General features: G+C 47.3%; 110 protein-coding genes (1 of these 110 running past the window's edge). 2 read left to right on the top strand and 108 right to left on the bottom strand.

The genetic code is table 11. From position 1 onward, the window contains the following. The 13 genes from mutL to rny all read right to left on the bottom strand — a co-directional run. A protein-coding gene (gene mutL / locus A4U59_RS09690) for a DNA mismatch repair endonuclease MutL (protein WP_066173213.1) crosses the window boundary here: on the bottom strand, window positions 1-323 show its 5' end (the start). Its footprint begins 1,609 nt before the window's first position; 323 of the gene's 1,932 nt are visible here — the first part of the coding sequence; its start codon is at window positions 321-323; the stop codon falls past the left edge of the window. A 23-nt stretch (window positions 324-346) separates the two neighbouring features. Continuing rightward, entirely contained in the window at window positions 347-2,962 is a 2,616-nt protein-coding gene (gene mutS / locus A4U59_RS09685; RefSeq protein ID WP_066173210.1) for a DNA mismatch repair protein MutS, read from the bottom strand. A 167-nt stretch (window positions 2,963-3,129) separates the two neighbouring features. Continuing rightward, window positions 3,130-3,693, bottom strand: a complete 564-nt coding sequence (locus A4U59_RS09680) for an outer spore coat protein CotE (protein ID WP_066173207.1) — start codon at window positions 3,691-3,693, stop codon at window positions 3,130-3,132. Between the two features lie 538 nt (window positions 3,694-4,231). Then, a complete protein-coding gene (locus tag A4U59_RS09675; protein WP_066173205.1) occupies window positions 4,232-4,663 on the bottom strand; it encodes a YlbF/YmcA family competence regulator in 432 nt (143 codons plus the stop codon). Between the two features lie 10 nt (window positions 4,664-4,673). Next, complete coding sequence (gene miaB, locus A4U59_RS09670) at window positions 4,674-6,227, bottom strand: tRNA (N6-isopentenyl adenosine(37)-C2)-methylthiotransferase MiaB (protein ID WP_066173202.1); 1,554 nt, start codon at window positions 6,225-6,227, stop codon at window positions 4,674-4,676. A gap of 161 nt (window positions 6,228-6,388) precedes the next feature. Beyond that, window positions 6,389-7,564 carry a glycine C-acetyltransferase gene (locus A4U59_RS09665; protein ID WP_066173199.1) on the bottom strand — a complete coding sequence of 392 codons (1,176 nt, stop codon included), beginning with the start codon at window positions 7,562-7,564 and terminating at the stop codon, window positions 6,389-6,391. Between the two features lie 192 nt (window positions 7,565-7,756). After that, entirely contained in the window at window positions 7,757-8,797 is a 1,041-nt protein-coding gene (tdh, locus tag A4U59_RS09660; protein ID WP_211274922.1) for an L-threonine 3-dehydrogenase, read from the bottom strand. 557 nt (window positions 8,798-9,354) lie between these two features. After that, window positions 9,355-10,221: a 2-oxoacid:ferredoxin oxidoreductase subunit beta gene (locus A4U59_RS09655; protein ID WP_066173193.1), complete on the bottom strand. Its 867-nt coding sequence runs from the start codon at window positions 10,219-10,221 to the stop codon at window positions 9,355-9,357. Then, entirely contained in the window at window positions 10,222-11,961 is a 1,740-nt protein-coding gene (locus A4U59_RS09650; RefSeq protein ID WP_066173191.1) for a 2-oxoacid:acceptor oxidoreductase subunit alpha, read from the bottom strand. It abuts the gene before it with no gap. 230 nt (window positions 11,962-12,191) lie between these two features. Continuing rightward, window positions 12,192-13,118 carry a dipeptidase gene (locus A4U59_RS09645; protein ID WP_066173189.1) on the bottom strand — a complete coding sequence of 309 codons (927 nt, stop codon included), beginning with the start codon at window positions 13,116-13,118 and terminating at the stop codon, window positions 12,192-12,194. A 442-nt stretch (window positions 13,119-13,560) separates the two neighbouring features. Continuing rightward, window positions 13,561-13,821 (bottom strand): stage V sporulation protein SpoVS, encoded by a 261-nt coding sequence (gene spoVS, locus A4U59_RS09640; protein WP_010193268.1) that lies wholly within the window; start codon window positions 13,819-13,821, stop codon window positions 13,561-13,563. A 250-nt stretch (window positions 13,822-14,071) separates the two neighbouring features. Then, window positions 14,072-14,863 (bottom strand): TIGR00282 family metallophosphoesterase, encoded by a 792-nt coding sequence (locus A4U59_RS09635; protein ID WP_066173186.1) that lies wholly within the window; start codon window positions 14,861-14,863, stop codon window positions 14,072-14,074. Window positions 14,864-15,013: 150 nt separating this feature from the next. Next, window positions 15,014-16,576, bottom strand: coding sequence for a ribonuclease Y (rny, locus tag A4U59_RS09630; protein WP_066173183.1), 1,563 nt, complete (start codon window positions 16,574-16,576; stop codon window positions 15,014-15,016). 268 nt (window positions 16,577-16,844) lie between these two features. On the opposite strand from rny, the gene A4U59_RS09625 reads away from it, so the two are divergent. After that, entirely contained in the window at window positions 16,845-17,036 is a 192-nt protein-coding gene (locus A4U59_RS09625) for a hypothetical protein (RefSeq protein WP_066173181.1), read from the top strand. A gap of 57 nt (window positions 17,037-17,093) precedes the next feature. Here A4U59_RS09625 and recA read toward each other — a convergent pair whose 3' ends face one another. The 26 genes from recA to A4U59_RS09495 all read right to left on the bottom strand — a co-directional run bounded on the left by recA (window position 17,094) and on the right by A4U59_RS09495 (window position 46,621). Then, window positions 17,094-18,131 (bottom strand): recombinase RecA, encoded by a 1,038-nt coding sequence (gene recA, locus A4U59_RS09620; RefSeq protein ID WP_066173178.1) that lies wholly within the window; start codon window positions 18,129-18,131, stop codon window positions 17,094-17,096. A 256-nt stretch (window positions 18,132-18,387) separates the two neighbouring features. Next, on the bottom strand, window positions 18,388-19,629 hold the full coding sequence (locus A4U59_RS09615; RefSeq protein WP_066173176.1) for a competence/damage-inducible protein A: 1,242 nt from the start codon (window positions 19,627-19,629) through the stop codon (window positions 18,388-18,390). Window positions 19,630-19,714: 85 nt separating this feature from the next. Beyond that, window positions 19,715-20,293, bottom strand: coding sequence for a CDP-diacylglycerol--glycerol-3-phosphate 3-phosphatidyltransferase (gene pgsA / locus A4U59_RS09610; protein ID WP_066173173.1), 579 nt, complete (start codon window positions 20,291-20,293; stop codon window positions 19,715-19,717). An 80-nt stretch (window positions 20,294-20,373) separates the two neighbouring features. After that, on the bottom strand, window positions 20,374-21,279 hold the full coding sequence (locus tag A4U59_RS09605; RefSeq protein ID WP_083270775.1) for a helix-turn-helix domain-containing protein: 906 nt from the start codon (window positions 21,277-21,279) through the stop codon (window positions 20,374-20,376). Between the two features lie 10 nt (window positions 21,280-21,289). After that, window positions 21,290-22,081 carry a DUF3388 domain-containing protein gene (locus A4U59_RS09600; RefSeq protein WP_066173167.1) on the bottom strand — a complete coding sequence of 264 codons (792 nt, stop codon included), beginning with the start codon at window positions 22,079-22,081 and terminating at the stop codon, window positions 21,290-21,292. Between the two features lie 366 nt (window positions 22,082-22,447). Continuing rightward, window positions 22,448-22,699 (bottom strand): DUF3243 domain-containing protein, encoded by a 252-nt coding sequence (locus A4U59_RS09595; protein WP_066173164.1) that lies wholly within the window; start codon window positions 22,697-22,699, stop codon window positions 22,448-22,450. A gap of 67 nt (window positions 22,700-22,766) precedes the next feature. Further along, the gene (gene ymfI, locus A4U59_RS09590) at window positions 22,767-23,489 is read right to left on the bottom strand and encodes an elongation factor P 5-aminopentanone reductase (protein ID WP_066173162.1); all 723 of its coding nucleotides are present in this window, start codon (window positions 23,487-23,489) and stop codon (window positions 22,767-22,769) included. Between the two features lie 60 nt (window positions 23,490-23,549). Further along, on the bottom strand, window positions 23,550-24,836 hold the full coding sequence (yfmH, locus tag A4U59_RS09585; protein ID WP_066173161.1) for an EF-P 5-aminopentanol modification-associated protein YfmH: 1,287 nt from the start codon (window positions 24,834-24,836) through the stop codon (window positions 23,550-23,552). A 2-nt stretch (window positions 24,837-24,838) separates the two neighbouring features. Continuing rightward, complete coding sequence (yfmF, locus tag A4U59_RS09580) at window positions 24,839-26,128, bottom strand: EF-P 5-aminopentanol modification-associated protein YfmF (RefSeq protein WP_066173159.1); 1,290 nt, start codon at window positions 26,126-26,128, stop codon at window positions 24,839-24,841. A 573-nt stretch (window positions 26,129-26,701) separates the two neighbouring features. Continuing rightward, window positions 26,702-27,664, bottom strand: coding sequence for an ABC transporter permease (locus A4U59_RS09575; protein WP_066173156.1), 963 nt, complete (start codon window positions 27,662-27,664; stop codon window positions 26,702-26,704). 1 nt (window position 27,665) lies between these two features. Then, entirely contained in the window at window positions 27,666-28,712 is a 1,047-nt protein-coding gene (locus tag A4U59_RS09570) for an ABC transporter permease (RefSeq protein ID WP_066173155.1), read from the bottom strand. After that, entirely contained in the window at window positions 28,705-30,237 is a 1,533-nt protein-coding gene (locus tag A4U59_RS09565) for an ABC transporter ATP-binding protein (protein ID WP_066173153.1), read from the bottom strand. Before A4U59_RS09565 ends, A4U59_RS09570 begins: the two co-directional genes overlap by 8 nt. A 153-nt stretch (window positions 30,238-30,390) precedes the next feature. After that, window positions 30,391-31,488, bottom strand: a complete 1,098-nt coding sequence (locus tag A4U59_RS09560) for a BMP family lipoprotein (protein WP_066173151.1) — start codon at window positions 31,486-31,488, stop codon at window positions 30,391-30,393. Window positions 31,489-31,620: 132 nt separating this feature from the next. Further along, window positions 31,621-32,346 carry a GntR family transcriptional regulator gene (locus tag A4U59_RS09555; protein ID WP_066173149.1) on the bottom strand — a complete coding sequence of 242 codons (726 nt, stop codon included), beginning with the start codon at window positions 32,344-32,346 and terminating at the stop codon, window positions 31,621-31,623. Window positions 32,347-32,844: 498 nt separating this feature from the next. Next, a complete protein-coding gene (locus A4U59_RS09550) occupies window positions 32,845-35,199 on the bottom strand; it encodes a DNA translocase FtsK (RefSeq protein WP_066173147.1) in 2,355 nt (784 codons plus the stop codon). A 155-nt stretch (window positions 35,200-35,354) separates the two neighbouring features. Next, entirely contained in the window at window positions 35,355-35,579 is a 225-nt protein-coding gene (locus A4U59_RS09545) for a YlzJ-like family protein (RefSeq protein ID WP_066173145.1), read from the bottom strand. Then, on the bottom strand, window positions 35,576-36,328 hold the full coding sequence (locus A4U59_RS09540) for a ClpP family protease (protein WP_066173143.1): 753 nt from the start codon (window positions 36,326-36,328) through the stop codon (window positions 35,576-35,578). The genes A4U59_RS09545 and A4U59_RS09540 overlap by 4 nt, the downstream gene beginning before the upstream one ends. A gap of 98 nt (window positions 36,329-36,426) precedes the next feature. Beyond that, the gene (locus tag A4U59_RS09535; protein WP_066173142.1) at window positions 36,427-38,094 is read right to left on the bottom strand and encodes a ribonuclease J; all 1,668 of its coding nucleotides are present in this window, start codon (window positions 38,092-38,094) and stop codon (window positions 36,427-36,429) included. 295 nt (window positions 38,095-38,389) lie between these two features. Next, window positions 38,390-39,259 (bottom strand): 4-hydroxy-tetrahydrodipicolinate synthase, encoded by an 870-nt coding sequence (gene dapA / locus A4U59_RS09530; protein WP_066173140.1) that lies wholly within the window; start codon window positions 39,257-39,259, stop codon window positions 38,390-38,392. Window positions 39,260-39,285: 26 nt separating this feature from the next. Continuing rightward, window positions 39,286-40,530 (bottom strand): aspartate kinase, encoded by a 1,245-nt coding sequence (dapG, locus tag A4U59_RS09525; RefSeq protein WP_066173139.1) that lies wholly within the window; start codon window positions 40,528-40,530, stop codon window positions 39,286-39,288. Window positions 40,531-40,567: 37 nt separating this feature from the next. Further along, window positions 40,568-41,614, bottom strand: a complete 1,047-nt coding sequence (asd, locus tag A4U59_RS09520; RefSeq protein ID WP_066173137.1) for an aspartate-semialdehyde dehydrogenase — start codon at window positions 41,612-41,614, stop codon at window positions 40,568-40,570. Between the two features lie 107 nt (window positions 41,615-41,721). Further along, window positions 41,722-42,315 carry a dipicolinate synthase subunit B gene (locus A4U59_RS09515; protein ID WP_066173135.1) on the bottom strand — a complete coding sequence of 198 codons (594 nt, stop codon included), beginning with the start codon at window positions 42,313-42,315 and terminating at the stop codon, window positions 41,722-41,724. Continuing rightward, complete coding sequence (gene dpaA, locus A4U59_RS09510; protein ID WP_066173133.1) at window positions 42,315-43,214, bottom strand: dipicolinic acid synthetase subunit A; 900 nt, start codon at window positions 43,212-43,214, stop codon at window positions 42,315-42,317. The genes A4U59_RS09515 and dpaA overlap by 1 nt, the downstream gene beginning before the upstream one ends. Before the next feature lie 320 nt (window positions 43,215-43,534). Continuing rightward, on the bottom strand, window positions 43,535-43,777 hold the full coding sequence (locus tag A4U59_RS09505) for a YlmC/YmxH family sporulation protein (protein WP_066173341.1): 243 nt from the start codon (window positions 43,775-43,777) through the stop codon (window positions 43,535-43,537). 538 nt (window positions 43,778-44,315) lie between these two features. Then, entirely contained in the window at window positions 44,316-45,554 is a 1,239-nt protein-coding gene (locus A4U59_RS09500) for a M16 family metallopeptidase (protein WP_066173131.1), read from the bottom strand. 104 nt (window positions 45,555-45,658) lie between these two features. After that, the gene (locus A4U59_RS09495) at window positions 45,659-46,621 is read right to left on the bottom strand and encodes a polysaccharide deacetylase family protein (RefSeq protein ID WP_066173129.1); all 963 of its coding nucleotides are present in this window, start codon (window positions 46,619-46,621) and stop codon (window positions 45,659-45,661) included. Between the two features lie 53 nt (window positions 46,622-46,674). Here A4U59_RS09495 and A4U59_RS21335 point away from each other — a divergent pair, with 53 nt between their 5' ends. Next, a complete protein-coding gene (locus tag A4U59_RS21335; RefSeq protein ID WP_157888160.1) occupies window positions 46,675-46,860 on the top strand; it encodes a hypothetical protein in 186 nt (61 codons plus the stop codon). Between the two features lie 50 nt (window positions 46,861-46,910). On the opposite strand, the gene pnp is transcribed toward A4U59_RS21335, so the two are convergent. The 69 genes from pnp to A4U59_RS09145 all read right to left on the bottom strand — a co-directional run bounded on the left by pnp (window position 46,911) and on the right by A4U59_RS09145 (window position 115,224). Next, on the bottom strand, window positions 46,911-49,028 hold the full coding sequence (gene pnp, locus A4U59_RS09490; RefSeq protein ID WP_066173128.1) for a polyribonucleotide nucleotidyltransferase: 2,118 nt from the start codon (window positions 49,026-49,028) through the stop codon (window positions 46,911-46,913). A gap of 476 nt (window positions 49,029-49,504) precedes the next feature. Then, window positions 49,505-49,774, bottom strand: coding sequence for a 30S ribosomal protein S15 (gene rpsO / locus A4U59_RS09485; RefSeq protein ID WP_066173126.1), 270 nt, complete (start codon window positions 49,772-49,774; stop codon window positions 49,505-49,507). A 359-nt stretch (window positions 49,775-50,133) separates the two neighbouring features. Beyond that, entirely contained in the window at window positions 50,134-51,093 is a 960-nt protein-coding gene (ribF, locus tag A4U59_RS09480) for a bifunctional riboflavin kinase/FAD synthetase (RefSeq protein WP_066173124.1), read from the bottom strand. Between the two features lie 21 nt (window positions 51,094-51,114). Then, window positions 51,115-52,023, bottom strand: coding sequence for a tRNA pseudouridine(55) synthase TruB (gene truB / locus A4U59_RS09475; protein ID WP_066173121.1), 909 nt, complete (start codon window positions 52,021-52,023; stop codon window positions 51,115-51,117). A 133-nt stretch (window positions 52,024-52,156) separates the two neighbouring features. Beyond that, on the bottom strand, window positions 52,157-52,507 hold the full coding sequence (rbfA, locus tag A4U59_RS09470) for a 30S ribosome-binding factor RbfA (RefSeq protein WP_066173119.1): 351 nt from the start codon (window positions 52,505-52,507) through the stop codon (window positions 52,157-52,159). Between the two features lie 14 nt (window positions 52,508-52,521). Continuing rightward, the gene (locus A4U59_RS09465) at window positions 52,522-52,800 is read right to left on the bottom strand and encodes a DUF503 domain-containing protein (RefSeq protein ID WP_066173114.1); all 279 of its coding nucleotides are present in this window, start codon (window positions 52,798-52,800) and stop codon (window positions 52,522-52,524) included. Next, a complete protein-coding gene (gene infB, locus A4U59_RS09460; protein ID WP_066173111.1) occupies window positions 52,797-55,007 on the bottom strand; it encodes a translation initiation factor IF-2 in 2,211 nt (736 codons plus the stop codon). The genes A4U59_RS09465 and infB overlap by 4 nt, the downstream gene beginning before the upstream one ends. A gap of 19 nt (window positions 55,008-55,026) precedes the next feature. Beyond that, on the bottom strand, window positions 55,027-55,329 hold the full coding sequence (locus A4U59_RS09455) for a YlxQ family RNA-binding protein (RefSeq protein ID WP_066173109.1): 303 nt from the start codon (window positions 55,327-55,329) through the stop codon (window positions 55,027-55,029). After that, window positions 55,326-55,607, bottom strand: coding sequence for an RNase P modulator RnpM (gene rnpM, locus A4U59_RS09450; RefSeq protein WP_083270781.1), 282 nt, complete (start codon window positions 55,605-55,607; stop codon window positions 55,326-55,328). Before rnpM ends, A4U59_RS09455 begins: the two co-directional genes overlap by 4 nt. A 9-nt stretch (window positions 55,608-55,616) precedes the next feature. After that, window positions 55,617-56,723 (bottom strand): transcription termination factor NusA, encoded by a 1,107-nt coding sequence (gene nusA, locus A4U59_RS09445; RefSeq protein ID WP_066173107.1) that lies wholly within the window; start codon window positions 56,721-56,723, stop codon window positions 55,617-55,619. Window positions 56,724-56,742: 19 nt separating this feature from the next. Then, a complete protein-coding gene (gene rimP / locus A4U59_RS09440; RefSeq protein WP_066173105.1) occupies window positions 56,743-57,213 on the bottom strand; it encodes a ribosome maturation factor RimP in 471 nt (156 codons plus the stop codon). Window positions 57,214-57,613: 400 nt separating this feature from the next. Continuing rightward, complete coding sequence (locus A4U59_RS09435; protein ID WP_066173104.1) at window positions 57,614-61,912, bottom strand: PolC-type DNA polymerase III; 4,299 nt, start codon at window positions 61,910-61,912, stop codon at window positions 57,614-57,616. Between the two features lie 164 nt (window positions 61,913-62,076). Then, the gene (locus tag A4U59_RS09430) at window positions 62,077-63,789 is read right to left on the bottom strand and encodes a proline--tRNA ligase (RefSeq protein WP_066173102.1); all 1,713 of its coding nucleotides are present in this window, start codon (window positions 63,787-63,789) and stop codon (window positions 62,077-62,079) included. A 155-nt stretch (window positions 63,790-63,944) separates the two neighbouring features. Beyond that, complete coding sequence (rseP, locus tag A4U59_RS09425; protein ID WP_066173336.1) at window positions 63,945-65,204, bottom strand: RIP metalloprotease RseP; 1,260 nt, start codon at window positions 65,202-65,204, stop codon at window positions 63,945-63,947. A 28-nt stretch (window positions 65,205-65,232) separates the two neighbouring features. Further along, a complete protein-coding gene (gene dxr / locus A4U59_RS09420) occupies window positions 65,233-66,375 on the bottom strand; it encodes a 1-deoxy-D-xylulose-5-phosphate reductoisomerase (RefSeq protein ID WP_066173100.1) in 1,143 nt (380 codons plus the stop codon). A 41-nt stretch (window positions 66,376-66,416) separates the two neighbouring features. Further along, window positions 66,417-67,205 carry a phosphatidate cytidylyltransferase gene (locus A4U59_RS09415; protein WP_066173098.1) on the bottom strand — a complete coding sequence of 263 codons (789 nt, stop codon included), beginning with the start codon at window positions 67,203-67,205 and terminating at the stop codon, window positions 66,417-66,419. 16 nt (window positions 67,206-67,221) lie between these two features. Further along, a complete protein-coding gene (locus A4U59_RS09410; RefSeq protein WP_066173096.1) occupies window positions 67,222-67,983 on the bottom strand; it encodes an undecaprenyl pyrophosphate synthase in 762 nt (253 codons plus the stop codon). Window positions 67,984-68,126: 143 nt separating this feature from the next. After that, entirely contained in the window at window positions 68,127-68,684 is a 558-nt protein-coding gene (gene frr, locus A4U59_RS09405) for a ribosome recycling factor (RefSeq protein ID WP_066173094.1), read from the bottom strand. 2 nt (window positions 68,685-68,686) lie between these two features. Beyond that, complete coding sequence (pyrH, locus tag A4U59_RS09400) at window positions 68,687-69,409, bottom strand: UMP kinase (protein ID WP_066173092.1); 723 nt, start codon at window positions 69,407-69,409, stop codon at window positions 68,687-68,689. Window positions 69,410-69,502: 93 nt separating this feature from the next. Then, a complete protein-coding gene (tsf, locus tag A4U59_RS09395) occupies window positions 69,503-70,390 on the bottom strand; it encodes a translation elongation factor Ts (RefSeq protein WP_066173091.1) in 888 nt (295 codons plus the stop codon). 115 nt (window positions 70,391-70,505) lie between these two features. Further along, window positions 70,506-71,207, bottom strand: a complete 702-nt coding sequence (gene rpsB / locus A4U59_RS09390) for a 30S ribosomal protein S2 (protein ID WP_066173090.1) — start codon at window positions 71,205-71,207, stop codon at window positions 70,506-70,508. Window positions 71,208-71,370: 163 nt separating this feature from the next. After that, entirely contained in the window at window positions 71,371-71,880 is a 510-nt protein-coding gene (locus A4U59_RS09385; protein ID WP_066173088.1) for a DUF6115 domain-containing protein, read from the bottom strand. A gap of 7 nt (window positions 71,881-71,887) precedes the next feature. After that, the gene (locus tag A4U59_RS09380; protein ID WP_066173086.1) at window positions 71,888-72,187 is read right to left on the bottom strand and encodes a hypothetical protein; all 300 of its coding nucleotides are present in this window, start codon (window positions 72,185-72,187) and stop codon (window positions 71,888-71,890) included. 185 nt (window positions 72,188-72,372) lie between these two features. Then, window positions 72,373-73,755: a flagellar assembly protein A gene (locus A4U59_RS09375; RefSeq protein ID WP_083270774.1), complete on the bottom strand. Its 1,383-nt coding sequence runs from the start codon at window positions 73,753-73,755 to the stop codon at window positions 72,373-72,375. 28 nt (window positions 73,756-73,783) lie between these two features. After that, a complete protein-coding gene (locus tag A4U59_RS09370; RefSeq protein ID WP_066173084.1) occupies window positions 73,784-74,551 on the bottom strand; it encodes a FliA/WhiG family RNA polymerase sigma factor in 768 nt (255 codons plus the stop codon). 11 nt (window positions 74,552-74,562) lie between these two features. Continuing rightward, window positions 74,563-74,940, bottom strand: a complete 378-nt coding sequence (locus A4U59_RS09365) for a hypothetical protein (protein WP_066173082.1) — start codon at window positions 74,938-74,940, stop codon at window positions 74,563-74,565. After that, entirely contained in the window at window positions 74,937-75,434 is a 498-nt protein-coding gene (locus A4U59_RS09360; protein ID WP_066173080.1) for a chemotaxis protein CheD, read from the bottom strand. The genes A4U59_RS09365 and A4U59_RS09360 overlap by 4 nt, the downstream gene beginning before the upstream one ends. Beyond that, entirely contained in the window at window positions 75,427-76,068 is a 642-nt protein-coding gene (locus tag A4U59_RS09355; protein WP_066173078.1) for a chemotaxis protein CheC, read from the bottom strand. Before A4U59_RS09355 ends, A4U59_RS09360 begins: the two co-directional genes overlap by 8 nt. Before the next feature lie 3 nt (window positions 76,069-76,071). Beyond that, complete coding sequence (locus A4U59_RS09350; RefSeq protein ID WP_066173077.1) at window positions 76,072-76,545, bottom strand: chemotaxis protein CheW; 474 nt, start codon at window positions 76,543-76,545, stop codon at window positions 76,072-76,074. Window positions 76,546-76,628: 83 nt separating this feature from the next. Further along, a complete protein-coding gene (locus A4U59_RS09345) occupies window positions 76,629-78,662 on the bottom strand; it encodes a chemotaxis protein CheA (RefSeq protein WP_066173075.1) in 2,034 nt (677 codons plus the stop codon). Window positions 78,663-78,666: 4 nt separating this feature from the next. Then, entirely contained in the window at window positions 78,667-79,740 is a 1,074-nt protein-coding gene (locus A4U59_RS09340; RefSeq protein WP_066173073.1) for a protein-glutamate methylesterase/protein-glutamine glutaminase, read from the bottom strand. A 5-nt stretch (window positions 79,741-79,745) separates the two neighbouring features. Next, entirely contained in the window at window positions 79,746-80,618 is an 873-nt protein-coding gene (locus A4U59_RS09335) for a MinD/ParA family protein (RefSeq protein WP_245680532.1), read from the bottom strand. Further along, entirely contained in the window at window positions 80,615-81,757 is a 1,143-nt protein-coding gene (gene flhF, locus A4U59_RS09330; RefSeq protein WP_066173071.1) for a flagellar biosynthesis GTPase FlhF, read from the bottom strand. The genes A4U59_RS09335 and flhF overlap by 4 nt, the downstream gene beginning before the upstream one ends. Continuing rightward, window positions 81,754-83,790: a flagellar biosynthesis protein FlhA gene (flhA, locus tag A4U59_RS09325; RefSeq protein ID WP_066173069.1), complete on the bottom strand. Its 2,037-nt coding sequence runs from the start codon at window positions 83,788-83,790 to the stop codon at window positions 81,754-81,756. The genes flhF and flhA overlap by 4 nt, the downstream gene beginning before the upstream one ends. Before the next feature lie 40 nt (window positions 83,791-83,830). Next, window positions 83,831-84,910 (bottom strand): flagellar biosynthesis protein FlhB, encoded by a 1,080-nt coding sequence (gene flhB, locus A4U59_RS09320; RefSeq protein WP_066173067.1) that lies wholly within the window; start codon window positions 84,908-84,910, stop codon window positions 83,831-83,833. Window positions 84,911-84,914: 4 nt separating this feature from the next. Then, window positions 84,915-85,691, bottom strand: coding sequence for a flagellar biosynthetic protein FliR (gene fliR, locus A4U59_RS09315; RefSeq protein WP_066173065.1), 777 nt, complete (start codon window positions 85,689-85,691; stop codon window positions 84,915-84,917). Window position 85,692: 1 nt separating this feature from the next. Further along, window positions 85,693-85,965: a flagellar biosynthesis protein FliQ gene (gene fliQ / locus A4U59_RS09310; RefSeq protein ID WP_066173063.1), complete on the bottom strand. Its 273-nt coding sequence runs from the start codon at window positions 85,963-85,965 to the stop codon at window positions 85,693-85,695. A gap of 12 nt (window positions 85,966-85,977) precedes the next feature. Then, complete coding sequence (gene fliP, locus A4U59_RS09305) at window positions 85,978-86,655, bottom strand: flagellar type III secretion system pore protein FliP (RefSeq protein WP_066173061.1); 678 nt, start codon at window positions 86,653-86,655, stop codon at window positions 85,978-85,980. Further along, window positions 86,652-87,326, bottom strand: a complete 675-nt coding sequence (locus A4U59_RS09300; RefSeq protein ID WP_066173059.1) for a flagellar biosynthetic protein FliO — start codon at window positions 87,324-87,326, stop codon at window positions 86,652-86,654. Before A4U59_RS09300 ends, fliP begins: the two co-directional genes overlap by 4 nt. An 18-nt stretch (window positions 87,327-87,344) precedes the next feature. Next, window positions 87,345-87,707: a response regulator gene (locus tag A4U59_RS09295; protein WP_066173057.1), complete on the bottom strand. Its 363-nt coding sequence runs from the start codon at window positions 87,705-87,707 to the stop codon at window positions 87,345-87,347. Between the two features lie 20 nt (window positions 87,708-87,727). After that, window positions 87,728-88,942: a flagellar motor switch phosphatase FliY gene (gene fliY / locus A4U59_RS09290; protein WP_066173055.1), complete on the bottom strand. Its 1,215-nt coding sequence runs from the start codon at window positions 88,940-88,942 to the stop codon at window positions 87,728-87,730. Further along, complete coding sequence (gene fliM / locus A4U59_RS09285; RefSeq protein WP_066173053.1) at window positions 88,932-89,930, bottom strand: flagellar motor switch protein FliM; 999 nt, start codon at window positions 89,928-89,930, stop codon at window positions 88,932-88,934. The genes fliY and fliM overlap by 11 nt, the downstream gene beginning before the upstream one ends. A gap of 42 nt (window positions 89,931-89,972) precedes the next feature. Then, window positions 89,973-90,404, bottom strand: coding sequence for a flagellar basal body-associated protein FliL (fliL, locus tag A4U59_RS09280; RefSeq protein ID WP_066173051.1), 432 nt, complete (start codon window positions 90,402-90,404; stop codon window positions 89,973-89,975). Between the two features lie 3 nt (window positions 90,405-90,407). Then, window positions 90,408-90,617, bottom strand: a complete 210-nt coding sequence (locus A4U59_RS09275) for a flagellar FlbD family protein (RefSeq protein ID WP_066173049.1) — start codon at window positions 90,615-90,617, stop codon at window positions 90,408-90,410. Window positions 90,618-90,656: 39 nt separating this feature from the next. Then, a complete protein-coding gene (flgG, locus tag A4U59_RS09270) occupies window positions 90,657-91,451 on the bottom strand; it encodes a flagellar basal body rod protein FlgG (protein WP_066173046.1) in 795 nt (264 codons plus the stop codon). Window positions 91,452-91,525: 74 nt separating this feature from the next. After that, the gene (locus tag A4U59_RS09265; protein WP_066173043.1) at window positions 91,526-91,912 is read right to left on the bottom strand and encodes a TIGR02530 family flagellar biosynthesis protein; all 387 of its coding nucleotides are present in this window, start codon (window positions 91,910-91,912) and stop codon (window positions 91,526-91,528) included. Between the two features lie 13 nt (window positions 91,913-91,925). After that, window positions 91,926-92,378, bottom strand: coding sequence for a flagellar hook assembly protein FlgD (gene flgD, locus A4U59_RS09260; protein ID WP_066173041.1), 453 nt, complete (start codon window positions 92,376-92,378; stop codon window positions 91,926-91,928). A gap of 10 nt (window positions 92,379-92,388) precedes the next feature. After that, on the bottom strand, window positions 92,389-93,606 hold the full coding sequence (locus tag A4U59_RS09255; protein ID WP_066173039.1) for a flagellar hook-length control protein FliK: 1,218 nt from the start codon (window positions 93,604-93,606) through the stop codon (window positions 92,389-92,391). 19 nt (window positions 93,607-93,625) lie between these two features. Further along, on the bottom strand, window positions 93,626-94,183 hold the full coding sequence (locus tag A4U59_RS09250; protein WP_066173037.1) for a MotE family protein: 558 nt from the start codon (window positions 94,181-94,183) through the stop codon (window positions 93,626-93,628). Between the two features lie 7 nt (window positions 94,184-94,190). Beyond that, window positions 94,191-94,634 carry a flagellar export protein FliJ gene (gene fliJ / locus A4U59_RS09245; protein WP_066173035.1) on the bottom strand — a complete coding sequence of 148 codons (444 nt, stop codon included), beginning with the start codon at window positions 94,632-94,634 and terminating at the stop codon, window positions 94,191-94,193. Window positions 94,635-94,647: 13 nt separating this feature from the next. Beyond that, window positions 94,648-95,955, bottom strand: a complete 1,308-nt coding sequence (gene fliI, locus A4U59_RS09240; RefSeq protein WP_066173034.1) for a flagellar protein export ATPase FliI — start codon at window positions 95,953-95,955, stop codon at window positions 94,648-94,650. Continuing rightward, window positions 95,945-96,748, bottom strand: a complete 804-nt coding sequence (gene fliH, locus A4U59_RS09235) for a flagellar assembly protein FliH (RefSeq protein WP_066173033.1) — start codon at window positions 96,746-96,748, stop codon at window positions 95,945-95,947. Before fliH ends, fliI begins: the two co-directional genes overlap by 11 nt. After that, window positions 96,741-97,751, bottom strand: a complete 1,011-nt coding sequence (gene fliG / locus A4U59_RS09230; protein WP_106406315.1) for a flagellar motor switch protein FliG — start codon at window positions 97,749-97,751, stop codon at window positions 96,741-96,743. The genes fliH and fliG overlap by 8 nt, the downstream gene beginning before the upstream one ends. 14 nt (window positions 97,752-97,765) lie before the next feature. Continuing rightward, window positions 97,766-99,370, bottom strand: coding sequence for a flagellar basal-body MS-ring/collar protein FliF (gene fliF / locus A4U59_RS09225; RefSeq protein ID WP_066173029.1), 1,605 nt, complete (start codon window positions 99,368-99,370; stop codon window positions 97,766-97,768). A 42-nt stretch (window positions 99,371-99,412) separates the two neighbouring features. After that, entirely contained in the window at window positions 99,413-99,718 is a 306-nt protein-coding gene (fliE, locus tag A4U59_RS09220) for a flagellar hook-basal body complex protein FliE (protein WP_083270772.1), read from the bottom strand. A 14-nt stretch (window positions 99,719-99,732) separates the two neighbouring features. Beyond that, the gene (flgC, locus tag A4U59_RS09215) at window positions 99,733-100,188 is read right to left on the bottom strand and encodes a flagellar basal body rod protein FlgC (RefSeq protein WP_066173027.1); all 456 of its coding nucleotides are present in this window, start codon (window positions 100,186-100,188) and stop codon (window positions 99,733-99,735) included. A gap of 3 nt (window positions 100,189-100,191) precedes the next feature. Next, window positions 100,192-100,590: a flagellar basal body rod protein FlgB gene (flgB, locus tag A4U59_RS09210; RefSeq protein WP_066173026.1), complete on the bottom strand. Its 399-nt coding sequence runs from the start codon at window positions 100,588-100,590 to the stop codon at window positions 100,192-100,194. A 462-nt stretch (window positions 100,591-101,052) separates the two neighbouring features. After that, window positions 101,053-101,832: a GTP-sensing pleiotropic transcriptional regulator CodY gene (gene codY, locus A4U59_RS09205; protein ID WP_066173024.1), complete on the bottom strand. Its 780-nt coding sequence runs from the start codon at window positions 101,830-101,832 to the stop codon at window positions 101,053-101,055. Window positions 101,833-101,854: 22 nt separating this feature from the next. Beyond that, window positions 101,855-103,255 carry an ATP-dependent protease ATPase subunit HslU gene (gene hslU, locus A4U59_RS09200; RefSeq protein WP_066173021.1) on the bottom strand — a complete coding sequence of 467 codons (1,401 nt, stop codon included), beginning with the start codon at window positions 103,253-103,255 and terminating at the stop codon, window positions 101,855-101,857. 17 nt (window positions 103,256-103,272) lie between these two features. Continuing rightward, window positions 103,273-103,818: an ATP-dependent protease subunit HslV gene (gene hslV / locus A4U59_RS09195; RefSeq protein WP_083270771.1), complete on the bottom strand. Its 546-nt coding sequence runs from the start codon at window positions 103,816-103,818 to the stop codon at window positions 103,273-103,275. A 95-nt stretch (window positions 103,819-103,913) separates the two neighbouring features. Beyond that, entirely contained in the window at window positions 103,914-104,816 is a 903-nt protein-coding gene (gene xerC, locus A4U59_RS09190) for a tyrosine recombinase XerC (RefSeq protein WP_066173019.1), read from the bottom strand. A gap of 64 nt (window positions 104,817-104,880) precedes the next feature. Continuing rightward, window positions 104,881-106,188 (bottom strand): FADH(2)-oxidizing methylenetetrahydrofolate--tRNA-(uracil(54)-C(5))-methyltransferase TrmFO, encoded by a 1,308-nt coding sequence (trmFO, locus tag A4U59_RS09185; RefSeq protein WP_066173017.1) that lies wholly within the window; start codon window positions 106,186-106,188, stop codon window positions 104,881-104,883. A 23-nt stretch (window positions 106,189-106,211) separates the two neighbouring features. Continuing rightward, a complete protein-coding gene (gene topA / locus A4U59_RS09180) occupies window positions 106,212-108,290 on the bottom strand; it encodes a type I DNA topoisomerase (protein ID WP_066173014.1) in 2,079 nt (692 codons plus the stop codon). A 117-nt stretch (window positions 108,291-108,407) separates the two neighbouring features. Then, a complete protein-coding gene (gene dprA / locus A4U59_RS09175) occupies window positions 108,408-109,295 on the bottom strand; it encodes a DNA-processing protein DprA (RefSeq protein WP_066173013.1) in 888 nt (295 codons plus the stop codon). Between the two features lie 334 nt (window positions 109,296-109,629). After that, the gene (sucD, locus tag A4U59_RS09170) at window positions 109,630-110,532 is read right to left on the bottom strand and encodes a succinate--CoA ligase subunit alpha (protein ID WP_066173011.1); all 903 of its coding nucleotides are present in this window, start codon (window positions 110,530-110,532) and stop codon (window positions 109,630-109,632) included. A gap of 19 nt (window positions 110,533-110,551) precedes the next feature. After that, the gene (sucC, locus tag A4U59_RS09165; RefSeq protein WP_066173009.1) at window positions 110,552-111,712 is read right to left on the bottom strand and encodes an ADP-forming succinate--CoA ligase subunit beta; all 1,161 of its coding nucleotides are present in this window, start codon (window positions 111,710-111,712) and stop codon (window positions 110,552-110,554) included. 886 nt (window positions 111,713-112,598) lie between these two features. Next, entirely contained in the window at window positions 112,599-112,880 is a 282-nt protein-coding gene (locus A4U59_RS09155) for an EscU/YscU/HrcU family type III secretion system export apparatus switch protein (RefSeq protein ID WP_066173006.1), read from the bottom strand. Then, entirely contained in the window at window positions 112,877-114,445 is a 1,569-nt protein-coding gene (locus A4U59_RS09150; protein ID WP_066173004.1) for a hypothetical protein, read from the bottom strand. The genes A4U59_RS09155 and A4U59_RS09150 overlap by 4 nt, the downstream gene beginning before the upstream one ends. Window positions 114,446-114,456: 11 nt before the next feature. Then, window positions 114,457-115,224: a ribonuclease HII gene (locus A4U59_RS09145; RefSeq protein WP_169823945.1), complete on the bottom strand. Its 768-nt coding sequence runs from the start codon at window positions 115,222-115,224 to the stop codon at window positions 114,457-114,459. Window positions 115,225-115,343: the final 119 nt, after the last annotated feature.

The raw sequence follows: 115,343 nt of genomic DNA, 5'->3' as shown, positions 1-115,343 counted from the left end.
GAGGACACGGAGGCGATACTCGGAAGTGCCTCTCCGCGGAATCCGAGTGTCCGGATTCTGAACAGATCGTGTTCATCTTTAATTTTACTTGTCGCATGCCGTTCGAACGCGAGAAGAACATCCTCTTTTTCGATGCCCGCCCCGTTATCAACGATGCGGATTTTCGACAGCCCTGCCTCTTCTACTTCAATGTCCACTCGAGTACTTCCGGCATCAATAGCATTTTCAAGCAGCTCTTTCACGACTGAGGCGGGCCGCTCGACCACTTCCCCTGCAGCAATTTTGTTCGAAAGGTTCTCATCCATCAATTGAATTTTTGACAAGGATCCCACCCCTTTCTTATCTGTCATGATTTCGATTTCAATTCTTTTTGAAGCCTGTACAGCTCATTCATTGCATCAAGGGGGGTGAGTTCCAGGATGTTCAATCCCTCCAGAGTTTGCAGGACCTTTTCCTCCCTTTTTGCCGGTTTGTATTTTTTCGCCGATGGCCTGTTGTCATCAGCGAAAAAACTTAATTGCTGTTCTGCTGAAAGTGTATCTGCAACTTCGTCATTATTCCTTGCCGGTGCAGCTTCCTTGCTGGACGGTTGTGTCTGTTCAAAGGCAGACAGGATTTCCTGCGCCCTTGTGATAAGCCTGTCAGGCAAATCAGCCAGCTGTGCGACATGAATGCCGTAGCTCTTGTCGGCATAGCCTTCTTCAACCTTATGGAGGAATACGACGTTTCCTGCCTCTTCAATCGCACTGACATGGACATTTTTCAGATTTGCAAGGGACTGTTCGAGTGCTGTCAACTCATGATAATGTGTCGAAAAAAGTGTCTTCGCTCCAATGTGATCATGAATGTATTCGATAATAGCCTGCGCCAGCGCCATACCGTCATATGTGGAAGTCCCGCGGCCGATTTCATCAAGCAGGATCAAACTTCTGTCAGTCGCATTCGTTAATGCATTTTTCGCTTCAAGCATTTCAACCATGAAAGTGCTCTGTCCGCTGACAAGGTCATCGGCAGCGCCTATCCTGGTGAACACCTGGTCAAAAAGCGGCAGCACCGCTGTTTCTGCTGGAACGAAACAGCCGATTTGAGCCAGGATTGCCGTTAAAGCAAGCTGCCGCATATATGTACTTTTCCCCGACATATTAGGTCCTGTTATGAGCAGCTGCTCCCGTCCCTCTTCCATCAGTAAATCGTTTGCCACATATTCCTGTGTGTCCATCACCTTTTCAACGACGGGATGGCGGCCTTCCGTTATCCGTATCAGCCTTTTTTCGCTGAACTCGGGACGTACGTAATGGTACTCCTCGCTGACAACAGCAAAGGACTGAAGCACATCCAGCTCACTGATGATTCGGGCAAGCTCTTGGAGTTTCGGAATATACGTCTTCACTTCCTGGCGGATCTCCTGAAAAATATCATACTCCAGCGATACGCTTTTTTCTTCAGCTTCCAGTATAAGTGCTTCTTTCTCTTTTAATTCAGGCGTTATGAACCGCTCGGCATTAGTCAGCGTCTGTTTGCGTTCATACATGCCCTCGGGCAAATACTTCAAATTGGCGCGGGTCACTTCGATATAATATCCGAATACGCGGTTGTATCCTATTTTCAAAGATTTTATCCCTGTCTTCTGCCGCTCTTTTTGTTCAAGTTCGGCAATCCAGCGCTTTCCGTTTTTGCTTGCATCCCGGTATTGATCCAATTCCTCATTGAACCCGTCACCGATGATGCCGCCTTCCTTTACGGACAGCGGCGGATCCTCCTTGATGCCCTTCTTTAGGAGTTCCGTAAGCTCACTGCATGGATCCGCACTCGCGGTCAGCGATCTGGCATAATCATTTTCCAGGCTTTCGGCGAGCTTCAAAATGGCGGGAACCTGTTCCAGGGACCGCCGCAGCTGAATCAAGTCGCGTGCATTCACATTGCCGTATGCGACCCGGCCAGCCAGACGTTCAAGATCGTATACCTCCCTCAATTTCTCACGAATCTCTTCCCGTTCAAAGAAATGGCCAAGCAGTGTATCAACCATTTCGTGCCGCATTTCGATTTTCCGCCTGTCCAGCAGCGGCCTCTCAATCCATTGCTTGAGCATTCGGCCGCCCATTGCTGTCACTGTCTTATCAAGAAGCCATAGCAGCGACCCTTTACGGCCTTTCGTCCGGATCGTCTCCACCAATTCGAGGTTGCGCCTGGAGTACATATCAAGTTTCATATGTTGCGAAAGCTCATATGTTTTGACAGGCTGCAAATGATCAAGCGAGCGGCGCTGGGTTTGCACAAGATATGTAAACAGCTTTCCGACCGCTTCATTCTGCAGGGGTTCATTTGAATCCGCGGCCAATCGTGATAACGGGGCCGGCATGGCTGTATCTTCCGTAAACGTTAAGGTGGCGTTCAACCGCTCACGGAAGAGGCTGACAGCATCGGCCGGTGCATTCTCATCCAAAATCACTTCCCGGGCACCGCTTGAATACACTTCCTGAAGGGCTTCTTCCCATCCTGTAGTCGTCGTTGTAAGGGTTTCACCGGTAGTCAGGTCTGACATTGCGACCGCAGCACCTCCGGAGCCCGCTGAGACAGCCGCTATATAGTTATTTTCCTTTTCATCTATCATGTTTTCCTTCATTACTGTTCCAGGCGTAATCAGCTGGACGACTTCCCGTTTTACGACACCTTTGGCCAGTTTCGGGTCTTCCACCTGCTCGCAGATTGCCACTTTGTACCCTTTATTGATCAACTGGGATATGTAGTTGTCAGCTGAGTGATAAGGCACACCGCACATCGGGATGCGGCCCGCATCTCCTCCGTCGCGGCTTGTAAGCGTAATTTCAAGTTCCTGTGAAGCCGCGGTGGCGTCATCGAAGAACATTTCGTAAAAGTCACCCAAACGGAAAAATAAAAAGGCATCTTTATGCTGTGCCTTTATTTTCAAATATTGCTGTAACATTGGCGTATATTGGGCCATATCTAATTAATTCCCCCACTATTGATTCTCAACAAGCTTCATCTATTATAGCATAAACCTGCAATCGTCTCATTCGCCTAAACTATCAAAGTTATGGTGTTGTACCAGAGGGAATTCTGGAAAGCCGGACAAAATAAAAAACCAGGGAAACTGGATTTCCCCGGCTCTTACTCTTCTTCGCCAATTAAGAATTTCGGGTCGAGATCTTCGAATTCCTCTTCAAAACTCTCGTCTTGGATATCGTCGAATTCTTCAGGACATCCATGCGGATCGACTTTTACGCATACTTTTGTCTCACCGATAACTTCTGCGGCAAGTTCCCGTTCCACCTGGACGATCACTTTATTTCCGTTTGGAGAAATGGTGGCTTCCAGGCAGTTGGGCTGCTGCAGCACGCGGACCATGACTTCAAATTCATCGGAAAGGCAGTTTTTATCACGAACGGAAAGCGGAATTTCATCATGATAGGTTACGCGTTCCGTTGCGACTTCTGTTTTCGTATTGTCACTGTAAGAAAACCAGATATTAGCATCATAGGAACCGTTGACGACTACACAATCACCGTCTTTTTTTGCTTTATATTCATGATTGATCAACCAGCATCCCAGAATGCTTGTCGGCCTGTGGGCAGGCGTGATTGCGTGTGTGGCCTGGGTGAATTTCCGGCCTTTTCCGCAAACAGCCTTTGTAATAATCTCTCTATAATGTTTGTGATGCTCTCGTGACGCCATATGAGCAATACCTCCTCTTTGAATCTCATTTCATCCTATGCAGGGCTAATGACCATTGTGCGAAAAAAATAATAAAATTCCACTATCATGCCGCTCTGTAACATTCTATGTACGAACCGCCTGATATGTGCCTATTTTTTTTCATACGGTAAATGAAATTTTAGAAACCTTTGCTGGATGCCGCACAAGATTGCCGGTTTTATTCCTTAAAAAACCCGCAGAATGGCGAGCCTTTAAGTGAAGACAGAGGCGCTGCTGCACCGATCTGTATGTTTAAAATCGTCCATATTCATTTGAAATCCTTTTTTGCTGGCAATTTACTTCCCAGCGTGGAAAAAGCTCCCCCTAAGATAAACAAGTTTTATTTTTTAACCTGTCTACCTTAGGGGGAGCATATCAAAATCCAAGCGTTTTTATCTGCTATTTGAACTGTTATTTATTGCCCTAAACATACTGTTTTTAGTATGTCATATCACCTGTTTTATTCAACATTCTACATCATATCGGAACTACTTAGCAGAAGCAGAAATTTTTTCAATCAATGATCGCAGCTTGAGCCGCTGTTTTTCGCCTTTGAACCGGTTTCCCCGTGGAGGATATTGCCGCCGGTTGATTCAATGACGTAGTCTGTCACCCTGTTGGATATAGTTGTTGCGACAATTTGCAGGAGGTCATTCACATCAGCCTGGGACTGCTGGAATTCTTTAATGATCGGTATTTCATCCAGCTGTGCATACAGGTTATCGATTTCCTCTTCCACCTGTTTTAATGCTTCATGTTTTTGATAATGCTGAAGATTGACTGCCTGTTTTTGCAGGGTTTTGATTTTACTGATCAAGGCGCTTACCTTCTGGTTTTCATTCAGCTGGGCTTCAGCGCGTTTGAAAAAGTCGACTTCTTCCGTGTCCGAAATCATTTTAGCAAGCTCCTGAGCCCTGTCCATAATCTGTGTGCGCGTATACTTTGCCATTCATTTCACCTCAATATTTTTCGATTGTCGTTTCTTCTTCGGTTGCCTCGCCATCAAGAGACCAGGTCTTTGCTGCTGTGATTTTGACATTCACCAGTTTTCCAATCAAATTTTTGGAACCCTTGAAGTTCACAAGCTTGTTTTTGCGGGTGTGCCCTGATAGTGTATCAGGATCTTTTTTACTGACGCCTTCCACAAGCACCTCAACGATTTGATCCTGATAGGATTTGTTTTTCCGTGCCGAAATATCATTCACAACCGCATTAAGGCGCTGAAGCCGTTCCTTCTTGACTTCCATCGGAATATTGTCGGCCATTTTTGCCGCCGGTGTACCTTCGCGCGGTGAGTAAATGAACGTATAAGCGCTGTCGTACTCCACTTCTTTCACAAGTGAGAGAGTATCTTCAAACTGCTCATCTGTTTCATTCGGGAAACCGACGATGATGTCTGTCGTTAGCGATGCATTCGGCATTGCCGTCTTAATTTTTCCGACAAGCTCCATATAGCGCTCCCTGTCATATTTGCGGGCCATCAGCTTCAGCACATCCGAGCTGCCGGACTGTACTGGGAGGTGGATATGGTCAACAAGGTTTCCGCCTTTGGCAAGCACTTCAACAAGCCTGTCATCGAAATCACGAGGGTGGCTCGTTGTGAACCGGATCCGTGGAATATCGATTTTCCGTAATTCATCCATAAGATCGCCAAGGCCGTAGTCGATATCCTCAATGTCTTTGCCGTATGCGTTCACGTTTTGGCCAAGCAGGGTGATTTCCTTATAGCCTTTTGCTGCAAGCGTGCGCACTTCCGCGACGATGTCTTCAGGCCGGCGGCTCCGTTCTTTACCGCGAGTATATGGAACAATACAGTAAGTGCAAAACTTGTCGCAGCCGTACATGATATTGACCCAGCCCTTGATGCTGCCATTTCGGACTTTCGGTAAGTTCTCGATGACGTCGCCTTCTTTGGACCACACTTCAACAACCATTTCCTTTTGGAACATGGCATTTTTCACGATTTGCGGCAGCCGGTGGATATTATGTGTGCCGAAAACCATATCGATATGCTGGTGTTTTTGGAGAATGCGGTTTACGACCGATTCTTCCTGAGACATACACCCGCACACTCCAAGCAGCAGGTCCGGTTTCTCTGTCTTCAATGCCTTCAAATGCCCGATTTCACCGAACACCTTATTTTCGGCATTTTCCCTGATTGCACAGGTGTTCAACAGGATGATATCGGCATCGGCTGTCTCATTTGTTGCTTCAAAACCGAGTTCCGACAAAATGCCCGCCATTACTTCTGTATCATGTTCGTTCATCTGGCAGCCGTAAGTGCGGATCAAAAACTTTTTCCCTGTTCCGATTCCGGCCATATCTTCAGGGATAGTAAAGTCATCATGATATAGGACTTGTTCTTTTCCGCGCCTCTTTGCTTCCTTCAGATTCGGAGGCTGATACGTCTGTTCAAAATACTTGGCAAAATCTGCAGAAGTCTTGGATTTTACGTCCAGCTTCGGTTCCGTTGCCACTGATCCATTGTTTGCTTTTCGCTGCTGTTCGTTCATTTTGATCTCCTTCCTCTTCGCCTCTAAATAAGCGAACATACATTTTACAATTATAACCTCTAATCCGCTGGCGGACAATCCCTAATGCGCACAGAAGACAGCAAGGGCCGGCCTTGCCCGGCCGGCCCTGCATTTATTCGCCTTCATTCGGGCTGCCGGACTTATACAAGCCCGAGTTCTTTGCCCGCTTTTTCAAAAGCATCAAGCGCCTGCTGCAATTCTTCCTTTGAATGTTCTGCAGTTACAATCGTACGCACCCGGGCAGCTCCGTGCGGCACGGTAGGAAAAGCGATCCCCTGGGCGAATACACCGTTTTCAAGCAGCTTGTCGGAAAGCGTATGGGCCTTTGCATCATCACCGACCATTACCGGTGTGATTGGTGTTTTGCTATGGCCGATATCAAAACCGATTTCTTTTAAGCCTTTTTTGAAAAACTCAGTGTTATCCCATAATTTTTCAATAAGCTCGGGTTCATCAAGCAGCACATCAATAGCAGCACTTGCCGCTGCCACAACTGCTGGCGGATGTGACGTTGAGAAAAGGAACGGGCGCCCTTTGTGGATTAAATAATCCCGCAATGTCTGCGTGCTCGCTACATATCCACCCAGTACACCGATCGCTTTACTAAGCGTGCCAACCTGGATATGTACACGTCCATCCAGACCGAAATGGTTGACGGTGCCGCGGCCGTTTTCACCTAGTACCCCGCTCGCATGGGCATCATCGACCATTACAAGGGCATCATACTTCTCAGCAAGTTCCACAATTTCGGGCAGCGGCGCGATATTTCCATCCATGGAAAAAACACCGTCGGTAACGATCAGCCGCTTCCGATACTCTGACGTTTCTTTCAAACACTCTTCAAGATGTTCCATATCAACATGGCGGTATACTTTCCGTGCGGCCTTTGTGAGCCTGATCCCGTCAATGATGGAGGCATGATTCAAAGCATCAGATATGACAACATCTTCCTCGGTAAGGATGGCAGACAGTACACCCTGATTTGTTGTAAAACCGGATTGGAAAACAAGGGCAGCTTCTGTATGCTTGAATTTAGCAAGCTTCTCTTCAAACTCTTCATGCATTTTGAAAGTACCGGCAATTGTACGGACGGAACCAGTTCCGGCACCGTATTTGTCTACTGCCTCAAGTGCAGCTTCTTTCATTTTCGGGTGTGTCGTAAGGCCAAGATAGTTATTAGAAGAAAGCTGGATCACTTCTTTGCCCCCGACGGTTACTTTCGATCCCTGGTCAGACTCAAGCGGGACCAGCTTTCGGAATGTCCCGCTCTTTTTCATTTCATCCAGTTCAGCCTGCAAGTATTCAAAACCTTTCATTTTCCCACTCCTTTTCGATTTGCTTTATTATGCTCTATCATCATTTCCAAAAGGCACACTGAGGCGATTTTCCAACTGTTCCTGCGTAGTCTCACATGGCGCTCCGCTCCCGGCCGGCAGGAGTCACGGACACTGGCAAAATCTCCCCCGTGCACAATCAACTATAGGCTATAAGCCTGGAAGGCAAACCCCTTATGGCTTCAAAACAACCTTCCCACATTTCCCATCATTCATCAAGCGGAATCCTTCTTCAAAGTCCTCAAGCGGCAAATGGTGGGTGATAACCGGCGCAAGATCAACCTGGCCTGATGCAAGCAGTCTTGACACTTGCTGCCATGTTTCATACATTTTCCGCCCTGTGATGCCGTTGACCTGGATTCCTTTAAATACAATATCATTTGTGATATCGATTTCGACAGGTTTTACCGGAAGACTCAATATTGACATTCTGCCCCCGTTTGTGAGCATCTTGAATCCCTGGTCGATCGCAACAGGATGGCCTGACATTTCACAAACTACATCCACACCGTTTCCGTCAGTCAAGGACATCACTTTTTCTACGGGATCTGTATGTTTGGAATTAACGGCTGTTGTCGCACCCATCTTTTCAGCAAGTCCAAGTCGATAATCGTTCAAGTCAAAGGCCAGCACCTGGGAAGCTCCTGCCGCTTTGGCAACACCGACCGCCATAAGGCCGATCGGGCCGCATCCGATGACAGCAACTGTTTTTCCCGCAACATCCCCGGAAAGCACGGTATGGACCGCATTCCCCATCGGTTCCTGCACGGAAGCCACATCAGGCGGGAGATGATCCGGGTTCTTCCACAGGTTTTCCGCCGGGATTGCTGTATACTCAGCAAAACAGCCATTTGTATCCACGCCTAAAATCTTTGTGTTTTTGCAAATATGGTAGTTACCAGTGCGGCATTGCGGACAATCATGGCATACAAAATGGGTTTCAGCGGAGACGTAATCACCGATTTTTACATTCGTCACATTTTCACCAATTTCCACTACTTTACCGGCAAATTCATGGCCGAATATATAAGGAGGCTTAATCCGGCTCTGTGACCACTCATCCCAATTATAAATATGCACATCTGTTCCGCAGATCGACGTTGCCTCCACTTTGATCAGCGCTTCATCAGGGCCAATCGATGGAATATCAACTTCCTGCAGTTCTGCTCCAGGGCTTCTTTCAGCTTTGACGATCGCTTTCATTTTTCCATTCACTGTGAACACCTCTTTTTCCGTCATTAATCGAAATGTATTAGACCTCTTTCATTCTAACATTAATAACGAAATACGGTAAAGGGTAGTGTCCACCTCATAAAAACACTTGATCATCTGCACGAAAAAACAGCAATTTTTTTTTGAAAATATAGAAAAAATGCAAGCGACTGACGCAATATGCCGAAAGGTCCCTGCTTTCCAAACCGAATAACAGCCGGCAAAACTTCCTTACCGATTCAGTTACAGATGTGGGGATTGTTAAATTTTGAAGGAATATGCAAGGAACAAATGCGCAAGGCGCCCGCTTAGCGGCGTACGCATAAGCGGGGGCTACCCGCAGGGGGGTGCTCTTTCCTCCCGGAGGGGATCTCCCGCTTATGACGATAGACGCTGGCGCCTGGAACTGGACGATTCACTTCTGGCTTTTTATCCACAACGCTTACATTTTATAATTTCCATAACAATAAAAAAACAGGACGAAATCTTATGCGATTTCGTCCTCGATTCAGCTTGCTATTCAGGTATTATCTCCGGATAGTGAACCGGAGATGATTGATTTACATAAATTCGGAAACCAGTTCGCTGAACTTATCTTCACTGATGGTAAGATTGCTTTCTGAAAGCGGCTGTTCACTGAAGTTATGGACAAGGTGCTGATAAGACGGCTGCTCTTTGTTCTGATAAATCAGCCCTGTTACCAATCCATTGTGTTCCATCAATGTCTGCATAGCCCCTGTTCTGCTTGATGGATCATATCCTTCTCTGTCACTGAGCTTCACCAAATTTTCCTTGAACCAGTCGTACGTGTTCACTTTGTTGTAAGTGACACAAGGACTGAATACGTTGATAAGCGAGAAACCCTTATGATTCATGCCTTCTTCAATAAGAGAAGTCAATTCCTTCAAATCACTTGAGAAACTCTGAGCGACAAATGTCGCTCCAGCGGTCAGTGCCATTTCCATAACGGACAGGGATGACTCGATGGAGCCATGCGGGGTGCTCTTCGTCTTGAACCCTGTGCCGCTTCTCGGAGAAGTCTGCCCTTTTGTCAGGCCGTAGATCTGGTTATCCATTACGATATACGTGATATCGATATTGCGGCGGATGGCATGGACGGTGTGACCCATTCCGATTGCAAAACCATCGCCGTCCCCTCCGGAAGCGATGACTTTCAAATCCCTGTTGCCCATTTTAACGCCCTGGGCAATCGGCAGAACTCGGCCATGGATGCCATGGAAGCCGTATGCGTTTATATATCCTGAAATCCGGCCAGAACAACCTATGCCGGAGATGACTGCAAGTTCATGAGGTTCAAGACCGGCGTTGGCCGCTGCCCGCTGGATGGCAGCCTGTACGGAAAAGTCTCCGCAGCCCGGGCACCAGTTCGGTTTCACATTGTTTCTGAATTCTTTAAACGTTGCCATTTAGAACAACTCCTTGCATTTGTCGTAAACATGACTTGGTGTGAATGGATTGCCGTCATATTTTTTCAAATTGATGACTTTATCGGCAACCGGCAAGTTCATCTTCAAAAGGTTCGCCAGCTGGCCTGTTGCATTATGTTCCACGACAAGGATTTTCCTGGCATTTTCCACAAGCGGCTTCATTTCTTCCGCCGGAAATGGATGCACAAGCCTTATATGTGCATGGTTAACCTTTTTGCCTTCTTCTTCAAGCCGTACTTTCGCTTCTTCAATCGCACCGCGGGTAGAATTGAAACCGACAATCAATACATCTGCCTGATCGTGTGCGGCATCAATATGTACTGGTGTATCGAAATTCAGCCGGTTCAGCTTGCGAAGACGTTTATCCATCTGTGCAAGTCGGTTTTCAGCAACTTCAGAAGGTTTGCCTGTTTCAGCATGCTCAACGCCTGTGACGTGGTGCAAGCCGTTTTTCATGCCCGGCACAACACGAGGCGAAACGCCGTCTTCTGTCACTTCATAGCGTTTGAAGTTTTCCTTGGCATCCAGTTCCGGCAAGTTTTCTTCTTTCATCAGCTTGCCGCGGCGCACTTCGATTTTATTATAATCAAGCGGCTCGACAGTCTGTTTGCCCAGTGAAAGCTGCAAATCGGAAAGAAGAATGACAGGGCACTGGAATTCTTCTGCTATATTCAAAGCCTGGATGCTGTCATAAAATGCTTCTTCAACCGTACTCGGCGCGATGACAACTTTAGGAATTTCCCCATGTGTACCGTAAATCATCGCCATCAAGTCGGATTGTTCCTGTTTGGTAGGAAGTCCTGTGCTGGGTCCGCCGCGCTGTGTATCCACAATCATGAGCGGTGTCTCGGTGATGCCTGAAAGCCCGATTGCTTCCATCATCAGCGACAGGCCTGGTCCAGCAGAGGCGGTCAGGGTCCGCGTTCCGGCATAGTTGGCACCGATCGCCATCGTGGCAGCAGCAATTTCATCCTCTGTCTGAATAACTGTCCCGCCGAAATCAGGCAGCTTTTTGATGAGATATTCCATAATCTCTGAAGCTGGTGTAATCGGATAAGCAGCCATGAAACGGACACCGCCGGCTACTGCTCCCATCGCAATCGCATCGTTGCCGATCATGAACATGCGCTTTTTGCCGTCCGCTTTTTGAAGCTGCATCGTTTCGAATTCTGCTCCAGCCTGCTCTTTTACACGCTCTGCACCTTGCTTGATCGCTTCCATGTTTTTATCGACGATTTGCTGACCTTTACGGCCGAATATCTCGTTAACAACTTCTTCATACACATTAATATCTATATCCAATATCGCACTTGATGCTCCTACCGCCACCATGTTCTTCATTAGGGAAGTCCCTAGCTCGGTGGCGATGTCTGTAAATGGAACCGCATACAATGATGCTTTTGACTCATCCGGTATGGACGGGTTGAACTTTGCATCGGCAAGCACAATGCCTCCCTGCCTCAGTTCATGGAAATTGACATCGATTGTCTCCTGGTCAAACGCGACAAGAATGTCAAGATCGTCAGACACTGAGCGTACTTGCGTAGTGCTTACGCGGATTTTATTGTTTGTATGTCCCCCTTTGATACGTGAGGAAAAGTGGCGGTAGCCATACAAGTAATACCCCAATCGATTCAGTGCTATCGAGAATATTTCCCCGGTACTCTCGATCCCTTCACCCTGCTGTCCTCCAACTTTCCAGGAAAGCTGACTTATCATTTTTCTACACCCCTTTTGTTGCAATCAATGTGACAAAGAATGCTATTGTTTAAGTGCAGCACTGTTCCAATCATACCACCAGAAGCGGAATAAGAGTATTCTAAACTTTCTAAGTGATACTAATCTTTTGGATATGTACTCTAAACGCTTACAATTCTAGACCTATAGCCGCAAAAAAGCAAGCCCCTGCACCTTTATTATCGACAAAAAATGTACATTAGTTACATGCTTCACCGCGGAAAATGGTTAATAAAATTGTTATGGGTGAATTTATCCACTTGATCGTTAGAATAATAGTTGATAAGCCGCTCAATAAGGTTGCTATAGTTACCGTAGTCATCCAAATGAAGCGGAGTTCTGCCGATGCCGTCAAAATCCGACCCGAAGCCGACGTTATCGGCACCTCCAAGAGAACAAACATGGTCAAGATGGCGGATTACATCATCAATCGTGGCGCTGTCTGCATCATCGTTCAGGAAGTCCGGCACAAAGGTGATGCCGATCATTCCATCTTTACGGATAAGCGCTTCAATTTGGTCATCTTCAAGATTGCGGACATGACCGCACAGCGACTTTGCGTTCGAATGGGAAGCAATAGGGTACCTTGCCGCGTCCATAACATCCCAGAAACCGTTTACTGATAAATGGGAGACATCTGTCCATACCCGCGCCTCATTCAGCATATTGACGGTATCAACGCCGAAAGCCGACAAACCGGCCCCGCGGCTTTCCAGGATCCCGTCTGCAACTTGATTGGCATAATTCCACGTCAGCCCGACAGATGAAACCCCGAGACGAAGGAGGGTTTTCAGCTTGACTGGATCAGAACCGATTGCATCACAGCCTTCAAGGGCAAGCACCGCGCCGATTTCCCCTTCCTTCAAGCCTTCGATATCCTTCCTGGACTGTATTGCTTTCATTTCGGGATGGCGGCCGAGTATTTTGGAATGAAACAAGTCTGCCATTTCGAGTGCCGTTAAAAACCTCTGATCATATGGAACCTGTTCCGGTATGTAGATTGCGAAGACCTGAATAAAGGCATTCGATTTTTTCAGCTTGACGAGATTCGTGTGAAGGCTGCTGCTGTCCTTGAATCGAATTGCCGGGTCAAAACGCATTTTCAATAACACATCGCAATGTGCGTCAAAAATTTTCATTATCCATTCCACCTTTTTAAAAGACTGCGCTGCACAATGATTTCACAAGAGCCTGTTATCAATGCTAACCCATGCAAACCCTTATTGACAGGGCTTTATCAGACAGGTCATCTGTTGACAGGGGCTTCATCCCGCTTTCTGCACTTGTACAGGACGCACTGCCCTCTGCGCTGCCACAGCACGTGAAAGTTTTCAGCAGAGGTTCCTATATTCCTCGAGGCTCCCCACCCATTTTGGGCCGCGAGTTCTTGTCCAGTATGTATTCCAGCAGGAGATTGTATTTAGAATAAACACCAGGAAAGGCGATTCCATATCCGGGGACCCTCGCACTTTCCCTTTAATCAACATTATACTAAATTTATACTGAGCTTTCGCATAGCCTTTTGAAAATAAAATAACCTGTTTGCCCATCGGGACAAACAGGTTTTGTATAGCGTTATGATCAGCGGGGCTCAACAATCAACTTTATTGCTGTTCTTTCTTCCCCGTCAATTAAAATATCAGTAAAAGCAGGGATGCAAATTAAATCCACTCCGCTTGGTGCAACAAATCCCCGTGCAATCGCTACCGCTTTCACGGCTTGATTTAATGCCCCAGCACCAATTGCCTGGATTTCCGCACCGCCTCGTTCACGTAAAACGCCTGCAAGTGCTCCTGCTACAGAGTTAGGGTTCGACTTTGCTGAAACTTTTAATATCTCCATTCCTGGTACCTCCTTGAAAAATAGAAATGAATCTCCTTTTACATATATTCACGACCATAACTCATATTCCTGCTTTATTTTTCGAAAATTCAAAAAGAAATGAAAAGGACCTATGCTCAGTCTTCCTTTAGGAGGGGCTCATCGGTAATGTCACTGGCCGCCGACGGCTTATAACCGGGCAAAAGGGAAATGTGATAGACGCCTGCTTTGAGGCGGCAACAGCAGGCCGGATTCCCCGTACAGCGCTTTATCAATCAAAAAAAGGCGAATCCTCATTGATCATCATTCGTTTAATCGATGATGCGGCACCCGTTTTTTCATCAATATCGATAAGGACAGCACTTAACTGTTCCCTTCCTTTGGTTACTTCAAACCGCACAGGCAGATTTGTCAGAAATTTGGTAATGACGGCTTCCCGGTCCATGCCGAGAACTCCGTCATAGGGACCCGTCATTCCGACATCGCTCATGTATGCGGTTCCGCCTGGCAGGATTCGGTTATCTGCCGTCTGGACATGTGTATGGGTACCAACAACTGCACTCACTCTTCCATCGAGATACCAGCCCATTGCCTGCTTTTCACTTGTTGCTTCAGCATGGAAGTCAACAAAAATGATATCGGCCTTCCCTTTCATTTTTTCAAGCAGTTCATCAGCTTTGCGGAACGGGCAGTCAAGTGCCGGTAAGAATGTACGGCCTTGCAGATTGATCACACCGACAGATATGCCATTAATATTCAAAAGGGCAGACCCTTTGCCGGGCGCATCCGGGAAGTTGGCCGGCCTTACCATCTTTGGGGCATCATCGATAAATTCAAAGATTTCTTTGTTGTCCCACGCATGGTTTCCAAGTGTAACAGCCTGTGCGCCTGATTCGAGAATATTCCTGTAGATCTTTTCCGTGATCCCTCTGCCGCCTGCTGCGTTTTCACCATTGACAATCGTCACCTGCGGCCTGTATTTTTTCTTCAACCTTGGCAAATATTCAGTTATCATTTTACGGCCCGGTGATCCGACTACATCACCAACAAATAGTAATTTCATTATCCTGATTCCTTTCTGGCTTGATTGTATTATGTTAAACAGTCTGCATAAAAAAAGCACAATTGTCAAAACAATGTGCCGGCAGAAGGTATTTAGTTTTAATAACGGATAAGCGGGTAAAAAACAAAATAAAGCGGTGTCGCCACCGCTTTATTTCGCATACTCCACTGCCCTCGTTTCACGGATGACAGTAACTTTTATATGTCCTGGATAATCCAGTTCATCTTCAATTTGCTTGCGTATGTCGCGTGCCAGACGATATGCCTCTAGGTCATCAATCATATCAGGCTTGACCATAATGCGAATTTCTCGACCTGCCTGGATTGCAAACGATTTTTCAACACCCTCGAACGACTCTGAAATATCTTCAAGCTTTTCCAAGCGGCGGATATAGTTTTCGAGCGTTTCACTGCGTGCCCCTGGTCTTGCTGCGGATAACGCATCAGCTGCAGCCACAAGAACGGCAATGATCGAGGTAGGCTCCGTATCACCATGGTGGGATGCAATACTGTTGATCACGACTGGGTGCTCTTTATACTTCGTTGCAAGTTCCACACCAATTTCGACATGGCTTCCTTCCACTTCATGGTCAATCGCTTTACCGATATCATGGAGCAGTCCGGCTCTTTTGGCGAGCGTCTCGTCTTCTCCGAGTTCGGCTGCCATAAGTCCGGTAAGATAAGCGACTTCCATCGAGTGCTTGAGCACATTTTGTCCGTAGCTTGTACGGTATTTTAAGCGGCCAAGAATTTTGATCAAATCAGGATGCAGACCGTGCACTCCAACTTCGAAGGTCGTTTGTTCACCGACTTCGCGGATATACTCGTCAACCTCGCGGCGTGACTTGTCCACCATTTCCTCAATGCGTGCCGGATGAATCCTTCCATCCTGGACAAGCTTCTCAAGGGCCAGCCGGGCTGTTTCCCTCCGGATTGGATCAAATCCTGATAAAATTACTGCTTCAGGTGTATCATCAATAATCAGGTCAATGCCTGTCAACGTTTCCAGCGTACGGATATTCCGCCCTTCACGTCCAATGATACGTCCCTTCATCTCATCATTAGGCAAATTCACGACAGACACGGTTGTTTCGGCAACATGATCAGCCGCACAGCGCTGAATCGCAAGTGAAAGAATCTCTTTCGCTTTCTTATCTGCTTCCTCTTTCGCTCTTGCTTCACTCTCTTTAACCATGATGGCCATTTCATGAGAGACTTCTTTCTCGACACTGTCGATGATAAGCTGCTTTGCATCCTCCCGCGATAAGCCGGAAATGCGTTCAAGTTCAACCTGTTGCTGTTCCAGCATTTCTTCCACTTTGCTTTCCAACTCTTCAACTCGTTGTTGTCGTGTCGTCAGAGAATCTTCGCGCTTTTCCAGCATGCTTTCTTTCTTATCAAGCATTTCGCTCTTGCGGTCCAAATTCTCCTCTTTGTGCATTAAACGATTTTCCTGTTTTTGTAGTTCGTTCCTTCTTTCCCGAATATCACGTTCAGCTTCTGTCCGAAGCTTGTGAATTTCATCCTTCGCTTCAAGAAGCGCCTCTTTCTTGGATGCATCTGCTTCGCGCTTCCCATCTTCAATTATCTGCTGGGCTGCATGTTCGGCGCTTGAAATCTTCGCTTCAGCAAAGGTCTTTCGAACGAAGTAACCAACAACTGCACCGACGATAATGGCAAGCAAAATGGAGATGATAGCTGTGGTAAAATCCATAGTTTCACCTCCCCTTGCTATTAACTTGGTTTCATTCTTCATCTTTTTGTCGGCAAATACATGGTGGCTCGCCCCCTGTAAATACCAAAGCATTACAGAAGACCAGGCCAAACTAGTAAGGATAAAAAAGAAAGAACACAATCTAATTGTATAGGCGGGTTTTTCCAATGTCAAGCTATGAAATGCGGAGGTCGCCCGCTTAGCGGCGTACGCATAAGCGGGGGATCCGCAGGAAGGTGCACTTCCCTTCCGGAAGAGGCCGCCGCTTATGACGATAGCCGCTGGCGACCGCAGCTGGACAATCGAAATGCGGAGGCCGCCCGCTCAGCGGCGTACGCATAAGCTGGGGCATCCGCAGGAAGGTGACCTTTCCTTCTGGAGGGAATCACCGCTTATGACGATAGCCGCTGGCGACCGCAGCTGGACGATTCCCTTCTGGCTTTTAATCCACAACGCTTAAATTTTATAATTTCCTAAACAAAGAAAAAAGCACAGCGTTATACTGTGCTTTTCATTTCTATAAATTAAGCTCTTCCTGACCCTCTTCTTCTTTGGCTGCTTTCGCAGATTCATCGAGGCCGTAGTATTCGCGGACCTGCTTCTGAATGGCCAGACGGGTATCAAGGTTTTCTTTAAGGAACACTTTTGCATTCTCGCGTCCCTGTCCAAGCCGCTCTTCATTATATGAATACCATGCACCGCTTTTCTGGACGATATCCAGGTCTGAAGCGATGTCGAGGATTTCTCCCTCTTTGGAGATCCCTTCGCCGTACATGATGTCCACTTCAGCCGTTTTGAACGGAGGCGCAACTTTGTTTTTGACAACTTTGATTTTAGCTTTGTTTCCGACCATATCATTGCCCTGTTTCAGCGTTTCGGCACGGCGGACTTCAAGCCTTACGGAAGAATAGAACTTAAGGGCGCGCCCTCCCGGAGTCGTTTCCGGGTTGCCAAACATCACACCGACTTTTTCGCGGATCTGGTTAATGAAAATTGCGATTGTATTGGACTTGCTGATCGCTCCGGAAAGTTTCCGCAGGGCCTGTGACATCAGGCGGGCCTGCAAGCCGACATGCGAATCGCCCATCTCGCCTTCAATCTCGGCTTTTGGCACAAGGGCTGCCACCGAGTCGATAACGAGAATATCCACTGCTCCGCTTCTTACAAGTGCTTCTGCGATTTCAAGCGCCTGTTCGCCCGTATCCGGCTGCGAAAGCAGAAGCTCGTCAATGTTCACCCCGAGTTTTTGGGCATACACGGGATCAAGAGCATGCTCTGCATCAATGAATGCAGCCTGGCCACCGTTTTGCTGGACCTCTGCAAGAGCATGAAGTGCAACTGTCGTCTTACCGGAGGATTCCGGACCGTAAATTTCGATGATGCGTCCGCGCGGGTATCCACCGACACCAAGGGCCACATCAAGTGCCAGTGAACCGCTTGATATTGTGGAAACCCTTCGTTCGGTTTGCTCTCCCAACTTCATGATGGAACCTTTTCCGAACTGTTTTTCTATTTGTCTTAAAGCCATATCCAAGGCTGCTTTGCGATCGCTCAAATTATTTCCTCCTCATATTGGAACTACTACTATTCTACTCTTTTTTTTATCGTTTGCCAAGAGAAAAGGCGAACATTTATTCGATATTTTTTCAGGGTTTTCCCTGTAAGGAAAAATGAAATTTCCACCAGGTAAAACCGTATTTTCAATAGACGAAACGTTTTTTTTCACCACGGCTGATTTTGGCGGATTGCACAACAGGCCAGGCATGCATCGAGCAGACCGCTTTCCGTCTACCTGCCCGATGCACAAGCGGCTACAGCTTCTTCAGCTCCTGGATAAGTTCAAACAGACCGTGTTTGACAGTCCTGGACCGGACCATTTCCCTTGTGCCGGCCAGCTTCAGTTCATGGACGAGGGCAGGCCGGCCGCTGCGGGCAATCCCAACATAGGCAAGGCCGGCTGGTTTTCCTTCGCTTCCGGACGGACCTGCATTGCCGGTGAAACTGATGCCGATATCAGATCCCATTTTCAGGCGGACGTTTTCCGCCATTGAGGCTGCACAAGCTTCACTTACTGCACCATCGGATTTCAAAACACCGGCAGGAACGTCCAGCAGCTGTTCCTTCAACGCATTGTTGTAAGCGACAATGCTGCCGGAAACGACCTTTGAAGCACCGGGATAATCGGTGAGTGCACCAGTGAATAAGCCTCCGGTCAGGCTTTCGGCTGCAGAAACAGTCAGTTTCTTTTCCTGGAGAAGCAAAAACGCAACCTGGGCAAGTGATGTTTCATCCTCCCCGTAATAATGCGCACCCACACGCTTCAAAATGTCTGCCTTAAGCAAGCCGATCAGCCGGCGGGCTTCATCAGGAGAAGCATGTTTCGCTGTAAGCCGCAGTGTCACCTCTCCATCTGCCGCCAACGGAGCAATGGTCGGATTACTCTGGGAATCGATCAAATCTTCAATTTCGGTTTCCAGGCTGGATTCCCCGATACCGAAAAACCGGAGCACTTTCGACTCGATGCTTTCCGATTTTTCAAGTTTCTTATATAAGAAAGGGGCTGCATAACGATCGAACATCGGATTAAGCTCGCGCGGCGGACCGGGCAGCAAGAGATACAGCTTTCCGTCCGTCTCTGCCGCCATGCCCGGTGCCATGCCATGATCATTCGGAAAAACAGTGCACTTCTCAAACACAAGCGCCTGTTTTTCGTTATTCGGTGTCATCGTCTTGCCGGTTTTGTTGTAATATTCTTTTATCCTGCCCAGCGCCACAGTGTCGAGTGTGAGTTTCATCCCGATCAATTCGGCAATCACATTTTTGGTCAGGTCATCCTTGGTCGGACCGAGCCCGCCTGTCAGTATGATCGTGTCGGAACGTTCAGCTGCCCGGCTGATTACCGGCCGCAGCCTTTCTGGATTATCGCCGGCAACCGTGTGATAAAAGACATTGATGCCCATTTCGGCCAGCCGGCGGGACAGGAACTGCCCATTCGTGTTGCATATTTGTCCAAGCAGCAGTTCGGAGCCGACTGCAATGATTTCAGCATTCATCGATAATCTCCCCCTTTATGTTAATGACTGCAAGCCTGCGTCCTTTCTGGGCCGCTTTTCTGCAGGCAGGCTGCGGGAGGTTCAGCTATTTTGATGACAATAAAATTTGCTTGTTCTTGGCAAAATAATCCCATCCGGAAAGCACAGTGAAAATGATGGCGACCCAGAGCGCAATACGGTCAAACGGTAATCCGATTGCCGCAAAGCCGATATTATGGAGTAAAAGTGCCGAGATTGCGATGATTTGAGTCCACATCTTAATTTTCCCCATTTGGGCCGCAGCGAGAACTTCCCCTTCACTGGCAGCCACCAGGCGCAATCCGGTAACTGCGAATTCCCGAAATATGATGATGAACGCCATCCAGGAAGGCACAAATTGCATTTCGACGAGCACGAGCAGAGCCGCGGTAACAAGCAATTTATCGGCAAGGGGGTCAAGAAATTTCCCAAGGTTTGTGACAAGGTTATGCTTTCGGGCATAATGGCCATCCACCCAATCAGTGGAAGCTGCGAAAATGAAAATAAGGGCGCCGACCAGGGCCTCCACCGGCATTACCGCTCCCAACAGTGTAATCTCTCCCCATCCGAAAGGAACAAGCATGATGATGAGGAAAAGCGGGATAAGCATGATTCTGAAAATCGTAATTCGATTAGGAATATTCATTTGTATGGGCCTCCTATATTTTCGGTAATTCAATGGAACCAAAAGTAAACGAGAGCCATCATTAGCGATGACCCTTCCGTTTACTGTGCTGCATCTGCTGTTTTGTTAATTGTCACATATTGATGCATCGTTTTTCTAGGATCTGCCGGATATGTGAACGGTTCACCGTTTATCTGGATGTCAAGCTCATAAGCCCGTCCAATATTCAGTTCAATTGACGACTCGCCGCTGACATCCAGCTCAAGAGGCTTGTCCTTTGATACGATACCGTCATAAAATACCTTCCCGTTGTCATTGCGGACACGGAGATAGCTCTCTCCAGGCGAAGTGAAATTCAGGACAAGTTTATCGGCATTTTTCAAGTCATATATGGATCGCTTTCCTTTTTGTTCAGTCTGGACAAGTTCTTGCTCCGGCGCCTCTTCTTCAGCAGGCTCCTGTTCTTGATCTTCATCAGTGCCTGGATCGCTTCCGCCTTCCTCTTCATCCCCGTCTGTCTCTTCCGGAACGTTATCGCCCACTTCTTTCTCAACAGAGGAATTCTCCGGGTTACCTGCCGAATCCATTTCATCCGTCACACGTCCCTGTAAGAAAATCCACACGGCCGCAATAAGCAGGACTATCAGCGTTATCGTCATGATCATCGGCAGAGCGTTTGCGGCACTATTCCGCCGTCTGGAAGGTGCCGCTTTTTTACTTGTTTTCACTCTGGAAAGTTGGGGTGACATTTCTGTGGTAGTCGGAGCCGGGATTTCATCCTTGTATTCCTCAAAAATCTCATCCGAATGCAGACCGACAGCTTCAGCATATTGTTTAATGAATGCCCGTGTATAAAACTTTCCAGGCATGATTCCATAATTCCCTTCCTCAATTGCGACCAGGTAGCGTTTTTGGATTTTGGTAAGTTCCTGGAGGCTGTCGAGGGACAGGCCTTTTTCTTCTCTTGCTCCTTTTAGGCGTTGCCCTAGTTCAGTCAATAAAAACACCTTCCACTATTTAAAAATCGAACATGGAGAAACCCGAGTCCGCTGCCAGCGGGCTTTCATCCATTATTTCATACTTTATTTCCTCTTCCGGATTGTTCCGTAATTCAATGATATAATCGAAATCTTCCAATTTGTATTCTGATTCACGCACAAAAATATCAGGGTGCTCAATCACTTTAACAGCCGGCATCCGCATGATTTCACGGACAAGCTGCCAGTGTTTTTCCGATGCACGCTTTGTTGAAACGACACCATCAATAATAAAAATGTTATCTTCGCTGTATTCATCATGCAAAAGCGAACTTCGCACTGTTTGCTTCAGCAGGGTGGATGAAACGAAAAGCCATCTTTTGTTGGCACAAACAGCTCCTGCAACGATGGATTCCGTCTTTCCGACCCTCGGCATGCCGCGGATTCCGATTAATTTATGTCCTTTTTGCTTGAAAATCTCCGCAAGGAAGTCCACAAGAAGACCGAGTTCATCGCGTACGAATCGGAATGTTTTTTTATCATCGGCATCGCGCTGTATATACCGTCCGTGCCTCACAGCAAGGACATCCCTCAATTTGGGGCGCCTCAGCTTTGTCACCGTAATATTATCCATCGTCTGCAAAATCGATTCCAGCCGTTCGACTTGCTCATCGCGCTCGCACAGCAGCAGCATGCCGCGCCGGCTGTCATTGACCCCATTGATTGTCAGGATATTTATGGAGAGCATTCCAAGCAAAGACGAAATATCACCGAGCAGTCCCGGCCGGTTGATATGGATTTCATATTCAAGATACCATTCTTTTTTAGACATGGTTCCTCTCCTCTCCATCATTAAAACTGTATATAAATGATGTGTATGTATTGACCATGAAAGATAACCTAAAACTATCATATCTAATTTTGCCAACTAAGAAAAGGGCGAGAAGAAATAGGATGAAAATAATTATGCCGAATAGAACTTTCCGATTACAGTGAACGCTTTGTTAAGAAACCCAATGCCGCTTTGCACTAAAGATGATTGGAACGGTAATCAACAGCTCCATTTGACAAAGCCACATAAAAAGACAAATTCCGTATCCTCATATCTTACATACAAATGAGTGCCAGGCACTCTTGTTTGTGCCTGGCACTTCCTGGTTCGATATGCTGATGTAAAACAAAAGAGCGCCTTACACTTTTACTTGTCCTGTTCGACAAGCTTAACCATCATATTGGCAATGGCATGCTGTTCTTCAGGTGAGGCAACATTCCACATATCGGCAAGGACTTTTTCCTGCTCGTTTTTCGGTTCTACTTGTTTGGCAAGATAGCCGCCGATTTGATAGGCAAGATCGTTAACAGTGTTCTCGTTTATTCCTTCCTGTTCTGCCTGGCCCAGCCTGTCTCCCAAGAAATGTTTCCATTGTTCCCAGTTATCAAGTACTGACATGATATTCCCTCCTTAAGGTATGTTCGATGCTAGTTTGTACCTTTATGAAAGAAATATGCATGAAAGTTCAACAATACCATGCACCGTTGATAGACAGAATTTGACCGCTCACATACGCACTTTTTTCAGAGGCCAAAAACATAATGGAATCGGCGATTTCTTCTGCCTGTGCAAACCTCCGCATCGGAATTTCTTCACGAAGGAGGGAAAGGTCTTCTTCGCCGTACCCTTTCATCATCTCCGTATCAACAACCCCTGGCGCAACGGCATTTACAGTGATTCCGTTTGCAGCCGTTTCTTTCGCCAGCGCCTTCACAAATGCATTTTGGCCGCCCTTGACCATAGAGTAAAGCACTTCAAACGAGGCGCCTGTCAGTCCCCATATAGAAGAGACGACAATGATCCTCCCGTGCTGTTTTTTCAGCATACCGGGAATGAGTCCGCGCGAAATGACAAACAGGCTTTCCAAATGGAGTCTCATCATTTCCGCAACAGCTTCATCTCCAGTATCCCCGACAAGCCCGGTCAAGCTTCTCCCCCCTGCATAAACAACGATATCGACATCATGCAGGAGAGATGACAGCAGACGGAGCGCGCCTCCTGGCTGGGATAAATCCGCCCTGACAGGGTATGCTTCCACTCCAAATGTACGGGCTTCGCCTGCCAATTCCTCAATTGGCTTTGCATTACTATTGTAATGAAGATAGACGGAATAGCCGTTTTCCATAAGCTTTCTGGCTGCAGCTTTGCCGATGCCGCCGCTAGCCCCGGTTACAAGTGCCGTTTTCATTGTTTTCCCTCCGGCGTCCTCCGTTTGCCGCGTCGGCAGTTTGAAGGGTTTCTTTCATGATCAGTTCGGCGCTTTAACGATGCATGTCGTAAAACAATTCTCATCGATAAAATCATTCGCAGCCTGGTTTATATCTTCTGCAGTCAGCGATTCAAGAACAGGAATCACTTCAAACAGATTCATGCCATTGAATTGGTATCTTGTGAATTGGTTGGCGATGAACTCTGGTGAATTCAGCGACCTTAAGAAAGAGCCGATTTTCTTTTTCTTTGTCCGTTCAAGTGCCTCATCTGTCAGCGGATCTTCACGGAAATCGCGGAAATACCCCTCAATTTTTTTGGACAGCTTCTCAGGTTCTGTAGAATCACCGCCGACCACGGCAAACCCGAAACCGCCCTCCTCTGAATAATTAAAGGAAAATGTATCGTCAATCAACCCGTCGTTATACAACTGTTCATAGTTCTTTGAGCTTTTACCGAATAAATAATCAAGCATAAGACCGATCGCCAATTCATGCCTCAGCAGATCGGTGCCGCTTCGGCCCGTTTTTTTCGTTTTCACACCGAATAATATCTTCGGCGTCTGTACCGGCATTTCAATGATCCTTTCCCGTTGATCGGCTTTTTCAGGTTCATCGTCAAAATAGCGGGAGATCGGTTCCGGAGGAGCAAATGTTTTCTTGCCCTGATTGCTCCTGATCAGTTTCATCACTTCCGCCGGATTGACCGCGCCGGCAACAAAAAGGAGCATGTTGCCAGGGTGGTAAAATGTGTTGTAGCACGTATAAAGGAGATCTTTCGTAATGCTTGAAATCGATTCTGCCGTGCCGGCAATGTCAATTTTAACCGGATGGGCCGCGAACAGATTTTCAATCGTTCCGAAATACACACGCCAGTCCGGATTGTCTTCATACATTTTTATCTCCTGACCGATGATGCCTTTCTCTTTATCAACCGACTCTTCCGTGAAATATGGATCCTGCACAAAATCAATCAATGTTTCGAGATTCTTCTCCACATTTGAGGTGCTTGAAAACAAGTAGGCCGTCCTCGTGAAGGAAGTAAATGCGTTTGCCGAGGCACCCTGTTTGCTGAAGTCCTGGAAAACGTCCCCCTCTTCACTTTCGAACAATTTATGTTCAAGAAAATGGGCGATTCCATCCGGTACCTTAATGGGCTCTTTTCCGCCAAGGGGAGTAAAATGGTTGTCAATCGATCCATAACGTGTCGTAAATGTCGCAAATGTTTTATTCACATCTTTTTTCGGCAAAATATACACTTCAAGACCATTGTCGAGCACTTCATGAAACAGTTCTTCTTTTAATTGGGTGTATTCGATTCTTTCCATTGTCATTCCCCCTCCGTTCCCTTGAGAAAATAGACCGTATCAAGGTCGATCTTTTCGGCGACCCGGATGATGTCTTCACGGGTAACCTTTGCCACGCCTTCGAGCCACTGTTCAAAAGGCCGCTCCTTTCCGGCAACCACTTCATGATAAAGGACTTCAATCAACCCGCCGGCGCTGTCGGCAGTTTCAAGGAGCTGGTTTCTGATGACTGCTTTGGTCTGGCTGATGTCTTCATCCGAAAATTCACCTTGTTTCATCAGTTCCATCTGCTCTTTTATGATGGTGACAGCTTGATTGTAATTTCCGAATTCGATGCCTGACATGACAAGGATAAACCCTTTGTGGCTTTCAAGGCGGGAGGCTGCATAATAGGCGAGGCTCGCCTTTTCCCTTACGTTTATAAACAGTTTGGAGTGGGAAAATCCGCCGAATATCCCGTTGAATAGCTGTAAAGCAAAATAGTCGTCATCCTTATAGGTTGTATAGGCGCGGAAACCCATGTTCAACTTGCCCTGGTTGACGGGTTCGCTGTCAATGACCTCTTTTGGTTCTGACGGTGCATTCACAGTATCCGCCTCCGCATTTTCTGCCAGTCCGGCGCTGCTGCGGTCCCCGAATTGAAAGTGGCGGGCGGCAAGTTCTTTCAAACGGCTCATTTCCGTATTGCCGACAATGTAGAGGTCAATTTCATTGTCCTTCAGGCATGTCTGGTAATAGGCAAATAAACTTTCCGGCGAAATGCCGTCAAGGTCGTTTTCGTTTCCATAAGCTGGGGTGCCGTAAGGTTCGTTTTTACACATCTCTTCAATGAGACGGATGCTTGCATACCTCATTTTGTCATCCTTCATTGACTGGAGACGCTGCTTCATCGCTCGCTTTTCTTTACTGACGATATCTCCCGAAAATGCACCGCTTTCAAGGGCCGGCTTCAGGAGAATTTCGCTCAGCAGTTCCAGCGCCTGTTCAAGGAGCGGAGCATTTTCCTGCAGGTATTCACCGTTGGCTACTTCCATACGGAAAGAGATGATATGATAATCCCCTTTCTTGGACAAATCGACAGAAAGGGTTGCTCCGTACAAGTCGTCAAGACGGCTTCTGATTTTAGTGCTCGTCGGGAACGTTTCGGTACCGCTTTGAAGAACATACGGCAAGAGCGCCCTCATTGTGGCATCCTGTTCATTCAAAGGAGCCTTCATTTTAACAACGATGGTGTTCGTTTTATATTTGTTCGTTTTCACTGAATGAAGCCGTATACCGCCGGCTTCCTCTTTGACGTGCGTTATTTTTTGCATGTAATGCCCTCCTTTACGCAAAGAGATACATCATATCATTCTGAAGATGCCTCTCATTTTATACGTATGTATAGATTATATTTTCCTATACTGGGAAAAAATCTACAAGAAATAACCTTTAAATTTCAATTTTCTTGACTGCCCTGCATATTAATTTGTCAGAGCGGTTAATGGAATTTGCTTTTAAGGCAAAATTCATATAGAACCTTATTGTAGTTTATTTCCTGATTTAGAGCATATGAATCATCTTTCTCTCTTGTATGCCCGCTTTTCTGATTGACATGGTCGGGTTATTCGCTGGGGTCTCTTACAAATTCCATTAGGTTGCAGCATCCATCTCAACTGTAAATGATAACAGAGGATTTTCCTTTACTCAGCCCCGCTTTTGTTTACATAATAATTATATGATAAACTATAACGGGTGGTTGTCAGGCCTTTATGCGAAGACAGCGGTACGGCCGCCTTTTCCCACATTCTTGAAATTATTCGCTTCCCTTCAATACTTCCTTGCTGACAACTCTCACTATCCTATACGGGACACAAATAAACCCGGCTTTGCCAGCCGGGTTATCGTTAACGTTTTCCTTTTATATATGGTGTTCCAAGCGACTTTGGTGCATCTGCCCTGCCGATGAATCCGGCAAGTGCCAGTATGGTGAGCACATACGGCAAGATGAGCAGGAACACAGACGGGACTTCCTTGATATAAGGAAGACTTGTCCCGATAATACTCAGGCTCTGAGCGAAGCCGAAGAAAAGTGCAGCGCCAAGTGCACCGAGCGGATGCCATTTTCCGAATATCATAGCAGCAAGAGCCATGAAGCCCTGCCCGTTAATCGTTGAATGGCTGAAGTCGAGCGAGATGGATTGAGAATATACCGCCCCTCCGATGCCTGCCAGAGCGCCACTCAGCATAACCGCAATATAGCGCATTTTCTTGACATTAATCCCCATCGTATCCGCAGCCATCGGATGTTCGCCGACAGCCCGCAATCGGACGCCAAACGGTGTTTTGAAAATGACGAACCAGACAATGAACGCAAACAGGATCGCCAGGTAGGATGTCCAATATTCGTTTTTGAAAAACAGCGGCCCAAGGACCGGAATCTCGGCAAGAAACGGCACATCAAACCTCATGAAGCGTTCCTGGATCATTGGAGTCTGGCCGCGGCCTTCAAAAATTTTCTTTACAAGAAACAGGGACAGGCCGACAGCAAGGAAGTTGATTGCGACACCCGAAACGACCTGGTCAGCTCTGAAAGATATTGATGCGACAGCATGAAGAAGCGCAAATATAGCCGAGACAGCCATAGCGACAATAAGAGCAACCCACGGAGTTGCGGCTCCGAAAACATCAACAAGGAACAGGTTGGAAATGATGCCGATAAAAGCACCCATGACCATCAACCCTTCCAGGCCGATATTCACAACGCCGGACCGTTCACTGAATACGCCGCCAAGGGCAGTGAAAATAAGAGGAGCCGCGTAAAAAATAGCTGATGGGACGATAAACGCCAAAATTTCCATAACGCTCATCTTACTTCACCTCCTTGGATTTGCTCATTCGCTCAAGAAAGAGTCTGATAACATAGCTGGATGCCACAAAGAAAATAATGATTGCAATGACAATCGATACAATTTCAGTAGGTATGCCGGCTTCATTTGGCATATTCAGCGATCCATACTTCAATGAACCGAACAGAACTGCGCCGAATATGACGCCAAGCGGTGTGTTGGCCCCTAAAAGGGCTACAGCGATGCCATCAAAACCGACACCGGTGAATCCGCCTTTTACAGATACGTATTCAAACGTGCCAAGCGCTTCCATCGCTCCGGCAAGACCTGCAAAAGCTCCGGATATGACCATAGAAAGTACAATATTCTGGTTGACATTCATTCCTGCATACTCGGAGGCATGCTGATTGAAGCCTACTGATTTCAGCTCAAAACCAGTTGTAGTTTTCTCCAGAATGAACCACATGACAAGTACAGAAAGAAGTGCGATAAAGATTCCGCTGTGAAGTCTTGAATAATCGGTCATATTCTCAAGGAATACAGACCGTAAAGACGCTGATTCCTGAATCTTGTCCATCCTGTCACCGCCGTCGGAAACTTTCCTGATCAGTGCATTCGTTGTATGAAGGGCGACATAGTTCATCATGATGGTGACGATGACTTCATGAACGCGGAACTTGGCCTTTAAAAGCCCTGGAACGAATGCCCACAGTCCCCCGGCAATTGCAGCTGCGAGCATTGCAGCCGGCACATGGATGATTTTCGGAAGCTCAAAGGCAAAACCGACGTAGGCAGCAGCAAACCAGCCGACAATCAACTGCCCTTCAACTCCGATATTGAACAGCCCGGTCCTGAATGCAAAAGCCACGGCAAGACCGGCCAATAAATATGGTGTTATTTGCCTGATTGTTTCCCCCATGAAATAAATATCACCGAAAATCCCGTTCCATAATGCTGTGTATCCTGCAACCGGATTAAAGCCGCTGACCAGCATGATCAGACCTCCGGCAAGCAATCCGAGAATAACGGCAATTAAGGGGACCAGTATATTTTTAAGCCGATTAGACATCTTGATTTACACCCGCTTTCCTGGAATGACCCGCCATCAACAGACCAAGCTCCTGCTCAGTCGTTTCTTTAGGATCGACAATATCGACAATTTGACCTTCGTAAATGACGGCAATCCTGTCACTTACATTCATGACCTCATCCAATTCAAATGATAGAAGCAGAACCGCTTTCCCATTGTCGCGCTGTTCAATCAGCCGTTTATGGATAAACTCGATTGCTCCGACATCAAGCCCCCTTGTCGGCTGGGCTGCTATGAGCAAGTCAGGATCGCGGTCAACTTCGCGCCCGATTATCGCCTTTTGCTGGTTCCCGCCGGAAAGTGACCGGGCCGGTTCATATTCACTCTGTGTCCTGACATCAAACTCTTCTATAATTTGGCGGGCCTTATCATAAATCGCTTTATAGTTAAGGATTTTCCGTTTTGAAAACGGCTCGTGATGATAAGTTTGCAGTACCAAGTTCGCCCCAATCGGAAAATCAAGGACAAGGCCATGTTTATGGCGGTCCTGCGGGATATGCCCGACGCCTGATTCGGTGACATTGCGGGGCTTGTGGTTTGTGATGTCTTTGCCGTTTACGAGCACTTTGCCGCCTTTCACTTTCCGCAAGCCTGTAATTGCTTCAATAAGCTCCGACTGGCCGTTTCCGTCCACACCGGCAATCCCGACGATTTCACCGCTCCGCACAGTGAGATCAAGCCCTTTCACTTTAAGTACGCCGCGGCTGTCTTCTACTTGAAGGCCTTCAATCTCAAGTGTGACTTCTTCAGGATGGGCCTTCCCTTTTTCCGTTTTAAAAACAACATCCCTTCCCACCATCAGACTGGCAAGATGATTCGGATTTGTTTCACTCACGTCAACTGTGCCGATGCCCTTACCCTTGCGGATGACCGTGACACGGTCGCAGACCTCCATGATTTCTTTCAGCTTGTGGGTGATCAGAATAATAGATTTCCCTTCTTCTACAAGCCGTTTCATAATGCCGATAAGTTCGATGATTTCCTGGGGTGTCAGGGTGGCTGTCGGCTCATCCAGAATAAGGATGTCAGCGCCCCTATAAAGTGTTTTCAATATCTCGACACGCTGCTGCATACCTACAGAGATTTCAGAAATCTTCGCATCAGGATCCACGGCAAGGCCGTAGTTTTTGGAAAGCTCGGCAATTTCTTTAGACGCCTTCTTGACATCGACCACTCCGCCTTTTGTCGGCTCGCTTCCAAGAATGATGTTCTCGGTAACGGTGAAGTTTTCAACAAGCATGAAGTGCTGATGCACCATACCGATCCCAAGGTCATTTGCGATGTTCGGGTCGGTGATATTCACCGGCTCACCCTTGACGCGGATTTCCCCGCCCTCAGGCTGATACAATCCGAAAAGAACATTCATCAGTGTCGACTTCCCGGCACCGTTTTCTCCAAGCAATGCGTGGATTTCCCCTTTTTTCACCTGAAGCGTTATATTATCGTTTGCAACGAAGCTGCCGAATTCCTTGCGGATATTCAGCATTTCAATAACATACTCCACTTTGTTCACTCCCTTTTGAGGTAACTCAAAAAATTAACACATGAAAAGACTCAGCTAGATGAGGCCTTTCATCTATTAATCTTCTGGACTTTAAGTTATTATCCGAAAACAAAGGCTAGTTTCAGCAACTAGCCTTCATTTTTCGGAAGGGTTTTATTCAGCTTTGAAAGATTCCAATTCCTTTTTGGTTGAAGGAACTGTAATTTCGCCATCAACGATTTTTTGCTTATACTCGTCCACTTTTGAAAGAACGTCTTCTGTGATCGCACCGCGGGAATCAGCAAGTCCTACACCATCTTCAGCAAGGCCGTAGTAAGTGACTTCGCCGCCAGGGAAATTGCCGTTCATCGTCTTTTCAGCTGTGGCTTTTACACCGACGTTTACTTTCTTAACCATGGAAGTAAGAGTTACATTCGTATCGCCGACAGCGCCTTCTTCATACTGGTCACGGTCTACGCCGATAACCCATACGTTTGCATCAGGATCTTTCTGCTTGCGTTCTTTCGCTTCTGTGAACACGCCGTTGCCTGTACCGCCAGCAGCGTGGAAGATGATATCAACACCGGCAGAATACATTCTGTTGGCAGTTGTTTTTCCGAGTGCCGCGTCATCGAACTTGCCAGTGTAATATACATCTACCTCAATGTTAGGGTCGACTGCCTGTACACCTGCAAGGAAGCCGGATTCAAAACGCTCGATTACCGGAATTTCCATTCCTCCGACAAAACCGATCTTACCGGATTCACTCATAAGTGCTGCAGTAACACCGGCAAGGAAAGAACCTTCATGCTCTTTGAACATTACGCTTGCCACGTTGTCTTCTTCAACGATTCCATCAATGATGGCAAGCTTTGCTTCAGGTCGCTGTGGAGCGATTTCCTTCATCGGTTCTTCCATCAGGAACCCGACACCGAACACAAGGTCAAAATCGCGGCGGATCAGGTTATTGATATTTGTATTGTAGTCTGCATCACTTTTGGACTGGAGATAATCGATGCCGTCATCGCCTTTCTCCATGTCATTTTCTTTCGCGAACTCCTGCAGCCCTTCCCAGGCCGATTGGTTGAATGATTTGTCGTCAACGCCGCCGACATCAGTTACCATCGCAACAGTGAACTGATCTTCTTTTGCTTCGCCGCCTCCGCCGTTGCCTTCATTTTTCGTTTCTTCGTCACCGGATCCGCAAGCGCCGAGAATTGTTCCGGCTGCAAGGACAAGGGACATGGCCATACCAAATTTTCTTTTCTTCATATTAAATTTCCCCCTTCAAGTAAGTATCAGAAAAACACAGTACCGAAATATGTGATGCTGAATCCGCAGCCCCACCCCCTTAAAGGTTACTATTGCGCTTCCAAAATCACACACTGTTGAAAGCGGTTTCTTTTATACCCGTTTCCTTAGAACGTGGAAGCTGAACTTATCAGCCCTGAAATAATTGATTGAAAATAAGACTGGTTCGTCATTTTCATCATAGTGTACCTGTTTTAGAACAAGCAGCGATGTTTCCGGCTCGCATTCCAGGATCGGAGAAATCCTGTCATGATAGCCAAGCGGCTCGATATAAGTGACAGCATATGTTATATACCGGCCTGCCTTGTGTTCGAGTATGTCAAACAGGGACTCTTCATCATGAATGTAGTTATCCGGCAGCAGCGACCTGGGCATGACATCCAGACAATATACGACCGGCAGCTTGTCAGCGGTACGGACACGTTCGACTGATAAAACATCGTGAGACGCTTTAATGTTTAACTTAGCAGATTCTTCATCGTTGGAAGGCCTGACATCAGACGACAGAAAAATCGTGCCGGGTTCCTGTCCGCCCCGTTTGATCATTTCCGTTACACTGAAAAGTTCTTCAATCCCAGCAGAAAACGCCGGTCTTGAATTGACAAATGTTCCTACACCGTGGCGCCGTACGACAACCGCTTCCTCCTCGAGTATGCGGAGGGCTTCCCTCAATGTCGCTCTGCTGATTCCAAGCTGTTTCGACAGCTCGAACTCAGACGGCAGTTTTTGCTTTTCCTTGTAGATGCCGTTTTCAATATCCTGCTTGATTCGATCGATGACCTGTAAATATAGATGGCGATGGTCTGACTTTATGCTCATTTATTTTCCTCCATCATCCGTTTCTGGTCCTGCAAGAGGACCGTACATCAGACATCTGATGTTAGACCGTATCGTTTATCGTGATTAATATACCATTATTTAATTGATAAATAAATAACCTTCGTAAAACTTTTGTAATATTCTTCTCCTTTTTTGAAAATTTATTGGAGATTATGACGATTAATGTTGCAGTTCTTAAAAAGATTTCAGCAATTCATCAGGCCTCTCCCCCATGTCAAAGGTCTGGACTGTTCATGGGTCCGCTGAAGTACAGCGGTTTTTATTTCTATGTACGAATAATATCTATATGGAAACGGAACAAATGCGCAAGACGCCCGCTTAGCGGCGTATGCATAAGCGAGTGTACCCGTTCCCTCCCGGAGGGGATCACCGCTTATGACGATAGCCGCTGGCACCTGGAGCTGCGATTCCCTTTCTGGCTTTTTATCCACAACGATTAAATTTTAATTTCCTTACACAAAAAAGAGGCTCCTTCAGTTACGAAGTCGCCTCTTCATTGTTTTTGGAAACTAAAACTTCCCGCGGTTTGCTTCCTTCATAAGGGCCGACAACACCGTTGGCCTCCATGGCATCAATCAGCCGGGCAGCTCTTGTATAACCGACTCTGAACCTGCGCTGCAGCATCGAAACGGATGCTGTCTGCATTTCGGTAACCAGTTCGACTGCATCCGGATACAGATCATCATCAACTTCCATGGAGTCTTCCGTCTCCTCTGATGGAATCATTTCTTCCTGGTATTGCGCTTTTTGCTGGGCTACCACATAATCAACGATCTCCTCCACTTCCTCATCAGAAAGGAACGCACCCTGGATTCTGATCGGCTTCGATGCTCCTACAGGCAGGAACAGCATATCCCCTCGTCCGAGGAGCTTATCGGCTCCGCCCATATCAAGAATCGTCCTTGAATCGGTCTGCGAGGAAACACTGAAGGCGATCCGGGAAGGAATATTCGCTTTGATGACACCTGTGATGACGTCCACCGAAGGCCTCTGTGTGGCGATGATCAAATGAATGCCGGCAGCACGCGCCATTTGGGCAAGTCTGGTGATGGCATCCTCGACGTCTCCGCTTGCGACCATCATCAAGTCGGCCAGCTCATCGACAATCACAACGATAAAAGGCAGCAGCGGCTGCTTTTCGCCGGTCTTTTCATTGTGTTTCCTGACATGTTCATTGTAACCTTCAATGTTTCTTGTTCCCGAATGGGAAAAAAGGTCATAACGTCTTTCCATTTCAGCGACAACTTTCTTTAAAGCCTGCGATGCTTTCTTTGCATCGGTCACAACAGGCGCAAGCAAATGGGGAATGCCGTTATATACATTCAATTCAACCATTTTCGGATCGATCATCATCAGTTTCACTTCATGCGGTTTCGTTTTCATCAATATACTTGTAACAATCCCATTTATACATACGCTTTTACCGCTTCCGGTCGCTCCTGCTACGAGCAGATGCGGCATTTTGTTTAATTCCGCAAGCACCGCATCACCTGAAATATCCCTGCCAAGTCCGATCATCAGTTTTTTATCCATGTCGTTCTTCGGAGACTCAAGCACTTCACGCAGTGATACGGTCGCCACCTCCTGATTCGGCACCTCGATCCCTACGGCTGACTTCCCTGGAATCGGCGCTTCGATCCTTATATCTTTTGCGGCAAGGGCAAGCGCCAGGTCATCGCTCAAGTTGACGATTTTGCTCACTTTCACACCGGCTTCGGGATATACTTCATATTTGGTCACAGCCGGACCGAGATGCACTTTAGCCACACGCGCTTTTACACCGAAGCTTTGAAACGTTTTTTCCAGTTTGCGGGCATTGGCTGAAATTTGCTGTTTTTCAAATGTCTGCGAGTTTTTCTGGGGCACTTCAAGCAGACTGAGCGGAGGAAGCCGGTAATCTTTGTTTTCCTGCTCCGAAAAAGTGATGGTTACATCACCGCCGCCTTCCTGGTCTTCAGCTTTCTCTTGCGGCTGTGCATTCCCGCTGGCATCTCTCTTGCCCTTTTCGGGTTTTTGATAGGCGACATCAGCGAAGTTGGCAATGATCGGCTCCTCATCTCTTTCATCACCATTGATAGCCTCTTCTTCCTCATCATCTCCGCTTTCATCACGTACACCGCTTATTTCAAGCTCCTCTTGCTCCATCGCTCTCTGCCGCTCCAGTTCCTTCTCTTCCCTTTTCTTTTTTCTCCCCTCTTTCCAGGTGCTGATATCATCCAAAAAAGCTCCCCATTGTTTTTTGATGAAATCGCCGATCCACGAAAAGACGACGCCGACTGTCTGGCGGAGGGATTTTCCGGTTATAAGGAGAAGGCTGATTAAAATAAGCAAAAATGCGATGATTCTCGTTCCAAGAACATCAAAGAGATAATAGGACATCGCAAACAGGCCTGCGCCGATCATGCCGCCGCCCAGATCATTTATAATCGATTGTCCTCCCGTTTCCATTTTAAATAACTCAAACGTATTGCGGATTACGGATAAATCTGCCCAGTCTCCCTGCCTTGAAAGATCTTCAAACAATTTCACATGGCTTAGCAGCAGCATGGATGCCCCCATCAGATATAATCCGTTCAGCCTCCGTGTCGCAAAAGGGGGGAACGAGCGTTTAACAATAAGAAATAATGAAAAAATCAATCCGCCCAGCAGTGGAAGGACATACCATTCCCCGAAGAAAAACCGGAAAATCATGACGAGGAAACCGCCGACTTTCCCGAGTTTTATGATGCCGATTACCATTAAAGCGAACATGGTCAGTCCGACAACCTCAAACTGAAGCTGTTTTTTTATCGTTTCTTTCTTCTTTGTCTGTTTTCTTTTCCGTTTTGCCATTCCGTCACCTCTATTAGTCTTCAGCTGTATTCATGATGTGCAGGAAAAAAATTATGTATTTCCATCAGATGGATAATCGAAGAAAGCAGCCGTCATATTCGGCTGCTTTTCCCTTCATTTATTATAGCATAAAAAACACGGTCCATCCCCGGTTTTTAGGAGTTTACCTGATCCATCCCGACCATCTGGCCAGGTGCAAGGCTGCTCTTTAAAAATGCACCGGGGTCCGTGCTTAAAATCCGCACAATTTGATACTTCCCTGGTGACACCTCCGCTGTAACGACGGGCACCGAATTGATTGTCACGACTTTTTGTTTCGAAAATTCCGCCTGGTCAGGCTGGAACATCAGCTCCTCTGGAACAGTCGTATACAGGATCATTGGATCATATCCCCTTCCGCTTCATTCATCTCCCCTTTATATGCAGCGATCAGTTCATTCAGCTTTTGGATGCCTTTGCCGACACCTCCGACTTCATCAATCATCCCGTATGCCACAGCATCCTCACCGAGGACATTCGTACCGATGTCCCTTGTCAAGTTCCCTTTGGAAAGCATGAGTTCTTTCAGCTTTTCCTCTTCGATATTCGAATTACGGGTTACAAAACTGATAACACGGTCCTGCATTTTATCAAGATATTCAAATGTTTGCGGAACACCGATAACAAGGCCGGTAAGCCTTACCGGGTGAATCGTCATCGTGGCAGTCGGAGCTATGAACGAGTAGTTCGCCGATACAGCTATCGGCACTCCGATTGAATGCCCTCCGCCAAGGACGATCGAGACAGTCGGCTTCGTTAAAGAAGCGATCATTTCAGCAATGGCAAGACCTGCCTCAACGTCACCCCCCACGGTGTTGAGCAATACAAGCAGACCTTCAATTTTCGGGTTTTGTTCAATTGCTGCAATCTGCGGAATTAAATGTTCATACTTCGTCGTTTTATTTTGCGGAGGAAGCTGCATATGCCCCTCAATTTGCCCGATAATCGTCAGGACATGGATATTGGAGTCCCCCATTGAAGCAACACTCGTCTGGCCCAGCTGCTGAATCTTTTCCAGCAATGGAGATGCCTTCTGCTCATCGTTTTCCTTTCCGGATTCCTTTTCCTGCTGGTTCTCATTTTCAGACATGATCGGTCTCCTTTCCTCTGTTCTTCAATTAGTATGAAGCGGGAATAAGGAAATGATTCACACTGAAATAAGATTAATTATGCTTTTATGCAAAACGGTTATATTTCCATTATGATCGGCAGTATCATCGGCCGGCGCTTTGTTTTCTCATAAAGGTACTGGCTTAACGAATCCCGGATTTCGGATTTCAGTGTTGACCAGTCCATCGCCTTTGCTTCGGCAGCTTCGTTAAGAATTTGAAGGACAATTTCATTTGATTTCAAAAATAGCTGCTCCGATTCTCTGACATATACAAATCCGCGGGAAAGGATTTCAGGCCCTGCGACTACTTTTTTCTTATCTTTGGAAAGAGTGACGACAACAAGTAAAATGCCATCCTGGGAAAGGAGGCGCCTGTCCCTGAGTACAATATTTCCGACATCACCGACACCCAAACCATCCACCAGGATATTACCAGACGGAACTTTTCCGCCGGCACTGGCTTCGCCGTCTGCAAATTCCACAACATCCCCGTTTTCCAGAAGGAAAACATCATGATGGGCAATCCCGGCACCCTCAGCCAGGCGGGCATGTGCAATTTGCATCTTATACTCGCCGTGGACGGGGATAAAATATTTGGGTTTCATGATATTCAGCATCAATTTCAGCTCTTCTTGATTTCCATGTCCGGAAACATGGACCTTCCTTCTTCCATATATAACATCTGCGCCTGCCCTGAATAAAAGGTCGACCGTCTTTGTTACAGAAAGTTCATTTCCTGGAATGGGTGTCGCCGACACAATGACCGTGTCTCCCTTTTTGATGCTTACGTGCTTATTTGCCCCTTTTGCCATCAGAGAAAGTGCTGCCATCGGCTCACCCTGGCTCCCTGTAGTTAACAGGACAATTTCACTGTCGTTAAGCTTTAGAATATCTTCAACAGGAACGAGCAGATCCTCTGGAATATGTAAATGGCCGAGACGGACGGCAATATCCGTCACATGGTTCATGCTCCTTCCAAGAAGGGCTACTTTGCGTCCGCATTCATATGCTGCATCGAAGACTTGCTGGACACGGTGGATGTTGGTTGCAAAAGCGGCTATGATCACCCGGCCGGCTGCAGTAGAAAATGTATCAATAAGTTCCCGGCCGACAAGTGCTTCGGATCCGCTGAATCCTGGACGTTCTGCATTCGTACTGTCAGAAAGCAAGCAAAGGACACCTTGATTGCCGATTTCGGCCATTTTATGAAAATCCGCAAGTTCGCCGTCAACCGGTGTCTGGTCGAACTTGAAATCCCCTGTATAGACGATAGCTCCCTGGCTTGTATGGAAACACACGCCTACCGAATCGGGGATGCTGTGATTTGTCTTGAAAAAAGATACCTTCGTACCGCCAAACGTCAAAACTGTATCGGAGTCGATGGTCCGAAGCTTTATCTTCCTCACGGACCCGGCATCAGCGATTTTAGCTTCCGCAAGTCCGAGGGTCAACTTTGTTCCATATACCGGAACATCGAGATAGCGGAGAATAAAAGGAAGTCCGCCGATATGGTCTTCATGTCCGTGGGTCAGAAACACCCCTTTGATCCGCCCGGCATTTTCAGCCAGGTAACTGGTGTCAGGAATCACCATATCGATGCCGAGCATTTCATCTTCAGGAAACATCAACCCCGCATCAACTGCAAAAATATCATGTCCCACCTCAACTACATACATATTTTTGCCAATTTCCCCGGCTCCGCCAAGGGCAAATACTTTTATCTTTTCTTTTTTTCTCTCATTCAATTGCGATACTCCTCCCGGATGTCAAGATTTCCCGTTCAACACACTTGGTCCTATTATATCGTAACCGCTTTTTAATCTACAAGATATATCCTCATGGCTGGCAATCATGCATCACGTTCAGCAAGGGGGGATAGTGTGAAGAAAGCCCGCCGATTGGCGAGCCTTTGGGCACAGACTGAGGCGCAGCTGCACGTATTCTTAAAATTGGCCATTGTGTTGAAATCTGCTTCCTTGCAGACAATTTATACTTTCCTGTACGGAAAAAAATGCCCTGCTGGACAGGGCATTGGCTGATTTAAAGGTCTTGAATTAATTTCACAAGCATCTCTCTTGTTTCCTCACTCGCAGGAACGAGCGGCAATCTTACTGATCCCATATCCATTCCTTTAATCTGCAGCGCTGCTTTTACCGGTGCAGGACTCGGTTCCGCAAAAACCGCCTTCATCATCGGAAGCAGTTTTTGATGCATGGCTGCAGCCTTTTGAAGGTCTCCGCCTTCAAAAGCAGCCGTCATTTCCTGCATTTCATTTCCAATTACGTGGGAGGCGACCGAAATGACTCCGGCTCCCCCGACTGCGAGACAAGGAAGCGTAAGACCGTCATCGCCGCTGTAAAGCACAAAATCATCGGCTGTATTTGCGATGATTTCCGTCATGCCGGGCAGATCGCCTGTCGCATCTTTAAGAGCCACTATATTGCTGACTTTTGAGAGCTCGATAATCGTCTCAGCCGACATTCTTACAACTGACCGACCTGGTATGTTATAAAGCATAACCGGCAATGCTGTAGAATCCGCTATTGTTTTGAAGTGCTGATACAGCCCTGCCTGGTTAGGTTTGTTGTAATAAGGGGCCACCAGCATGACCGCATCCACGCCTGCTTCCTCCGCTTTTTTTGTCAGTTCGATGGAAGCGTGTGTATTGTTGCTGCCTGTGCCGGCGACAACCGGAACCCGTTTATCCGCCGCTTCTGCGACATGCTTAAAAAGCGCTACCTTTTCTTCCGTAGTAAGTGTCGGCGATTCCCCTGTCGTACCGGATACGACGAGGGTGTCTGTTCCGTTTTCAATTAAGTAGTGTACTAGTTGAGTGGTTTTGGCAAAGTCGATGTTGCCTTTATTGTCAAAAGGTGTAACCATTGCCGTTCCAATTCGGCCAAAATCCATCTTGTATTCACCTCATTTTTATATTGTCAGCTGTTCAAATTGCCTGATTGCTGCAGTTCGGCCAGTTTGAATGCCGAATGAAGCGTGTTGATCGCCTTGTGCAGATCGTCTTCCCGCACCAGCACCCAGATGGTCGTGTGGCTGTCTGCCGATTGCAAAATCTGGATCCCTTCACTGGAAAGGGCGTTGACTATCTTTGCAGTAACGCCTGGAACTCCTGCCATTGCGGCACCTACAACGGAAACTTTCGCACAGTTTCTCACAATATCCGGTTCATACCCAAGCTCCGATAATACGTTCACAGCAAGGGCAGTCTTCTCCTCACTGATTGTATATACGACATTACTCGGTGAAATGTTTATTAGATCTACGCTGATCTGCTCGGCGGCCATGGCTTTGAAAACCTCAGACTGCATGTCGTAACGCCCTTCTTTAGCAGATACCCTGATTTGCGTAATATCGGAAACATGAGCAATCCCGGTAATGAGGCGATCCTGGATATCACTGCCCATGCCAGATTGGTTTGCATGTGAAGTGACAAGTGTGCCTTCGGTATCTGAATAAGTTGAACGCACCCGGAGCGGAACTTTCGCGTTCATGGCGATTTCTACTGCCCGCGGATGAATCACCTTCGCCCCCTGATAAGCCATGTTGGAAATTTCGTTGTATGTTACCTGGGATAGCGGCCTTGCGTTTTCCACAATGCGCGGGTCGGCAGTCATAAGCCCCTCTACGTCCGTAAAGATATCAACAGACTCTGCATGCAGAGCAGCGCCTAATGCAGCTGCAGACGTGTCGCTGCCCCCGCGCCCGAGGGTTGTGACATCCCCTGTTTCTGACTGGCCTTGAAATCCTGCTACGACCACAACATCATACTTTCCCAGCTCTTCTTCAAGCCGGCTGCAATCCATTTCCAGTATTTTGGCATTCGTATGGTCCGCCGTCGTCCTGAAACCGGCCAATGCACCGCTTATTGCTGCGGCATTGAGCCCATTTTTCCTCAGCATGTTGGAAAAAACGACAGAAGAAATGGTCTCCCCGCAGGACATGAGCATATCCATTTCCCGGTTGGAGACTCTGGTATTATTGCCGTCAATAAGGCCAAGGAGGGTATCTGTTGCATACGGATCCCCATTTCTTCCCATGGCCGATACGACGACAACCGTTTTATAACCGTTTTCGACAGCCGTTTTTATATGATGCAACGCCCTGTGTCTGCCCTCTTCATTACGGACAGAAGTTCCTCCGAACTTTTGGACAATCCGTTTCATTGAGACACCTCTTCACCTAGTATACAAGGTATGAATTTTACAGTAAACCGAGTTTGACAAGGCGTTCCGCTATCTGCACAGAATTCCAGGCGGCCCCTTTCAAAAGGTTATCTGATACGATCCACAGATGGAATCCCCTGTCATTATCCAGATCTTTGCGGATCCGGCCGACGAACACGTCTTTTTTGCCTGCTGCAAAAAGCGGCATCGGATATTCCTGGCTTGACGGATCATCCTGTAAGGTGATTCCTTCTGCATCTGCTAAAAGTTTTTTCATTTGTTCCACGGTTACACCGCTTTTTTCAACTTCAATATACACTGATTCGGCATGCCCCGTATCGATCGGAAGCCTTACACAGGTTGCCGCAACTTCAAGATCAGGCCGGTGCATGATCTTCTTTGTTTCATTTATCATTTTCATTTCTTCAAATGTGAAGCCATTATCCTGAAATTTGTCAATTTGCGGAATGGCATTGAAAGCGATCGGATAATGTTTTTCATCACCTTTGACAGGCAAAATGTTCGTTTCATAATCACTTCCGTCAAGCATCTTCCTCGACTGTTCCTTCATTTCATCAACCGCCTGGGCCCCTGCCCCGGAAACGGCCTGATATGTGGAAACGATCACTTTGCTAAGCCCGAATTCCCGTTCGACCGGTTTGAGTGCTGCAACCATCTGGATGGTTGAGCAATTCGGATTTGCGATGATGCCGTTGTGATTCTTCAAATCCTCTTCATTTACTTCCGGCACAACAAGCGGTTTATCTTCATCCATACGGAACGCACTAGTATTGTCAACGACTATAGCGCCGCGCTTTGCTGCTTCAGGTGCAAGTGCTTTAGAAACCGATCCTCCTGCACTGAACAGTGCCAGCTGGATTCCTTCAAACGCTTCCGGAACCGCTTCGGCAACTGTATGTTCCTTTCCTTGAAACGTCACTTTTTTGCCGGCAGAACGGCTTGAAGACAAAAGGGTTAAATCTGATACAGGAAAATTCCTTTCTTCCAGTGTTTCCAGCATTTTTTGTCCGACTGCGCCTGTTGCCCCGACAACAGCAACACGATAACCTTTGTTATGATCCATGTTGAATCCCCTTCCGTCTTAATTAATCAATTAGAGATATTAGAGTTATTTTATCATATCCTGCCAGGTTATAAATAAAAAACTATATCTACCAGTAAAGTCTATTGTTAATCACGGAATTTTTCAATGATTACAGGCTGGAGCTGTTTCCCATTCAGGGCAGCTTTCACCGTTTCATCCAATAGCGGCATCCTCGCAACCAATGAATTCGGTTTTTTTTCAGGGGCATCCTGGCCGAACGGAATAAAATAGATATTTTTCGTCGCCAGCAGTTTCATCAAATTTTGTCCGTTAAGTCCGAGGGCATCATTTGTGGAGATACCAAGAACGACCGGGTTCAAGTTCCTCAGTGTCGCTTTTGCAGCCATGATGACCGGGGAATCAGTGAGCCCGTTTGCCAGTTTACTCATGGAGTTTCCGGTCAAGGGCGCCACCACCATGCAATCAAGCGGATATTTCGGTCCGAGGGGTTCTGCCTTGACAATGGAATCAATCGCTTTTTCACCGGTCATTTCTTCTATTTTTTTCACCCATTCAACACCTTCTCCAAACCGTGTATCCGTGGAACTGACGGTGAATGATACAACCGGTATGACGTCAGCTCCGGCATCAAGGAGTTTTTGTATTTCCGGCACGACCGCATCGTACGTACAATGAGAACCTGTTAACCCGAATCCGATCCGTTTCCCTTTAAGTTCCATCATGATCTCTCCTTTCTGGATGTTTTCAATTCATGGAGCAGAGTGCTGAGCACCTTTGCAATGATTTGCCCGGCCGTTTTTGGAGCTACAATACCCGGCAGACCGGGCGCAAGCAGTGCTTTTATTCCTCTCTTTTCTGCATAGCGGAAGTCAGTCCCCCCGGGTTTTGAGGCAAGGTCGACAACAAGCGTGTGTGTCGGCATTTTTGATAACACGCCTGCATTGACTACCTGGGCAGGAATCGTATTGATCAGGATATCAACATTTTCGGCTTCCTTTTCAAGATCACTTAAATCGAACGGCTTAAGCCCCATTTCATAAATTCTGGCATGATGCGATGTTTTGCGCGCACCCACTTTCACTTTTGCACCGAGGGCCGCAAAGGTCCTGGCCACGCCCTGACCTACACGTCCCATGCCGAGTACAGCGATATTGGCATTGTGAATCGTAAAATCTGTATTTTGAATGACCATCATGATGGTACCTTCTACAGTGGGGACAGCATTATAGATCGCTACGTCATCCCGTTCAAAAAGCTTCACGAGCCTGCGCTTCGCTTTGCTTGTTATTCCATCCAAATATTGATTGCTGATCCCGGAAAACACGGTGCAATGGAGCGGTGTACCGGAAAGCAGCTCTTGGGTAAGAATAGTCTTTTGTCTTGAAAAGATTGTCTCCACTTCACCTTCGTTGTTCGTTCCGGCAACCGGAAGTAAAATCGCATCAATGTCACTCATCTTCAATTCATTGATTTCTTTTTTGGCTGCACCAGGGAAACCATGATCAAGCTGATCAAATCCGACAAGTGAAATGCGCGCATCCATTTCAGTAAGCATACGTATTACTTCAAGCTGGCGGGCATCACCGCCGATTACTGCAATATGCATATCCGTTAACAATGATTCTCACCTTCTTTTATGTTTGCTTCCGGCACTATGCCGGTAGGTGCCCGTTACCGTTTTCCCCACCATCTTATGTAGGTCTCAACCGGTTGGTGAAAATGGATTTGCGCAGAACCGGCCTGGTGATCGGACCCCTGCACTCCTATTGCTTTCCGGTGTTCATCCATAAAGAAAACTCGCCGGACCGGCGAGCCTTCATGCTGAACAGAGACGCAGAGCCGCTATCTAAAATCTAAATTGGCTGCCGGGTCGTACCCCTTCTATGCTTACTATTCATGTTCTATATAAGATAAAAAACTTCCGGAAAACCGGAAGTTTTAATAAGGCTGCTGCAAATCTATAATGATCATATCCAGGCCCACTTTTTTTATGTTTTTCCAGGGCACCCTGAGTTCATCCCCCTGTCTTTTGAACCCGAACCATTTCATATTCGGAATAAGAAGCGATTCAATATGGCCGGTATTTTCGTTTATTTCAAGGTCTGTCTGTCCAAGCACCCCCATCCGTTCACCTTTTTCCAGATCAATTATTTCTTTCCCGCCGATTTCACTCAGTCTCACAAACACCACCCCTTCGTCCTCATTTATATGCGGCTTCACCTTCAACCTATGCTGATTTGAGAGAACCTATTTTAACTGGCGAGCAGGTTTATCATTAAGGCGGCAGACCGTGAGTTGATTGAACCATCGTCATGAAAGTCATCGGATTAAACTACGCCAGATGCACCAATATGATTGGAATGAGACATTCGATTAGGTGCGGAGGCGAAGGGTACAAAGAGCTTTTTTCGTGTGGTGATAATTCGAAGGTGCTCATTCAGTCCTGCAGGGGTAGTGAAAAGCGGAGACCCTGCAGGCGCGAAATGCGGCGAAGAGGCATCCCGGAACGGAAAAAACGTTTTTTCCTGTTCCACCCTACAAACCTTCATTGCATCTACGGCACAACAATTTTTGTGTTCTTTTGTTAGCTGAACATTGTCACATCAATAAAAAAATAACAGGACGAAATCATTCGCAATTTCGTCCTGGAATCAGCTTGCTTTTTTGTTTTCCCCCCTGAAACTGGCTCTGTTACTGTATTAAAGCTGCTATGATTTGTTTATTTCATCGCTTTTGGAAGCTCATTTTGCGGGCTGATCAAAGCCGCTGAAAAATCCGAGGAGAAAATCTCCCTTGAAAGATTGTTCACCTTTTCCATCGTGACTTCGTTGATCCGTTCCAAAATCTCATCCAGAGAACGATGGCGGCGGAGCAGCAATTCATTTTTTCCGTTCCTGCTCATTCTGCTGTTGGTGCTTTCAAGGCTGAGCATCATATTGCCTTTCATTTGCTCCTTGCTGTTTCGAAGCTCTTTTTCTGTGATTCCTTCATTTTGGTATACTTCAAGCGTATCCTTGATCGTCTCGTATAGCACGTCGAGCTGTTTACTTCCTGTGCCTCCGTAAATGGTCAGGATACCATTATCCTGATAGGCGGAATGGTAAGAAAATACGGAATAAGCGAGACCGCGCTCTTCCCTGACTTCCTGGAAAAGACGGCTGCTCATGCTGCCGCCGAGAATGTTGTTCATCACGATGAGAGTATATACCTTATCATCACCGATCGGAAGCCCTTTGTAGCCAAGACACAGGTGTGCCTGTTCTGTATCCTTTTTCTTAGTCAAGCGATTTGAATGGAATTGAGGCTTCACATAGTCCGGCTTCGTGTAGCCGGTCGTATAGCTGCCGAAAATCTCCTCAATTTTTTTAATGAAGTCTTCACTGACATTCCCAGCCACTGAAATAACGACATTATCCGGCGTGTACATTTGTTCCATGAATTTGCGGAGCTTATCACCATTGAATGTATCGAGTGTAGATTCCGTCCCAAGGATCGGGTAGCCAAGGGCATGCTCCTCAAAGCTTGCCTGGCTCAGAAGATCATGAACGATATCGTCAGGTGTATCTTCATACATTTTGATTTCTTCAAAGACGACATTTTTTTCTTTTTGCAGTTCCTGATCATCAAATACGGAATTAAAAAACATGTCCCCCAAAATATTCAAAGCATATGTTGCATGCTCATCAAGCGTTTTCGCATAATAGCATGTATATTCTTTGGATGTAAAAGCGTTGACCTGTCCGCCGATGCTGTCAAATGCTTCGGCGATTTCACGGGCTGAGCGCTCTTTTGTCCCTTTAAAAAACATATGTTCAAGGAAATGGGAAATACCGTTGTTCTCTTTCGACTCATTTCTGGAACCTGTTCCGATCCAAATGCCGGTTGCCACAGAACGGACAGTTGGAATTTTTTCGATTACTATGCGCAATCCATTTTTGCAAGTGTGTTTTGTGATCAAATCTAAACCTCCCATTGCTGCACATTAATGCTACAATTTCTATGATATCAGTTGCCGGCCTGCATGTCATGTCACGTGGTTACATCATTAACTTCTGATGGCATTCACCGTGCTTCATGGCGCTTTTCGTTTAATAATGCGGAAACGGTGGATATGCTGTATCCCTGGGCCTTAAGCTTTTTTATCATCGGTTCGAGCGCAAGTGCCGTGGAAGCAGTCGGGTGCATTAAAATCATCGCCCCCGGGTGGACTTTTGAGTTGATTCGCTGAAGGATCACCTGAGGGGCCGGTTTTTTCCAATCAACTGTATCCACAGACCAGAGTACCGTACCCATATCCTGTTCGGCAGCAATTTTCACAATCTCATCGCGATAGCTTCCGCCAGGAGGCGCAAACCATACTGGCGTCTGTCCGGTTGCTGCCTTGATCGCTTCGTTCGCCTGCTCCATTTCCGCTCTCGCACCTGCAGCGGAAATCACTTTAAAATCGGCATGGGTATGTGAATGATTGCCGGCCTCATGTCCGGCCTCCCCAATCATTTTAGCCAATTCCGGATACTTTTTTACCCATCTTCCTTCCAAAAAAAATGTGGCTTCGATATTGTACTCCTTTAACGTTTTCAGCATATCGGGAATATATTCATTTCCCCATGCCACATTGATGAGGAAGGAAACCATTTTTTTCTCTTCATTGCCTTTATATACCGGTGCTGGTGGTAAGTCTTTCAGGGTGATCTCCGGCGGGATTTCCTTAAAGACGAGCTTTTGTTCATCAAAAACCCCGTCTTTTTTCATCTTTTTAAAGCTTTTTGCTATGTCAACTTTTTTTCCGTTATATCCGGGGATCGCTTTCCATACACGGTCTACCCTCGCATCAATCGGTTTCTCGTTAAACTCCGGTGCTTTTTCTTTTATTTCCTGATACAATGGGTCCTTCTGCCCGGAGACCATTTCGGCTGATTCTTTTAAGCTATCTATATAACCAGCTGTGTATGGATTTTGAAAGGAACTGTAAGAAACAGCCAGTATCAATACAAATACGATGATATGTATCATTTTTCTGTTCATCCATTTGTCCCCCTTTATAGCTAAACGTATGAGGTAAAAGGACAAGATAGAACATGAAGAAAGCTGGCGGCTGCGGCAATGAAATTGCCGGTTGGAGAGCGCTGGAGGCACAGTTTACATCAAGTCACTCCTTTATTTTAGCGGCTTTCCTTTATATTAATAAAATAAGCAGCCCAATTTTGTTGCTAATTTGGACTGCTGTTTGGTCTGGAATTTTCTGTTTTTTACCCGAAGACTGAATCTGTCAATCAATCCCATAAAAAAGAAGCTGGCAAAACCAGCCCCTCGATTACTCTTTATTTTGATCCTTTTCCTTTTGCTCACGCAGCACAGCCTTGCGGGAAAGATTAACACGGCCCTGCCTGTCTATTTCAACGACTTTGACAAGGATTTCATCACCGATAGACAGCACGTCCTCGACTTTGCCGATCCGTTCTTCTGCAATTTCGGAAATATGCACAAGTCCGTCTTTGCCGCTGAACAGCTCCACAAAAGCGCCGAACTTTTCGATGCGCTTGACTTTGCCGAGATAAATTTGACCGACTTCCACTTCGCGGACGAGATCTTCAATGATCTTCTTCGCCTTTTCATTCATCTCTGTGTTTGTGGAAGATATGAAAATTGTGCCATCTTGCTCGATATCGATTTTAACGTTCGTTTCTTCAATAATCTTATTGATTTGCTTACCGCTAGGCCCGATAACATCACGGATTTTATCTGGCTTGATTGACATGATCAAGATTTTTGGAGCATATGGAGAAAGCTCTTTCCGCGGCTCAGAAATGGCTTGCATCATGTTATCAAGGATTTGCAAGCGGCCTTTTTTGGCCTGCTCGAGCGCTTCTTTCAAGATATCGCGGGAAAGCCCTTCAATTTTGATATCCATCTGCAGGGCGGTAACGCCTTTTTCAGTTCCGGCAACTTTAAAGTCCATATCGCCGAGATGGTCTTCCATGCCCTGGATATCGGTAAGGACCGAATAATCCTCTCCGTCAGTGACAAGGCCCATCGCAATTCCGGCAACTGGCGCTTTAATCGGCACACCGGCGTCCATAAGTGCAAGCGTGCTGGCGCATATGCTGGCCTGTGAAGTCGATCCGTTTGATTCCAGTACTTCAGATACAAGCCGAATCGTATAAGGGAAATCCTTTTCAGGTGGAATCACTTTTTCAAGAGCGCGTTCACCAAGCGCTCCATGTCCGATTTCCCGGCGGCCCGGTCCGCGGATTGGCCCGGTTTCACCGACGCTGAACAGCGGGAAGTTATAATGGTGCATGAACCGCTTCGATTCTTCCAGATCAAGCCCGTCCAAGATTTGTACATCACCAAGCGCACCAAGGGTACAAACGCTTAACGCCTGCGTTTGGCCGCGTGTGAACAGACCTGAACCGTGTGTGCGGGCGAGCTTGTTCGTTTCGGAAGACAGCGGGCGGATTTCATCGATGCCGCGCCCATCCGGACGGACCTTTTCTTTAGTGATCAGCCGGCGAACCTCGCCTTTGACGATTTTATCGAGTATGTCTTTGACTTGTTTGATTGTGCTGTCATCCGCTTCATTTTCCTCATACTTTTCGATTACAGCATTTTTGACTTCCTGGATGGCAGCTTCGCGTTCCTGCTTTTCCTCAGTCCGGATCGCGTTAAGCAGGTCTGTTTCTGCCATATCGCGGATTTCGTTTTCAAGCTTTTCATCAAGTTCATATAGCTTGACTTCCGTTTTTTCCTTACCGGCTTTCGCTGCAACTTCTTCCTGGAAAGCGATGAGGCGCTTAATTTCTTCATGGCCGAACATGATGGCTTCAAGCATTACATCTTCCGGTACTTCTTGTGCGCCGGCTTCCACCATATTGACCGCATCTTTTGTTCCGGCTACGATCAATTCAATGTCACTGTTTTCCATTTGATCCACAGTAGGATTGATGACGAATTCGCCTTCGATTCTTCCGACGGTTACACCGGCAATCGGCCCGTAAAACGGAATGTCGGAAAGTGAAAGGGCAAGGGATGACCCGAGCATAGCAGCCATTTCTGATGAACAATCCTGGTCGACGCTCATCACGATGCTGATGACCTGGACATCATTGCGGAATCCATCCGGGAATAGCGGGCGAATCGGCCGGTCAATGAGGCGGCTCGTCAATACGGCTTTTTCACTCGGTCGGCCTTCACGCTTGATGAATCCCCCAGGAATTTTACCGACAGCATAAAGCCTTTCTTCATAGTTAACTGTCAAAGGGAAAAACGGCAAATCTTTCGGTTCTTTTGAGGCGGTGGCAGTAGATAGTACAGCGGTCTCTCCGTAACGGACCATGACGGCACCGTTAGCCTGCTTCGCAAGCTGTCCAACTTCAACGGTTAGTTCACGTCCTGCCCAGTCAATGGAGAAACGTTGTGTTTCTTGTTCCATGATAGCGAGTGCTCCTCTCGTGCATATGTATTTAAAAATAGCTTTTGCGAAAATCAAACATTATAACCGGATTTTTCTTTAAGGCTCTGTTAAACGTTAATGCTGATTTACGTTGCAGGTACTCGCTTTCACCCAAGGGCACAAGTGCGACATCTGTTCCTGCTTCCCTTCGGTCGCACTCACAGTGTCTTCTTTGCCGCGGGGCGGGCGGGAGGCTCCTCGTCGCTCCGCTCCTCGAAAATAAAAACCGATTTTCTTCGTGCGGTGTCAATTCGAAGAAGCTTATTCAATGTCCTGCGGGGTCTTACCTGTCCCGCTAGTCCCCCTGGAGTCTCGCACCCTCCACACCAATCAACTAGTTAAAAATCAACATCGAGCTTTAACACAGCCTTCTTTAAAGATACCAATTTGAAAAAGATCTGTAAAATTGTTTTCGTGTAGCAAAAAAGCGGGATGAACTCCCGCTTTTTCAGTCATTATCGGCGCAAACCAAGTTTATTGATCAGTTCACGATAACGCGTAATGTCTTTATTGCGCAGGTAGTTCAGCAAGTTACGGCGTTTACCTACCATTTTCAATAGACCGCGGCGTGAATGATGATCCTTTTTGTGAGTACGCAAGTGCTCATTCAAACTGTTGATTTGGTCAGTAAGGATAGCAATTTGTACTTCTGGAGAACCTGTGTCATTATCATGAGTCTTATACTCGGCGATAAGTTCGTTCTTACGTTCTTGTGTAATAGCCATCCGTTTCACCTCCTGTTCTTTGTATCCCCAATTACTGAGCAATCGTCGGTGACTCGAATTGCCAAGCAATGGTTCTTTTCATACGCATATTAGAATACCGTTTTTCGGCTGAAAATGCAAGCATTTCATTAAAAATGATTATGAGTGCTGTTTTTTTGAAAGGCTCAGTTAAACGCTAGTGTTGATTTCCGTTGCAGGTACTCGCTTTCCGCGGGGCGGGCGGTGAGCCTCCTCATCGCTATCGCTCTTGCGGGGTCTCACCTGTCCCGCTAGTCCCGCAGGAGTCTCGCACCTTCCACTACAATCAACTAGTGAAGAAATCAACATTGAGCTTTAACACAGCCTTTTGAAAAGTGAAATCAGCGGGATGACACATTTCTCGCAGCAAAAAAGGCTTCAGATGCCGCCTTATCTGCTTCAATCTGGGTGACAAGCGCATCTGCAGAAGGAAATTTCTGTTCGGGCCGGAGCCGTTTATACCAATCCACTTCCATCTTATCACCATAAATATTTTGATTAAAATTAAACAAATGAACTTCGATCGAAGGTTCGGCACCCGTCACCTCGTTGAATGTCGGTTTGAATCCGATATTGGCCACGCCGTCAAAAGTCTTGCCGCCGACGGTTGCTTTTACAGCATAGACACCAGGGGCAGGGATAAGATAGTCCTCTTCCAATTCTAGGTTGGCTGTCGGGAACCCGATCGTCCTGCCGCGCCTGTCACCGTGACCGACGTTTCCTATCGTCCGGTATGGCCGCCCAAGATAATGAGCAACAGCAGCTACCGCCCCATCTTTCAGGCAGCCCCTGATCAAAGTCGAACTGACCTTTTCATCCTCTTCCGCCACTCTGCCGACAACAGTCTGGGTAAACTGACCGCGCGAATGAAAGGGCATCGTTTCCATCGTACCTTTGCCGAAACGGCCGTACGAATAGTCAAAACCAGCTACAACATGCTTCACATTAAGACCGATTATATACTCATCAACAAACTCTTGCGGCTGCAGATCCGCAAATGAATGGCTGAATTCAACGACGTAAAGTACATCAACACCAAGCTTGCTGATTTCTTTTTCTTTTTCATGAGGCGGTGTAATATATCTCACATGCTCGACACTTTTACGGAGGACGGCGGAGGGATGGGGATGAAAAGTCATCACTGCACTTTCCATCCCTGCTTCTGCTGCCTTATTGACAGCTGTTTGGATCACTTTCTTGTGACCGCGGTGGACGCCGTCAAAAAAGCCGAGTGCCATTACTTTCTGCTGGCTTTCCTGATCATTTCCCTTAAGAGGGTATTTCAGTTTAATGGTTTTCATATATATCACCCGAACTATTCATTATTCGTTGCGAAGGACCTTTTCCGGCTTTATCACACCCTTTTTTAAAGGATGTTTTTTGTAGACTGCCAATACTGCTCCGGCCGGATCTTTAACTGTCAGAATGGAATCTTCCATATTTTCCGGTTCCGGCAGGAGGGCCCCGTTCTTTACTTTCTCAGCGGTTTGGGCTGAAACGGAAATGGAAGGCATTCCGGCAAGCGCTCTTTCGATTGGCATAAGCAAATCATGAGCGGTGCCCTCCTTCATTTTGGCTTCAATCTGTTCAAACGTCAAACATTCAGTTATATCGAACGGACCTGAAGCTGTACGGATAAGGTGTGACATATGGGCAGGATAACCAAGTTCCCTGCCAAGGTCGACAGCAAGTGTCCGGACATATGTGCCTTTACTTGCCTTTACCCTGAATGTGAAAGAAATGCTTTCACCTGCAAACTGCTCCCGGTCATCCAGCAGTTTGAATTCATATACAGTGATGTTGCGGTTTGGCCTCTCAACCTCAATTCCTTCACGGGCATATTCATACAACCGTTTCCCGTTCACCTTTACGGCAGAGTACATAGGCGGGACCTGATTGATTTCACCGGTAAGTTTGTCCATCGCTTCAATGATCTGTTCACGTTTAACCGGCTGCTTAATCTTCTGCTGTTCGATGACCTTACCGGAAGCATCTTCTGTTTCCGTTGCTGTTCCGAGCGTGACCTCTCCTTCATATGTCTTTTCGGCTCCTGTCAAATATTCGACTACCTTTGTAGCTCTGCCGATGCAAATTGGCAGGACACCTGTCACATCGGGGTCAAGCGTACCAGTATGCCCTGCTTTTTTTGTCTTGAACAGTTTTCTGGTCTTCATGACACAATCATGTGATGTCCAGCCTGCGGGTTTGTTAAGAGGTAAAATTCCATCCATCCTGCTATATCCCTGCCTTATCGCTCATTTAGTTATATGGAGTCAAGCGCCTTTTGCATTGTTCCGGCGCAAGAAATGATTGGTTTTTAGTGCATGATAAAAAGGACAGACTGCGCCTGTCCTTTTTGTCATTTTATTCTTCCGGATTGTTCAAATCGCGGAGCAGCGTTTCAATCCGGTTGCCGTAATCAATTGATTCATCAAATTCAAAAAACAATTCAGGCGTTTTCCTCAGCCGGATCCGCTGGCCGATTTCAGATCTGATAAAGCCTTTCGCTTTGGCAAGACCGTTAAGCGTTTCCCGCTTTTTCTCTTCATCCCCGAGTACGGAAATAAACACTTTTGCCTGCTGTAAATCACCGCTCACTTCCACATCAGTCACCGTGACAAAGCCGACACGGGGATCTTTCAATTTACGGCCGATGATGTCACCCAGTTCTTTTTTCATTTGTTCAGCAACCCGGTTTGCACGTACATTGCTCATCGTCATCACCTCGCTTAAAACCACTCGTAAGTTGTCTTAGCCCTTTCGATTTCCGGAAAGGAATCGATCATTTTCAATGACCGTTCCAGTTCTTTCTCCGCTGCAGCACGTGAAGAAGCGACAGCGGCGATGCCGATTTCCGTCCGCTGCCAGAGATCCTGGTAATCCAGCTCGGAAACCGACACATTATACCGCTGTTTCAATCTTGTTATGATACGCTGCAGCACCATCCGCTTTTCTTTCAGTGATTGAGCATCATAGATTAAGCATTCACAGCGGACAAATCCGATCATGCCGGTTTGATTTCCTCCATGACGAAGAATTCAAATATATCGCCTTCTTTTATATCGTTGAACTTCTGAAGGGTGATTCCGCATTCGTAGCCCTGTGCCACTTCCTTTGCATCATCCTTATAGCGCTTAAGGGTATCGACTTCACCTTCATATACGACAATGCCGTCACGGATGACACGGACACCTGCATCTCTTCTTACTTTACCTTCAGTCACGTAAGAACCTGCAATTGTGCCGATTTTTGATACCTTAAACGTTTCACGGACTTCTGCCTGGCCGATGACTTTCTCTTCGAACTCAGGATCAAGCATCCCTTTCATGGCAGCTTCAATCTCGTCGATCGCTTTATAGATAACACGGTGAAGGCGGATATCGACGTTTTCAGCCTCTGCCGTCTTTTTAGCATTGCCGTCCGGACGGACATTGAAACCTATTACGATCGCATTTGAAGCGGAAGCAAGGATAATGTCAGATTCCGTAATCGCACCGACACCTGTATGGATGACTTTGACTTTCACGCCTTCGACTTCTATTTTTTGCAGGGAGCCTGCCATAGCTTCAACAGATCCCTGTACGTCTGCTTTGATGATGACGTTTATTTCTTTCACATCACCCTGCTTGATTTGCTCAAACAGATCATCAAGGCTGAGCCTGGACTTCTCACCGCGCTGTGCTTCGAGCTGTTTTTGGGCGCGGGACTCCCCGATCTGACGTGCTGTCTTTTCTTCTTCGAAGACTACAAAACGGTCGCCTGCCTGAGGAACATCATTCAAGCCGGTGATTTCCACAGGTGTGCTCGGACCGGCTTTCTTGACGCGGCGGCCGAGATCGTTCACCATGGCGCGGACACGGCCGAACGTATTGCCGACTACGATCGGGTCGCCGACATTCAGTGTTCCGTTTTGGACTAGCAGGGTTGCAACTGAGCCGCGTCCTTTATCAAGCTGCGCCTCAATGACCGTTCCGTATGCGAGACGGTCAGGATTGGCTTTAAGCTCTTCCACTTCACTGACAAGAAGGATCATTTCCAGAAGGTCTTCAATTCCTTCTCCCTGCAATGCGGAAACCGGAACGAAAATAGTGTCGCCGCCCCAGTCTTCCGGCACAAGGTTGTATTCGGTCAGTTCCTGCATGACACGGTCAGGATTGGCCCCTTCTTTATCGATCTTGTTCACCGCTACGATGATCGGCACTTCAGCAGCTTTGGCATGGTTGATCGCCTCAACTGTCTGCGGCATCACACCGTCATCTGCGGCCACAACAAGAATTGTCACGTCTGTTACCTGGGCACCGCGTGAACGCATTGTCGTAAATGCCGCGTGGCCTGGTGTATCCAGGAACGTGATTTTCTTATCGTTAGCTTCAATCTGGTATGCACCGATATGCTGGGTGATTCCACCTGCTTCAGAAGCGGTTACCTTCGTATTGCGGATGGAGTCAAGCAATGTTGTTTTACCATGGTCGACGTGACCCATGATAGTGACCACCGGCGGGCGGATCTGCATGTCTTTCTCTTCATCAGGCTCCATGTAGGTGGATAGATCTGATTTGTCGATCACTTGCTCTTCTTCTGTTTCGACTCCATATTCAGCGCCGATCAATTCGATGGACTCTTTGTCAAGTTCCTGGTTGATCGTTGCCATTACGCCAAGTGTCATCAGCTTTTTAATGATTTCTGAAGGCTCTTTATTGAGCTTGCCGGCCAGTTCGCCAACAGTAAGCGTGCCCTCGAATGTGATTTTTTCAGGAGTCTGCTTCTGTTTCGGCGGCTGCTTCGGCTGATTTTGATTGGGCTGATTGCGCTGGCCGCCTTTTCCTTTGCGGTTTTGTCCGCGGTTGTTTCCTCTTCCGCCCTGCTGCTGATTTTTATTGCCGCTGTTTCTCGGCTGATTGCGGTTCTGGTTATTATTCTGGCGGTTTCCGCCTCCGCTGCGGTTTTGCCCGCCGGAAGTCTTTTTGTTCTGAGCGTTATCCTTGCCGCCCTGGCCTGTATTTGCCGCCTTGGAGTTATTGTTGCGGCCGGATTCCTGTTTCGGTTTGTCCTCTTTTTTAGGATCGAATATCGCATCGAGTTTGCCCACAACTGAATCTTCAATTGTAGACATATGATTAGAAACTTCCACATTCATATCTTTTAATTTATTAATGACCTGTTTGCTTGAAACGTTGTGCTTTTTGGCATATTCATATACACGCATCTTGCTCATACGTTCACCCCCGTAAGAATTAATCGAGCAAGCTAATCAGCTTCTTTGCAAATCCCTCGTCTGTTACCGCGACCGACACTCTGGCCGGCTTTCCAATAGCTTCTCCCAGTGTATACCGATCCTGTGCGAATCGCAGCGGCACATCGAACGTTTTACACTTGTCCGTCATCTTTTTGACGGTATTTTCAGAAGCATCGCCGGCAAGGATGACAAGCCGGGCATTGCCGTTTCTTATCTCCTTTAAAACGAGCTCTTCTCCGGAAATGCACTTTCTTGCCCGATTGGCTAGTCCCAGCAGCGATAACCCTTTGCTCTGCCTCATAATGGCCGGTTATCCCTCTCGGCAATGGCGATGCATTCATCATAAACCGCATCATCCACTTCCGCTTTCAAATGCCGGGACAAAATGTTTTTTTTCTTTGCTTTTTCTATAATTGATTTATCTTTGCTTAAATAAGCACCGCGGCCCGATTTCTTGCCCGTCAAATCAACCATGACATCGCCCTCGGGTGTTCTGACGACCCTGAGCAGCTCATTTTTCGGTTTCATTTCCTGACTGGCGACACACTTTCGCAAAGGTGTTTTTTTCTTATTCACCAGGCCCACCTCTTAATCTAATTCTTCGTATTCTTCATCGTAATCTTCCGGAGCTGCTTCATCACCAGGTGAATAGAGGCCGAGTTCCTCTGCATCGGACTGGCTCTTTATATCAATCTTCCAGCCGGTAAGCTTGGCGGCAAGCCGGGCGTTTTGTCCGCGTTTGCCGATTGCCAGGGACAGCTGGTAATCAGGGACGATGACAGTGGTTGCCTTCTCTTCTTCGTCCACATCGACCTTGAGGACTTTTGAAGGGCTCAGTGCATTGGCAACATATTCAACCGGATCTTCCGACCAGCGGACAATGTCAATTTTTTCACCGTTCAGCTCGTTGACGATGGCCTGGACACGCTGGCCTTTTTGGCCGACGCATGAGCCGACGGGATCCACTTCAGGATCCTGTGAATGGACGGATATTTTTGACCGGTCTCCGGCTTCACGTGCAACCGATTTGATTTCCACCGTTCCGTCATAAATTTCAGGAACTTCAAGTTCAAACAGCCGCTTCAAAAGGCCCGGATGGGTCCTCGACACAAATATCTGAGGGCCTTTTGTTGTTTTTTCAACCTTGGTCACAAAAACTTTAATACGGTCATGCGGGTGATAACCTTCGCTTGCGATCTGCTCGTTTGCGGGAAGAAGAGCTTCCACCTTTCCCAGGTTCACATAAATAAAACGCGGATCCTGGCGCTGGACGATGCCCGTCATAATGTCTTCCTCACGGTCGATGTATTCTGAATAAATGACCCCGCGTTCTGCTTCGCGGACACGCTGGGTAACGACCTGCTTGGCTGTTTGCGCAGCAATCCGCCCAAAGTTCCTCGGTGTGACTTCAAGCTCCACCACATCATCTACTTCATAAGAAGGGTTGATCTGCTTAGCTTCTTCAAGTGAAATTTCAAGGAACGGATCCATCACTTCTTCCACTACATCTTTGCGGGCGAAAACCCGCATCGTTCCTGTTGTTTCATTGATATCAACACGCACATTCTGCGCCTGATTGAAATTGCGCTTATAGGCAGAGATCAATGCCGCCTCAATGGCCTCTAATAAAATATCTTTGCTGATGCCTTTTTCTTTTTCGAGGACTGTCAGCGCATCAAACAGTTCACTGCTCATTTCTATTTTTCCCCCTTCGTTAAAAAGTGACTGCCAGTCTGGCATTTGCAACTTTCTCGTATGGAATGTCGTATGTTTTCTTTCTTGTTTTTATCGTCACTTCAACTGACAGCCTTTCACCGTTGAAATCGAGAAGCTTGCCTTCAAAAACTTTTTCGCCGTCAATCGGTTCATACGTCTTGACATGGACTTGTTTTCCGACTGCATTGTAAAAGTCCTTCTCCTTTTTAAGCGGGCGTTCCGCTCCTGGAGATGAAACTTCCAAAAAGTATGGCATATCAATCGGGTCCTTTTCATCAAGCTGTTCGCTAAGCCTTTCGCTCACCTTCCCGCAGTCTTCAATATCCACACCTTCAGGAGAATCAATGAAAACACGCAGGAACCAGTTTTTACCTTCTTTGACGAATTCGACATCCACAAGTTCCATTCCGTATTCATCAACAATTGGAGTGACAAGTTCTTCGGTAATATCTGTGACCTTTTTTCCCATGTTAACCCTCCTTGCTGCCACAATTGGTTTCGATTCAGCTGCTCCGTATGTATTTTTACCCGCTTGTCCGGCATCTGACTCTTCAAGAGAAATGCGGAGAGCACCGGCAGCGGCTTTCGCGCATAAGCGGGGCACACGCAGGAATGCGGGTTTCCCTTCCGGAGGAATCTATGCTTACGGCGTCAGCGGCCACTTACGCAACACACTTCCTTTTCTTTTGAAGAAAATACCCTGCCGAAAAACGGCAGGGATTAAGGACACGAATAACACTGTTCCGGATAAACGGAGGCTAACAGAAAGGAGTGGGCGGGCCCACTCCTTTGCATACGAGCTTATTCTTAGTCTATCCACAAATGAATATATCATAACCTCATTTTTATTGCAACTGAGAGACATTCCATCAAAACAGCGACAGCTGGTTCTGATCTGGGAGGCCTTCAAGACAGCCCTGCTCATTCAAGTACTCGATGACTGTTTTTGAGATCTTGCTGCGCTGCTGTAAATCTTCCTTACTGAGAAACTCACCTTCTTGACGTGCCTTTACGATATTCAAAGCGGCGTTGGTGCCAAGGCCGGGAATAGCGTTAAACGGGGGAATCAATGTATTCCCTTCTACAAGGAACTCACTGGCACTCGACTTATACAAGTCCACCCTCTGGAATTTCAATCCGCGTTCACACATTTCAAGGGCCAGTTCCAGCACAGTCAGCAAACTTTTCTCTTTCGGAGAAGCATCAAGGCCTTTCGCATTGATTTCTTCAATTTGTGCCCTGATGGCATTGCTGCCTTTCACCATTGCATCTACGTCAAAATCATCAGCACGTACAGTGAAGTAGGCCGCATAGAACAAGATTGGATGATGCACCTTGAAATAGGCGATCCGCACAGCCATCAATACATAGGCAGCCGCATGGGCTTTAGGGAACATGTATTTGATCTTTTTGCAGGAATCGATATACCAATCAGGCACGTCATGTTTTTTCATCTCTTCAATCCACTCATCCTGCAAGCCCCTGCCCTTCCGGACAAACTCCATAATTTTAAATGCCAGTGAAGGTTCAAGTCCTTTATAAATCAAATACACCATAATATCATCACGGCATCCGATAACGTCCTTAAGCTCACAGGTACCGCTGTAGATCAATTCATTGGCATTATTCAGCCATACGTCAGTCCCGTGGGAAAGCCCGGAAATCTGCACAAGCTCTGAGAACGTACTTGGTTTGGTTTCTTCAAGCATTTGGCGGACAAATCTCGTGCCGAATTCTGGAATACCGAGGGTGCCGGTTTTACACATGATCTGGTCTTCTGTTACACCGAGTGATTCCGTTCCGCCGAAAATTTTCATGACTTCCTTGTCATCTGTCGGAATCGTTTTTGGATCGATGCCGCTCAAGTCTTGAAGCATCCTGATTACAGTCGGATCATCGTGCCCCAGAATATCCAGCTTGAGCAAGTTGTCATGGATGGAATGGAAGTCGAAATGCGTCGTTTTCCATTCGGAATTCCTGTCATCTGCCGGATACTGGATCGGTGTGAAATCAAAGATATCCATATAATCGGGGACAACGATGATGCCCCCAGGGTGCTGGCCGGTCGTCCGCTTCACACCGGTGCATCCGGAAGAGAGCCGGTCAATTTCCGCCCCCCGGTAGGTGACGCCGTTCTCTTCTTCGAATTTTTTCACGAAACCGAATGCCGTTTTTTGGGCTACAGTGCCGATCGTTCCCGCCCGGAAGACATTATCTTCTCCGAACAATACTTTTGTATAGTTATGGGCACGCGGCTGATATTCACCCGAAAAGTTCAAGTCGATATCAGGAACCTTGTCCCCTTTGAAGCCAAGGAACGTTTCGAACGGAATGTCATGGCCGTCTTTTTTATATGGTGTTCCACACTCGGGACAGTCCGCATCAGGAAGGTCAAATCCTGAACCGACCGATCCGTCATCGAAAAAGTGGGAATGCTGGCATGACGGACACACATAGTGCGGCGGCAGCGGATTGACTTCGGTTATTTCAGTCATTGTCGCAACGAAAGATGAGCCCACCGATCCGCGCGACCCGACCAGGTATCCATCATCAAGCGATTTTTTGACAAGCTTGTGAGAAATGAGATAGATGACCGCGAAGCCGTGGCCGATGATGCTTTTCAGCTCTTTTTCCAGACGTTCTTCAACAATCGCAGGAAGCTCATCACCGTAAATGCTGCGGGCCATGCCGTAGCTCATATTCCTCATTTCCTCATCGGCCCCTTCAATTCTGGGGGTATACAGGTCGTCTTTGATCGGTTTGATGTCTTCGATATCATCTGCAATTTTCCGGGTATTAGCAACGACGACTTCATGTGCTTTTTCCTTGCCAAGGAATGAGAATTCCTCCAGCATTTCCGTTGTCGTTTTGAAATAAACCGGAGGCAGCTGCTGCTTATTCAGCGGATTGGCACCGCCCTGTGAAGCGATGAGGATTTTTCGGTAAATCGCATCCTCCGGCTGCAGGAAATGTACATTTCCTGTTGCTGCGACCGGTTTCCCCAGTTTTTCACCGACATTGATGATTTTTTGGATGATATCCTTTAAAGCGAGTTCATCCCTCACCAGCTCTTTTTCAATCAGATGGGCGTAGTTGGAGAGCGGCTGAATTTCCAGATAATCATAGAAATCAGCAATTTCTTCAACCTCATCAGCCTGCTTCTGCATCATACCCTCAAAAACTTCCCCTTTGTCACATGCAGACCCGACCAGCAGCCCTTCGCGGTATTTTGTAAGCTGGGAACGCGGAATTCGGGGCACCCGGTAAAAATAGTCGAGGTGCGCAAGCGATACGAGTTTGTATAAGTTTTTCAAGCCTTCTTCCGTTTTCGCCAGCAAGATACAATGTGAGGGCCTTGCCCGCTGATAGGCATTAGACTGCCCCATATTGTCATTCAAGCGAGCGTGATAAAGGATGCCCTTCTCGAATGTATCCTGCAGCAGCTTCCACAACAGGTATCCTGTCGCTTCTGCATCATAAATCGCCCGGTGGTGCTGGGTAAGTTCGATATTGAATTTCTTGCACAATGTATTCAAACGGTGATTTTTCATGTCCGGAAAAAGAAAGCGCGCCAGTTCGAGGGTGTCGATAACCGGATTTTCAGCTTTGCCATATCCGCATTTTTTCAGGCCGGCATTCAGAAATCCCATATCGAAGCTGGCATTATGAGCGACAAGTATGTCATCTCCGGTCCACGCCCGGAATTTTTCCACCACTTCCTCCGGCTCAGGTGCATCCCTGACCATATCGTCGGTGATGCCGGTCAAATCGATCGTCGTCGCTGAGAGCGGATGGTGGGGATTTGCAAATGATTCGAATCTGTCGATGATTTCCCCGTTTTTAATTTTCACGGCGGCGAGTTCGATGATAGTGTCATAAGCCGCAGACAAGCCGGTTGTTTCCACGTCGAATACGACGTACGTTTCATCTTCCAGTAACCGCTCAGCCGGATTGTATGCGATCGGCACTCCATCATCAACCAGGTTTGCTTCTACTCCGTAAATGATTTTGACACCGTGTTTTTTCCCGGCAGCATATGCATCCGGGAACGACTGCACACCACCGTGGTCGGTGATGGCAAACGTATTATGGCCCCACTTCGCCGCTTGTTCAACCAGCCGGGAGGCAGAGGTGACTGCATCCATCTGGCTCATCACTGTATGGGCATGGAGCTCGGCCCGCTTTTCTTCAGCATCATCTATACGTTCAGCTGGCTTAATTTCGTTGACATCATTTGCGATCATGACAAGATCACGGACGAATGTATCATTCTGGATGCTGCCCCTGACCTTAACCCACATGCCTTTTTGAATTGATTGCAATAATGGGATATCTTCTTTGTCACGGGAAAACATTTTGATCAACAGGCTGTCCGTGTAGTCTGTGATCTTGAAGGTCAGTAACGTTCTGCCGCTCCGCAGCTCCCTTGTTTCGGCATCAAAAACATACCCCTGGAGCGCGACACGTCTTTCTTCGTCAGTGATGTTCTCAATAGGCACAGGATCCTCTTTTATCGTATAGCCAATTGTGACTGGTCCTGTTGGCCCGTCGGAATGATTATCTTTTTCTCTCTTTTCCTTTTCGGCAATGGCAGCCAGCACTTTATCCCGGTCTTCGATTTCTTTTTCCTGCTGGAACTTGATCATTTCTTCCTGTGACTGTTCGATGACCGTGTCGAATTGGATCGGCGGAAGCCCCATATGTTGTGCTGCCGGGGCAGCCAGTTCTGTCAGCTTCCTCTTGATGGTGACCGCTTCTGTGTTATTTCTAGCTTTGACTGTCGCTTTTTGCCCCTGTAACGAAGGTTTTTGCTGCGCAAGCCAGTTTTTGATCCCTGGTGCTGAACCGTTTAAACTGTTGACAAGATGCGGCCAGTACCCGCGAAACGTTTCTTCAGTCACATTGTTATCGTCATATTTAAAAGTGAATGAGACGGCGGCTATATTCGAAAATGTTTTCTGTAAATGCAGTTGAAATACTTCATAGGCATTTGCCGGAATCAATGTCGGCAAATGAAATAAAAAATGCCACGCTTTCTCTTTTTTCTTAATCGTAAGCTTTTCAATTTTACCATCCCTGAATTGTTCCCCTGCAAGAGATTCAGGATAATTGATTTGCTGAAGGAGAAGCTGAAATCTTTCTTTTCGCAGCTGATCTTCTTGCCCCACAGACGATTCCCCTTTCCCTGTTGTTGCCTGTCCTGTCAATTCGCAATGATTTTGTGTTTGCAATCATGCACTATTCTTCCGGGTCTATTTTTTTGGACAACTCCTATTATATCTTTCCTTAAAAAAAGAAGGTACCCCCCTTTTGGAAGAGGAGCACCTGAAAGTTACTGATAGTTTTGCAGCATTTCTTTAACGGTGGCTGATGCGTCATCTGCCGATGTTTCTGTCACTTCGCCTGTACTGCGGTTTTTGACCTCCACTATTCCCTCGGAAGCTTTTTTGCCCACCGTGATACGGAGCGGAAAACCGAACAAATCTGCATCCGCAAATTTGACTCCCGGCCGTTCTTTCCGGTCATCGTACAGTACATCAATACCTTCATCGCCAAGCGATTGATAAAGTTTATCGGCAAGGCTGCGCTGCTCATCGTTTTTCACGTTTACCGGGATGAGATGGACGTCAAATGGTGAAATGGCTTTCGGCCATACGATGCCGTCATCATCGTGATGCTGTTCAACAACGGATGCAAGCAGTCGTGAAACGCCAATGCCGTAACATCCCATGATAAAAGGGCTTGTTTTTCCGTTTTCATCAAGGAACAGGGCCTTCATCTTTTCACTATATACCGTTCCAAGCTTAAAGATATGGCCGACTTCTATTCCACGCGCAAATCGGATCGTCCCCTTGCCATCCGGTGACCTGTCCCCCTCCTGTATGAATCGAAGGTCAGCGTACTGGTCAACCTTGAAGTCGCGGCCTGCATTCGCATTCAAATAGTGGTATCCATTTTCGTTTGCTCCACAAACGCCGTTTACTATGGTTTCCACTGCATAATCAGCGATCACTTTCACCTTGTCCGGCACCCCTACCGGTCCTACGGCGCCTGCATCACAGCCCATGACTTCTCTCGTTTCTTCCGGAGAAGCAAGGCCTACGATTGATGCATCCAGCAAATTTTTCACCTTTATTTCGTTAATGTCATGGTCGCCCCGTACAAGGAGAAGGAAAAACTCATCATCCACACGAGCAAGGATGGACTTGATCAGCGTTGACTGTCCGACATTGAGGTAATTGGCAACTTCTTCAATCGTTTTGGCATCTTCAGTTGTTGTTTTCTGGAGGCTGGCCGGTGTTTCATCACTTTTTCCGTATTCGGCATTCACTTCCGCCATTTCAATATTAGCGGCATAGTCAGATGTATCCGAGTAAGCAATCGTATCTTCACCGACATCAGAAAGCACCATGAATTCGTGGGTGTCCTTCCCGCCCATGGCACCCGAGTCAGCAATGACAGCACGGAAATTCAAACCGCAGCGGCTGAATACGTTACTGTATGCTTTGAAAAGGTCCTCATAGCTTTCATCAAGGCTTTCAAAAGAAGAATGGAACGAATAGGCATCCTTCATGATGAATTCCCGGCCGCGCAGCAGTCCGAAGCGGGGCCGCTTTTCATCGCGGAATTTTGTCTGGATCTGATAAAGGACAAGGGGCATCTTCTTATAAGAATTGACTTCGTCGCGAAGCAAGTCCGTAATGACTTCTTCATGGGTGGCGCCAAGGGCAAAATCTCTTCCGTGCCTGTCCTTGAGACGCATAAGTTCCGGACCGTATGTATACCAGCGCCTTGATTCCTGCCAAAGTTCAGCCGGCTGCAGCGCAGGCATTAGTAATTCTGACCCGTGAGCGGTATTCTCCATTTCTTCGCGGATGATCGTCTCGATTTTTTGCAGAGCCCGCTTCGCAAGCGGCAAATACGAATAAACACCGGAAGCACTCTGGCGCATATAGCCGGCTCTCAGCATCAGCCTGTGGCTGGCAATTTCCGCATCAGCAGGAATATCGCGCATTGTCGGAACAAACATTTTACTTTGTTTCATTACCCAGCACCTCTACTTCGATTATTGTCCTTATTTGAAATGTTGAAAAGAGTGACACCATCAGCTGTGGAAAGCTGTGCACCACGGTCTTCGGAAAGAAAAGGCGAGCTGCCGAAACGTCATCCGGCAGCTCCTTGGTGTACTCTTCCGCCTTTTTACAGGAAAAACTTTTGTATATCGTTCCACGTCACAACAATCATGAGCAGCATCAGAAATGCGAAACCGATGAAATGGACAAGCCCCTCTTTCTGCGGGTCGACCGGTTTGCCCCTGATTCCTTCAATTAAGAAGAACAGCAGTCGTCCTCCATCTAATGCCGGCAAAGGCAGCAGGTTGACAATGCCCAGGTTGATGCTCAGGAGCGCCCCCCATCTCATCAAATTATAAATGCCGGACTGGGCCACCTCGTCTGTCACGCTGTAGATTCCGACTGGGCCGGAAAGCATGTCAATCGAGAATTGGCCGGTTACAAGTTTGCCGAGTCCGACCAGAATTGTCTTTGTCCAAAAGTACGTTTCTTCAGCGCCATATTGAATGGAACCGACAGCACTTTTCTCCATCGGGGGATAGACGCCGATAATGCCGATTTCTGTTCCGTCTTCCAGTTCCCTCGGTTTAGGTGTGACATTTGTCTGCAACGTTTCACCATTACGTTCTACCATCATATCAAGCGGCTCGCCGGCACTTTGCTGGACGATTTCAACGATTCCTTCCCACGTATCGACTTCGCGCCCATCAATTTGGACGACTCTGTCGCCCTGTCGAAGGCCTGCCTCGTTCGCCGCACCGTCTTCCGTCAGCTTGCCGAGCATCGCATCTTCAACCGGGTATCCCTGCATGAATGCAAGCAGTGTAAGAATGACGAAAGCGAGGATGAAATTCATCGCCGGCCCGGCAAAAATGGCAATCGTCCGCTGCCCGATCGTTTTAGAACGGAACTGCCTGTCGTAAGGGGCGACCTGGATTTCGTTTTCATCCACCACGAAGAAAGAAGTTTCATGGACACGGTAAGTTTGGAGCTCGCCATCTTCGTCTTCATAACCGCGGATGACCATATCCTTCTCAAGATCCGCATGCTCCACCTCAACAATTTTTGCTTCCGGATGTTTGGATTTATTGTTGATGATGATTTTTTTGACAAGGTCATTCTCATCGAATATGAGACCGACGTTATAGCCTGGTTTCACTTCAATCGCTTCGGGGTCTTCACCCGCCATCCGCACAAAACCGCCGAGTGGCAGAAGCCGGATCGTATAAACAGTTTCGTTTCTCGTAAACGAAAACACCTTCGGCCCAAATCCGATGGCAAACTCACGGCAAAGGATGCCGGCACGTTTGGCAAAGTATAGATGGCCGAGTTCATGAAAGAAAACAAGCGCGCCAAAAATCACAATAAATGCGATGATCGTATTCACATTCAATCCTGTTCCCACCTTTATCCTATTAAATCAGGGAAGTTACAAAACTGCGGGTTTCCCGGTCAATCTGCCTGATTGTTTCAAGATCGGGAGCCGCAATCGTTTTGTGCTGTTCCATCGCCTTTTCGATGAAGTCCTCTATTTGCAGAAACGGGATTTTTCGATCCAGAAAAGCCTGGACAGCCGCTTCATTGGCAGCATTCATGACCGCAGGCATCGATCCGCCTGCTTTGCCTGCATCAAAGGCAAACTTCAAACAGCGGAAACGGCTGTAATCCATTTCGGAAAAATGCAATGTTCCTGTTTCCCATAAGTTTAACCTTTTTGCCAGCGGCAGTTCAAGTCTTTTGGGATAAGTGAGCGCATATTGGATCGGCACTTTCATATCCGGTGTGCCAAGCTGGGCGATGACACTTGTATCTTCATATTCAACCATTGAGTGAATAATGCTTTCTTTATGTAGAACGACATCAATTTTTTCATAAGGAATTCCGAACAGCCAGTGGGCCTCGATGACCTCAAGCCCTTTGTTCATCATCGTGGCCGAATCGATAGTGATTTTTGCACCCATCGACCAGTTTGGATGATTTAGGGCCGATTCAACGTTGACGTCCTTTAACTCTTCACGGGACTTGTCCCTGAAGCTGCCGCCTGATGCCGTTAAAATCAACCGTGAAACACTATCAATGTCCTGTCCTTGCAAACACTGGAATATGGCCGAATGTTCACTGTCCACCGGCAGCAGATCGACTCGATGCTGTTTCGCTTTCTCGACTACGAGATGCCCTGCAGTGACAAGTGTTTCTTTGTTGGCGATCGCAATTGACTTTCCGGCTTCGATCGCCATTAAGGTTGGCTCAAGGCCGACACTTCCCATCACGGCATTTACAAGTACATCCCCTTTATCAAAAACAGCAGTTTCACGAAGCCCTTCCTCTCCATACATGACTGTTGCTGAAGGGAGCGCAGACCGCATTGCGTCCAAATCCTTTTCATCAAGGACGGAAATAAGACGCGGATTAAACTCACGGGCAATTTCAATTGCTTTTTCGATATTGCGCCCGACAGACATTGAAGAAAGGGAAAACTGTTCCGGATAAGCCCGGATCACATCCAATGTTTGCGTGCCAATGGACCCCGTCGCCCCCAGCAAGTTGATGTTTTTCATCCGAATTACCTCCTAATTTCACCCGGGGTAGCGGGAAATGATTAAATCATCTGCAGAAAATGAAGAACCGGCAGCACAAAAATCAGGCTGTCAAACCGGTCAAGAATGCCTCCGTGCCCCGGCAGGATATTGCCGGAATCCTTGACATTATAGTGCCGTTTCATAGCTGATTCGACAAGGTCACCTATCTGCCCGAAAACAGCAATGACAATCGCCACTGCGATAGCTGCAAATAGTGATTCGTAAACAGGATAGATGAGCTGAAAAATGATTGCCACAACAATCGCACTTGCAATCCCGCCAAGAGCTCCTTCTACCGTTTTATTCGGGGAAATTTCCGGCCATAATTTCCGTTTTCCCAATTTCCTTCCGGTAAAATAAGCACCTGAATCGGTTGCCCAGATTGAAAAAAGGACGAAAAACACATATGCCAGCCCGGCCTCTCGGGTCAGAATCAAATACAAAAACCCTGCACCTGCATAAAAGGTGGACAAAAGCATATAACCGGCATCGTCAAATGTGAAACGGTTCTTCGTCAGAACGGTTACGATCAGGAACAGGAAAATGATCATGAGCATTGCGTCTGTCTTGGTATTTGCCGTGCCAGACAGCCCGGCCGCAGCCTCGTGCGGCAGCATCAAAATCCACAAAAAGATTGTACTGATCACACCCGCAGCGGAAAGCATATGGATGTTTTTCATCCTCAGCATTTCAAAAAGCGCAACTGTTGCCAGCAAATATGCAAGCAAGGTGAAATAAATGTCTCCGATGATGACGACAGACAAGAACAGCACGCCGGCTATGACACCTGTAATGATTCGTTGCTTCATCTTATCTCCTACTTTCCTATACTCCTCCGAAGCGGCGCGAACGCTGCTGGAAGTCACGAACTGCTTCCGCAAGGTGATCCCCGGTAAAGTCCGGCCACAGGATATCGGTGAACCACAGCTCTGTATAGGCAAGCTGCCAGAGCATGAAATTGCTCAGCCTGATTTCCCCTGAAGTCCGAATGAGCAGATCTGGATCTTCCAGACCGCTGCTCAGCAGCCGGCCGGAAAACATCTCTTCAGAAATATCCCCTGCAGACAAACGGCCGTCCCTGACATCTTCCGCAATTTCCTTCACGGCATTCATGATTTCATGCCTGCTGCCGTAATTAAGGGCAAAATTCAATGTCAGTCCATCGTTTCCGGCTGTCTGTTCCATCGCGTTATTGACGGCTCTCCGTGTATGTTCCGGCAGTTCTTCCTCTTCTCCCATTACTCTTACTCTCACATTCTCTTCCATCAATTCAGGGAGAAAAGAACCAAGGAACTCTTCCGGGAGTTTCATTAAATAATCCACTTCCGTCTTCGGCCTTTTCCAGTTTTCTGTGGAAAAGGCGTAAAGGGTCAGTTGTTTCACACTGAGGGAATTTGCCTTTTTCACAATTTCTTTTACTGTTTTCATCCCTTCTCTGTGCCCGAGGATCCTTGGCAAGTTCCGCTGCTTTGCCCAGCGGCCGTTCCCATCCATGATGATGGCGATATGTTTCGGGACAAAATCAGGATCGATCTCCGCACCGGTATTTTCCTGATCGGTTTGGCGTTTTAATAATTTATCAAGCATGCCGATTTCCTCCACTGTGAATGAGCCAGGATTTGGATTTAAAACAGCTGAATTGCTGAAAACCGCGACCCACTACCAAAAGTGTAAAAAAACCCCCTAAAGTACAGAGGGTCTTTATATACATTATTTTAACGATAGCAAAGTTAGACTTCCATTATCTCTTCTTCTTTTGCTTTTGTATGTTTATCGATTTCGGCAATATGGTCATCTGTATGCTTCTGGATATCTTCAGTAAAGCCGCGAAGTTCATCCTCGGTCATTTCGCCGTCCTTTTCGAGTTTCTTCAACTCATCGTTTGCGTCACGGCGGATATTCCGGACCGCAACTTTCGCTTCTTCCGCATATTTTTTGACAAGCTTGACAAGCTCTTTGCGGCGTTCCTCTGTCAATGCCGGAATGCTGATTCGCAGCACAGATCCATCATTTGACGGGGAAAGGCCTAAATCGGCTTTTTGGATGGCGCGCTCGATATCACCAATGGAGGACTTGTCGAATGGCTGAACGACGAGCAGCCTTGCCTCAGGAACTGATATGGTTGCAAGCTGGTTCAAAGGTGTCGGCATACCATAATATTCGACCTGTACCTTATCAAGCAAAGCGGGGTTGGCACGTCCGGCCCGGACTGTGGCGAGCTCCCTGTCATACGCCTGGACTGCTTTATCCATTCTTTCAGCTGCCTGTTTGATTACTTGTTCTGACATTTTCATTTCCCCCTAACAACTGTACCAATATTTTCGCCCATAACGGCTCTTTTAATGTTTCCTTCTTCCATAATGGAAAAGACGATCAATGGAATATCATTATCCATGCAAAGCGAGGAAGCGGTTGAATCCATAACTTCAAGGCCTTCCTTCAGAACATCTAGATATGAAAGAGACTGGTACTTCTTAGCGTTTGTATCAACTGATGGATCGGCACTGTATACACCGTCAACTTTATTTTTCGCCATCAGGATGACATCCGCTTCAATTTCAGCGGCTCTGAGGGCAGCTGTCGTGTCTGTAGAGAAATATGGATTCCCGGTGCCGGCAGCGAAAATGACAACCCGCTTCTTTTCAAGGTGGCGGATCGCCCGGCGGCGGATATACGGTTCAGCGACCTGCCGCATTTCAATGGAGGTCTGCACCCTTGTCTGGACACCGAGGTTTTCCAGACTGTCCTGCATGGCAAGGGAATTCATGACGGTCGCAAGCATCCCCATATAGTCAGCAGTGGCCCTGTCCATGCCCATCTCGCTTCCGATTTTGCCGCGCCAGATGTTTCCTCCTCCGACAACAACAGCGACTTCTACGCCCAGTTCAGCAATTTCTTTAACTTGTTTGGCTACAGACTTAATGATGGCGGGTTCAATTCCGAAGCCCGCCTCACCTGCAAGGGCTTCTCCACTAAGCTTAAGCACGACACGTTTGTATTTAGCGTTATCCATGAAAACCTCCAACACCTTTGTCCGGCTAATTTGTAATGGTACACAGCCTTTGAAAAAGAGGGAACACACCGGTGTTCCCCTTTCAGTCAAGCGTTATTTTTTCACCTGGTTCATGACTTCATCTGCAAAGTTCTCTTCGCGCTTTTCAAGCCCTTCACCGACTTCGTAACGGATGAAGGTTTTCACTTCGCCGCCTTTGCTCTTTACATATTTACCCACTTTTTGGTCGGGATCTTTTACAAAGTTTTGGTCAACAAGGCAGATTTCTTCAAAGAACTTGCCGAGGCGTCCTTCTACCATTTTCTCGACGATGTTTTCAGGCTTTCCTTCATTCATGGCCTGCTGCTTAAGAACTTCGCGTTCCCGTTCAACCTCTTCCTGTGGAACGCTGTCGCGGTTGATATAACGAGGGTTGATTGCTGCAATGTGCATTGCGACATCCTTTGCAGCCTCTTCGTCTGAAGTTCCTTCAAGAACAGTCAGAACTCCGATTTTTCCGCCCATATGCAAGTATGCACCGAATGCGTCATTATCTGTCTTTTCAACGATTGAAAAGCGGCGCAGGGAAATCTTTTCACCGATTTTGGCGATCTGGGAATCGATGAAATCTTTTACGGTGTCGCCTTCGCCTTCAAGTTTCTGGGAAAGGGCAGCATCAACATCAGCAGGCTTCTGGCTGAGCAGATGGCTGCCGAGAGTCGCAATCAGGTTTTTGAAGGAATCATTTTTGGCAACAAAGTCAGTTTCTGAATTCACTTCAAGAATAACGGCCTCATTACCTTTCACTTCAATATGTGCCAGGCCTTCAGCAGCGATGCGTCCCGCTTTCTTGGCGGCTTTCGCCATGCCTTTTTCACGCAGATAATCGACAGCGGCATCCATGTCGCCGTTTGTTTCTGTAAGGGCCTTTTTGCAGTCCATCATGCCTGCGCCTGTTTTTTCACGCAATTCTTTAACCATTTTAGCTGTTACTTGTGCCATTCAAAATCCTCCTTAAAGATGGTATATGTAGTATCTTTACCCATTAACTTCGTTTTAAAAAAGGGTGATAAAAGGCAATGACCCCCTCTTACCACCCTTGTACACCCGTTTGTCGTTAAGCGGTTGTTGTTTCTTCACCCTGCTTGCCTTCAAGAACGGCATCTGCCATTTTACCGGTAAGCAGCTTAACAGCACGGATTGCATCATCGTTGCCCGGAATGACATAGTCAACTTCATCCGGATCACAGTTCGTATCAACGATCGCTACAATCGGAATATTAAGCTTGCGGGCTTCAGCTACCGCAATTTTCTCTTTGCGAGGATCGATAATGAAAAGAGCATCCGGAAGACCATCCATATCTTTGATGCCGCCGAGGAACTTCACCAGGCGCTCCTCTTCTTTAAGCAGCTGGACGACTTCTTTCTTAGGCAATACGTCAAACGTACCGTCTTCTTTCATCTTTTCAATGTCTTTCAGGCGCTTGATGCGCTTTTTGATTGTATCGAAGTTCGTAAGTGTTCCGCCAAGCCAGCGCTGGTTGACAAAATACATGCCAGCACGTTCAGCTTCATCTTTAACGGAGTCCTGAGCCTGCTTCTTCGTGCCGACGAAAAGGACTTTTCCTCCGTCAGCTGCAAGGTCTTTTACAAAGTTGTATGCATCTTCAACCTTCTTTACTGTCTTTTGAAGGTCAATGATGTAAATCCCGTTTCGCTCCGTGAAGATGTAACGCTTCATCTTAGGGTTCCAGCGGCGGGTCTGGTGTCCAAAGTGAACACCTGCTTCAAGCAACTGTTTCATCGAAATAACTGCCATTTTGTTTCCTCCTGATTTTTTGGTTTTTGATGTCCTCCGCCTGTGTCATATTCGAACAGGACTGCAAACATGCAGCACCTCTGCACAAATCGACAGGCGTGTGTAATTAACACCGAAAGTTAATATATCATAACAGAACGCGTGTATCAAGTATTATGTTGTTTTATTGCTGAAATTTAAGGATGAGTTCAATCTCCGTTTTGCCCCTGTTCAATTTTTTGGCGATTTCAGCTGCGGAATAGCCCTGCTCATGTAAATGGAAGGCCTGGGACTCCACCGACGAAAACACCGTATCGTGATGATCTGTCTCTATAGGGGGGACAGGCAGTGAATCCATCAGGCCCTGTTCAGGCACCTGTTGATTCCCGTCCTGCTGTTTTTGGGACGGCTCGTTGCCGGTCCCGGATAAGGAAAGGCTTTTCGCCGCATGATCTGCCGCGGCAGCGTCTGAATTGGTGCCGGGATCATCTTTTCTATCTTGATATGTGAGAACATCGGCAAGTTTCCGGTTTTGTTCTTCCATCTCAAGCAAATACCCTGAAAACATTTCTTCTATATCTTTTTCTGTCTGCACCTGGCGCCTTTCGGTTTCAGCGAGCCTTGTTCTGAGCTGGAATACACCGTAAGCCAGTGCTGCATTGGCAGCAAGGCTTATCAATATTAATGAAAGCATGTTGGCATTACCCCTTAAAATCAATGCGTTTCCCTTTGTACGGGTGTGATTGCGGCCTATTGTCGCCGCCAGGCGAAGCCTGCTTGCTTTTTACACCTGCCTGGCCTGCCCTTCCTTCTTTATCGGATGTTTTGTCCGAAACCCCCGCATCGGTCACTTGTTTCCGTTTCCGCGTTTCTTCGGCGGCGCTCGCCGCGGCGAGATGCTGTTGAAGGTTGCTTCCGCGCTGCTGGTCTTCCTGCAGCTGTCTTGCAGCCTCATTTGTCCGCGGCAGTGCAACTTGCATTTCTACTGCTTTCCACTCCATAATGACACCCCTTCTTTCCTGGCGGCAGTGTTCAAAAGAAGGATGACTCTGAAAGATCCTGTACACAAACGGCGCCGGCGAGATTACAGCCGGATCCCAGAGTGCAACGGATCAGATGACTGGGTGAATTTGAACACACAATATTGGAACAACAGCCTTTATTCTGTTTTCCTCATTAAATGCGGTTAAAGCTGCACAATAGTAATTTCGCTGCTGACCAGCTTGACCTTTATATGCTTAGCCGGCGTGCGGATCCGCCGCCGGTATTTTCCAAAATTGATATCCACATTGGGAAAAAGATTCTCTGTCACTATCATTTCGGCGGATCTATTTCCGTCCATTTTCTTTTCTATGTCGTAAAGTTCATCAAAAATAAAGGCTAGTTCGTCTGAAGTTTCCTTCAAGTTGTTTTTTTGCCTCAGAAACAAAATTCTCTCTTTTCCCGACAGGCCCCGCTCGTTTTGGAGCTGTTCGAGTTTCTGTCCAATTTTCGCGAGCTGGGCTTTTTGATCTTCCAATTCCTGTTTTCTCCTGCTCAGCTGCTTGTGTTGATCCAGCGTGCGCTGATTTACGCCTAAATAAAAATCAGTCCGCGTTTGCAGCTTATTTCCGCCTTCCTTGACTTTAATGAATCTTCCAGCAGACAGGGATCCTCCTACGGCATGTCCATGTTCACAAATGATATCTTCCCCGGCTGTAAGCAGGCTGTGCATGACCGACTTACTTACAATGATCGATTTGCCCGCTTCAACGTTTCCCTGGTTTATGTAGGTGACTTTCACGTGTTCCTCGGCCCGGATGAACCCCTTATTGGCCGCGACCATGCCTCCATTTATGATAACCGAACCTCCTGCTGACAGGGATGCGCCCTCCACAAGCCCCATCACCCGGATATCGCCCTTCGCTTTTATTTGAAATCCCCCTGGTACATTCCCCTTGATCAGGACGTTGCCGGGAAAGTCGATGTTTCCCGTTTTCATATCAAGGTCGCCCGCAACTTCATATACCGGAAAAACATTTATCGAGCGGCCGGAAATGCTCACCTGGCCATCCGTCAAGGCTGTGACAGTTCCCGTTTTTTCATTAATTGCGATATTTTTTCCAGGCCGCAGCTGAAACGGTTTCCCGGGAGTGGCAGCAATCTCTGCACCGAATATGTCCATCCCGTTTTCCCCTTTACCCGGCGCCACCACTACAGCTATTCTTTGGTCTTTTGAGACGATAGGGATCTTATTCAGTTCCCAGAAGTTCACTTTTTCCTTATTCGATATTCCGTGTTTGTCTTCCTGCAATTCACTTTGCAAATATCCATCTGAACCTTTTACGGGGTGTCTGCCTTCAGCGATGCACAGAGGTTCTTCCAGCCTGGCCGGATTTTCGGCAGCTTCGGCGAGAGCCTCTCCGCATATTCCTGCGGTTATGCCTTGTTCGTGGACGAATTGTAATAAAAGCTGTTCCGTGAAGCCGGTAAACTCCTCGGGCAGCGCCTGTTTATGCACGAGTGTGGCACTCATTTTATCTGGAGCGATATGAACAGTCATAAAATCATCGAGGACCAGGGTATCCATTTCTGCACCTCTTTCTTGTTAACTCAGTTCATTTCATTTTTTTCATAAGTAATGTTTTCAAGCGGAAAAGCGCCTTGGAGTGAATCTGTGAAATCCGCGATGTTGAAAGGCCCAATACGTCGCCGATTTCAGTAAGGGTCAGTTCTTCCTGATAGAACAGGCTGACAACCAATTGTTCTTTTTCATTTAACCGGGAAATGACCCCGGACAGGTCTTTATACAGCTCCTCTTTTAAAGCCTCTTCCTCAGGTGTCGGGACTTTATCGTCACGGAGAGTATAGCTTCCCTGTTCTGTCCCGCTCTCATCATCCGGGGGGGATTCATCAATTGAAAGGATATTGGCTGCAAAACCTTCCCTCACCGCTTCATATACTTCTTCTCTCGCCATCCCAGCTTCATTCGCGATTTCTGCAGGACTTACATCTCTCATATGCTTCTGCTCCAGCCGTTCCTGGGCCGCTTCAATTTTCTTCAGTTTATCGCGCAAGCTCCGAGGCATCCAGTCGTCTTTTCTCAAGCCGTCGAGAATCGCTCCCCGTATCCTGAATGAAGCATATGTATCAAATTTCAAATCCCTGTCCGGATCGAATTTATGAAGAGCATCATACAGTCCCAGCATCCCGTAGCTTTTCAAGTCATCCCTGTGAATGTTTTTCGGCAGCCCGGTGGCAATCCGCTGGACATGGTATTGGACAAGGGGCATATAAAGCCTTACCAAATAATCGCCCGCATGAGAATCGCGCTGTGATATCCAACTTTGCCAGTAATATTGATCCTCATTACATGCGTAGTTCATTTAGATCCCCCTCAATTCGGTTTGTCATCTTCTTTAAACATTTCCTTAATATGCCTTGAAACTTTTTGAGCCTCATCTTCGGCCAACTGGAAGTTTTCAGCAGGGCTATAAGGTTCAAAATCCGCCTGTTGGCCTGACGTATCATTCTTCGTATGCCCTCCCTTCTCATCCGGGACAGGTGACGGCATATCAGATTGTTTTTCAGTTTCCCGGATCACATATGTCATTGCGAACCGAAACCAATATGCCGCTGCAAAAAACAAGATAAAACCGATGATTCCCCTCATTAAGGAAACGGTCCACCCATTCCGGACTGACGAGAGAAAAATCACAAACAAGGCTCCGCTTAATCCGGTATAGAAGTTAAAGCGCAAACCTTTGTACATCATAGACATTGCACTCCCCTATTGACTGTCCTGACAGTCAGCACCCCTGTTTGGGGATCGAATTCGATTGTACGGCCGCTGTGTCCGCCGGTATCTTCTGCTGTAATTGGAATGCGGTGATATCCGAGCCGCTTTTTAACGGCTTCAACATTCCTCTGGCCGATTCTCATCATATCCTGGCCGCCCGCAAACTGGAACATCTGGGCTCCACCGGCGATTTTCGCTTTCAGCCGGTGTTTGCCGGCACCCTGGCCCATCAAAGTGCTCAGCAGCTTATCAATGGATGTATCCGCATACTTCGCTTCATTGAACTGGCCGTTCTTTGCAAGCGCCGAGTCAGGAAGCATGATATGGGCAAGGCCTGCCAACCCGGAAATTTTGTCAAACAGGATGACCCCGACACAGGATCCAAGCCCTGACGTCCTGATGACATCCGGCGGCCTTACCGTATTAAGGTCGGCAATTCCGACCTTCACGACAACCGCCTGCTTAACCATCAGACGGGACTCCCAGAGAGCGGAAAATGACATCAAAAGACGGTGGGTCAGGCAGTACCAGGAAATGGCCGTTCAAGTGGTTTGCCTTCGCATTCCCGTGCTCTATGAAGGCTGTGTCTATGACGATGGCATAATCACTTTCCTGAGACAGTTCGATAAGGCCGTAGCTCAGGAGTGCACCGGCAAGATCGATGGCGGTTGCCGGTACGCTCGGGTGCAGGTTCATTCCGGTAAAATCGGCAAGGGAAGAAAGATATGAACCCGCGAGAATATTGCCGACTTCACAAAAGGCGGATAAACCCATTTCAGGATAAGGCGGTTCCTTGAAGGAGAGCGAGGTGTCACCTGTTATCCTCCTGACAAGCATTTCTGCTTCTTCAAGGGAAAGAAGAAAATACAGGCTCCCGGGAGCATCCCCTTCGATTCTAAGGAAAACACCGGCAACAAGATGGTCCGCACCGCCTACTTTTTCCATTAAATCGTCGAATTTCACGATGGAAACATCAGGGACTTTCATGTCGACTGTTTGGTTAAGTAAATTTGACAGTGCTGTTGCCGCATGGCCTGCGCCAATATTTCCGATTTCTTTCAATACATCCATATGATAGGAACTGAAATTCTTATAAAATAACATCTCTTAACCCTCTATTGCTTTAAGATCGTCTACTTCCTCATCGTTAAAAACCTTGTCAAGGTTCAGAATGACAAGAAGGCGTTTTTCCAGCCTGGCCACTCCTTTTATATAATCAGCTTCCACTGCACCGATTACCTGAGGAGGAGGTTCGAGCTGCCCGCCGTCTATATCGATGACATCATTGGCGGCATCGACTATGAGACCGACTTCCATTTCTCCCACTGTAACGATGATGATTCTCGTACTTTCACCGTACTCTGTTTCTTCAAGATCAAATCGGCTTCTCAAATCAATGATCGGTGTAACGACCCCGCGGAGATTGATGACCCCCTTCACAAACTCGGGTGTGGAAGGGACCCTTGTGATGTGCTGCATTCTCTCAATTGACAGGACTTGCTGGACCGGCACTCCGTATTCTTCGTCTTTCAATTGGAACACAATTACTTTCAAATCATTTGCAACAGCAGATTCTGACATTGTAATCCCTCACTTTTTTATACTGTTATGTTAATAGAAATATCTTTTCTTCCTCCGTAAATGTGGACTTAAGTTCGAATGTTTTACCTGATCAGGGCATTGCTGTCGATAATTAGGGCCACTTGTCCGTCTCCAAGTATGGTGGCGCCTGAGATGGCGAAAACGCCGGCCAAATAACTGCCGAGGGATTTCAAGACAATTTCCTGCTGACCGATGAACGAGTCGACAACAAGACCGGCCATTTTGTCACCTTTCCTCGTGATGACGACAGAATGCATCGATTCGTCTTTCTCGGTTCCCGGCACATCAAAAATGTCCTTCAGAAATACCAGCGGGACAACCCTGCCGCGAAAATCGATCACTTTCTGGTTATGGGCGCTTAATATGTCGCTCTTTTTGATGATCGCTGTTTCGATGATGGACGACAGCGGAACTGCGTACTTTTCTTGTTCAACTTCAACAAGCATGACCGAAATGATGGACAGAGTAAGCGGCAGCTGGATCGAAAACTTGGTTCCAAGTCCCAATTCGGACTCAATTCCAATTGAGCCACCGAGGGATTCAATCGTATTTTTAACGACATCAAGACCGACACCGCGTCCTGAAATGTCTGAAATCACATCAGCAGTCGAGAAGCCTGAAGCCATGATCAGTTCATTTACCCGGCTGTCGGACATCTGTTCACCAGCTTCTTTCGTGATGATGCCTTTATCAACCGCTTTTTTAAGCACCTTTTCTCTGTTGATGCCCGCACCATCATCCTCAATTTCAATAAACACATGGTTGCCGCTGTGATATGCCTGCAATTTCACTGTCCCATTAACCTGTTTCTTTTTACCCCTTCGTTCATCCGGCATTTCGATGCCATGGTCGATGGCATTACGGATAAGATGGACCAGCGGATCACCGATTTCATCAATTACCGTCCTGTCCAGTTCGGTTTCTGCCCCGATAATTTCTAAGTCGATTTCTTTATTCAAGTCTCTCGCAAGCTGCCTCACCATACGCGGGAAACGGTTGAACACCTGTTCAACTGGCACCATCCGCATGTTTAGAATGATGTTTTGCAAGTCCCCCGAAATCCTCGACATCCTTTCCACCGTTTCCTGCAAACCGCTGTGTCCGAGTTCAGTGGATATTTGCTCAAGCCTGCCCCTGTCTATAACGAGTTCTTCAAACAAGTTCATCAGCCGGTCGAGACGCTCGATATTAACCCGAATCGTTTTATTTCCGGCAGTTTTCACTTTCTCATTTCTTTCAGCAGCTTGGACAGAAGCCTGCTTTTCCTTTTCCGGCTCCTCACTCGGTGCATGTTCATCCTCTTGTTCCTTATACTTCTTAATACCGGAGATGTGATCCGCGTCTAACTGGAAAACTTCAACCATACTAACCTCAGAAACTTTTAAAATCCTTTCTTTCAAATCATCAGCGGATTCTTTCGAAACGATGGTTACTACAAAACCGTTTTCAAATTCCTCTTCTTCGAGTTTTTCAACTGATGGTGTCGATTTGATCACTTCACTGACCTGTTCCAGCACCTCGAACACCATATAAACACGGGCTGCCTTCAAAAGGCAGTCATCTGCCAGGGTCACATTGACCTGGAAACCAGAAAACCCCTGTTCCGCCGATTGCTGAAGTACCGTTAACTCGAAATCGTCATATTGTTCTTCAAAATTTTGTGGTTCTCCAGCCGCTCCTTCCCCGGCTTTGACAGAGACACTGTTTTCGTTGTTTTCACCTTTTTCGATTTTTTCCAGTTCGAGGACAACTTCATTGACTTGTGAGCGGCCGTCACCTCCTGAAGAAATCGATTCAACCATTTCTTCAAGGCGGCCGGTCGCTTTAAAAACAACATCAAGAATATCTGCATTCACTTGCAGGTTCTCATTACGGATACTATCCAGCACATTTTCCATCTTATGGGTAAGGTTTGCCAGATCTTCATACCCCATTGTCGCTGACATCCCTTTAAGTGTGTGGGCTGACCGGAAAACTTCATTGACAATGGCCAGGTCTCCGGGGTTTTTTTCAAGCAGCAGGAGCTGGTCATTCATATTTTGCAGATGTTCATTGCTTTCATCGATAAACATTTCCAGGTACTGGCTTGTTTCCATTTAATCACTCCCTATCTTTGTATCGTTTTGCAATCTCTCCGGCAATCTCGCCGAGCGGTGCGATTTTATCCACTTTCCCTGTATTGACAGCCGTTTTCGGCATCCCATAAACAATTGCCGTTTCTTCCGATTCTGCCAGAATGTATGTATATTGATCTTCTTTTAAGGAACAGATGCCTTCTGTTCCGTCTGAGCCCATGCCTGTCAAAACCACCGCCGTCACCCAAATGCCGGAAAGCCGGGAGACCGATTGGAACAAGCGATCGACAGAAGGCCTATGTCCGTTCACAGGTTCGGATTGATCCAGCATAACCGCCAGGGAACGTCCGACAGCCTTAACTGTCATGTGGTATCCGCCTGGAGCAATGTAAACAGTGCCGGCTCTTAAAATCTCGCCTTCCTCTGCTTCCTTTACGGTTATGGCTGACAACGCGTCAAGCCGCCCGGCCAGTGATTTTGTGAAACCAGGCGGCATATGCTGGACAACAAGAATCGGAGCCGGCAGGGAAGCAGGAAGGTTCTTCAGTACCTCCTGAAGCGCTCGTGGACCGCCTGTAGAAGTGCCGATCAGCACAAGGTTTCCTCTTGCCTGTTTGGAAACGGATGCTTGTGCTGTCTTTTCCTTGCTGCCGGTAATCGCGGGACTTGTTGAAACAGCGGATGTAAAGGCGTTCATGTTGGCACCAGCGGCGGTGTATACTTTATCCGTCAATTCCTGCTGCACTGTATGAAGATCTAATGAAATCGGCCCCGAGGTCTTTGCCACAAAATCCACCGCTCCCAATTCCATCGCTTTAATTGCGTTTTGGGCGCCTTCAAATGTGGTACTCGACAGCATTACGACAGGTGTCGGCTTTTCGCGCATAATTAAGTCCAGTGCTTCCAGCCCGTCCATTCCCGGCATTTCGACATCCATCGTTATTACATCCGGTTCCAGTCTGGCCGCTTTTTCAACGGCATCCGTCCCGTTCCGGGCCGTGCCTGCCACCTCAAGGCGGGCATCTTTTGCGATGAAATCGGAAATGACTTTCCGCATAAATGCGGAATCATCTACGATAAGCACCTTCTTCCTCTCCACCTCTTTCACCCCTGTCTTTCAAAGAAGTAATTTCTCAATTTTGTTAAAAAACGCTGTTTTGAAGGGTGAATTCCTATATTTCCGGATGACAGGAATTCATCTGCAATTGCTGTTATCGACATGCTGGCCGGCCCCCGCGGATTATAGAGCAGAAATGGCATCTGCCTTAGAACGGCCTTCTGAAGATTCCTGTCATCGGGTATGCTGCCAAGCATGTGAATATCTTTTTTCAAGAATGTCTGGATGGCATTGCTGAATCTTTCTCCTGTCTGCCTGCCTTCTTTTGCTGAAAATACCCGGTTCACAAGCAGATGAAATGATGCTTCCTGGTGGTGGAGGACAATGTATTTCATCACCGCGTACGCATCCGTTATCGACGTCGGTTCAGGCGTCGTGATCAAAATGATTTCTTCCGCCGCAAAAACAAAACGCATACTGTCATTGGATAAACCTGCTCCCATATCAAAAATCATATAATCATAATGATAGGACAGCTTATCAAGCTCGGTCAGGAAAAAATCGAGCTTATCAGGGTCCATGCCGAATATTTCGGCAAGCCCTGATCCTCCGCCAATGAATGAAAGTCCATCAGGGCCTTCTTCGATAATTTCGCGGGCTTCCCGTTTTTCTTCAAGCATATCGACTATGGTCGCCGCTGGAGAAACCCCCATTAAAATATCGATATTCCCCATCCCGATATCCATATCAAAAAGGAGCACTTTTTTCCCTTTTCTTGATAAAGCGAGGGAAAAGTTCAATGAAAAATTCGATTTCCCGACTCCTCCTTTACCGCTTATGACAGCCAGGGCCTTTGCGGAACGTCCTTCTTTTCTGCGTTTGAACCTCTCACGCAATTCATGGGCCTGATCATGCATCATTCCATCTCTCCTGTTATTCTTTCAAGGAGACGCTGAGGTGACATTTCTTCGATGTCATCGGGAACATTTTGCCCGGTTGTGATATATGCCCCCCCGATCTGATAATCGAGCATCATATTAAGGGCTGCCCCATGACCTGCCGTCTCGTCCGCTTTTGTGAATAGAAATTTGTCAATGGCTATATGGGAGAACTTTTTATATATTTCTTCCATATCCTTTTGCTTTGCTGTCAGCGCAAGGACAAGATACGTGTTCATTTCATCCTTGAAGTCAATGATTTCACTCAATTCCTTCACATAGTGCCCGTCACGGAAGTTGCGGCCGGCGGTATCGATGAATACAATGTCCATATTCGTGAATTTATTTTTTGCATTCTTGAAATCTTCCATTGTATAAGCAACTTCCAGCGGAACATTGAGAATGGAAGCATACGTTTTCAACTGGTCGATCGCCGCAATCCGGTATGTGTCGGTCGTAATGAAAGCGGCCTTTTTACCGTCTTTCATTACCGCCTGTGCCGCGAGTTTCGCTAGAGTGGTTGTTTTTCCGACGCTGGTTGGACCTACGACGTTCACAAATGGTTTGCTGTAATCCAAACCGCCGAAAGATAGGTCTTCAAGTTCCCTGGAGTAATGCTCCTTGACCCAGTCCAGCAATATGCCTTCTTCTTCCGGTTTTCCTTCCAAATACCACTTTTCCAGTAACACAGGGGAGAGTGTATCCAGATGAACGCTGCCTACGTCACGGTCTTTGAGAAAATGAAGAACCTTTTCGATCGGGCGCGGCAGTCCTGGCCCATCTGCGTTCCCTTTTGGCTGTCTCCCCATCTCGGCGAGTGATTTTTTCAGTTCCTTGATCTCGTTTACGAGCGCAGGATCTGCCGCCTGTTCATGTGCCGGGGTTCCGTATTCCTGCAATTCTTTGATCTTCTTGACTGCAGGTTTGGACTCCTGCTTTTTCAAGCGGGGTTCAGGATCGGCCGCTGCCACAACTTCAATATTTTTTTTCATGAAAAGCCCCAGGATGCCGCCTTTATTGACTACCTTGGAATTGAGTATGACCGCATCCTTCCCCAGTTCGCTCCTGACCTGTTTCATCACTTCAGGCATTGATGGGGCCGTATATTTTTTCACCTTCATTCCATACTCACCACCCCTGCACTTTGTACTTCGATACTTGGCTCAAGTTCATTGTATGACAAAACGGGTACCTGGGGCATGTGCCGTTCAATCAGCTGTTTCACATACATCCGTACCGCCGGGGAGCTCAGGATGACTGGGGTCTGTTCCTGAATTGACAGCCTCTCAACCTGCTGTGCAGCTGACTCGATGATCTGCTGGGATACAGCCGGATCAAGCGATAAAAAATTGCCATGCTCGGTCTGCTGGACTCCTTCAGCCACAGCCTTTTCTGCCTTGCCTGAAAGAGTGATGACACGAAGAGGCAGTCCCGGTGTCGAATACTGATCGGTAATTTGCCGGGAAAGGGCTTGCCGCACATATTCGCCCAGAAGTTCAGTATCGGTCGTCATTCTTGCAAAATCTGCAAGCGTTTCAAAGATGATCGGCAAATTGCGGATTGATACGTTCTCCCGCAGCAATTTGGCAAGCACCTTTTGAATATCTCCTGTTGAAAGCGGTTCAGGCGTGACATCATCGACAAGGATGCTGTCCGATTCTTTCAAGTGATCGATGAGCTGTTTCGTCTCTTTGCGGCCCAGTAACTCATGGGCATTGCTTTTGATGACTTCCGTCAAATGGGTGGAAACGACTGACGGAGGATCTACCACTGTATAACCGGAGAGCTCCGCTTCTTCTTTCACTTCCTCAGGAATCCACTTCGCCGGGAGGCCAAACGCCGGCTCGACCGTTTCGATTCCATCAATGCTGTCATCTCCGGTTCCGGGACTCATTGCGAGATAATGGTCTAAAAACAGTTCTCCATTTGCCATTTCGCTCCCTTTAATTTTGATTCGGTATTCATTCGGCTGCAGCTGAATATTGTCACGGATGCGCACAACAGGGATGACCAGCCCGAGTTCAAGCGCGAGCTGCCGGCGGATCATGACAATCCGGTCAAGCAAGTCCCCGCCCTGATTCGCGTCGGCAAGCGGAATGAGACCGTAGCCGAATTCAAATTCAATCGGGTCAACGCTGAGGAGATTGACGACACTTTCAGGACTTTTCATTTCATCGCTTTGCACCTCTTCTTCCGGCAATTCATCAAGCGCTTGCTGTTCCTGTTTGGATTTCGACAGGTAATAACCGCCTGCCCCCAGTACCCCAGCTATCGGCATTGTCAGAATATCGTCAATCGGCGTGAAAAGACCAAGCAGCATGATTGTCCCTCCTGCAATGTAAAGCATTTTCGGATAGGCAAAAAGCTGTCCGGTAATGTCTGCACCCAGGTTCCCATTGGAAGCAGCCCTGGTGACGACAATGCCGGTAGCTGTTGATATGATAAGCGCCGGAATTTGGCTGACAAGGCCGTCGCCGACAGTCAGAAGGGTGAACATATTGGCAGCTTCGCCGAACCCCATGCCCATCTGCGCCATCCCTATGATCATTCCGAAAATAAGGTTGATGATCACAATTATGATACCGGCAATGGCATCTCCCTTCACGAATTTGCTCGCACCATCCATTGCCCCATAGAAATCGGCTTCCCTTTCAATCTTGTCACGGCGTTCCCTTGCCTGCTGCTCGGAAATCATGCCGGCATTCAAGTCCGCATCAATACTCATTTGTTTTCCGGGCATGGCATCAAGCGTAAATCGGGCCGCCACTTCAGATACACGCTCTGAACCTTTCGTAATGACGACGAATTGGATAATGACAAGAATGAGAAACACGACAAACCCGACAAGCGGATTACCGCCGACCACAAACTGCCCAAATGTATCAATGACGTTACCTGCCTGGCCCGTACCCAAAATCGATCTCGTCGTGGAAACGTTCAGCCCGAGCCGGAATAAAGTCAATAACAGCAATAAAGACGGAAATATCGAAAACTCAAGCGGCTCAAGCATGTTCATCGAAACGAGAATGACAGTGAGGGCAAGTGAAATATTGACGATGATCAATATGCTCAAAAGCCATGGCGGAAGCGGAATGACGAGCATGATTAATATTAAGATGACACCTAACAATACGGATAAATCTCTGGCAGACATTCAATTCTCTCCCCGGTATAAAACTAAAGCGACGGCCGTTTCACAATTTTTTTTCGACCCTGTATACATAAGCAAGGATCTCCGCTATGGCCTTGAAAAACGCCTCTGGTATCTCATCACCGATTTCAACTTCGGCGTAAAGCGCCCGTGCGAGCGGCCGGTCTTCCACCGTCGCAACTTCATGCTTGCTCGCCGCTTCTTTTATCTTTAAGGCGACATAATCGACACCCTTAGCCACTACATAGGGGGCGTCCGAGCGTTCCTCGTCATACTTGAGTGCGATGGCGAAGTGGGTCGGGTTGGTAATGACGACATCGGCCTTCGGTACTTCCTGCATCATTCTCTGCATGGCCATTTGCCGTTGTTTTTCCTTTATTTTTGACTTGATCAGCGGGTCCCCTTCCGATTTTTTATATTCATCTTTGACGTCCTGTTTTGACATTCGGATGTTTTTTTCAAAATCGTAGCGCTGATATAAATAATCCAGCCCCGCCAGAAATAACAGGAGGAGTGATGCATACAGGCCCATTTGGACGGTCAGTCCTCCAAGAAATGCAAGTGCTGAAGCACGGTCTATGCTTGAAAGTTTAATGATTTCACCAAAGTTCAGCCAGATCACGCCGAACGTCAAAAATCCAACGAGAGAAATCTTCAAAATCGACTTCAGCATTTCAACGAGGGCCCTGACCGAATAGATTCGTTTGAATCCCTGGATAGGATCCAGCTTGTTCAACTTGAAATGGATTGCTTCTGTGGAAAAAAGGAAGCCGATCTGGATGTAGTTTGCGAATACAGCTCCGGCGGCAGCCACAGCCATAACCGGCGCTACAATGATCGCAGCGTCTATTGCCGCTTCATTGAATAGTGCGGGCACGTTTGCCAGCGTTAAATCCTCCAGCATGCTTTCCTGGAAGCTGTGGGTGAAAAGCGCGAAGAAGCGGTCTTCCATATAGCCTCCTCCCGCCCACAAGAACAAGAAGACAAACAGGAGGATCATCGCGGTATTCACGTCAGAGCTTTTGGCTACCTGACCTTTTTTACGTGAATCCATCCTTTTCTTCGGTGTCGCTTTTTCTGTTTTTTCCTGTGAGAAAAATTGCAAATCCAGTTTCAATCTCATATGTTCACCCACTAGCAAGCAATTCCATCAGTCCGCGCATTGCATAAAACATCTCTTCAAAAAGGTTCTCAATCAGCATCATGAATACTGGCATAACGATTAATAATACGAGAAAACTGACGGCAATTTTCAGAGGCAGGCCGACAACGAATACGTTCAGTTGAGGAACGGTCCGTGCCACGATGCCGAGTGCAATATCAACAAGGAACAGCGAACCGACTACCGGGATTGCCATCTGGAATGCCGCCGCAAACATCATGCTGAAAGTCGTGATAACGTGATATATGAGTGATTCACTTCCGAACATCAGGCCGGGCTGTTCCACAGGAATGATCTGAAAGCTGTAATACGCACCGTCAAGCAAAAGATGATGTCCATCCAGGGCTAGCAGAAGCATCAGCGCAAACGTATAAAGGTACTGGCCGACTAACGGGGACTGAACCCCTGTCTGCGGGTCAATGACGTTCGCAATCGCAAATCCCATCTGAAAGTCGATAAAACCGCCGGCAACCTGTATTGCACCGAGGATAATAAAGGCAAACAGCCCTATCGCAAGGCCCGCAGCAGCTTCTTTCAGGATCAATAGATAAAACATGCCGCCTATTTCAATCACAGGCTTGTCAATTGAGAAAAAGACAAGAAGCGCCATGTAAAAAGCAAGGGCAATTTTATGCTGTCCTGGTATATTTCGATAGGAAAACAGCGGCATCGTCAGAAAAAAGGCTGACATCCTTACGAAAACCAGCAAAAAAACCGGGAAATCAGCAATGAAATCAGCCATATTACAAACCTACAAATCTGTGAAGATTGCTGAAGATGTCATGGGCATACGTGACAATCCTGGTAAGCATCCATGGCCCGAAAAAAATCAGACCGACCAAAACGGACAATATTTTCGGAATGAAAGCAAGTGTCTGTTCCTGGATTTGTGTTGTCGCCTGAAAAATACTCACGATCAATCCGACACCAAGAGCAAGCAAGAGCAGCGGACCGGCAATGATAAGCGTCGTGTAAACGCCTTTTTCAGCTAACGAAATGACAAATTCTGAGCTCATGTATTACACCTACTATGAAAAGCTGATTAACAGCGATTTTATGATTAAATACCATCCGTCCACAAGAACGAACAGCAGAATTTTAAAAGGCAGTGAAATCATGACCGGCGGGAGCATCATCATCCCCATTGACATCAAGATACTGGCAACAACCATATCGATCACGAGAAAAGGGACAAAAAGCATGAACCCCATCTGAAATGCTGTCTTCAGCTCACTGATGGCATAGGCGGGAACAAGTGCGGTCATCGGAATGTCAGCAATCGTTTCAGGCTTCTCAAATCCGCCGTAATCAATGAACAGGGCAAGGTCTTTTTCCCTCGTGTATTTCGCCATGAATTCTTTCATCGGCAGGCTTGCCTCGCTGTATGCTTCCTCTTGTGTAATCTCACCATTCAAAAGCGGCGTCAACGCCTGTTCATTCACTTCGGAAAACGTCGGAGCCATAATAAAGAAAGTGAGAAAAAGGGCCAGCCCCACCAGCACTTGATTTGGAGGCATCTGCTGTGTCGCCAATGATGTGCGGACAAAAGACAGCACTATGACGATTCTCGTAAAACTCGTCATAAGGACGAGGATTGCCGGCGCGATTGACAAAACGGTCAATAGAAGAAGCAGCTGCAATGTTGTCGATAAACTTCCGGTTCCTTCTGTTCCGGCAAGATCAATAGCTGGTAAAAATTCGGTCATCGCGGTTCATTCCTGTCTTTTTGCTGTTCGAAGTCATCGAGAATGCGGCTTCTTTCGGCGGCTGTTCTCTCAAGCTGCTGTTTCATGACGTCTTTAAAGACTCCCGCCGATTGATTTTGATTCTGCTGCTTTTCCTTTCGCGCCTTGAATTTTTCAAGTAATAGGAAAGGCTGGCCAGGACGTTTTTGTCCGTCCGCCTCCCGGAGCAATTCCGAGACTTCGTCTTCACTTTCAATTTCCTTCAATAAGGTAACCGTTTCACCGACACCAACGACCAGAATTCGGCCGCCAAGCCTGATGAGCTGAACCGACTTATTGCTGCCGAGCGGAATCCCTCCCACGTTTTCCATTGAACGGTAGGAATTGAATGGATTCGCTTTACTGTTGATGAGTTTCAGCAGACCGTAAATAAGAGCGACGACAAAGCCCAGAGCTGCAAACATTTTGACGAACGTGAAAAATGTAATCGGGCTATCATACGACGGCGGATTTTCAGAAGTTCCGGTTATAGATGGCTCCTGCCTTTCAGTTGCTGACTTCTTGTCTTCCTTCCCTTTATTCAGGGCATCATCTACAGTAGTGCCGGCTGATGACGCCGCTGCTGGAGATGCAGGTGCAGCAATTGCAGCTGCGATACAAAATATAAACACAAATAGAATAGCTTTTTTCATCAAAAGGGGCACCCCTGTTTATCCGACCGTTTTCGAAACAGCTTCGATGACGCGGTCTGCCTGGAACGGCTTGACGATAAAGTCTTTTGCTCCGGCCTGGATCGCGTCAATTACCATTGCTTGCTGTCCCATCGCTGAACACATGATAACTTTTGCATCAGGATTGATCTTCTTAATTTCCTTCAAAGATGTAATACCGTCCATTTCCGGCATAGTAATGTCCATCGTGACCAGGTCGGGTGTGTGTTCTTTATAAAGATCCAGAGCCTGCTGGCCGTCTGCTGCTTCAGCCACGATTTCATAACCGTTTTTGGAAAGGATGTCTTTTATCATCATTCTCATGAAAGCTGCATCATCTACAATTAATACCTTTTTTGCCATTACGTTCATTCCTCCAATGTTCACTTCAATTTCAATATTCTGTCTGTCTGGCTTACGATATCTGTCACACGGACACCGAAATTCTCCTCGATGACGACTACCTCGCCTTTTGCAATCAGCTTTTTATTTACTAGAATATCGACGGGTTCGCCTGCCAATTTATCAAGTTCGATGATCGACCCTGAGGAAAGTTCCAGGATATCTTTCACGGTCCGGTTGGTACGGCCGAGCTCAACCGTTACCTGCAGCGGGATATCAAGCAGCATGTCCAGGTTTTGTGAGGCTCCCGGCACCCCTGGGCCGGCCGTCATATCGGAAAACACGGCTTGCTGGACATTTTTCGGCTCACCTGTGTACATGTTTGAGGTTTGCCGCTGGTGGCCTGCATGGTGTTGATACCCTCCTGCTCCAGCTGTCTGGTACTGAGCCGGCGCCTGCCCATAACCGCTTCCAGTTTGCGAAACAGCAGAATGAACTGGTTCGGGTTCAGTCTGTACACCTGCCGGCGGGTCAGGGAGCGGCTCGTCTTCCTGCTGCGGATTCATAAGCTCTTCAACCAGCGCTTTGCAAAAGTCGACTTGCAGCAGCTGCATGATTGTCGAATCAATCAAATCGCCGACCTTAATACGGAACGAAATTTTGACGAGCCTCGTATCTTCCGGTAAGTTTTCGAGGCCGGCGCCGTCCGCGACATCCAATATATCGATCGCAGGCGGTGAAATATCAACTCGTTTATTGAAAATAGTGGACATCGAAGTGGCTGAAGATCCCATCATTTGATTCATCGCTTCCTGAACAGCGCTAAGGTGGATGTCCCCCATGTCACTGGAAGGGTTCCTTCCATCTCCGCCCAGCATCAAATCGGCGATAATGCCTGCATCACCCGTTTTCACAACAAGCAAGTTTGTACCTGAAAACCCTTCTGTATATTTCACGTTGATCGCTACATACGGCTGCGGGAACTCGTCCTGCAGGCGGTTCAGATCAATGATTGAAACAGAAGGCGTCGTAATTTCGACTTTATGGTTTAACAGTGTGGACAAAGCCGTAGCTGAACTTCCAAACGATATATTGCCGATTTCGCCGAGCGCATCCTGTTCGAGTGATGTCAGATAATCATCAATCGAAGGTAAATCATTTCCTTTTAACTGCTCACCTTCTGTTTCATCCATGTCACTTGTACCTCTCAGCAAGGCATCAATTTCATCCTGCGATAACATATCATCACTCATCATCGCTGTCTCCCCCCTTTATGGTATCGAAGATTTGCACCGCCATTTTTCTATCCATTCTCCCCGGCTGTCCGGTGAATTTTGGCTGGTCACCAACCTTGATTACGATTTGATCGTTGATTTTTTGTGCCAGCGGAATGACATCACCCCGGCTAAGATTCAGCAGCTCATCCATCGTAATTGCTGCGTTTCCGAGTTCAGCCTTGATCGGCAGCTTTGCATTTTTCAGCCTATTTTCAAGTGAGGCCATTTCTTTCGGCTTTCTTTCCTTCTTTTCTGTCTGCATCCAATAATGGACGGACAGCTTTGGAATAATCGGCTCCAGTACGACGTGGGGAATGCAGATATTGATCATTCCGCCTGTTTCACCAATTGTCGTATTCAAAGAGATGACAACGACCGTTTCATTGGGTGAGACCATCTGCAAAAATTGCGGATTCACTTCGAAATCCTTTAGGACGGGATCGATATCGACGACCGATTTCCATGCTTCCTGGAGATTCTCTGCCGTTTTTTCAAACATCTGTGTCATAATCCGCGTCTCAATTTCGGTGAGATTATCAATTTTATTATAGCTTCCGCCAACTCCGCCGAGCATCCTGTCCATCATCGCGTATGCGATATTCGGATTAATCTCAAACAGGATTCTGCCGTCAAGCGGTTCCACATCATAAATATTCAGAATCGTCATTTTCGGAATCGACCTTATGAATTCTTCATATGGAATCTGATCGACCGAAGCGACTGAAATTTGCACATATGTCCTCAGCTGGGCCGAAAAGAAGGTCGTCAGCAGCCTAGCGAAGTTTTCATGGATTCTTGACAGACTTCTGATCTGGTCTTTCGAGAATCGCAGTGCCCGCTTGAAATCATAGACCCGCACTTTCTTTTCTTTGCCTTCCTGCTTCAGCTCTTCCGCATTCATTTCACCTGTTGAAATGGCGGAAAGAAGAGCATCTATTTCACCTTGCGACAGGACTTCTTCTGCCAAAGGTTCCACCTCCATTTATGCCGCATGTTTCTGTCTGAGAAATTATTGGAGGATGAAGGATGTCGTATAAACCTTTTCGACAGTGCCCTCTTTTAGCACTTCATTTAGTTGAAGCTCGAGCTGCTCTTCAATACGCCGTATGCCTTCTTTTCCTTCAAAATCCCCCGCTTTCATTGAAGCAAGTTCCTGGATGACGATGTTGCGGACCTGGAAATCCCTTTTTGCCAGTTCGTTTTTGGCCTCTTTTGAATCGGCCTGTATCTTGAATTGTATTCTCACATAATCATCACTCAATAAATTCGTTGTAATTTCTTCTGTATCAATCGACGCTTCAAGAATCTGATCAATTGACGGCTCTGCTGCTTCAGCATCCCTCTTATCCAAAACCATCAGCACTATGACTGCTGTTGCACCAATCAGGACGATTGCTGAAAGGGTAACAAGCATCGCTCTGGCGAATTTGCTTTTTAACATGGGCTATCCCTCCACATCATTTCGTTGTCCGAATACGGCGATTCCGGCATAAAAACCGGCCGCTTTTTGTTTCACCTCACTGCCGGCCTCCCTTACAACCAGCTTTTTGCCGTTGGTGAGTGTCAGAATCGTATCCGGCAACTCTTCAATTTGTTCGATATAGAGGGCATTTACAATCAGCTGCTGTCCGTTCAGCCGGGTCAGCTCAATCATAGATTACGAGGCCGGCCGTGCCGGCCTCTCCCCCCTTTATTAACGTTTTAAATTAACCAGTTCCTGAAGAATTTCATCGGAAGTGGTGATGATTCTCGTGTTTGCCTGGAACCCGCGCTGGGCGACGATCATTTCCGTGAATTCTTCAGAAAGGTCGACGTTTGACATTTCAAGTGCTCCGGCAACAATGTCACCAGTGCCGTTCGTTCCAGGCGCAAATTCGCTTAATGTGCCGGAGTTTGTCGTTTCCTGATACAGGTTGTCCCCTACTTTCTCAAGCCCGCCGTTATTGGCAAACTTAGCAAGCGCGATTTGTCCTGCAGTCTGCGGTGTGCTGTTACCTTCTAAAATATAAGTGATCGTGCCATCCGCACCGATGCTGAAGCTTTTTGCTTCAGTAGGAATGTTAGCTTTGTCCGCACCGACAACTTTTACATATAAGCCGTTACCATTGACCAGATCTCCGCTTTCATCCATGTAAAAATTACCTGCCCTTGTCACAAAATCATTGGCTCCGTCATTGACAATAAAATACCCATCACCTGAAATGGCAAGGTCAAGCGGGCGGGCTGTTGTCTGGAGGCTTCCCTGTGTATGAATAGTGTCGATGGTGGCGAGCTGAGCACCAAGCCCGACCTGCTTCGGATTGATTCCGCCTTTCGTAGCGGTAGGCGCACTCGCACCTGATATCTGCTGGCTGACGAGGTCCTTGAATGTTGTCCGGCCCTTTTTGTAGCCGTATGTATTTACATTCGCGATATTGTTGCCGATCACATCGAGTTTTGTCTGAAAGCTTTTCATCCCGCCGATTCCTGAGTACATTGAACGTAGCATTTCGCTTATCCCCTTTCATTCTGGCAGCTGGTTCTGTCATTTCCGCAGCTGCAAGGCCTCCGTTAGGTCCAGCCTTATTCGTCAATTAATATGGTTCCGTTGATATTCGTGAAAATTTGTGACTGTGCTTCTTCACGGTTCATTGCTGTGATGACTGTGTTGTTCGTGGCGCTCACGATCAAGGCAGCATCCTTCAGGACAACAAGCGAATCTTGAATGCCTTTATTCCGCGCTTCCGCCATTCGTTCGTTCAGCTTTTTCCAGGTGGATTCCTGGACTGTGATGTTTCTATCCTGCAGACGCTTTTCCGCATGTTTGCTCACTTTAAGTGGTTGTTCAAGGCCGGCCGCTTCTGCCATATAAGAAGCAAAATTTCGGTCTGGCGGCGTCCCCTGATTCCTCCTGTCGATACGGGGGGCCTGTTGGTGAAGCTGCTGGAGATGCTGTATCCGATGGTCCATTTTCGACCCCTCCTTATACAGGACTTCCGGGTCTTGACACCCTGACGACATCAGCAGGATTAATTTGTTCCCCGCCCGTCAACTGCAAATAGTAACTTCCGTTTTTTAAGAGCACGGAGTCGACTTCGCCTTTTCCGCTGACATATTTTTCAGAACTGCTGTCAAGGTAATTGAATTCCACTTCTTTCCCGATCATTTCACTATAAGATGCGATTGCGTTTTTTGACTGGCCAACCAAAAAGGCTTCCAATTTGCTGTTCATATTTGCCATTTGTTCAAGCGAGGAAAAGGTCGCCATCTGTGAAATGAATTCCTTATCCTGCATCGGCTGCATCGGGTCCTGGTTTTGCAGCTGTGTCAGCAGCAGTTTCAAAAAAGCATCTTTTCCAAGGTTTGTTTGCCCGGTTTGTCTTTCCTCCGGTTTGACGCTTGAAAGATAGTATCCTGGATCGATCGTGTTTCCCACATGCTCACCCCTAAATTTTCAAGTTCATCAGCATTTCCTGAAATGTTTCAAGTTCTTCCTCATCTTCCCCGCCGTCCTGTTCACGATCGTGAACGAAAGGCTGTGCGTTTTCTTCCTGCTCCCTTTGTCCGCCCTGGTCCAACATCGATCGGAAAGCCTGCTGCTGTGTCGAAACTTCCAATTTTTCAAGCGGGATGTTCTGGTTCACGAGTAGCTGCCGCAGCTGATGGAGTTGAGACTCAAGCAACTCTTTCGCGCCGGCCGTTGCCGCTGCAATCCTGGCAGTCAGCATACCTTTTTCATTGACGAGTTCTACCGTGACAGATCCAAGGTTTTCAGGAAAAAGCCTGATCGAAAGCCGTGTTGTCCCTGCTCCGTCATGCTTGACCGCGGCCCGGGAAAGAATCTGCTGGAATTCCCTCGTGAATTGCTGCTTGGCTGCCTCCGTCTGCCCGCTTTCACCAAGGTGGATTGAATATTGCTGCAGCGCATGCAGCCCATTACCGTGCGTCTGGATCTGGTGTGTTCCGGTCAGGGCCTTGATAGTTTCCGGGTATTCCTTGATTGCCTCAGCCGAAAAATGATGATGCAGTGAAAATCTGCCCGGCATTTGTTCGGGTCTTCCTGTCACCGGCTGCGCCAGAGTCGCATTTCTGTTCTTTACGGTGGAAGCTGCCAGTTCCAAAAGCTTCACAGCCTGTTCCTTTGAAACCTGCCCGCCGGCTGATTTTTCTGCCAATCCGCCTGAATGATTGCCGAAATTTTTCAGCATCTGGCGGGGATTATATTTTCCGGCTTCCATGCTGTTAATTGGACCGGCTTTCGGAGCGGAATTCATAGCCGAATAGATAACAGCCGCGATCATTAGGGCTGGGTCTCCGGTCGCTTTTAGTCTTTGAATCAACTCATCCGCCTGGATTCCGCTTTTGAAAAGCTGCTCGATTTCCGCTCTGGCACCTTCGGGAAGATGGGCGAGCATACCTGCGGCCTCAACGCTCTGAAGCATTTCAGGCTGCAAATTTGCTGGATTAATGCCTGTTCCAGTGCTGCCTGTGATCATTTCAATCAGGGCAATTAGCGGATCGGCTCCGGCTTTTTTCATTTCTGCCGGGTTGCCGTCTGTCTTTAAAGAGGAAATCAGCCCTTGGAATATGGCCGCTTTTTCTGCGCTCTTGCTTTGGACTGCCGGTTTCTGAACTGATGTTGGCATCATGGTGTTAATCTTCAATATCTCACCTCCTTTCAAGTTAAGGCTGTGCCAGCAGCAGACTTGCAAGTTCGGCTGCTTTCTCAGGGCTCATTTTTTCAAGAACCGCTGCTCTTTCTTTCGGATTCATCTCTCCAAGGATTCCGTAAGCTTGCTCAGTCTTGAGCTCGGAAATGATGGCTGCGGCGTTTTTCGGAGACATTTCGGCAAACATTTTAGCCGATTCCCCATCATCTGCCAGGTTTTCATTCCGCTCTTCCTTCAACTGATCCAGTTCAGCCTGATAACGTTCAATCTCTTTTTGCAAATCTTCCATCTGGGAATCTTTTTGTCTCAAATCGCTGTTCAGCGCTTCAATTTCAGCTCGCTGCTGGTCAACAGTTCCCCGGAGCTGTTTCACTTCATTTCCAGATGGAGGATCGTCGCCAGCCTCCTCACCTTTCAGTTCTGCCACGAACCGCTTGCTTTCTTCAAAGACATTGATTCCCTTGACTGCTGCGACGGTAAGCAGGATGGCGGCAATCAGCAGAATCGGAATGAAGACAATCAAAAAGCGCTGTCCACCGGTCATGTTTCTTTCCTTTTGTGCTTTTGCCATGGTTCACCTAATTCCTCTGATTGATAAATTGCTGTATGGAGACTTCATCCATTTGTGCAAACTCCCGCTGTTTTTCATCTGCACAGTATTGCGAAAACTCCCGGTCCCGCATTTTTTCGTATTTCTTGACTTCTGTATTCTTTTCAATAAGGATCCGCTGGCTCTCTTCCATGCTTTCCCGTGAGCGGAAAACAAGCTGCTGGTACTGGTTGATGTTCCGCTCCAGGCTGTCCAGGTAGCTCTCCTGGTCGCGGATGGCGGAAACGGATATCCCGGCACCCAATTGGCTGTTTCTTTTCTCTTCAAGTTCTTCTTTTTTTCTGAGTGACCTGAAAAGCTTTTCAGCAGCTTCTTCAAACCTTCCCACAGCCTCCTGATAAGCGGTTCCCGCTGTTTCTTTTTCTTTCTCCTTGAAATCAAGCACTTTTGTCATCGAATAGTGAAACCCCATAAGTTCAGCCGCCTCACTTTATTAGTTGTATCATTCGGTCGATGCCGCTTCCGGCCGACACTTTCTCTTCTGTCCCCTGCTTCAGGAACTTGATGATCTCTGGATGATAATGAATCGCCTCGTCGACTTCTGCCGATGAACCCCGTTTATATGCGCCGATGTTTATCAAGTCTTCCGAATCGCTGTACGTGGCGAGTAAATCACGGAGCTTGTCCGCTTTTTGCCTGTGAGTTTCAGGAACAACATGGTTCATCACCCTGCTGATGCTCTTGAGAATGTTAATCGCAGGAAAATGACCTTTGTTTGCTAGCTGGCGGTCAAGCACGAAATGCCCGTCAAGTATTCCTCGGACCGTATCAGAAATCGGTTCATTCAAGTCATCACCATCAACAAGGACGGTATAAAACGCGGTGATTGAACCGTGTTTATTCGTTCCAGACCGTTCCAGCAGCTTTGGGAGCACGGCAAACACTGACGGCGTATAACCTTTGGTAGTAGGCGGCTCACCAGTTGCAAGGCCCACTTCCCGCTGGGCCATTGCCACCCTTGTCACCGAGTCCATCATGAGCATTACATCCAGCCCCTGATTTCGGAAATATTCGGCAAGGGCTGTCGCTGTATAAGCACCTTTTATTCTCATCAATGCCGGCTGATCGGACGTGGCCACCACGACAATCGACCGCTTCAGCCCTTCGGGACCAAGGTCCCGTTCCACGAACTCCCTTACTTCCCGGCCGCGCTCGCCTATCAGTGCAATTATATTGATGTCCGCTGTCGTATTTCGTGCCACCATACCCAGCAGGGTGCTCTTCCCGACCCCGCTCCCGGCAAAAATGCCGATGCGCTGACCTTTACCTACGGTCAACAGACTATCGATGGCACGGACACCGACTTCAATACTTTCATTTATTGGCGGCCGTTCCAGCGGGTTGGGCGGTTCGCTTTCTGTCGTGACACTTGCTAGTCCGCGCGGCAGCGGCTGGCCGTCCATTGGCATTCCAAGTGAATCGACGACCTTTCCGATCAATCCTTCCCCCACTTTTATCTCCAGCGGTGAACCGGTCGCTTCAACGAGACTCCCGGGACTGATTTCCTGAATCGACAAAAACGGCATCAGCAGCACAGAATCATCTGTAAATCCAACAACTTCCGCTTTCACTTTCCGTTTGTTTTTCGTCCCGACATGTATATAACATAGTTCCCCGACTGAAGCCTGGGGGCCGCGTGCTTCGATCATCAAGCCGACAACACGCTTCACTTTACCGTAACGCTTCATCGGATCGATTTCTTTCACTTTGCCGATAAGGTTTTCAATGCTCATCGTTCTGCCCGCTTTCCATCATTTCCGAAAGCTTCCTGCCTATTTCAGTCAACTGGCTGTCAACTGAGGCATCGATTCTCCCAAAAGAAGATTCAAGGATACAGCTGAGAGGTTCGAGGCTTTCATCAGGATAGAGAGAGAATTGGATATCCTTTTGAAGTGACTCCTTCAGGCCATCAATTTCGTGCGAGACATGCACATATTGGTCCGGATGCAGATAAATGACGATTTCGCCGTAGTCGCGTGCCTCTTTGATCACTTCGCTTACAATGTTGCGGAATAACGCTTGATTTGCCTCCAACTCGGCTTTCACTATCTTCTCCGCCGCTTTAAGGCCGAGTGACAGCAATTGAAATTCCGACTCCTCCAATCGTTTTTGGGAGCGGCTTTTTGCTTCACTTACAATCCCGGAGGCCTGATCCAGCCGTTTCCGGTATTCGTGTTCTGCGGCTTCTCTGCCTTCGTCCAGTCCTTGCTGTTTTCCGTATTCCCTGGCCTCTTCGGCCAGAATTTCCTTTTCTTGCTCCCAGCGGGCCCGTTCGTCACTGACGGCGGCAATTCCGGCCTCAGCTTCTTTCTCAGCCCGCTCAAGAATCTGCGCTGCCTGACGGCGGGCTTTTTCAAGAATGTCTGCTGCCTGTTTGCCGGCATCTTCCACAATCGTCTGGCGGGGTTCCTCTCCATACTGGGTATTATCTTGTTCCGGTTTTTTCGAAAAGAAAGGCTTGATGGCTATGATCTTTTCGTTCGCACTCTGGAAGCGGGTGTTTCCGGACTTCAGAATGTTAGACAATGATATCATCTCCCCCGCCGCGGGCAATGACGATTTCGCCAGCGTCTTCCAGCCTTCTGATAATCGCGACAATCCGCGTCTGCGCTTCTTCTACATCACGAAGCCTCACCGGCCCCATAAATTCCATTTCTTCTTTGAATGTCTCGCTCATGCGGGAAGACATATTTTTGAACACAATTTCTTTGACCTCTTCACTGGCGACTTTAAGAGCGAGGATAAGGTCTTCATTTTCAACTTCCCGGATAACCCGCTGGATCGCCCTGCTGTCGAGAGTGACAATGTCTTCAAAGACAAACATTCTCTTTTTGATTTCTTCCGCCAGTTCCGGATCCTGTATTTCAAGCGCATCCAGGATCGTCCGCTCCGTGCTTCTGTCCACGCCGTTCAGGACTTCGACGACCGCTTCGATACCGCCGGCCTGCGTATAATCCTGAGTGACAGTAGCCGAAAGTTTCCGTTCGAGTATTTGCTCAACCTCGTTGACAATTTCTGGCGATGTGCTGTCCATGACTGCGATCCGCCTTGCGATGTCTGCCTGCATTTCGTGAGGCAGTTCTGACAATATTTGGCCTGCCTGTTCGGATTCCAAATATGATAAAATCAAGGCGATCGTTTGCGGATGCTCATTCTGGATGAAGTTCAGAATCTGGGAAGGATCGGCTTTTCTCGCAAAATCGAATGGCCTTACCTGGAGGGTCGATGTCAGCCTGCCTATGATGCTTTCGGCTTCCCCCTTCCCAAGGGCTTTTTCCAGGACTGTCCGGGCATAACCGATACCGCCCTGGGTGATGTAATCCCTTGCAAGAGCGGTCTGGTGAAACTCCTCCAGTACCTTCTCTTTCATGCCGCCGTCCACTTTGCGGACAGAAGAAATTTCAAGGGTAAGCTTTTCGATTTCTTCCTCGGACAAATATTTATAGACCTGCGCAGAAACATCTGGTCCCATCGATATCAGAAGTATGGCCGCTTTTTGTTTGCCTGTTAGCTCTGTTGCATGTTTCATGATTGGCATCCCTCCTAATCGTCCGATAGCCAGGTTCTCAGCAGCTTCGCAAATTCTTCGGGCTGTTCCTTTGCCATCCGTTCAAGCTGACTGCGCTTCACTTTGCCTTCATCCATTTGATCATCGTTCACATCCGGCACATCAGGCAGATATGCTTCTTCGCTGAACCGGTATTCTTCCGATTCAATTTCCGTCTGTTTCCGTCTGCGGGATTTGATGAAGACTGCTGCAGCTGCACCAATCACTGCAAGCAACAGTGCAGCCCCTGCTGCGTATGCCCACAGCGGGATTGCAGCAAGCCCGGTTCTCTGCGGTATTTCAGCCTTTCCATTAAACTGCTGGACAGAGACATAAATTTTATTTTCAATTTCTTCTTCCGTTAATGGATTTTGACCCCCACCATTTTGAATGGTGGTCCGAATTACTGTGTTGAGTATTTCTTTGATGTCATTTACACTTTCAGGCGGAAGAGATGACGGATCATCCGCAACTGGCGGTTCAACGACTACCTGGATACCGACATCACGCAGTTTATATGGAGACTCAGTGATTTCTTTTCGGATTCGGTTCACATCGTTATTGATGCGCTCTTCGATTCGTTCATAATCACCAGTGCCCTGCGGGTCTTCACCCTGATAAGTCGGGTTATCTTCATCCCCCATAATTGTTCCGCCGGCCAGATCCTGATTTCCGGTAAAAGTCTCTGTAATCCGTTCGACACTTACAGCAAGCCCTTCCATGTTTTCTTTATCAACTGGTTCGACCAAATCCTCCTGACGGTTTTCCTTGGTGAAGTCAATGTCAGTGGATACGGAAACAACCACTTTTTCAGGACCCATCATCATACTGAGCATCCGCTGTACTTCACGCTGGATATCATGCTCAATCTGCTTTTTGATGGCATGCTGTTCTTCAAATGCTGTCAATGTTGTATTATTTTTCTCAGAAATAATGGAAAAGTCCTCAAAAAACTGGTTTGTAATGACGATATTATCAGTAGGCAGGTTCGGAACGCTTTTAGATGCAAGATGATACATGGCTTTTATTTGTTCAGGTTTGAACGAATAGCCTGGCTGTGTATGCAATACAATGGATGCAGATGCAAGCTCCTCTTTGTCGGTTACCCAGACGCTTTGTTCAGGAAGCGTAATCATCACCTTTGCATTGTCCACCCCGTCCATGCCCTTCAGCAAACCGGCGAGCTCTGTTTGTGTCGCTTCAAGCTTAAGGACTTTAAATTCATTGTCCGTCATGCCGAAACCTGCATTCTCTCCGAAGAACGAATAATCAATTGTTCCAGAGTCAGGTATACCTTCAGCAGCAAGCTCAACTTTGAGCGAATCCACCACTTCTTCAGGTACATAAATGGCTGTTCCGCCATTCCCCAGTTCCGACTTTATACCCCTGCTGTCAAGCGTTTGCTTGATCTGCCCTGTTTCCCTTGCTGAAAGATTGGTATAAAGGGGGACAAGATTAGCCCTTGAAGCAAAAAAGCTTGTTCCGGCCAGCAGCAGGATGAATATCGCAATGCTCCCGATCATCATTCCTTTTTGGGACTTCGTACGGCTTTTCCAAAAGTCTATTGCTTTATTTTTATAGATTAATAGCTTTTCATTCATAGTTTCCCCCGGCTTTATCTCAACAAGTCATTGCTGGTTAAATCAGATTTGCATTCGCATGATTTCCTGATAGGCTTCTATCGCTTTATTGCGGATTTCCACGGTCGTCTGCAAGGAAATGCTGGCTTTTTTGGCTGTGATCATCACTTGGTGCAAATCATCAATCTGTCCGTTTGCGAGTCTCGTTGTCGCAACATCAGATTCTTTCTGAATGCTGTTCACATCATTAATGGAGTTTTTCAACGCATCAGAAAAAGATTGGATCGATTTGGCAGCTGTCTTGTTTGCAGACGGATTATTTATGTATGCAGATTGCTGAAAAAGATTAACTGCTCCTGTAGGTTCCAAAGTAAATCACCTCTTTATTTTCCGATTTCCAGGGCTTTCATGAGCATGCCCTTGGATGCGTTCAATGCTGTCACGTTCGCTTCATAAGAACGGGTTGCACTCATGAGGTCCACCATTTCTTTCAGCGGATCGACATTGGGCAACTGTACGTACCCTTCTTCATTTGCATCCGGGTGCTCTGGCTGATACATCAGCTTAAATGGAGTCTTGTCCTCTCGTATTTCTGTTACCTTCACCCCGCCTGAACTGCTGTTTCCGTTTTTCATCATTGCCCTGCTCAGCTGGCTGCTGAACGTGCCGGCCGGTTCCATTGCAACCATTTTGCGGCGGTAAGGCTCCCAGTCCCCATTGGCATCCTGTTTCGCTCTTGTTGTATCGATATTGGCCATGTTTGATGAGATGACATCCATACGAAGGCGCTGTGCGGTTAGGGCAGAAGCACTGTTATTCAATGAATTGAAAATTGACATCCGTTATCTGCCTCCCTTTATGACTGTCTGCAGGCTGTTGAACTTACCGTTGATCCTGTCAGTCAGCGCATTGTAATAGATCTGATTTTTAGCCATCTCTGCCATTTCATGATCGATGTCGACATTATTGCCATTATGGTTATACATCGTTCCCTGCCGCTGATGGATGGACAATTGCCCGGAAGGATGTCCGCCTTTGAAATCCAAATGGCGCCGATCCGTCCTATTCGCTTTAAAATCAGCGGCCGATTGGTTCAGCACGTCCTTAAACTTGACATCTTTCGCTTTATAATCGGGCGTATCAACGTTTGCGATATTGCTTGAAATGGCCTTTTGCTTCAAGGAAGCATAGTTCAGCGAGCGTTCAAGGACCCCAAATGTTTCTGTTGAAAATAATTTCATCGTCCGAATCCTCACCTTTACTGAATTTCTTGTCGAAAACACAAAGAAATTAGCAATCTTTGTATACACTTGCTCCCTTATTGTAAATAAAAGAAAAATTATTGTCTATGCTGTCAATCATTCTGCTTATGTTTTTCGTCAAAAAGTACTATTTTACCCCCAAAATTGTTTCGATAAACTCGAAATTATTAGTTTTCAGGAAAATAACTGGCGAAAAGAGGCAAACTGTATAAAAAGTTTATTCTGTTTTTGCCGCGACATAATGAGAGGTGCTCGGCTGGAGGAAGAACTGGTTTCCAAAGGCAGCCGTTTTGTTCATCAAGGTCACTAAAGAAAACCCGCCGATTGGCGAGCCTTTAAGGAAAAGCAGAGGTGCAGTTGTCCTTTCTTGCTGGCATTTTACACCTTTCTATACGAAAAAAAGCCTTGACTGAGTATGTCAGACAAGGCTTTTACTTTTCATTAGTTTGTTTTCAATTTTGAAAGTTCTACGAGGAACTTATCGTTCAACACTTTAATATATGTCCCTTTCATGCCGAGTGATCTTGATTCGATGACACCGGCACTTTCCAGCTTGCGCAGGGCGTTCACGATAACTGATCGGGTGATGCCGACGCGGTCAGCGATTTTGCTCGCCACCAGCAGGCCTTCATTGCCGTCCAGTTCTTCAAAAATGTGCTCGATGGCTTCAAGTTCACTGTAAGATAATGAGCTGATGGCCATTTGAACAACCGCTTTGCTTCTCGCTTCCTCTTCGATTTCCTCTGCTTTTTCACGCAGAATTTCCATTCCGACAACAGTTGCACCATATTCGGCAAGGATGAGATCTTCATCATGGAACTCATTTTTAACCCTTGAAAGGATTAATGTGCCGAGGCGTTCTCCGCCTCCTATAATCGGCACGACAGTTGTCAGCCCGGATTTGAACAATTCCCTGTTCTCAACCGGGAAAGCGGTGTACTCACTGTTGATGTCAAGGTTAGCTGTCGTTTCGGACACATTGAACAGATTTTTTGTGTACTCCGGCGGAAACTGACGGTCCGCTAGCATTTTTTTCATACGCTCATTTTCAATTTCCTGGTTGATGGCAAATCCAAGGAGTTTTCCGCGCCTGCTTACGACGAAGATGTTTGCAGTGATCACATCGCGAAGGGACTCTGCCATTTCCTTGAAATTCACAGGCTTGCCTGCAGCCTCCTGGAGCATTGCATTAATTTTACGTGTCTTTTCCAATAAATTCATCAAAATTGCCTCCCTGTTAATCCTATAAAATATATTGACTCAAATCACGGTTCTTAGCAATTTTCTGAAGTTTTTCATCGACATATTGAGGGGTGATCTTTATTGTGTCCATCGTAATATCCGGTGCTTCAAACAAGAGGTCTTCCAAAAGCCGTTCCATGATCGTCTGCAGCCTCCTGGCTCCGATATTGTCTGTGTCTTGATTTACCTCATATGCAATTGCTGCAATCTTACGAATAGCATCGTCAGAAAATTCCAATTGTATACCTTCCGTTTCCAGCAGAGCCTGATACTGTTTGAGAAGGGCATTGTCAGGTTCCACGAGGATGCGGTAAAAATCTTCCGCTGTCAGGTCATTCAATTCGACCCGGATCGGGAATCTTCCCTGGAGCTCTGGGATCAGATCCGATGGCTTCGCCATATGGAATGCGCCGGCAGCGACAAACAGGACATGGTCTGTTTTTACCTGTCCGTATTTGGTTGTAATTGTCGAGCCTTCAACAATCGGCAAAATGTCACGCTGAACCCCTTCACGGGATACATCGGCAGAATTTTGGTTTTTTCCAGCTATTTTGTCGATTTCGTCTATAAATATGATTCCCATATGTTCCGCCCGTGAAACAGCTTCCTGAGAAACCTCATCCATATCAATCAGTTTTTGGGCTTCCTCCTGGATCAAGTATGTCCTTGCTTCTGATACAGGCAGCTTCTTCTTCTTCTTTTTCTTAGGCATGAAATTTCCAAGGGCATCCTGAAAATTCATACCCATTTGTTCCATCCCCGAACCTTGAAGCATATCAAACATGTTTTGCTGCTGTTCTTCCACTTCAATAGTGACAATCTTATCTTCCAGTTCTCCAAGCGCCAATTTGTGGGCAGCCTGCCGGCGCTGCTGTGCAATTGATTGTTCTTCCTGGCTGTTCGCTGCCGCATCATCGTCCTCTCCATTTGCCTGTCCGCCAAATAGCATTTCAAATGGGTTTTTCATATTTTGCGTTTTTGTTTTGGAAGGGACAAGCACTTCCACAAGGCGTTTATTTGCATTTTCTTCTGCTTTTTCCTTGACCGTTTTCATTTTTTCCTCTTTGACGAGGCGGACTGACGTTTCGACGAGATCACGCACCATCGACTCCACGTCACGCCCGACATAGCCTACCTCGGTGAACTTCGTTGCTTCGACTTTTACAAACGGCGCCCCTACCAGCTTGGCAAGCCGTCTTGCAATTTCCGTTTTCCCAACACCAGTAGGGCCGATCATCAATATGTTTTTCGGAACGACTTCATCCTTCAGCTTATTATCGAGGAGGCTCCTGCGGTACCGGTTCCGAAGTGCTACCGACACCGCACGCTTTGCACCATTCTGGCCAATAATATATTGATCGAGCCGGTCCACGATTTGCCTGGGCGTCAAACTTGTTGTCATAGGATTACCTCCCGATATTATAATTGTTCCAGGACAATCTGGTCATTGGTGTATACGCAAATTTCGCCTGCGATTTCAAGGGCGGCCCTCGCAATGCCTGGTGCATCGAGGTTGTCGCCGGAGTGCCGCTTCAGGGCCCGCCCGGCTGCAAGTGCATAATTGCCGCCTGATCCGATAGCTAAAATACCATCGTCCGGCTCTATCACTTCTCCCGTTCCCGAAATCAGCAGCAGGCTGTCTTTATTCATGATAATCAGCATGGCTTCCAGCTTCCTCAGCATTTTATCGCTGCGCCATTCTTTTGCAAGCTCCACGGCTGCACGCTGAAGGTTGCCGTTGTATTCCTCAAGCTTGCCTTCAAACTTCTCGAATAAAGTGAACGCATCTGCGACTGAACCAGCAAAACCGGCAAGCACTTTGCCGCCGTACAGTCTTCTTACCTTTTTGGCGGTATGTTTCATCACTACGGCATTTCCGAACGTCACCTGTCCGTCTCCCGCCATGGCAGACTCGCCTTTATGCCGGACCGCAAATATGGTTGTTGCATGAAAACCAGCTTCCACGGTTCATACCTCCCAATAAACAATATTGACATACATTCATCGCTTGCATATTTTCATTTTTTTAAATATATATGACAATTCACCCTTTTAAATGGTTATGCACGAGGATGATGATTCATATATGTTTTTCGTAAATGATCTTTCGTTATATGTGTATAAATCTGAGTCGAAGAAAGATGGGAATGTCCCAGCAGCTCCTGGACAGACCTTAAATCAGCGCCTTCATTGAGCAGATGGGTTGCAAACGTGTGGCGGAGGACATGGGGGCTGATGCTGATTGTAAGCGAAGCATCATCAATCATTTTGCTTAAAATCAGACGGATTCCCCTGTCCGTAAGCGAGCGGCCGCGGTTATTCAAAAACAAGGAAGAACTCTCCTCATCCGCTTTGGCACTGAGCTTTTTCCTGCCATCTTTTATGTACTTTTCCAGAGCATCCTGTGCGTAGCTGCCGATCGGCACATACCTTTCCTTCCGGCCCTTACCGTGGATAAGGGCGATCCCCAGGGTCAGGTCAATATTGGCGATATCAAGCCCGCTGCATTCACTTACCCTGATGCCGCTGCCATATAAAAGTTCCAAAATTGCCTGGTTTCGCTGGCCGAGCGGAGTAGCCACGTCGGCTGCTTTGAAAAGCTGGTCAAGTTCTTCGTAGTATAGGAACTGCGGCAGCCTGCCTTCCTTTTTCGGCTGATGCACCATTGAAAATGGATTCTGGTCCACCGCATTTTCCCTGAGAAGAAACTTATAAAAGCTCCTAAGGCTCGAAATTCGCCGCGCCACTGATTTTCTCGCCAGCTGCCTCTGGTAAAGTTCCGTTAAATAGATTCTTACAGAGGCATAAGAAACAGCAGCAAACACTGGTATGTCCTGCTGCTTCAAAAATGCTTCAAACTCTTTAATATCAGCCAAGTATCCCTGCAGCGTATGCGGGGAGTAGTTTCGTTCAATTTGGATGTATTCACTGAATTGCCGGACTGCCTGTTCATTCGTTAACATGCCGTCACCTCATCACAAGACCTACTAAATCGTATCACAGTTCAGTATACGGTACAATGGAAATTCATAAACTTTTTACAAAATTCTGAATTGTGTCCAGTGCTCTTTTGCCGTATTGCTCATTCCGTTCCTGTTTTTTGCGGATTTTTTCGGCAAGCGGCGGGAACAGGCCAAAATTCGCATTCATCGGCTGGAAGTTCTTCGGGTTGGCGCTGGTGATATACCTTGCCATGCTGCCCATCGCTGTTTCGGCCGGGAACTGTACAGGTTCCTGCCCGTTTACGACTCTCGCAGCATTTATGCCTGCGATCAAGCCTGACGCAGCCGATTCAACGTATCCTTCCACACCTGTCATTTGACCGGCAAAGAACAGGTCGTCGCGCTCTTTATACTGATATGTCGGCCTTAAAAGGTTCGGTGAATTGACAAATGTATTTCTGTGCATGACGCCGTAACGGACAATTTCTGCATTTTCCAGTCCAGGAATCATCCGGATCACTTCTTTTTGAGGACCCCATTTCAAGTGTGTCTGGAATCCGACGATGTTGTACAGGGTTCCGGCGGCATCATCCTGGCGGAGCTGGACAACCGCATACGGCTGTTTTCCCGTCTTCGGATCCTCAAGGCCGACCGGCTTCATCGGTCCGAACAGCATCGTCTTTTTGCCGCGGCCTCCCATTACTTCAATCGGCATGCAGCCTTCGAAAAACATCTCTTTTTCAAATTCCTTGACCTGGACGGTTTCGGCTTCCATGAGTGCTTCATAGAAGAGGTCAAATTCCTCTTCTGTCATCGGGCAATTGAGGTACGCCGCTTCACCTTTATCGTATCTCGACTTCAAGTAAACCTTGTCCATGTTGATGCTGTCTTTTTCGATGATCGGTGCTGCCGCATCATAGAAATATAAGTATTCTTCACCAGTCAGTTCTTTCAGCCTTGCAGATAGTGCCTCAGAAGTAAGCGGACCGGTTGCAACAATGGCAGGTTCTTCAGGAAGTTCCGTCACTTCTTCATTCGTGACGGTCACATTCGGGTGACCTTTCACATGTTCCGTAACATAAGCTGCGAACTCATGCCGGTCGACAGCCAACGCTCCTCCTGCCGGGACAGAAGAAGCGTCCCCGGCTTTGATAATGACGGAGTTGCAATTCCGCATTTCCTCCTTCAATACACCGACTGCATTCGTCAGTGCGTTCGCCCTCAGGGAGTTGCTGCAGACCAATTCTGCGAATTTATCCGTATGATGTGCAGGTGTCTGCCTGACCGGGCGCATCTCATGCAAATGGACATTGATGCCCCGTTCGGCAAGCTGCCATGCGGCTTCACTGCCGGCCAGTCCGGCTCCGATTACATGTACGGTCTTTGTTGTCATTGGTGGATCCCCCTATTTTCATGTTACGTCTGTGCCTCTTCTTTATAATCGCATTCCGTACAATGTACTTGTACACCTTTTTTTGACTTCTTTTCAACCAATAAGTTTTCACATTTCGGGCATTTTCGTGCAATCGGTTTATCCCATGACAGGAACTCGCATTCCGGATAGTTGTCGCATCCGTAAAATATCCGTTTCTTTTTGCTTTTCCTTTCCACAATGTTCCCTGTATCGCAGCTAGGGCACTTTACGCCGATATCTTTGACGATCGGCTTTGTGTTGCGGCAGTCTGGGAAATTGGAGCACGCCATGAATTTACCGTAGCGCCCCATTTTATAAACCATTTCCGAACCGCACTTTTCGCAGTCTTCCCCTGCAGGTTCATCTTTGATTTCAACTTTTTCCATTTCCTTTTCAGCAACATCAAGCCTTTTCTCAAATTCTTTATAGAACCTGTCGATGATTTGCACCCATTCGGCATCTCCGTCTTCAACGCTGTCAAGATTCCGTTCCATGTCAGCAGTGAAATCCACATCGATGATTTCCGGAAAAAACTCAACAATCAATTCGTGGACTATTTCTCCGAGCTCAGTCGGCACGAAACGTTTGTTGTCCAGTGCTACATAACCGCGGCGCTGGATGGTATCAAGCGTAGGAGCATACGTTGACGGGCGGCCGATCCCCAGTTCCTCGAGTGTCCTTACAAGACGTGCTTCCGTATAACGGGGCGGCGGCTGTGTGAAATGCTGGTTCGGCTGGATTTCCGACGCTTCAACATTGTCGCCTTCCTTCATGTCCGGCAGCGTGCGGTCCTCTTCTTTCTTGTCATCATCTGTGCCTTCCACGTACACTTTCATGAAACCTGGAAACTTCACCTTTGAACCGTTTGCACGGAACAGCACACCATTATTGACAAGTTCCACCGTCATTGTGTCGAGGACAGCCGGTGCCATCTGGCTTGCAATGAAACGTTCCCATATAAGTTTATAAAGCCTGAACTGGTCTCTGCTCAGGTAGCTTTTGATTTCTTTTGGCGACCGGAGGGCTGAGGTCGGGCGCACAGCTTCGTGGGCATCCTGGGCAGCCGCCTGCTTTTTCCCCTGCTTTTTGCCTTTGCCGATGAACTGTTCACCGTAATTTCCAGTGATGAAGTCGGCAGCTTCTTTGGAGGCCGTCTCGGAAATTCTGGTGGAGTCTGTCCTCATGTATGTGATCAGGCCGACTGTGCCTTCCTTTTTTCCGAGGTCGATTCCTTCATATAACTGCTGGGCAAGCATCATCGTCTTTTTCGCCCTGAAGTTCAGCTTTCGGGCCGCTTCCTGCTGCAGGGATGATGTTGTAAAAGGCTGGGCCGGATTCCGCTTCCTCTCCTTCTTGGTGACAGACTTTATTTGAAAACGTTTTCCATCAAGCTTTCCGGTGACGTTTTTAACATCGCCTTCAGACTTCAACTCGATTTTTTCGCCGTCAGCACTATGGAAATTAGCCTCGAACGTTTCACCGTCTTTTTCAAACAGCGCTTTGATAGTCCAGTATTCTTCAGGTTCAAAATCATTTATTTCTTTTTCACGGTCGATAATGAGTCTGACAGCGACCGATTGGACACGGCCGGCACTGAGCCCTTTTTTCACTTTTTTCCATAAAAGCGGGCTGATATTGTAGCCGACCAGCCTGTCAAGGATACGCCTTGCCTGCTGGGCGTCGACAAGATCCATATTGATCGTGCGCGGATGCTTGAAAGATTCTTTGACGGCATCTTTTGTAATTTCATTGAACACAACGCGAATGTCACCTTCTGTATCTAAATCGAGACTATGTGCCAAATGCCAGGCGATCGCTTCCCCTTCACGGTCGGGGTCAGCTGCGAGATAAACTTTCTTCGCTTTTTTGGCTGCTGCTTTCAATTCTTTTAATACAGGGCCCTTCCCCCTGATTGTAATATATTTGGGACGGTAGTCATCTTCGACGTCGACCCCCATCTGGCTTTTTGGTAAATCAATTACGTGTCCCATCGATGCTTTCACTTTATATTTTTTACCGAGATAGCGCTCGATGGTCTTGGCTTTTGCCGGTGATTCAACAATTACTAGGTAATCAGCCATAAAACCCTTTTCCCCCTTAAGAGGTTTATTAAAATCTTCCCTATTATCAAATAACTTAATGTTGTTTGTCAAACTGAATTTTCTTCTGTCAATAACTTTACTATCTTTTATCACCGTTTATTCACAAAATAAAACCAGCTCATCTATTATATCATCCGGGTTTATCACCGGATGGGCTCCTTCTTTGATGAGGCGGTTCGTCCCTGCTGCACAGGGTTCGAAAATCGACCCAGGCACGGCGAATACTTCCCTGTTCTGATCGAGTGCCTGGTCAGCCGTTATTAAAGAGCCGCTTCGTTCTTTCGCTTCAACGACCACAGTAGCAGGTGATAAACCGCTTATAATCCGGTTGCGTTGTGGGAATTGCCATTTTTGAGGCCTGATATGAGGCGGGTATTCAGAAAGTAGAAGATGGGAAGCTGATATTTGTTCAGCAAGATGCAGATTTTCTCGAGGATATACATGGTGAAAGCCTGAACCTAAAACAGCAATTGTCGCTCCATTTCCGCTGATGGCAGCTCTATGGGAAGCTGCGTCAATGCCCGCGGCCAGCCCGCTTATGATACCCCAGCCCTGGTTTGTCAGCGCTTTGCAAATCACTTCTGCCGCTTTCCTGCCGTCCGCTGAAGGGTTCCTTGTTCCGACAACACTGATCCAGTTCCTTTGCTGAAGATATTCTGTTCTCCCTTTTCCGTAAAGAACCCATGGAGGATCGGCGATTTCCTTTAAAATAGAAGGATATCCGGAATCGAAAACGGTCAGGGCCGTAATTTTTTCTTCATTATATACAGCAAGGACTCCGTCGATTGAAATTTTCCGCAGGTTATCATAAAACTGCCTGGCAAAACCGGTATTAAACTGAAATACATTCATTAGTTCATGCACTGACATATTATAAACAGATGTAAGCCCCGGGTCAACTTCAACCATACTGCGAATGGCGGACCAGCTTGCACCGCCGCTGCAATGATGGATGTGAATCAGCTTTTCATTGGCAGCTGTCATTCATTACCTCCTTGTACCCGGCGGATCTTCCCGCCTTGATTTAAAAACGTGCCCGGTAAAAAAATAACTATGTGAAATCTGCAAGCAAAACGGCCAGCTTTCCCCAGCTCCATAGAACATACCGGCCTCTTCAGTTGCCGCAGGATGCAGTCATGGCAGGTCCATGGTATTCACCGGCCGATATCCCGGCTTTCACTCACTGGCTCAGCCTGGGTGACAGGACAGCAGAGCCTTTCGGGCTTAGCTGCAACGGCAGATTAATATAAACATTGCAAGCCACGGCCAAATGGTAAAAAAGCCCCCGGCTTAAACCGGCCGGGAGCTGGTGAATTTCTTAATGGGTTTTACACTTGTCATACAAGCCGTTTTCTTTTAGGACCGAAATCATCGTTTCGCCGATGACAGCCGGAGTTTCGGCAACTTTGATACCGCACTCATTCATCGTCTTGATTTTTTCGGCTGCCGTTCCCTTACCGCCGGAAATGATGGCGCCGGCATGGCCCATTCGTTTTCCTGGAGGTGCAGTCTGTCCGCCGATAAACCCAATGACAGGCTTCTTCATGTTCGCCTTTACCCACTCTGCCGCTTCCTCTTCGGCAGTTCCGCCGATTTCACCGATCATGACAACTGCATACGTATCTTCATCTTCATTGAATGCTTTCAAAACATCGATGAAGTCTGTACCATTGACCGGGTCCCCGCCGATGCCGACTGCGGTAGACTGCCCGATTCCTGAAGTTGACAGCTGGTCGACCGCTTCGTATGTGAGGGTTCCGGAACGGGATACAATTCCGACGTGGCCTTTTTTATGGATATATCCAGGCATGATACCGATTTTACATTCTTCCGGCGTAATGACACCCGGGCAGTTAGGCCCGACAAGACGTGTCTTCTTGCCTTCCATATAGCGGCGAACCTTAACCATATCAAGTACAGGAATTCCTTCTGTAATTGTTATGACAAGGTCAAGCTCAGCATCGACCGCTTCCATGATCGCGTCGGCTGCGAACGCAGGCGGAACATAGACTACAGAAGCGTTGGCACCTGTTTTTTCAATCGCTTCTGTCAGCGTATCAAATACCGGTACACCTGCAGCTTCAGTGCCGCCCTTTCCAGGAGTTACACCGCCGACAATTTTAGTGCCGTATTCCAGCATTTGCTCCGTATGAAATAAACCGGTAGCACCGGTGATTCCCTGTACAATCACTTTGGTATCCTTATTTACATAAATACTCATTTCCGCTTCCCCGCCTTTCTTACTTTACTAGTGATACAATTTTTTCTGCACCGTCTGCCATAGAGTCGGCTGCGGTGATATTGAGTCCTGATTCGTTCAGGATTTTACGGCCAAGTTCGACGTTTGTGCCTTCAAGGCGCACAACAAGCGGAAGCTCAAGCCCTACTTGCTTCGTAGCCTCTACTACACCGTTTGCAATGATATCACACTTCATGATGCCGCCGAAAATGTTAACGAAAATCCCTTTGACGTTATCATCGGAAAGGATGATTTTGAACGCTTCGGTCACTTTTTCGGTTGTGGCGCCGCCCCCAACATCAAGGAAGTTCGCCGGGTCGCCCCCGTAATGCTTAATGATGTCCATGGTCGCCATGGCCAGACCAGCGCCGTTGACCATACAGCCGATATTTCCGTCAAGCGGAATATAGTTAAGGTCATATTTTGATGCTTCGATTTCCTTCTGGTCTTCTTCTTCCAGGTCACGGTACTCCAAAATGTCCTTATGGCGGTAAAGCGCATTCGGATCAAAATTCAATTTGGCATCAAGCGCCATGACATTGCCGTCCCCTGTCGTGACAAGAGGATTGATTTCGGCGATTGAACAATCCTTATCAACGAAGACTTGGTAAAGGCCAAGCATGAACTTGACCGCTTTGTTGACAAGTTCTTTCGGGATATTGATGTTGAATGCAAGCCGCCTCGCCTGGAAAGGAAGCAGGCCGACTGCCGGGTCTACAACTTCTTTAAAGATTTTCTCCGGCGTTTTTTCTGCTACTTCTTCAATTTCTGTTCCGCCTTCTTCAGACGCCATCATTACGACGCGTGAAGTCGCACGGTCAAGCACAAGGCCTACATAGTATTCCTTTTGAATGTCGCAGCCTTCCTCGATCAGGAGACGCTTTACTTCTTTGCCTTCAGGGCCTGTCTGGTGTGTAACCAGTGTCTTGCCGAGGATTTCTTCAGCGTATGTACGCACTTCGTCAAGATTTTTTGCAACCTTGACACCGCCTGCCTTTCCGCGTCCGCCCGCATGGATCTGCGCCTTGACAACGGTTACATCTGTGGCGAGTTCTTTCGCTGCTTCAACAGCTTCATCCACAGAAAAGGCAACTTTTCCATTCGGGACTGCTACCCCGTAATTTCTGAGGAGTTCTTTCCCCTGATACTCGTGGATATTCATTCTCCATCCTCCTATCCTATGTATGACAATTTTCAAATCATTTTCATTGTATATAAAATTCATACACATTGTCTACCGTTCAATCTTATCCGGAACAATCAAATTTTGCCACTAATCAGCCAAATCGGAAGGATTGCTGTGAAAAAGCAGTGCTTGAATCGCTCGTCCGCACCGGAAATTCAGCATTTTGACAGAAAAAATCCCGGCGATCCTCCAGTCCAGGTGAAGGCAGAGGCTCATCTGCACTTCTTCATATTCATAAAGCTTCGGCTTTGCCGTGATATTTCTTGACTGATATGTATTCTTTCCTATAAGGCAAAAAACTGCAATCGTCACTGCAGCAAACCGATAGCCAGGCATCCTGTATTAAGGCAAGTGGTTCAGATATATGGAAAAGCAGTAGCGGCAGCAAGCAAAAACGAGTAATGTACCTCCAAACAGCATCTCAATTAACAGGATTCCAACAGCGGATGTCACTTCCCAATCTTTTATGGGATTACAGTGTAAAACAACAGGAAAAATTGTTTAATTTTGGAAGAAAGATGCCTCTGGAGGCATTGGCTTTCCGCGGGGCGTCCGGGAAGCCCCGCGGCTCAGTGCTATAAACAACTGAATGACCAAAATATAGGCACGGAAACTTGCTTTCCATGCCTATATTCAAAGAAAGTCCAACATTACAGGCACTGAATCCTGCTTTCGATACCTATATTCAAGGAGAGTTCAACATTACAGGCACTGAATCCTGCTTTCGATACCTATATTCAAGGAGAGTTCAACATTACAGGCACTGAATTAGCATTCAGTGCCTGTAAACAGCTGGATGACCAAAATATAGGCACTTCCCCATCAATAACTGAACCACCTGGTATTAAGGTAAGCTACCTGTTCAATTTCCAATCCCATCATCCCGGTCGATCCTGTACAAAAAGGCAAATATTTCTGCAACTGCCTGGTACAGCTCTTCCGGAATTTCTTCATTGATATCCAGCTGTGACAATAAACCGACAAGAGAAGGGTCCTCTTGGATTGGCACATTGCTTTCGCGTGCCCGCCTTATAATTTCATCTGCAACATAGCCGCTCCCCTTTGCCTTAAGCTTCGGGGCATCACTTGCCCCTGCGTTATATGAGAGGGCCGCAGCCTGCCGTTTCGCCCAGTCTTTGGTCATATTTTGAAATCCACTCCTGTTCGCCTGCCTGGATTGGGGCCAGCTTGATATAAACTTGCCGGGGTTTCATCCTTCGCTTCCTTCTGTTGTTCTATACTGGCCGTTTTCACTGAAGACAGGCGGTATCCGATTTCTTCAAGTCCGCTGGCAAGTGCCGGTTTCCATTTTTGGATAAGCGGCTCCAGCTGCTGTTCTGTCAGGATGGTGATCGATAAAATCCGGTTCTGGACAAGGACACCGGCCGTAACGTCGCCGAGCCGGTTCAGATTAACGGCGAAAATCATACTGCAGTAGTCAGGGTCGATCCCCCCGCCTTCTTTCTCTTTCCCCTGGATGTGAATGCTGATGTCCCTCGCTTCACCTGCAGCCTGAAAAGGAACCTGCACAGTGTACTGTTCAATCGCTGTGCTTGTCTGAACAGATGCCAACTGTATTCCGGTTAACCTGTTTACCGTCTGCTGCAGCCTGTCTCTGAGATCTGCGGAAATATTCTCCTGGTTGATCAGTTCAAGGAGAGCGGATTTAATCGATGGAAAGTTCTTTCCGGCAGCTGCATGTCTTTCATGGTTCATACCAAGTAATTGCTGCATTTCTTTGACCGCTGAATGAAATCTTCCGCTTTTTGTGACTGTATTCAAAAAAAGGCTATCGATGAGATTCAATTCAGAAGCCCTGAGGCTTTGACTGCCGCTGTTTAAAAGCTGCTGCAGAGCCGCTGTAGCTTCGGAAGGGGAAACTGACGCTCTTGACTGTGCGAATAGATCACGAAGCACAGAGGACCCCTGAGAGCCGTCAATATTCTTAAATCCGTCGGAAACCCGGATGAGGTGCTCGATATTTTCCTTTGTCAATCCGCTTTTTGCCAGCAGATTGAAAGCCTCATTCTGTAATGCCGAATGGCCCGATGCTGTTTTTATGATGCCCAGCAGGATGTCAGACGCAACCGGAACCGTTTTGAGCATTGCCAGAAGCGGATGTGATTCCGGCAGCCTGGATGCGAGCAAGGTCCGCAGTTCACCGAGGTCCTGGGAAATTGGCTTCCCTTCAACCATGGCCTGATAAGATTCGAATACAGAAGGGGTAATCGGCATATTCCTCCTGATCATTCCGGCCAGGACATCAATTGTATTTCGGCTGCTCTTTGTATTATCGAGAAGGAAGGATGCTTCTTTGAGCATATTTTTTGTAAACGGAATATTTTCGGCGATCAAGCGGCTGAAGAGCGCACGGGCTTTGCTGTCTGGCCGAAGTCCGAGTTTATTGAGGACCGCTTCATCAGGACCCGCCGCAGACAGACTTTGTCCGTCGAGGGGCTTAATCACTTTTAAAACGGGGATGCCTGGATTGGATAAAACCTCGAATAGGTAGTGCTGATGCAGGACAAGCGGTGCCTCAAGCCTTGCATGCAATTTCATTCCGCCCAGACCGACCAGGGCGGTCTGGCCCGGGAACAATTTCAGCACTTTCCCCTGGAAAAGTCCGCCTGCTGGCAGCCTCACCGTTTCACTTTTATTATGTATAGCAGGCAGCTTTAAAATGCTTTCTATTAATGATAACCCGTTCATGACATCACCTGTTATATCCGATTTTTCACCGGACCGAAAGAACGGCGGTGGAATGGGGCCGGGCCCAGCTTTTCCAGTGCCTCAAGGTGGGTGCTGGTAGGATAGCCCATATGCTTTTCAAAACCATACCCCGGATAGCGCCTGCCGAGATCTTTCATCAGCCGGTCCCTTTTCACTTTGGCAATGATTGAGGCGGCGGCGATGGATACACTGTGCCCATCCCCTTTAATGATAGCTTCCTGGCTGATCTCTGTGTCGATTTCAACAGCGTCGACAAGCAGGTGGTCAGGTTGTGTGTCAAGTCCTTCTACCGCCCGCTTCATTGCCAGCCGTGAAGCCTGGTAAATGTTGAGCCGGTCAATTTCTTCAGGCTCGGAAATTCCAATGCAAACCGATAGTGCATTTTTTAGTATCTCCTGTTCAAGCTCTTCCCTCTTTTGTTCTGATAGTTTTTTAGAATCATCCAGGCCAAGTATGAGACAATCTTCCGGTAAAATGACAGCCGCAGCGACTACTGGACCTGCCAGCGGCCCGCGCCCCACTTCGTCCACACCGGCTATTGCTGAAGCGCCTTTCCGGCGTGCTTTCTGCTCATAAATGCTCATCCGGCAAAACCGGTCTCGAAGATCACGGATTCGCCTTTCCTGTTTTTCAAAGCGCTTCAAAAGGTGCTGAACACCCTTTCGCCTGTCTTCCTTTAATTTCTCAACAAGCACCGGATCGGGTTGTCCATCATTAAACAGCAATGTTTCGATTTCTTTAATTGATTTATTAAGCAATACCATCACCTTCTCTTTTTATATCGGCATTAATCATGCCAATTCCACTGTAAATGCCTGACAGGATTCCCGCTTTTCCTTTAGCCGTTAGACCCCCCATTTTCTTCCGAGGAACAAAA

It is taken from the genome of Bacillus marinisedimentorum, from assembly GCF_001644195.2.
Lineage (GTDB): Bacteria > Bacillota > Bacilli > Bacillales > Bacillaceae_O > Bacillus_BL > Bacillus_BL marinisedimentorum.
Note: the sequence above shows the minus strand (reverse complement) of the source record. Positions and strands in the feature narration are given on the sequence as shown.

Coding starts and splice junctions, on each gene's coding strand:
- dapA (WP_066173140.1), bottom strand. CDS start 39,259: ATGGATTTTGGCCGAATTGGAACGGCAATGGTTACACCTTTTGACAAT.
- A4U59_RS09465 (WP_066173114.1), bottom strand. CDS start 52,800: ATGATCGGATTTGTCCGCTGTGAATGCTTAATCTATGATGCTCAATCA.
- pnp (WP_066173128.1), bottom strand. CDS start 49,028: ATGGAACAAGAAACACAACGTTTCTCCATTGACTGGGCAGGACGTGAA.
- A4U59_RS09385 (WP_066173088.1), bottom strand. CDS start 71,880: ATGCTTTCATTAATATTGATAAGCCTTGCTGCCAATGCAGCACTGGCT.
- A4U59_RS09155 (WP_066173006.1), bottom strand. CDS start 112,880: ATGACCAAAGACTGGGCGAAACGGCAGGCTGCGGCCCTCTCATATAAC.
- A4U59_RS09575 (WP_066173156.1), bottom strand. CDS start 27,664: ATGAGCGTTATGGAAATTTTGGCGTTTATCGTCCCATCAGCTATTTTT.
- rny (WP_066173183.1), bottom strand. CDS start 16,576: ATGGATTTTACCACAGCTATCATCTCCATTTTGCTTGCCATTATCGTC.
- A4U59_RS09410 (WP_066173096.1), bottom strand. CDS start 67,983: ATGCTTGATAAATTATTAAAACGCCAAACCGATCAGGAAAATACCGGT.
- A4U59_RS09555 (WP_066173149.1), bottom strand. CDS start 32,346: ATGAGCATAAAGTCAGACCATCGCCATCTATATTTACAGGTCATCGAT.
- codY (WP_066173024.1), bottom strand. CDS start 101,832: ATGAATTTATTGGAAAAGACACGTAAAATTAATGCAATGCTCCAGGAG.
- A4U59_RS09455 (WP_066173109.1), bottom strand. CDS start 55,329: ATGAGGCAGAGCAAAGGGTTATCGCTGCTGGGACTAGCCAATCGGGCA.
- dapG (WP_066173139.1), bottom strand. CDS start 40,530: ATGAAACGGATTGTCCAAAAGTTCGGAGGAACTTCTGTCCGTAATGAA.
- A4U59_RS09645 (WP_066173189.1), bottom strand. CDS start 13,118: ATGAAAATTTTTGACGCACATTGCGATGTGTTATTGAAAATGCGTTTT.
- flhF (WP_066173071.1), bottom strand. CDS start 81,757: ATGAAGGTGAAAAAATATACGGCCCCATCAATGCCTGAAGTGATGAAA.
- A4U59_RS09595 (WP_066173164.1), bottom strand. CDS start 22,699: ATGTCAGTACTTGATAACTGGGAACAATGGAAACATTTCTTGGGAGAC.
- sucC (WP_066173009.1), bottom strand. CDS start 111,712: ATGAATATCCACGAGTATCAGGGGAAAGAACTCCTCAGAAATTACGGG.
- dprA (WP_066173013.1), bottom strand. CDS start 109,295: ATGACAGCTGCCAATGAAAAGCTGATTCACATCCATCATTGCAGCGGC.
- A4U59_RS09665 (WP_066173199.1), bottom strand. CDS start 7,564: ATGAAAGGTTTTGAATACTTGCAGGCTGAACTGGATGAAATGAAAAAG.
- fliY (WP_066173055.1), bottom strand. CDS start 88,942: ATGATGAGTGATGATATGTTATCGCAGGATGAAATTGATGCCTTGCTG.
- fliG (WP_106406315.1), bottom strand. CDS start 97,751: ATGAAACATGCAACAGAGCTAACAGGCAAACAAAAAGCGGCCATACTT.
- pyrH (WP_066173092.1), bottom strand. CDS start 69,409: ATGGATAACGCTAAATACAAACGTGTCGTGCTTAAGCTTAGTGGAGAA.
- rbfA (WP_066173119.1), bottom strand. CDS start 52,507: ATGAGCAATGTACGTGCAAACCGGGTTGCTGAACAAATGAAAAAAGAA.
- nusA (WP_066173107.1), bottom strand. CDS start 56,723: ATGAGCAGTGAACTGTTTGATGCGCTGACAGTCCTCGAAAAAGAAAAA.
- A4U59_RS09675 (WP_066173205.1), bottom strand. CDS start 4,663: ATGGCAAAGTATACGCGCACACAGATTATGGACAGGGCTCAGGAGCTT.
- ribF (WP_066173124.1), bottom strand. CDS start 51,093: ATGAAAACCATTAAACTGAAATACCCTCTTAAGGGAAATGATCAGGAA.
- A4U59_RS09295 (WP_066173057.1), bottom strand. CDS start 87,707: ATGGCAAAAAAGGTATTAATTGTAGATGATGCAGCTTTCATGAGAATG.
- fliI (WP_066173034.1), bottom strand. CDS start 95,955: ATGAGCATTGAAAACCTTATCGGCAAAGTGAAAGAAATCGATCCGATG.
- A4U59_RS09625 (WP_066173181.1), top strand. CDS start 16,845: ATGACGATAGCCGCTGGCGACCGCAGCTGGACAATCGAAATGCGGAGG.
- fliF (WP_066173029.1), bottom strand. CDS start 99,370: ATGAATGAAAAGCTATTAATCTATAAAAATAAAGCAATAGACTTTTGG.
- topA (WP_066173014.1), bottom strand. CDS start 108,290: ATGGCTGATTACCTAGTAATTGTTGAATCACCGGCAAAAGCCAAGACC.
- A4U59_RS09515 (WP_066173135.1), bottom strand. CDS start 42,315: ATGGAACTTAAAGGGAAACGGATCGGATTCGGGTTAACAGGTTCTCAT.
- A4U59_RS09495 (WP_066173129.1), bottom strand. CDS start 46,621: ATGAACAGAAAAATGATACATATCATCGTATTTGTATTGATACTGGCT.
- fliP (WP_066173061.1), bottom strand. CDS start 86,655: ATGACCGAATTTTTACCAGCTATTGATCTTGCCGGAACAGAAGGAACC.
- A4U59_RS09540 (WP_066173143.1), bottom strand. CDS start 36,328: ATGTCTGAAAATGAGAACCAGCAGGAAAAGGAATCCGGAAAGGAAAAC.
- pgsA (WP_066173173.1), bottom strand. CDS start 20,293: ATGAATATTCCTAATCGAATTACGATTTTCAGAATCATGCTTATCCCG.
- A4U59_RS09635 (WP_066173186.1), bottom strand. CDS start 14,863: ATGAAATTACTATTTGTTGGTGATGTAGTCGGATCACCGGGCCGTAAA.
- A4U59_RS09380 (WP_066173086.1), bottom strand. CDS start 72,187: ATGGAGTGGAAAGCAGTAGAAATGCAAGTTGCACTGCCGCGGACAAAT.
- sucD (WP_066173011.1), bottom strand. CDS start 110,532: ATGAGTATTTATGTAAATAAGGATACCAAAGTGATTGTACAGGGAATC.
- A4U59_RS09560 (WP_066173151.1), bottom strand. CDS start 31,488: ATGAAGAAAAGAAAATTTGGTATGGCCATGTCCCTTGTCCTTGCAGCC.
- A4U59_RS09550 (WP_066173147.1), bottom strand. CDS start 35,199: ATGGCAAAACGGAAAAGAAAACAGACAAAGAAGAAAGAAACGATAAAA.
- A4U59_RS09655 (WP_066173193.1), bottom strand. CDS start 10,221: ATGGCAACGTTTAAAGAATTCAGAAACAATGTGAAACCGAACTGGTGC.
- A4U59_RS09365 (WP_066173082.1), bottom strand. CDS start 74,940: ATGATGTACAAAGGTTTGCGCTTTAACTTCTATACCGGATTAAGCGGA.
- frr (WP_066173094.1), bottom strand. CDS start 68,684: ATGTCAGAACAAGTAATCAAACAGGCAGCTGAAAGAATGGATAAAGCA.
- asd (WP_066173137.1), bottom strand. CDS start 41,614: ATGGATCATAACAAAGGTTATCGTGTTGCTGTTGTCGGGGCAACAGGC.
- yfmF (WP_066173159.1), bottom strand. CDS start 26,128: ATGCAAAAAATAACGCACGTCAAAGAGGAAGCCGGCGGTATACGGCTT.
- A4U59_RS09600 (WP_066173167.1), bottom strand. CDS start 22,081: ATGTCTAAAAAAGAATGGTATCTTGAATATGAAATCCATATCAACCGG.
- flhB (WP_066173067.1), bottom strand. CDS start 84,910: ATGAGATTGAAACTGGATTTGCAATTTTTCTCACAGGAAAAAACAGAA.
- A4U59_RS09345 (WP_066173075.1), bottom strand. CDS start 78,662: ATGGAAACAAGCCAGTACCTGGAAATGTTTATCGATGAAAGCAATGAA.
- flgG (WP_066173046.1), bottom strand. CDS start 91,451: ATGCTACGTTCAATGTACTCAGGAATCGGCGGGATGAAAAGCTTTCAG.
- hslU (WP_066173021.1), bottom strand. CDS start 103,255: ATGACAACAAGTTTGACGCCCAGGCAAATCGTGGACCGGCTCGATCAA.
- A4U59_RS09355 (WP_066173078.1), bottom strand. CDS start 76,068: ATGTTATTTTATAAGAATTTCAGTTCCTATCATATGGATGTATTGAAA.
- yfmH (WP_066173161.1), bottom strand. CDS start 24,836: ATGGAAAGAATCGAATACACCCAATTAAAAGAAGAACTGTTTCATGAA.
- xerC (WP_066173019.1), bottom strand. CDS start 104,816: ATGTTAACGAATGAACAGGCAGTCCGGCAATTCAGTGAATACATCCAA.
- fliR (WP_066173065.1), bottom strand. CDS start 85,691: ATGGCTGATTTCATTGCTGATTTCCCGGTTTTTTTGCTGGTTTTCGTA.
- A4U59_RS09680 (WP_066173207.1), bottom strand. CDS start 3,693: ATGGCGTCACGAGAGCATCACAAACATTATAGAGAGATTATTACAAAG.
- tsf (WP_066173091.1), bottom strand. CDS start 70,390: ATGGCACAAGTAACAGCTAAAATGGTTAAAGAATTGCGTGAAAAAACA.
- truB (WP_066173121.1), bottom strand. CDS start 52,023: ATGGATGGAATTTTACCTCTTAACAAACCCGCAGGCTGGACATCACAT.
- rimP (WP_066173105.1), bottom strand. CDS start 57,213: ATGGGAAAAAAGGTCACAGATATTACCGAAGAACTTGTCACTCCAATT.
- A4U59_RS09415 (WP_066173098.1), bottom strand. CDS start 67,205: ATGAAGCAACGAATCATTACAGGTGTCATAGCCGGCGTGCTGTTCTTG.
- A4U59_RS09545 (WP_066173145.1), bottom strand. CDS start 35,579: ATGATCCTGTATACGACTGTTCCAGAGGAGCTGATGTTCCAGCCTGAC.
- fliJ (WP_066173035.1), bottom strand. CDS start 94,634: ATGGGGTTTCACTATTCGATGACAAAAGTGCTTGATTTCAAGGAGAAA.
- A4U59_RS09150 (WP_066173004.1), bottom strand. CDS start 114,445: ATGAACGGGTTATCATTAATAGAAAGCATTTTAAAGCTGCCTGCTATA.
- mutS (WP_066173210.1), bottom strand. CDS start 2,962: ATGGCCCAATATACGCCAATGTTACAGCAATATTTGAAAATAAAGGCA.
- A4U59_RS09615 (WP_066173176.1), bottom strand. CDS start 19,629: ATGAATGCTGAAATCATTGCAGTCGGCTCCGAACTGCTGCTTGGACAA.
- flgB (WP_066173026.1), bottom strand. CDS start 100,590: ATGAAATTATTTTCAACAGAAACATTTGGGGTCCTTGAACGCTCGCTG.
- fliQ (WP_066173063.1), bottom strand. CDS start 85,965: ATGAGCTCAGAATTTGTCATTTCGTTAGCTGAAAAAGGCGTTTACACG.
- fliL (WP_066173051.1), bottom strand. CDS start 90,404: ATGTTAAAAAGCAAATTCGCCAGAGCGATGCTTGTTACCCTTTCAGCA.
- A4U59_RS09300 (WP_066173059.1), bottom strand. CDS start 87,326: ATGAAAAAAGCTATTCTATTTGTGTTTATATTTTGTATCGCAGCTGCA.
- flgC (WP_066173027.1), bottom strand. CDS start 100,188: ATGTCAATTTTCAATTCATTGAATAACAGTGCTTCTGCCCTAACCGCA.
- A4U59_RS09375 (WP_083270774.1), bottom strand. CDS start 73,755: ATGGATACCCTGGTCCTCGATGATTTTATGACTGTTCATATCGCTCCA.
- A4U59_RS09370 (WP_066173084.1), bottom strand. CDS start 74,551: ATGAACTACGCATGTAATGAGGATCAATATTACTGGCAAAGTTGGATA.
- A4U59_RS09265 (WP_066173043.1), bottom strand. CDS start 91,912: ATGGACCATCGGATACAGCATCTCCAGCAGCTTCACCAACAGGCCCCC.
- spoVS (WP_010193268.1), bottom strand. CDS start 13,821: ATGGAGATATTAAAAGTTTCAGCAAAGTCGAACCCTAACTCTGTAGCA.
- dxr (WP_066173100.1), bottom strand. CDS start 66,375: ATGAAAAACATCAACTTGCTGGGGGCGACGGGGTCCATTGGCACGCAA.
- infB (WP_066173111.1), bottom strand. CDS start 55,007: ATGAGCAAGATGCGTGTATATGAATATGCCAAAAAGCACAACGTTTCA.
- A4U59_RS09650 (WP_066173191.1), bottom strand. CDS start 11,961: ATGATAAGTCAGCTTTCCTGGAAAGTTGGAGGACAGCAGGGTGAAGGG.
- A4U59_RS21335 (WP_157888160.1), top strand. CDS start 46,675: ATGAAGAAAGCTGGCGGCTGCGGCAATGAAATTGCCGGTTGGAGAGCG.
- ymfI (WP_066173162.1), bottom strand. CDS start 23,489: ATGAAAACGGCACTTGTAACCGGGGCTAGCGGCGGCATCGGCAAAGCT.
- A4U59_RS09250 (WP_066173037.1), bottom strand. CDS start 94,183: ATGGCAAAAGCACAAAAGGAAAGAAACATGACCGGTGGACAGCGCTTT.
- flhA (WP_066173069.1), bottom strand. CDS start 83,790: ATGTCTGCCAGAGATTTATCCGTATTGTTAGGTGTCATCTTAATATTA.
- A4U59_RS09275 (WP_066173049.1), bottom strand. CDS start 90,617: ATGATTGAGCTGACCCGGCTGAACGGACAGCAGCTGATTGTAAATGCC.
- A4U59_RS09350 (WP_066173077.1), bottom strand. CDS start 76,545: ATGTCAGAATCTGCTGTTGCAAATGATTTGAAAGTAATTGTGTTCCAA.
- A4U59_RS09570 (WP_066173155.1), bottom strand. CDS start 28,712: ATGTCTAATCGGCTTAAAAATATACTGGTCCCCTTAATTGCCGTTATT.
- A4U59_RS09335 (WP_245680532.1), bottom strand. CDS start 80,618: ATGATGCATGATCAGGCCCATGAATTGCGTGAGAGGTTCAAACGCAGA.
- trmFO (WP_066173017.1), bottom strand. CDS start 106,188: ATGACAACAAAGACCGTACATGTAATCGGAGCCGGACTGGCCGGCAGT.
- rpsO (WP_066173126.1), bottom strand. CDS start 49,774: ATGGCTATTACACAAGAACGTAAGAACGAACTTATCGCCGAGTATAAG.
- A4U59_RS09430 (WP_066173102.1), bottom strand. CDS start 63,789: ATGAAACAAAGTAAAATGTTTGTTCCGACAATGCGCGATATTCCTGCT.
- rpsB (WP_066173090.1), bottom strand. CDS start 71,207: ATGGCAGTTATTTCGATGAAACAGTTGCTTGAAGCAGGTGTTCACTTT.
- miaB (WP_066173202.1), bottom strand. CDS start 6,227: ATGAACGAACAGCAGCGAAAAGCAAACAATGGATCAGTGGCAACGGAA.
- A4U59_RS09360 (WP_066173080.1), bottom strand. CDS start 75,434: ATGGTTAAGCAGGCGGTTGTCGTGAAGGTCGGAATTGCCGACCTTAAT.